Annotated in this window: 113 protein-coding genes, 2 tRNA genes and 1 pseudogene (2 of these 116 running past the window's edge); 70 read left to right on the forward strand and 46 right to left on the reverse strand. The window is 55.4% G+C overall.

What is annotated here, in order from left to right:
- The 4 genes from mnmL to mtgA form a co-directional block, all read left to right on the forward strand.
- Positions 1-823 carry the 3' portion of a tRNA modification radical SAM protein MnmL/YtqA gene (gene mnmL, locus V3W49_RS05055; protein WP_500144091.1) on the forward strand. 104 nt of this gene lie to the left of the window's left edge, so the window shows 823 of its 927 coding nt (coding positions 105-927); the start codon falls outside the window, past its left edge; its stop codon occupies positions 821-823.
- Between the two features lie 76 nt (positions 824-899).
- Complete coding sequence (gene arcB, locus V3W49_RS05060; protein ID WP_500144093.1) at positions 900-3,251, forward strand: aerobic respiration two-component sensor histidine kinase ArcB; 2,352 nt, start codon at positions 900-902, stop codon at positions 3,249-3,251.
- Positions 3,252-3,483: 232 nt separating this feature from the next.
- Positions 3,484-4,137, forward strand: coding sequence for an isoprenoid biosynthesis glyoxalase ElbB (gene elbB / locus V3W49_RS05065; protein WP_500144094.1), 654 nt, complete (start codon positions 3,484-3,486; stop codon positions 4,135-4,137).
- A complete protein-coding gene (gene mtgA, locus V3W49_RS05070) occupies positions 4,128-4,853 on the forward strand; it encodes a monofunctional biosynthetic peptidoglycan transglycosylase (RefSeq protein ID WP_500144096.1) in 726 nt (241 codons plus the stop codon). Before elbB ends, mtgA begins: the two co-directional genes overlap by 10 nt.
- 25 nt (positions 4,854-4,878) lie before the next feature.
- On the opposite strand, the gene yrbL is transcribed toward mtgA, so the two are convergent.
- Positions 4,879-5,523, reverse strand: coding sequence for a PhoP regulatory network protein YrbL (yrbL, locus tag V3W49_RS05075; RefSeq protein ID WP_500144098.1), 645 nt, complete (start codon positions 5,521-5,523; stop codon positions 4,879-4,881).
- Between the two features lie 535 nt (positions 5,524-6,058).
- On the opposite strand from yrbL, the gene V3W49_RS05080 reads away from it, so the two are divergent.
- From V3W49_RS05080 to V3W49_RS05095, 4 genes are all read left to right on the forward strand, one after another.
- Positions 6,059-7,108, forward strand: coding sequence for a LacI family DNA-binding transcriptional regulator (locus tag V3W49_RS05080; RefSeq protein ID WP_500144099.1), 1,050 nt, complete (start codon positions 6,059-6,061; stop codon positions 7,106-7,108).
- A gap of 234 nt (positions 7,109-7,342) precedes the next feature.
- Positions 7,343-8,578, forward strand: coding sequence for an MFS transporter (locus tag V3W49_RS05085; protein ID WP_500144355.1), 1,236 nt, complete (start codon positions 7,343-7,345; stop codon positions 8,576-8,578).
- A 36-nt stretch (positions 8,579-8,614) separates the two neighbouring features.
- Positions 8,615-9,379, forward strand: a complete 765-nt coding sequence (locus V3W49_RS05090) for an SDR family NAD(P)-dependent oxidoreductase (RefSeq protein WP_500144100.1) — start codon at positions 8,615-8,617, stop codon at positions 9,377-9,379.
- 18 nt (positions 9,380-9,397) lie between these two features.
- A complete protein-coding gene (locus V3W49_RS05095) occupies positions 9,398-9,823 on the forward strand; it encodes an RbsD/FucU domain-containing protein (protein ID WP_500144101.1) in 426 nt (141 codons plus the stop codon).
- 4 nt (positions 9,824-9,827) lie between these two features.
- Here the strand turns inward: V3W49_RS05095 and npr are convergent, their stop codons facing one another.
- The 11 genes from npr to V3W49_RS05150 form a co-directional block, all read right to left on the reverse strand.
- Complete coding sequence (gene npr, locus V3W49_RS05100; RefSeq protein WP_500144102.1) at positions 9,828-10,100, reverse strand: PTS phosphocarrier protein NPr; 273 nt, start codon at positions 10,098-10,100, stop codon at positions 9,828-9,830.
- On the reverse strand, positions 10,097-10,951 hold the full coding sequence (rapZ, locus tag V3W49_RS05105; RefSeq protein WP_500144104.1) for an RNase adapter RapZ: 855 nt from the start codon (positions 10,949-10,951) through the stop codon (positions 10,097-10,099). Before rapZ ends, npr begins: the two co-directional genes overlap by 4 nt.
- Positions 10,952-11,017: 66 nt before the next feature.
- Positions 11,018-11,503 (reverse strand): PTS IIA-like nitrogen regulatory protein PtsN, encoded by a 486-nt coding sequence (gene ptsN, locus V3W49_RS05110; protein WP_500144105.1) that lies wholly within the window; start codon positions 11,501-11,503, stop codon positions 11,018-11,020.
- Positions 11,504-11,578: 75 nt separating this feature from the next.
- Positions 11,579-11,866 (reverse strand): ribosome hibernation promoting factor, encoded by a 288-nt coding sequence (gene hpf / locus V3W49_RS05115; RefSeq protein ID WP_500144107.1) that lies wholly within the window; start codon positions 11,864-11,866, stop codon positions 11,579-11,581.
- 22 nt (positions 11,867-11,888) lie between these two features.
- Entirely contained in the window at positions 11,889-13,322 is a 1,434-nt protein-coding gene (gene rpoN, locus V3W49_RS05120; RefSeq protein WP_500144108.1) for an RNA polymerase factor sigma-54, read from the reverse strand.
- Positions 13,323-13,403: 81 nt separating this feature from the next.
- Positions 13,404-14,129 (reverse strand): LPS export ABC transporter ATP-binding protein, encoded by a 726-nt coding sequence (lptB, locus tag V3W49_RS05125; RefSeq protein WP_138094258.1) that lies wholly within the window; start codon positions 14,127-14,129, stop codon positions 13,404-13,406.
- 6 nt (positions 14,130-14,135) lie between these two features.
- On the reverse strand, positions 14,136-14,678 hold the full coding sequence (gene lptA / locus V3W49_RS05130) for a lipopolysaccharide ABC transporter substrate-binding protein LptA (RefSeq protein WP_500144110.1): 543 nt from the start codon (positions 14,676-14,678) through the stop codon (positions 14,136-14,138).
- Positions 14,647-15,231, reverse strand: coding sequence for an LPS export ABC transporter periplasmic protein LptC (gene lptC, locus V3W49_RS05135; RefSeq protein ID WP_500144111.1), 585 nt, complete (start codon positions 15,229-15,231; stop codon positions 14,647-14,649). The genes lptA and lptC overlap by 32 nt, the downstream gene beginning before the upstream one ends.
- Complete coding sequence (gene kdsC, locus V3W49_RS05140; RefSeq protein ID WP_500144112.1) at positions 15,228-15,794, reverse strand: 3-deoxy-manno-octulosonate-8-phosphatase KdsC; 567 nt, start codon at positions 15,792-15,794, stop codon at positions 15,228-15,230. The genes lptC and kdsC overlap by 4 nt, the downstream gene beginning before the upstream one ends.
- A gap of 16 nt (positions 15,795-15,810) precedes the next feature.
- Positions 15,811-16,797 carry an arabinose-5-phosphate isomerase KdsD gene (kdsD, locus tag V3W49_RS05145; protein WP_500144114.1) on the reverse strand — a complete coding sequence of 329 codons (987 nt, stop codon included), beginning with the start codon at positions 16,795-16,797 and terminating at the stop codon, positions 15,811-15,813.
- 12 nt (positions 16,798-16,809) lie between these two features.
- On the reverse strand, positions 16,810-17,787 hold the full coding sequence (locus tag V3W49_RS05150; RefSeq protein ID WP_500144115.1) for a calcium/sodium antiporter: 978 nt from the start codon (positions 17,785-17,787) through the stop codon (positions 16,810-16,812).
- A 231-nt stretch (positions 17,788-18,018) separates the two neighbouring features.
- Between V3W49_RS05150 and mlaF the strand changes: the two genes are divergently transcribed.
- The 7 genes from mlaF (at position 18,019) to murA (ending at position 22,821) form a co-directional block, all read left to right on the forward strand.
- Positions 18,019-18,831, forward strand: a complete 813-nt coding sequence (mlaF, locus tag V3W49_RS05155; protein ID WP_500144117.1) for a phospholipid ABC transporter ATP-binding protein MlaF — start codon at positions 18,019-18,021, stop codon at positions 18,829-18,831.
- A 7-nt stretch (positions 18,832-18,838) separates the two neighbouring features.
- Positions 18,839-19,621, forward strand: a complete 783-nt coding sequence (gene mlaE / locus V3W49_RS05160) for a lipid asymmetry maintenance ABC transporter permease subunit MlaE (RefSeq protein ID WP_500144118.1) — start codon at positions 18,839-18,841, stop codon at positions 19,619-19,621.
- A gap of 4 nt (positions 19,622-19,625) precedes the next feature.
- Positions 19,626-20,177 (forward strand): outer membrane lipid asymmetry maintenance protein MlaD, encoded by a 552-nt coding sequence (gene mlaD / locus V3W49_RS05165; RefSeq protein WP_500144120.1) that lies wholly within the window; start codon positions 19,626-19,628, stop codon positions 20,175-20,177.
- A 16-nt stretch (positions 20,178-20,193) separates the two neighbouring features.
- Positions 20,194-20,829 (forward strand): phospholipid-binding protein MlaC, encoded by a 636-nt coding sequence (mlaC, locus tag V3W49_RS05170; RefSeq protein WP_500144122.1) that lies wholly within the window; start codon positions 20,194-20,196, stop codon positions 20,827-20,829.
- Positions 20,829-21,131 carry a lipid asymmetry maintenance protein MlaB gene (mlaB, locus tag V3W49_RS05175; RefSeq protein ID WP_500144123.1) on the forward strand — a complete coding sequence of 101 codons (303 nt, stop codon included), beginning with the start codon at positions 20,829-20,831 and terminating at the stop codon, positions 21,129-21,131. The genes mlaC and mlaB overlap by 1 nt, the downstream gene beginning before the upstream one ends.
- 122 nt (positions 21,132-21,253) lie before the next feature.
- A complete protein-coding gene (gene ibaG, locus V3W49_RS05180; protein WP_138094235.1) occupies positions 21,254-21,508 on the forward strand; it encodes a BolA family iron metabolism protein IbaG in 255 nt (84 codons plus the stop codon).
- Between the two features lie 50 nt (positions 21,509-21,558).
- Positions 21,559-22,821 carry a UDP-N-acetylglucosamine 1-carboxyvinyltransferase gene (gene murA / locus V3W49_RS05185; protein WP_500144125.1) on the forward strand — a complete coding sequence of 421 codons (1,263 nt, stop codon included), beginning with the start codon at positions 21,559-21,561 and terminating at the stop codon, positions 22,819-22,821.
- A gap of 46 nt (positions 22,822-22,867) precedes the next feature.
- Here murA and sfsB read toward each other — a convergent pair whose 3' ends face one another.
- Both sfsB and ispB read right to left on the reverse strand, forming a co-directional pair.
- Positions 22,868-23,131 carry a DNA-binding transcriptional regulator SfsB gene (gene sfsB / locus V3W49_RS05190; RefSeq protein WP_500144126.1) on the reverse strand — a complete coding sequence of 88 codons (264 nt, stop codon included), beginning with the start codon at positions 23,129-23,131 and terminating at the stop codon, positions 22,868-22,870.
- A gap of 176 nt (positions 23,132-23,307) precedes the next feature.
- A complete protein-coding gene (gene ispB, locus V3W49_RS05195) occupies positions 23,308-24,279 on the reverse strand; it encodes an octaprenyl diphosphate synthase (RefSeq protein ID WP_500144127.1) in 972 nt (323 codons plus the stop codon).
- Positions 24,280-24,538: 259 nt separating this feature from the next.
- Between ispB and rplU the strand changes: the two genes are divergently transcribed.
- The 4 genes from rplU (at position 24,539) to cgtA (ending at position 27,377) form a co-directional block, all read left to right on the forward strand.
- Positions 24,539-24,850 (forward strand): 50S ribosomal protein L21, encoded by a 312-nt coding sequence (gene rplU, locus V3W49_RS05200; RefSeq protein ID WP_138094227.1) that lies wholly within the window; start codon positions 24,539-24,541, stop codon positions 24,848-24,850.
- A gap of 18 nt (positions 24,851-24,868) precedes the next feature.
- On the forward strand, positions 24,869-25,126 hold the full coding sequence (rpmA, locus tag V3W49_RS05205) for a 50S ribosomal protein L27 (protein ID WP_002434222.1): 258 nt from the start codon (positions 24,869-24,871) through the stop codon (positions 25,124-25,126).
- A 90-nt stretch (positions 25,127-25,216) separates the two neighbouring features.
- Entirely contained in the window at positions 25,217-26,188 is a 972-nt protein-coding gene (locus tag V3W49_RS05210; RefSeq protein ID WP_500144128.1) for a DMT family transporter, read from the forward strand.
- A gap of 16 nt (positions 26,189-26,204) precedes the next feature.
- Positions 26,205-27,377 (forward strand): Obg family GTPase CgtA, encoded by a 1,173-nt coding sequence (cgtA, locus tag V3W49_RS05215; RefSeq protein ID WP_500144130.1) that lies wholly within the window; start codon positions 26,205-26,207, stop codon positions 27,375-27,377.
- A gap of 72 nt (positions 27,378-27,449) precedes the next feature.
- Here cgtA and pmrB read toward each other — a convergent pair whose 3' ends face one another.
- The 3 genes from pmrB to dacB are packed head-to-tail and all read right to left on the reverse strand — an operon-like array spanning position 27,450 to position 30,603.
- The gene (gene pmrB, locus V3W49_RS05220; RefSeq protein ID WP_500144132.1) at positions 27,450-28,508 is read right to left on the reverse strand and encodes a two-component system sensor histidine kinase PmrB; all 1,059 of its coding nucleotides are present in this window, start codon (positions 28,506-28,508) and stop codon (positions 27,450-27,452) included.
- Positions 28,505-29,167: a two-component system response regulator PmrA gene (gene pmrA, locus V3W49_RS05225; protein ID WP_500144134.1), complete on the reverse strand. Its 663-nt coding sequence runs from the start codon at positions 29,165-29,167 to the stop codon at positions 28,505-28,507. The genes pmrB and pmrA overlap by 4 nt, the downstream gene beginning before the upstream one ends.
- A 2-nt stretch (positions 29,168-29,169) precedes the next feature.
- Complete coding sequence (gene dacB / locus V3W49_RS05230; RefSeq protein WP_500144136.1) at positions 29,170-30,603, reverse strand: serine-type D-Ala-D-Ala carboxypeptidase; 1,434 nt, start codon at positions 30,601-30,603, stop codon at positions 29,170-29,172.
- Positions 30,604-30,855: 252 nt separating this feature from the next.
- Between dacB and greA the strand changes: the two genes are divergently transcribed.
- Positions 30,856-31,332, forward strand: coding sequence for a transcription elongation factor GreA (gene greA, locus V3W49_RS05235; RefSeq protein ID WP_500144137.1), 477 nt, complete (start codon positions 30,856-30,858; stop codon positions 31,330-31,332).
- A 158-nt stretch (positions 31,333-31,490) separates the two neighbouring features.
- Here greA and yhbY read toward each other — a convergent pair whose 3' ends face one another.
- Positions 31,491-31,784, reverse strand: coding sequence for a ribosome assembly RNA-binding protein YhbY (yhbY, locus tag V3W49_RS05240; protein WP_500144138.1), 294 nt, complete (start codon positions 31,782-31,784; stop codon positions 31,491-31,493).
- 126 nt (positions 31,785-31,910) lie between these two features.
- Here yhbY and rlmE point away from each other — a divergent pair, with 126 nt between their 5' ends.
- The 12 genes from rlmE to truB all read left to right on the forward strand — a co-directional run bounded on the left by rlmE (position 31,911) and on the right by truB (position 43,874).
- The gene (gene rlmE, locus V3W49_RS05245; protein ID WP_500144139.1) at positions 31,911-32,540 is read left to right on the forward strand and encodes a 23S rRNA (uridine(2552)-2'-O)-methyltransferase RlmE; all 630 of its coding nucleotides are present in this window, start codon (positions 31,911-31,913) and stop codon (positions 32,538-32,540) included.
- A 56-nt stretch (positions 32,541-32,596) separates the two neighbouring features.
- The gene (gene ftsH, locus V3W49_RS05250) at positions 32,597-34,531 is read left to right on the forward strand and encodes an ATP-dependent zinc metalloprotease FtsH (RefSeq protein WP_500144140.1); all 1,935 of its coding nucleotides are present in this window, start codon (positions 32,597-32,599) and stop codon (positions 34,529-34,531) included.
- Between the two features lie 84 nt (positions 34,532-34,615).
- The gene (folP, locus tag V3W49_RS05255; protein ID WP_500144141.1) at positions 34,616-35,464 is read left to right on the forward strand and encodes a dihydropteroate synthase; all 849 of its coding nucleotides are present in this window, start codon (positions 34,616-34,618) and stop codon (positions 35,462-35,464) included.
- Positions 35,457-36,794, forward strand: a complete 1,338-nt coding sequence (gene glmM / locus V3W49_RS05260) for a phosphoglucosamine mutase (protein WP_500144142.1) — start codon at positions 35,457-35,459, stop codon at positions 36,792-36,794. Before folP ends, glmM begins: the two co-directional genes overlap by 8 nt.
- Before the next feature lie 219 nt (positions 36,795-37,013).
- Positions 37,014-37,343 (forward strand): preprotein translocase subunit SecG, encoded by a 330-nt coding sequence (secG, locus tag V3W49_RS05265; protein WP_500144143.1) that lies wholly within the window; start codon positions 37,014-37,016, stop codon positions 37,341-37,343.
- Positions 37,344-37,388: 45 nt separating this feature from the next.
- Positions 37,389-37,475, forward strand: a tRNA-Leu gene (locus V3W49_RS05270).
- A 57-nt stretch (positions 37,476-37,532) separates the two neighbouring features.
- A tRNA-Met gene (locus V3W49_RS05275) sits at positions 37,533-37,609 on the forward strand.
- A 187-nt stretch (positions 37,610-37,796) separates the two neighbouring features.
- Entirely contained in the window at positions 37,797-38,249 is a 453-nt protein-coding gene (rimP, locus tag V3W49_RS05280) for a ribosome maturation factor RimP (protein ID WP_500144145.1), read from the forward strand.
- A gap of 26 nt (positions 38,250-38,275) precedes the next feature.
- A complete protein-coding gene (nusA, locus tag V3W49_RS05285; protein WP_500144146.1) occupies positions 38,276-39,763 on the forward strand; it encodes a transcription termination factor NusA in 1,488 nt (495 codons plus the stop codon).
- A gap of 23 nt (positions 39,764-39,786) precedes the next feature.
- Positions 39,787-42,462, forward strand: coding sequence for a translation initiation factor IF-2 (infB, locus tag V3W49_RS05290; protein WP_500144147.1), 2,676 nt, complete (start codon positions 39,787-39,789; stop codon positions 42,460-42,462).
- A 63-nt stretch (positions 42,463-42,525) separates the two neighbouring features.
- On the forward strand, positions 42,526-42,930 hold the full coding sequence (rbfA, locus tag V3W49_RS05295; protein WP_500144148.1) for a 30S ribosome-binding factor RbfA: 405 nt from the start codon (positions 42,526-42,528) through the stop codon (positions 42,928-42,930).
- Entirely contained in the window at positions 42,930-43,874 is a 945-nt protein-coding gene (gene truB, locus V3W49_RS05300) for a tRNA pseudouridine(55) synthase TruB (RefSeq protein WP_500144149.1), read from the forward strand. Before rbfA ends, truB begins: the two co-directional genes overlap by 1 nt.
- A 70-nt stretch (positions 43,875-43,944) precedes the next feature.
- Here truB and kduI read toward each other — a convergent pair whose 3' ends face one another.
- Positions 43,945-44,781 carry a 5-dehydro-4-deoxy-D-glucuronate isomerase gene (kduI, locus tag V3W49_RS05305; RefSeq protein WP_500144150.1) on the reverse strand — a complete coding sequence of 279 codons (837 nt, stop codon included), beginning with the start codon at positions 44,779-44,781 and terminating at the stop codon, positions 43,945-43,947.
- A gap of 355 nt (positions 44,782-45,136) precedes the next feature.
- Here kduI and kdgT point away from each other — a divergent pair, with 355 nt between their 5' ends.
- The 7 genes from kdgT to mtr all read left to right on the forward strand — a co-directional run bounded on the left by kdgT (position 45,137) and on the right by mtr (position 53,481).
- Positions 45,137-46,126 (forward strand): 2-keto-3-deoxygluconate transporter, encoded by a 990-nt coding sequence (gene kdgT, locus V3W49_RS05310; RefSeq protein WP_500144356.1) that lies wholly within the window; start codon positions 45,137-45,139, stop codon positions 46,124-46,126.
- A gap of 160 nt (positions 46,127-46,286) precedes the next feature.
- Positions 46,287-46,556, forward strand: coding sequence for a 30S ribosomal protein S15 (rpsO, locus tag V3W49_RS05315; protein WP_500144151.1), 270 nt, complete (start codon positions 46,287-46,289; stop codon positions 46,554-46,556).
- Between the two features lie 250 nt (positions 46,557-46,806).
- Entirely contained in the window at positions 46,807-48,942 is a 2,136-nt protein-coding gene (gene pnp / locus V3W49_RS05320) for a polyribonucleotide nucleotidyltransferase (RefSeq protein ID WP_500144152.1), read from the forward strand.
- Between the two features lie 116 nt (positions 48,943-49,058).
- Complete coding sequence (gene nlpI, locus V3W49_RS05325) at positions 49,059-49,946, forward strand: lipoprotein NlpI (protein ID WP_500144153.1); 888 nt, start codon at positions 49,059-49,061, stop codon at positions 49,944-49,946.
- Between the two features lie 218 nt (positions 49,947-50,164).
- Entirely contained in the window at positions 50,165-50,245 is an 81-nt protein-coding gene (gene yrbN, locus V3W49_RS05330; protein WP_138099092.1) for a protein YrbN, read from the forward strand.
- A complete protein-coding gene (locus tag V3W49_RS05335) occupies positions 50,238-52,076 on the forward strand; it encodes a DEAD/DEAH family ATP-dependent RNA helicase (protein ID WP_500144154.1) in 1,839 nt (612 codons plus the stop codon). Before yrbN ends, V3W49_RS05335 begins: the two co-directional genes overlap by 8 nt.
- A gap of 160 nt (positions 52,077-52,236) precedes the next feature.
- Positions 52,237-53,481, forward strand: a complete 1,245-nt coding sequence (mtr, locus tag V3W49_RS05340; RefSeq protein WP_500144156.1) for a tryptophan permease — start codon at positions 52,237-52,239, stop codon at positions 53,479-53,481.
- 218 nt (positions 53,482-53,699) lie between these two features.
- On the opposite strand, the gene nrdG is transcribed toward mtr, so the two are convergent.
- Together nrdG and nrdD are read right to left on the reverse strand one after the other, a co-directional pair.
- Positions 53,700-54,164, reverse strand: coding sequence for an anaerobic ribonucleoside-triphosphate reductase-activating protein (gene nrdG / locus V3W49_RS05345; protein WP_500144157.1), 465 nt, complete (start codon positions 54,162-54,164; stop codon positions 53,700-53,702).
- Between the two features lie 2 nt (positions 54,165-54,166).
- Positions 54,167-56,302 (reverse strand): anaerobic ribonucleoside-triphosphate reductase, encoded by a 2,136-nt coding sequence (gene nrdD / locus V3W49_RS05350; protein ID WP_500144158.1) that lies wholly within the window; start codon positions 56,300-56,302, stop codon positions 54,167-54,169.
- A gap of 702 nt (positions 56,303-57,004) precedes the next feature.
- On the opposite strand from nrdD, the pseudogene mgtA reads away from it, so the two are divergent.
- Positions 57,005-59,626, forward strand: a pseudogene (mgtA, locus tag V3W49_RS05355) (magnesium-translocating P-type ATPase); the annotation flags it as partial.
- Positions 59,627-59,674: 48 nt separating this feature from the next.
- Here the strand turns inward: mgtA and ridA are convergent.
- From ridA to pyrB, 3 genes are all read right to left on the reverse strand, one after another.
- Positions 59,675-60,061 (reverse strand): 2-iminobutanoate/2-iminopropanoate deaminase, encoded by a 387-nt coding sequence (gene ridA, locus V3W49_RS05360; RefSeq protein WP_500144159.1) that lies wholly within the window; start codon positions 60,059-60,061, stop codon positions 59,675-59,677.
- 79 nt (positions 60,062-60,140) lie between these two features.
- The gene (gene pyrI, locus V3W49_RS05365) at positions 60,141-60,602 is read right to left on the reverse strand and encodes an aspartate carbamoyltransferase regulatory subunit (protein ID WP_500144160.1); all 462 of its coding nucleotides are present in this window, start codon (positions 60,600-60,602) and stop codon (positions 60,141-60,143) included.
- Positions 60,603-60,616: 14 nt separating this feature from the next.
- Positions 60,617-61,549, reverse strand: coding sequence for an aspartate carbamoyltransferase (pyrB, locus tag V3W49_RS05370; protein WP_500144162.1), 933 nt, complete (start codon positions 61,547-61,549; stop codon positions 60,617-60,619).
- 368 nt (positions 61,550-61,917) lie between these two features.
- Between pyrB and V3W49_RS05375 the strand changes: the two genes are divergently transcribed.
- Positions 61,918-62,370, forward strand: a complete 453-nt coding sequence (locus V3W49_RS05375; RefSeq protein ID WP_500144164.1) for a NanQ anomerase/TabA/YiaL family protein — start codon at positions 61,918-61,920, stop codon at positions 62,368-62,370.
- A gap of 42 nt (positions 62,371-62,412) precedes the next feature.
- Here V3W49_RS05375 and argF read toward each other — a convergent pair whose 3' ends face one another.
- Positions 62,413-63,417 carry an ornithine carbamoyltransferase gene (gene argF, locus V3W49_RS05380; protein ID WP_500144165.1) on the reverse strand — a complete coding sequence of 335 codons (1,005 nt, stop codon included), beginning with the start codon at positions 63,415-63,417 and terminating at the stop codon, positions 62,413-62,415.
- Between the two features lie 166 nt (positions 63,418-63,583).
- On the opposite strand from argF, the gene rraB reads away from it, so the two are divergent.
- The 5 genes from rraB to V3W49_RS05405 all read left to right on the forward strand — a co-directional run bounded on the left by rraB (position 63,584) and on the right by V3W49_RS05405 (position 66,114).
- Positions 63,584-64,003, forward strand: coding sequence for a ribonuclease E inhibitor RraB (gene rraB, locus V3W49_RS05385; protein WP_500144166.1), 420 nt, complete (start codon positions 63,584-63,586; stop codon positions 64,001-64,003).
- Between the two features lie 54 nt (positions 64,004-64,057).
- The gene (miaE, locus tag V3W49_RS05390) at positions 64,058-64,816 is read left to right on the forward strand and encodes a tRNA isopentenyl-2-thiomethyl-A-37 hydroxylase MiaE (protein ID WP_500144168.1); all 759 of its coding nucleotides are present in this window, start codon (positions 64,058-64,060) and stop codon (positions 64,814-64,816) included.
- A gap of 157 nt (positions 64,817-64,973) precedes the next feature.
- A complete protein-coding gene (locus V3W49_RS05395) occupies positions 64,974-65,447 on the forward strand; it encodes a hypothetical protein (RefSeq protein ID WP_500144169.1) in 474 nt (157 codons plus the stop codon).
- A 38-nt stretch (positions 65,448-65,485) separates the two neighbouring features.
- Entirely contained in the window at positions 65,486-65,695 is a 210-nt protein-coding gene (locus V3W49_RS05400; protein WP_500144171.1) for a hypothetical protein, read from the forward strand.
- Entirely contained in the window at positions 65,686-66,114 is a 429-nt protein-coding gene (locus tag V3W49_RS05405; protein WP_500144173.1) for a lysozyme inhibitor LprI family protein, read from the forward strand. Before V3W49_RS05400 ends, V3W49_RS05405 begins: the two co-directional genes overlap by 10 nt.
- Positions 66,115-66,356: 242 nt before the next feature.
- On the opposite strand, the gene V3W49_RS05410 is transcribed toward V3W49_RS05405, so the two are convergent.
- The 3 genes from V3W49_RS05410 to pepA all read right to left on the reverse strand — a co-directional run bounded on the left by V3W49_RS05410 (position 66,357) and on the right by pepA (position 71,281).
- Positions 66,357-69,212 (reverse strand): valine--tRNA ligase, encoded by a 2,856-nt coding sequence (locus V3W49_RS05410; RefSeq protein ID WP_500144175.1) that lies wholly within the window; start codon positions 69,210-69,212, stop codon positions 66,357-66,359.
- 5 nt (positions 69,213-69,217) lie between these two features.
- Positions 69,218-69,676 carry a DNA polymerase III subunit chi gene (locus tag V3W49_RS05415; RefSeq protein WP_500144176.1) on the reverse strand — a complete coding sequence of 153 codons (459 nt, stop codon included), beginning with the start codon at positions 69,674-69,676 and terminating at the stop codon, positions 69,218-69,220.
- A 93-nt stretch (positions 69,677-69,769) separates the two neighbouring features.
- Positions 69,770-71,281, reverse strand: coding sequence for a leucyl aminopeptidase (gene pepA / locus V3W49_RS05420; protein ID WP_500144177.1), 1,512 nt, complete (start codon positions 71,279-71,281; stop codon positions 69,770-69,772).
- A gap of 276 nt (positions 71,282-71,557) precedes the next feature.
- On the opposite strand from pepA, the gene lptF reads away from it, so the two are divergent.
- Complete coding sequence (gene lptF / locus V3W49_RS05425) at positions 71,558-72,658, forward strand: LPS export ABC transporter permease LptF (RefSeq protein ID WP_500144179.1); 1,101 nt, start codon at positions 71,558-71,560, stop codon at positions 72,656-72,658.
- Positions 72,658-73,743, forward strand: coding sequence for an LPS export ABC transporter permease LptG (gene lptG, locus V3W49_RS05430; protein WP_500144357.1), 1,086 nt, complete (start codon positions 72,658-72,660; stop codon positions 73,741-73,743). The genes lptF and lptG overlap by 1 nt, the downstream gene beginning before the upstream one ends.
- Before the next feature lie 61 nt (positions 73,744-73,804).
- Here lptG and V3W49_RS05435 read toward each other — a convergent pair whose 3' ends face one another.
- From V3W49_RS05435 to V3W49_RS05470, 8 genes are all read right to left on the reverse strand, one after another.
- Positions 73,805-74,092, reverse strand: a complete 288-nt coding sequence (locus tag V3W49_RS05435) for a YqjK-like family protein (protein WP_500144181.1) — start codon at positions 74,090-74,092, stop codon at positions 73,805-73,807.
- Positions 74,089-74,484, reverse strand: coding sequence for a phage holin family protein (locus V3W49_RS05440; RefSeq protein ID WP_500144182.1), 396 nt, complete (start codon positions 74,482-74,484; stop codon positions 74,089-74,091). The genes V3W49_RS05435 and V3W49_RS05440 overlap by 4 nt, the downstream gene beginning before the upstream one ends.
- Positions 74,485-74,486: 2 nt before the next feature.
- Positions 74,487-74,786, reverse strand: coding sequence for an ElaB/YgaM/YqjD family protein (locus V3W49_RS05445; RefSeq protein WP_500144183.1), 300 nt, complete (start codon positions 74,784-74,786; stop codon positions 74,487-74,489).
- A gap of 39 nt (positions 74,787-74,825) precedes the next feature.
- Positions 74,826-75,197, reverse strand: coding sequence for a DUF1090 domain-containing protein (locus tag V3W49_RS05450; protein ID WP_500144184.1), 372 nt, complete (start codon positions 75,195-75,197; stop codon positions 74,826-74,828).
- 155 nt (positions 75,198-75,352) lie between these two features.
- Positions 75,353-75,724: an EnvZ/OmpR regulon moderator MzrA gene (gene mzrA, locus V3W49_RS05455; RefSeq protein WP_500144186.1), complete on the reverse strand. Its 372-nt coding sequence runs from the start codon at positions 75,722-75,724 to the stop codon at positions 75,353-75,355.
- A gap of 6 nt (positions 75,725-75,730) precedes the next feature.
- Complete coding sequence (gene yqjA / locus V3W49_RS05460) at positions 75,731-76,393, reverse strand: DedA family general envelope maintenance protein YqjA (RefSeq protein ID WP_500144187.1); 663 nt, start codon at positions 76,391-76,393, stop codon at positions 75,731-75,733.
- 362 nt (positions 76,394-76,755) lie between these two features.
- On the reverse strand, positions 76,756-77,532 hold the full coding sequence (exuR, locus tag V3W49_RS05465; protein WP_500144188.1) for a transcriptional regulator ExuR: 777 nt from the start codon (positions 77,530-77,532) through the stop codon (positions 76,756-76,758).
- A gap of 107 nt (positions 77,533-77,639) precedes the next feature.
- Complete coding sequence (locus tag V3W49_RS05470; RefSeq protein ID WP_500144189.1) at positions 77,640-78,944, reverse strand: MFS transporter; 1,305 nt, start codon at positions 78,942-78,944, stop codon at positions 77,640-77,642.
- A gap of 348 nt (positions 78,945-79,292) precedes the next feature.
- Between V3W49_RS05470 and uxaC the strand changes: the two genes are divergently transcribed.
- From uxaC to V3W49_RS05485, 3 genes are all read left to right on the forward strand, one after another.
- Complete coding sequence (gene uxaC, locus V3W49_RS05475) at positions 79,293-80,705, forward strand: glucuronate isomerase (RefSeq protein WP_500144190.1); 1,413 nt, start codon at positions 79,293-79,295, stop codon at positions 80,703-80,705.
- Positions 80,706-80,725: 20 nt separating this feature from the next.
- Positions 80,726-82,213, forward strand: a complete 1,488-nt coding sequence (locus V3W49_RS05480) for a UxaA family hydrolase (protein WP_500144192.1) — start codon at positions 80,726-80,728, stop codon at positions 82,211-82,213.
- Positions 82,214-82,506: 293 nt separating this feature from the next.
- Positions 82,507-83,079, forward strand: a complete 573-nt coding sequence (locus V3W49_RS05485) for a YgjV family protein (RefSeq protein WP_500144193.1) — start codon at positions 82,507-82,509, stop codon at positions 83,077-83,079.
- Here the strand turns inward: V3W49_RS05485 and sstT are convergent.
- The 5 genes from sstT to V3W49_RS05510 form a co-directional block, all read right to left on the reverse strand.
- Positions 83,076-84,323 carry a serine/threonine transporter SstT gene (sstT, locus tag V3W49_RS05490; protein ID WP_500144194.1) on the reverse strand — a complete coding sequence of 416 codons (1,248 nt, stop codon included), beginning with the start codon at positions 84,321-84,323 and terminating at the stop codon, positions 83,076-83,078. The two genes, V3W49_RS05485 and sstT, sit on opposite strands and share 4 nt — an antisense overlap.
- A gap of 258 nt (positions 84,324-84,581) precedes the next feature.
- Positions 84,582-85,553 (reverse strand): TerC family protein, encoded by a 972-nt coding sequence (locus V3W49_RS05495; RefSeq protein ID WP_500144195.1) that lies wholly within the window; start codon positions 85,551-85,553, stop codon positions 84,582-84,584.
- Positions 85,554-85,833: 280 nt separating this feature from the next.
- On the reverse strand, positions 85,834-86,832 hold the full coding sequence (locus V3W49_RS05500; RefSeq protein ID WP_500144196.1) for a Gfo/Idh/MocA family protein: 999 nt from the start codon (positions 86,830-86,832) through the stop codon (positions 85,834-85,836).
- A gap of 111 nt (positions 86,833-86,943) precedes the next feature.
- On the reverse strand, positions 86,944-87,891 hold the full coding sequence (locus tag V3W49_RS05505; protein ID WP_500144197.1) for a D-2-hydroxyacid dehydrogenase: 948 nt from the start codon (positions 87,889-87,891) through the stop codon (positions 86,944-86,946).
- 115 nt (positions 87,892-88,006) lie between these two features.
- Positions 88,007-88,510, reverse strand: a complete 504-nt coding sequence (locus V3W49_RS05510) for a M48 metallopeptidase family protein (RefSeq protein WP_500144199.1) — start codon at positions 88,508-88,510, stop codon at positions 88,007-88,009.
- Between the two features lie 105 nt (positions 88,511-88,615).
- On the opposite strand from V3W49_RS05510, the gene rlmG reads away from it, so the two are divergent.
- Positions 88,616-89,755, forward strand: a complete 1,140-nt coding sequence (gene rlmG, locus V3W49_RS05515) for a 23S rRNA (guanine(1835)-N(2))-methyltransferase RlmG (protein WP_500144200.1) — start codon at positions 88,616-88,618, stop codon at positions 89,753-89,755.
- On the opposite strand, the gene V3W49_RS05520 is transcribed toward rlmG, so the two are convergent.
- Positions 89,752-91,767, reverse strand: a complete 2,016-nt coding sequence (locus V3W49_RS05520) for an oxidoreductase (RefSeq protein WP_500144358.1) — start codon at positions 91,765-91,767, stop codon at positions 89,752-89,754. The two genes, rlmG and V3W49_RS05520, sit on opposite strands and share 4 nt — an antisense overlap.
- Positions 91,768-92,150: 383 nt before the next feature.
- Here V3W49_RS05520 and V3W49_RS05525 point away from each other — a divergent pair, with 383 nt between their 5' ends.
- Positions 92,151-92,306 carry a hypothetical protein gene (locus V3W49_RS05525; RefSeq protein ID WP_500144202.1) on the forward strand — a complete coding sequence of 52 codons (156 nt, stop codon included), beginning with the start codon at positions 92,151-92,153 and terminating at the stop codon, positions 92,304-92,306.
- A 5-nt stretch (positions 92,307-92,311) separates the two neighbouring features.
- Here the strand turns inward: V3W49_RS05525 and V3W49_RS05530 are convergent, their stop codons facing one another.
- On the reverse strand, positions 92,312-92,866 hold the full coding sequence (locus V3W49_RS05530) for a PadR family transcriptional regulator (RefSeq protein WP_500144204.1): 555 nt from the start codon (positions 92,864-92,866) through the stop codon (positions 92,312-92,314).
- A 277-nt stretch (positions 92,867-93,143) separates the two neighbouring features.
- On the opposite strand from V3W49_RS05530, the gene V3W49_RS05535 reads away from it, so the two are divergent.
- Positions 93,144-93,923, forward strand: a complete 780-nt coding sequence (locus V3W49_RS05535; RefSeq protein WP_500144206.1) for a siderophore-interacting protein — start codon at positions 93,144-93,146, stop codon at positions 93,921-93,923.
- 132 nt (positions 93,924-94,055) lie between these two features.
- On the opposite strand, the gene V3W49_RS05540 is transcribed toward V3W49_RS05535, so the two are convergent.
- Both V3W49_RS05540 and V3W49_RS05545 read right to left on the reverse strand, forming a co-directional pair.
- Positions 94,056-95,435 carry a DASS family sodium-coupled anion symporter gene (locus tag V3W49_RS05540; protein WP_500144208.1) on the reverse strand — a complete coding sequence of 460 codons (1,380 nt, stop codon included), beginning with the start codon at positions 95,433-95,435 and terminating at the stop codon, positions 94,056-94,058.
- Positions 95,436-95,613: 178 nt separating this feature from the next.
- Positions 95,614-96,495 carry an alpha/beta fold hydrolase gene (locus tag V3W49_RS05545; RefSeq protein WP_500144209.1) on the reverse strand — a complete coding sequence of 294 codons (882 nt, stop codon included), beginning with the start codon at positions 96,493-96,495 and terminating at the stop codon, positions 95,614-95,616.
- A gap of 86 nt (positions 96,496-96,581) precedes the next feature.
- On the opposite strand from V3W49_RS05545, the gene V3W49_RS05550 reads away from it, so the two are divergent.
- The 9 genes from V3W49_RS05550 (at position 96,582) to V3W49_RS05590 (ending at position 107,934) form a co-directional block, all read left to right on the forward strand.
- Positions 96,582-96,950, forward strand: coding sequence for a MerR family transcriptional regulator (locus V3W49_RS05550; RefSeq protein ID WP_500144210.1), 369 nt, complete (start codon positions 96,582-96,584; stop codon positions 96,948-96,950).
- Between the two features lie 374 nt (positions 96,951-97,324).
- A complete protein-coding gene (locus V3W49_RS05555) occupies positions 97,325-99,685 on the forward strand; it encodes a type I restriction-modification system subunit M (protein ID WP_500144211.1) in 2,361 nt (786 codons plus the stop codon).
- Positions 99,685-100,992: a restriction endonuclease subunit S gene (locus tag V3W49_RS05560; RefSeq protein ID WP_500144212.1), complete on the forward strand. Its 1,308-nt coding sequence runs from the start codon at positions 99,685-99,687 to the stop codon at positions 100,990-100,992. The genes V3W49_RS05555 and V3W49_RS05560 overlap by 1 nt, the downstream gene beginning before the upstream one ends.
- Positions 100,989-104,237, forward strand: a complete 3,249-nt coding sequence (locus tag V3W49_RS05565) for a type I restriction endonuclease subunit R (protein ID WP_500144213.1) — start codon at positions 100,989-100,991, stop codon at positions 104,235-104,237. The genes V3W49_RS05560 and V3W49_RS05565 overlap by 4 nt, the downstream gene beginning before the upstream one ends.
- Before the next feature lie 197 nt (positions 104,238-104,434).
- On the forward strand, positions 104,435-104,674 hold the full coding sequence (locus V3W49_RS05570; protein WP_500144215.1) for a FitA-like ribbon-helix-helix domain-containing protein: 240 nt from the start codon (positions 104,435-104,437) through the stop codon (positions 104,672-104,674).
- The gene (locus tag V3W49_RS05575; protein WP_500144216.1) at positions 104,674-105,093 is read left to right on the forward strand and encodes a type II toxin-antitoxin system VapC family toxin; all 420 of its coding nucleotides are present in this window, start codon (positions 104,674-104,676) and stop codon (positions 105,091-105,093) included. Before V3W49_RS05570 ends, V3W49_RS05575 begins: the two co-directional genes overlap by 1 nt.
- Before the next feature lie 493 nt (positions 105,094-105,586).
- Entirely contained in the window at positions 105,587-107,014 is a 1,428-nt protein-coding gene (locus tag V3W49_RS05580) for a site-specific integrase (RefSeq protein WP_500144217.1), read from the forward strand.
- Positions 107,004-107,603 carry a hypothetical protein gene (locus V3W49_RS05585; protein WP_500144219.1) on the forward strand — a complete coding sequence of 200 codons (600 nt, stop codon included), beginning with the start codon at positions 107,004-107,006 and terminating at the stop codon, positions 107,601-107,603. Before V3W49_RS05580 ends, V3W49_RS05585 begins: the two co-directional genes overlap by 11 nt.
- 121 nt (positions 107,604-107,724) lie before the next feature.
- A complete protein-coding gene (locus V3W49_RS05590; protein WP_500144220.1) occupies positions 107,725-107,934 on the forward strand; it encodes a helix-turn-helix domain-containing protein in 210 nt (69 codons plus the stop codon).
- Between the two features lie 334 nt (positions 107,935-108,268).
- Here V3W49_RS05590 and V3W49_RS05595 read toward each other — a convergent pair whose 3' ends face one another.
- Positions 108,269-108,448 (reverse strand): YlcI/YnfO family protein, encoded by a 180-nt coding sequence (locus tag V3W49_RS05595; RefSeq protein WP_500144222.1) that lies wholly within the window; start codon positions 108,446-108,448, stop codon positions 108,269-108,271.
- A 130-nt stretch (positions 108,449-108,578) separates the two neighbouring features.
- On the opposite strand from V3W49_RS05595, the gene V3W49_RS05600 reads away from it, so the two are divergent.
- The 7 genes from V3W49_RS05600 to V3W49_RS05630 all read left to right on the forward strand — a co-directional run.
- A complete protein-coding gene (locus V3W49_RS05600) occupies positions 108,579-108,767 on the forward strand; it encodes a host cell division inhibitor Icd-like protein (protein WP_500144223.1) in 189 nt (62 codons plus the stop codon).
- The gene (locus V3W49_RS05605) at positions 108,760-108,948 is read left to right on the forward strand and encodes a hypothetical protein (protein ID WP_500144224.1); all 189 of its coding nucleotides are present in this window, start codon (positions 108,760-108,762) and stop codon (positions 108,946-108,948) included. Before V3W49_RS05600 ends, V3W49_RS05605 begins: the two co-directional genes overlap by 8 nt.
- On the forward strand, positions 108,941-109,249 hold the full coding sequence (locus V3W49_RS05610; RefSeq protein WP_500144225.1) for a hypothetical protein: 309 nt from the start codon (positions 108,941-108,943) through the stop codon (positions 109,247-109,249). The genes V3W49_RS05605 and V3W49_RS05610 overlap by 8 nt, the downstream gene beginning before the upstream one ends.
- On the forward strand, positions 109,246-109,614 hold the full coding sequence (locus V3W49_RS05615; protein ID WP_500144227.1) for a hypothetical protein: 369 nt from the start codon (positions 109,246-109,248) through the stop codon (positions 109,612-109,614). The genes V3W49_RS05610 and V3W49_RS05615 overlap by 4 nt, the downstream gene beginning before the upstream one ends.
- A gap of 26 nt (positions 109,615-109,640) precedes the next feature.
- Positions 109,641-110,975: a helicase RepA family protein gene (locus V3W49_RS05620; RefSeq protein ID WP_500144228.1), complete on the forward strand. Its 1,335-nt coding sequence runs from the start codon at positions 109,641-109,643 to the stop codon at positions 110,973-110,975.
- Positions 110,976-111,267: 292 nt separating this feature from the next.
- Positions 111,268-111,471, forward strand: a complete 204-nt coding sequence (locus tag V3W49_RS05625) for a hypothetical protein (protein ID WP_500144230.1) — start codon at positions 111,268-111,270, stop codon at positions 111,469-111,471.
- An 11-nt stretch (positions 111,472-111,482) separates the two neighbouring features.
- Positions 111,483-112,608: the 5' portion of a ClpP-like prohead protease/major capsid protein fusion protein gene (locus V3W49_RS05630; protein WP_500144231.1), read on the forward strand. Its footprint extends 707 nt past the window's final position; 1,126 of the gene's 1,833 nt are visible here — the first part of the coding sequence; its start codon is at positions 111,483-111,485; its stop codon lies beyond the right edge, outside the window.

Here is a 112,608-nt window from a genome sequence, read left to right on the forward strand (position 1 = left end):
CCGGGATGGCACGCTGGGACGCGGCGGATGCACGTTCTGTAACGTCGCTTCGTTTGCCGATGAGAGTCAGCGGTACCACTCCATCAGCGAGCAGTTGGAAACGCAGTCCGGCAAGCTGGATCGGGCCCGGCTGTGGCTCGCCTATTTCCAGGCCTATACCAGCACTTTTGCGGAAGTCGAAGTGTTGAAGAATATGTACCAACAGGCGGTAGCCCGGGCTGAGGTCGTTGGGCTGTGCGTCGGCACGCGGCCGGACTGCGTGCCAGAAAGCGTGCTGGATCTGCTGAGCAGTTACCGGGAACAGGGCTATGAGGTCTGGCTGGAACTGGGGTTGCAAAGCGCCCATGACAGAACTCTGCATCGCATTAATCGCGGCCATGATTTTTCCTGTTATCAGGACACCGCTCGTCGCGCCAGGGCGCGCGGTCTGAAGGTATGCAGCCATCTGATTGTTGGACTCCCCGGCGAAGGTCAAGAGGCCTGTCTGCAAACGCTCGAAAAGGTGGCGGAAACCGGCGTTGACGGAATTAAACTGCATCCGCTGCATGTCGTTGAGGGCAGTATCATGGCGAAGGCCTGGCGCGCCGGGCGTCTGACTCCGCCCACGCAGGCGGGCTACGGCGCTATCGCCGGGGAGATGATCCGCCATACTCCGCCGGAGATCGTCTGGCATAGAGTATCCGCCAGTGCTCGTCGCCCCACGCTTCTGGCGCCATTATGGTGCGAAAACCGCTGGCTCGGCATGCTGGAAGTCGACAACTGGCTGCGGGCTTATGGGCCGCAGGGATCGGCGCTGGGGCGTCCCTGGCGTTCGCCGGATTAACCGGAGGGCTAGCGCGATCTAATTTACGCTATTTTTCCGGTATGATTGAGATTCAAACGCAGCTAAGGAATCCCCGATGAAGCAAATCCGGAAACTGGCGCAGTATTATGTCGATCTGATGATGAAGCTGGGCCTGGTCCGCTTCTCCCTGCTGTTGGCCCTGGCGCTGGTGGTACTGGCGATGGTGGTGCAGATGGCGGTCACCATGCTGCTGCGCGGCCAGGTGGAAAGCATAGATGTGATCCGCTCGATATTTTTTGGTCTGCTGATCACCCCCTGGGCGGTCTACTTCCTGTCGGTGGTGGTGGAGCAGCTGGAAGAGTCGCGGCAGCGCCTTAGCCGGCTGGTGGAAAAGCTGGAAGAGATGCGCGAGCGCGATCTGATGCTTAACGTTCAGCTTAAAGACAATATTGCCCAGCTGAATCAGGAGATAGCCGAGCGCGAAAAGGCGGAGGCCGAGCGCCAGACCATGCTCGAAAAGCTCAAGGTCGAAATGAAGGAGCGTGAAGAGACCCAGATTCGCCTGGAACAACAGTCCTCTTTCCTGCGTTCTTTCCTTGATGCCTCTCCGGATCTGGTGTTCTACCGCAATGAAGATAAAGAGTTTTCCGGCTGTAACCGGGCTATGGAACTGCTGACCGGCAAAAGTGAAAAGCAGCTTATCGGTCTGAAACCTCATGAAGTGTATAACGATGAAGCCGCGCTCAAAGTGATAGAAACCGATGAGAAGGTGTTTCGTCACAATGTCTCCCTGACCTATGAACAGTGGCTGGATTACCCTGACGGGCGCAAGGCCTGTTTTGAGATCCGTAAGGTGCCTTATTACGATCGGGTCGGTAAGCGTCATGGTCTGATGGGCTTTGGCCGCGATATCACCGAGCGTAAGCGCTATCAGGAAGCGCTGGAGCGTGCCAGTCGTGATAAGACCACGTTTATTTCTACCATCAGCCACGAACTTCGTACTCCGCTGAACGGTATTGTGGGACTGAGCCGTATCCTGCTGGATACCGATCTGACGCCGGAGCAGGAAAAATACCTGAAAACTATCCATGTTTCCGCTGTGACGCTGGGGAACATCTTCAACGATATTATCGATATGGATAAGATTGAACGTCGTAAGGTACAGCTCGATAACCAACCGGTAGATTTCACCAGTTTTATGGGCGAGCTGGAGAACCTGTCGGCGCTTCAGGCCCAGCAGAAAGGGCTGCGCTTTGTGATGGAGCCGACGCTGCCGCTCCCCCATCAGGTGATTACCGACGGCACCCGTCTACGCCAGATCCTGTGGAACCTGATAAGCAACGCAGTGAAATTTACCCGCGAAGGTCAGGTGACGGTGCGAATTCGCTACGACGATGGCAACATGCTGCGCTTCGAGGTCGAGGATTCAGGTATCGGCATTCCCCAGGAAGAGCAGGATAAGATCTTTGCCATGTACTATCAGGTGAAGGATAGTCACGGTGGCAAGCCCGCGACGGGTACCGGCATTGGGTTGGCGGTTTCCCGGCGGCTGGCGAAAAGTATGGGCGGGGATATTACCGTGAACAGCCAGCCAGGACAGGGCTCGACCTTTGTACTGACAATTCAGGCGCCTCAGGTGGCGGAAGAGGTAGAAGATGCCCTGGATCAGGATGACATGCCACTGCCGGCGCTGCATGTGCTGCTGGTGGAAGATATTGAGCTGAACGTGATAGTCGCTCGTTCGGTGCTGGAAAAAATGGGCAACAGCGTGGACGTTGCCATGACTGGCAACGAGGCATTGACTCTGTTCCAGCCTGATGAATTCGATCTGGTGCTGCTGGATATTCAGTTGCCGGATATGAGCGGGCTGGATATCGCCAGAGAGCTGCATAAGCGCTATAGACCAGAGCAGCTACCGCCGCTGGTAGCGCTGACAGCCAACGTGCTGAAGGACAAAAAAGAGTATCTGAACGCCGGAATGGACGACGTACTGAGCAAACCGCTGGCGGTACCGGCCCTGACCGCCATGATTAAGAAATTCTGGGATGGCTGTGTACAGCAGGGCGAAAATGAAAAGGAGACGCAAGGAATCGTGGCTGATAAAGATAAGCAGCAGATCCTGTTTGACCTTCCCATGCTGGAACAGTACCTGGATCTGGTCGGGGAGAAGGTGATCCTGGACGGGCTGGATATGTTTGAAAAAATGATGCCGGGCTATCTGAGCGTGCTGGAGTCTAATCTAACGGCTCACGATCGCAAAGGCATCGTCGAAGAGGGACATAAAATAAAAGGCGCCGCCGGTTCGGTGGGGCTGCGTCATCTGCAGCAGTTAGGTCAGCAGATCCAGTCACCGGATCTTCCCGCATGGTGGGATAACGTCGGTGACTGGGTCGAAGAGCTTAAGCAGGAATGGCATCAGGACGTTGAGGCCCTGAGACGCTGGGTGGCGGAGAGCAGAAAAAAATGACCCCGGCCAGGCCGGGGTGCGCGAAGACTGCGCCAACACCAGGGAAAACGAGGCGCCGCTGGCTATTAGTTTGATTCATGGGATAGCGACGCCGGGAGAGTCGTGTTGCACAAGGCAATAAGATAGCAAACCTTATCGGTTTTGTTACCTGAATCAGTAAAATATGTGAAGTATAGCGTCCTAATAAAAATTTTTTATTGCCATTTTCCGATTGAGAAAAAGGACTAATGATATGAAAAAAATTGGCGTCATTCTTTGTGGCTGCGGCGTTTACGACGGCTCAGAAGTCCATGAAGCGGTGATCACACTGTTAGCGATAGCCCGCTCAGGCGCACAGGCGGTTTGCTTCGCTCCGGATAAAACTCAAGCAGACGTTATCAATCATCTGACCGGGGAGCCAATGGCGGAAAGTCGCAATGTTCTGATTGAAGCGGCGCGAATTGCCCGTGGCGAAATCCGCTCGTTGGTCGAAGCTCAGGCTCGGGAGCTGGATGCGCTGATTGTGCCTGGTGGCTTTGGTGCTGCGAAAAACCTGAGCAACTTTGCCTCTCAGGGGAGCGACTGTACCCTCGATCCTGAGCTGCTTCGCATTGCCCGTGAATGCCACCAGGCCGGGAAACCGCTGGGCTTTATCTGCATCGCTCCGGCCCTGTTGCCGAAGATTGTTCCGACACCGTTGCGCCTGACTATCGGCACCGATGCCGATACCGCCGAGGCGATTGAGGCGATGGGCGGCGAGCATGTCCCCTGTCCGGTGGATGACATTGTGATTGATGAAGAGCAGAAGGTAGTGACGACGCCGGCTTATATGCTGGCCAGTCGTATCGATGAAGCGGCGGACGGTATCGAGAAGCTGGTGGCGAGAGTATTGAGCCTGTGCCAGTAAAGAAACGACGCGGCGGGCCGCTCGCCCGAATCAAGCGCTGGCTGCTGGGCATAATCGCGGCGGCTGTCGTCTTCTGGGCGGGGGGGATCGCCTTATTTGGCGTACTGCCAGTGCCATTTTCTGCGGTGATGGCGGAACGTCAGCTTAGTGCCTGGTTTTCCGGAGATTTCAGCTATGTCGCTCACTCCGACTGGGTTGGGATGGACGATATCTCTCCCTGGATGGCGCTGTCAGTGATTGCAGCCGAAGATCAAAAATTCCCGGATCACTGGGGGTTCGATGTCGGTTCGATTCAGAAAGCGCTGGAGGAGAGCGAAGGACGCCCTCGCGGAGCCTCGACCCTTTCGCAGCAAACGGCAAAAAATCTGTTTCTGTGGGATGGGCGTAGCTGGGTGCGTAAAGGGCTGGAAGCCGGTCTGACGGTAGGGATTGAACTGGCCTGGACCAAACGCCGGATTCTGACGGTCTATCTGAATATTGCCGAATTTGGGCCGGGGATCTTCGGCGTTGAGGCGGCGTCGCGCCACTTTTTTAATAAGCCTGCCAGCCGGTTAACTCTTTCAGAGGCGGCGTTGCTGGCCGCGGTTCTGCCGAATCCGATTCGCTATCGTGTTGACGCGCCATCCGGCTATGTTTTGTCTCGCCAGCAGTGGATTATGCGCCAGATGCGTCAGTTAGGCGGTGAAGGGTTCCTGAAAAGACACCGGCTGCATTAAGCAGCCGGTCAGGTGATTGAATTGATTAGCTTGCGCCATGGCTGGCGGTAAAACCGGGTGCCACCGGCTGCGGCTGCGGCGATTGATCCAGGCCGGCGAATAGCGGGTGGGTCATAAAACGTTGCCACTGACGCGACTGCTTACGGAGGCAAAACCAGCGTGACCAGGTGGCCAGCGGCAGCAGGGTCGCTTCACCGATGTTATCCACCACGACCGGCATTACCCTGGTGGGGCTCAGACGGCGGCACAGAATGTTCTGCGGCTTAAGGTTCATGGTGACGATGCGGTGTTCAGTAAGCCATGCCTTCAGGGCTGCCAGCGTCTGGCGCAACAGCCTTAAATCGCCATTTTCTCTGCACTGGCGGGCGAATTCATCCAGCGACATTGACGTCCTGCCATCGTAATCTTTAACGATATCGTAGACGTAGCCGGTTCCGAGATCGGTTTCAACGGTGCCGTGGTAGGCCGGAAGACCGGACCAGTCTTTCAGACGGCGGCCAAGATGCGCGTAATATCCCAGCTCGCGCAGCAGCTCTTTATCACCGCCGCTCTCCTGGTTGTAGACTATCTTGATGCAGCGGTCAGGATTGCCAGGATACAGATAGCATTTACGATGACGACCTGTCCCCAGGGGGGCAACATCAGAGAGTCGAACTACGCTGTCAGCCATGGAAAACCTTCCCGTCTCTAAATTTAGTAACACGGTTGATAGTATGAACGTTGAACTTAAATAAAGACTCAACGGCTGCGGTTTATCTTAATAAAACCTTAAGCCTGAACTCGGATTAATCTGATCATAGGCAAGTGGACATAAACAGCAAAACCAACGCGCGTTGGAATTGATCTGGATCATGCCCATTCGCAAGGGATGTCAAAGATGGACAGGACTTTGTGCGGATGTTAATGCCGGCCTCTGGCGAACACCGGCAACGCGGCATGGCATTCTTTCGCTCTGTCTTAGCAGCTAAACATCTTCTGAACAGCGTGCCTGACGCGATCTGTTTAGTAATCTCTTCCCGCTGCGCTTGATAACTTTCACAAAACCGCGACGCCACCCGTGCAGGCTGGTTCCGGCTGCTTGAACGGACAATTTTTCCCCTATAGATTAGTTATCGCTGAGTCACTAAAACGATACAGAGCTTTTATCCGGGTGGGGTAATTCGGCGGTCTCCGGGATCGATGGCGCCGTCAGGGGGAAGCGAAAGATGGCTAATATTCGGGATGTCGCGCGTCTTGCCGGGGTATCGATCAGCAGCGTCTCCAATGTGTTAAATGGGCGCGTTGATCAGATGCGCAAGGAGACCCGGATCCGTATTGAGCAGGTGATGCGCGAGCTGAATTATCAACCTAATCGCGCCGCCCAGCAGCTTAAAACCGGGCAGACCCGGATGATTGGGCTGTTGGTTCCCTCGATTGTGAATCCCAGCTTTTCGGCGCTGGCGCGCGAGGTGGATCTGGCCGCCAGAGTGCATGATTGTCGGGTACTGCTTGGCAGTACCTACCGTCAGGAGCAGGAGGAGCGCACATTTCTTGAAGATATGCTGGCTCATGGCGTTCGGGGTGTAATTGTCGCCGCCAGCGATATGCGAAAGACGCATTTTGCCCAGGCGGCGCAGCAGGGGATGGCGATCGTTAATTACGATAGTCGGCTGGCGGGTAATACCGTAGATGCAACGTCCAGGCTGTTCGACAGCGTCTCAATGGATAATCTTGAAGCCGGTCGGCTTGCCGCTTCTCACCTTGTAGAACGCGGCTGCGGCAATATTGTATTTGCGACGGAAGCTAACCTGACCATAAGCCGGTGTCATAAGATTGAGGGGTTTCTGACGGTTCTGCGTAACCTGCGTCAGAGCCAGCATCAGCGGATCGTGGAAGGTAAGGCCCGCGGCGGATATGGCGATACGGAAATGAATGAACTGGGCCATGCTCTGGCGTCTAAGATACTGGCATTGTCTCCCCGCCCTGACGGTGTGGTGGCGATTAATGACGCGTTGGCCATCGGGCTTCTGGGCGGCTTGCGCGACGCGGGAGTGGTTGTACCGAACGAAATTTCAGTGATAGGCATTGATAATATCCCGCTTTCTGGCCAGATCAGGCCGGGACTCAGTTCGGTGATGCCGCCGCTGGCGGAGATGGCAAAAGTCATGGTGGCGCGAATTATGCGGCGTATTGACGACAGCGCGCTGGTGCCGCAAGAGTTTTTATTTCCACCCACGTTAATTCAACGTCAGTCGGTTCGGGACGCGGCTGGCTGACAGAATATTGAAGATTATGACTGATAGCTGGAGTAATGGAAATGACTCCTGTGGCTGGTTATTGCCTGAAGTCGTCAGTTGAGATGTTAGCGGTTGCCGAGTAAATGGCGGTGCCTGGCTGTTCCTTGTGATTCCGATTAATAACACTGGAAGTGCCCTGTTATGAACAATAATCTGTCTCGTGATGTTGAGCGTAGTGCGATCAGAAAGCTGACGTTAAATATTGTCCCTTTAATGACTTTATTATACTTTTTGGCGTTTCTTGATCGTAATAATATGGCCTATGCAGCTATTTCTCTGGAGAGTGGTCTGGGGCTAACGGCTTCTGCTTTCGGCTTTGCATCTGGCTTGTTTTTTATTGGCTACGTCATCTTTGAAATTCCGGGAAATGCCGGAACCATTAAGTTCGGCCCCCGAATCTGGTTTGCCCGAATACTGATTACATGGGGAGTTTTTGCAACGCTGATGGGGTTTGTACGGACGCCGACTGAGCTTTACATCTGCCGTTTTATGTTGGGTGTTTGCGAAGCGGGATTCTTTCCTTCAGTTGTTTATTATTTCACAATATTTTTTCCGGAAAAATATCTAACCAGAATACTGGGGATGTTTATTATTGTTCAACCATTGTCTAACGCTATTGGTTCACCAATCTCTGGGTTGATTTTGAATATTGATCATGGATGGTTCGGTTTGGAACCATGGCAGTGGTTATTCATTCTCGAAGGAATACCTCCAGTTATTATCGGGATGATTGTGCCTTTTGTGATAAAAAATTCGCCCAAAGAAGTGAGGTATCTTAGTGTCGATGAAAAAGCCTGGCTGATGAATAATATCGGGATGAATAAAGAAAAGTCGCAGATTTCATCGTCTGATTTCGTGCAGGGAATAAAAAATAAAAAGTATTTGCTCTATGCTCTGCTGAATTTTGGAATGGTGTGTGGCATATATGGATTCGGTATGTGGCTACCTTCGATCATTACCGCGATTTCGGGCGATAACATCTTTCGGGTCAGCCTGATCGCGCTGCTTCCCTACGGCCTGGCCGCTCTGCTGGTTTATCCCTGGAGCATCTGGGCCAGCAAGAGCCGGCAAATCAGCATCTTTGCCGGTATCAGTATGGCGATCGCCGCGACTGGTCTGGTCGGTGCTGTGGTGTTCTTTCACTACAGCGTCTTTATCGCGCTGTCGTTCCTGTGCCTGGCCTCGATTGGCATCTATAGCGCTGTACCTTGCTTTCTCTCCATGCCCGCCAACATCACGACCGGAGCGGCTGCTGCTGCCGGGTTAGCGGTAGTGAGCTGTATAGGCAATATCGGCGGATTCGTCGCCCCCTGGATCGTTGGGGTGTTGAAAGATGTGAGCCACAGCGATACGGCTGGCCTCATTTTTTTATCGATGTGTCTGCTGGCGACCGGTTTGATTTGCATTTTCTACTGTAGCAGGCAGCGCGAAGGGGTTATCCGCTGCTGATGCGCATTATCCGTAAATGATAAAGAGGTACTTACGATGGGATATCTGAAAGGTAAAAAAGCATTTATCACAGGGGCCGAACAGGGGATCGGCAGGGCCACGGCAGAGCGGTTGATTAATGCCGGTTGCGATATCTATATGCACTATCATAGCGGTGAAGATGGGCCGAAAGCGCTGGCGGAGCTGGCGCATTCTCTGGGCCAAAAGGCCAGTTACGGCTACGCGGATTTGACTTGCCGCGATGAGGCCGGGCAGTGCGTCAGGCAGGGAGCGGATTTTCTGAATGGTATCGATATTCTGATTAACAACGTAGGGGGAATTATCGGGCGCAAGTGGCTGGGGGAGATCGACGCAGGGTTCTGGCGGACGGTGATTGACGTCAATATGACCACCATGCTCAATGTGACTCAGAGCGCGCTGCCGTTTCTGAAAATCGCCAGCGACGGCGCCAGCATTATTAATCTGGCGTCGCTGGCGGGGCGTTCCGGGGGGCATGCTGGCTCGCTGGTATACTCCACTGCTAAAGGTGCGATACTCACCTGGACCCGTTCGCTGGCGGCGGAACTGGGGGAATATGGCATCCGGGTTAACGCTGTCGCTCCTGGGCTGATTCTGGGAACTCGCTTTCACGCTCGCCATACCACCAGGGCCTCTGCGGAGGAGACGATTCGCGGCATCCCGCTGGGCCGGGCCGGCAATCCGGACGATGTGGCACGAGCGATTGCATTCCTTGCCTCTGAATATGACGGTTTTATTTCCGGGGCGACCCTTGATATCAACGGCGGTATCTACCGAATGTAACAATCTGGAGCCACGCAGATGATTAAAGGCGTAATAATCCATCCACCGCTTTTAAGTGGTCTGGCCCGATGCGGCCATAAAACGCAGATACTGATTGCGGACGCCAATTATGCTTTCGTCACCCATGCGCCTGACAAGGCCCGGGTTATTTACCTGAATCTGGCGCCGGGCACCATTGGCAGTGTGGCGATTCTGGAAAAACTGCTGGCGGTGATTAATGTGGAACAGGCGATGATGATGGCCTGGCCGGAATCCTTTGTGAATACCGTCGCGCCAGCTTATCGCCAGCTGCTACCAGAGGGCTGTCCGGTCAGCTATCTTGAGCGCGATGCTTTCTATGAGCGCGTCAAAAACGATCGAACGCTACTGGTGTTGGCCAGCGGTGAAATGCGGCGCTTTGCGAATCTGCTGTTAACGGTTGGCCCCGTTACAGAAGAAGCATAGTCCGTTAGTCTTCGTCAAAACCAGCGTTAAACAGCGCGATAACGGCATTTAATGCTTCCTGCTCCTGGGGGCCGCTGGCTTCGATTTCGATGTGGCCGCCCTGAGCGGAATCCAGCATCAACAGGGCAATAACGCTGCTGGCTTCAGCTTCGATGCCGCTTTCATTACGCAGCAGCACTTCGGCGTCATAGCTTTGCACCAGCTCGAACAGCTTCATCGCCGGCCGGGCATGCATGCCCAGCCGGTTGGTGATTTCGACGGTTTGTCTGACGGTCATGTTTTTCGCTTTTCCAGAGTTCGATGGCGCGACTGTACGTTCTTGCCGCGAGAACGGAAATAGTCCGCCAGCTGTTCGGCGACATAGACCGAACGGTGTTTGCCTCCGGTACAACCGATGGCGACGGTCAGGTAGCTGCGGTTGTTGGTCTCCAGCATAGGCAGCCAGAGTTCCAGATAGCTGCGGGTCTGGTAGATAAAATTGTGGACTTCGGTATGCCTGTCGAGGAAGGCGGCAACGGGCTTATCCAGGCCGGTCATCGGGCGAAGTTTAGGATCCCAGTGCGGGTTCGGCAGGAAACGTACATCGAAGACGTAATCAGCGTCGATGGGAATGCCGTGCTTGAAGCCGAAGGACTCAAAGACCATGGTCAGCTCGCGCTCTCGCTTGCCCAGCAGCCGGGTACGCAGCATTTCCGCCAGTTCATGCACTGACATCTCTGAGGTATCGATAATCAGGTCGGCGCGGGAGCGCAGCGGCTCCAGCAGATCGCTTTCCCTGTCGATAGCGCTTTCCAGCGACAGGTTCTTACTGGAAAGCGGGTGCAGGCGGCGGGTATCGCTGTAACGGCGAATCAGCGTATTGCGATCGGCATCCAGGAACAGCAGCTGCGGCGAAAAAGCGCCAGGCAGGTTGTTCATCGCTCGCTCGAAGATTTCCGGCGATTCCGGCATGTTACGTACGTCGATACTGACCGCTGCTGAAATGCCGCGCTCCGCCAGCGTGTTGGCCAGTTCCGGTAGCAGCACGACCGGCAGATTATCGACACAGTAAAAGCCCATGTCTTCCAGCGCGCGCAGTGCCACGGACTTCCCTGAACCTGAGCGGCCGCTGACAATCATCAGCACCATGTGCAGTTTCTCCCCCCGTTAACCGGCTGCATCGCTGCGCAGCCGTGATTCCTGCCGGAATGTTTGTTATTCAGCATCCGGGTTTTCTTCAGTGATGATCTGATAAAGTTCTTCATCGCTTTGCGCTGCGCGCAGCCGGCGGCAGATGGTTTTGTCCGCCAGCCGTTTCGCCACCAGCGACAGCGTATGCAGATGCGTTTTGGTCTGATCCGCCGGAACCAGCAGTGCAAACAGCAGATCCACCGGTTGATTATCGATAGCATCGAAGGCGATGGGGGTCTCCAGTTTAATAAAGACGCCCACGGCGCGTTCAGTATCTTCTTCCAGCTTGCCGTGGGGAATGGCGATACCGTTTCCGATACCGGTACTTCCCATTTTTTCCCTGGTCAGAACTGCCTCAAACACGATCTGGGGGGCCAGTCCCAATTGTTTAGCAGCCAGTTCGCTGACTATCTCCAGCGCCCGCTTCTTACTCTGACACGGGACGCCACTTCGGGTACATTCCTGGTTAAGGACATTGCTCAGTTGCAGCGCTAAATCATTGTTCATCATAATTTCACCTAAGCCTTCTGCGGGAACGGCCCGCCGCAATGGCGAGCCGCACGGGTCACAGAAACGCCCGGACAATTAGTGTTGTTTCAGTTTATCTTTATGTTTGGTTAACTGCCGCGCCAGCTTGTCTACCAGGCCGTCAATGGCCGCATACATATCCTGAGCTTCCGCACTGGCGTGCAGCTCTCCGCCGTTGACGTGCAGCGTCGCATCCGCGACGTGGGAAACCTTTTCCACTTTCAACACAATATAGACCTGATTGATCCGATCAAAATACTGCTCCAGCTTGGCGAATTTAGGATTGATAAATTCACGCAATGCATCGGTGATTTCGACGTTTTGTCCAGTGATGTTGAGCTGCATAGTGTCTTCCTTATCTGTTGGGTCAGACCAGTTGTTTACGCTGGTTAGACGGAGGGATCGATAAAGACTCTCGGTACTTTGCGACGGTACGGCGCGCCACCATAATCCCCTGCTCGGAGAGCATGGCGGTGAGCTTGCTGTCGCTCAGTGGCTTGGCGGGATTTTCCGCAGCGATTAATTTCTTCACCAGCGCGCGGATCGCCGTAGAAGAGGCTTCGCCGCCTCCCTCGGTACTCACATGGCTGGAAAAGAAATACTTCAGCTCAAAAATCCCCCCCGGACTCTGGAGGTATTTTTGAGTGGTGACGCGTGAGATAGTGGATTCATGCATATCGACGGCCTGAGCGATATCAGCCAGCACCATCGGTTTCATATGCTCCTCACCATGCTCGAAAAAGGCCTGCTGCTGTTTCACAATACAGCGACTGACGCGCAGCAGGGTATCGTTGCGGCTCTCCAGGCTTTTAATCAGCCACTTTGCTTCCTGCAGATTACTGCGGATGAACTGGCTGTCGCTGTCGTTACGGGCATTGGTGCCCATGGCCGCATACTGCTGATTAATCTTCAGACGTGGAATGCTGTCGCTGTTAAGCTCCACTACCCAGCGCCCCTGGTGCTTGCGTACCAGCACGTCGGGGATAACATATTCCGGCTCGCTGGTTTGAATGGACTGGCCCGGACGCGGGTCGAGGGATTGAATCAGCCCAACGGCTTCTTTCAGGATATCTTCTTTAAGGCGTGTAACGCGCATCAGCGAGCGGAAGTCATGATTAGCCAGCAGATCGAGGTGATCGCTGACAATCAGGTGAGCCTCATGCAGGCGTGGGGTTTCCGGTGCGAACTGGGAAAGCTGGATCAGCAGGCATTCCCGCAGATCGCGAGCGGCGATGCCGACGGGATCAAAACGCTGAATGCGTTTGAGAACCGCCTCGACCTCTTCCAGGCTTACCTCTTCATCGCCCATGCCATCCAGGATGTCCTGAACCGTGACGGTGAGGTAACCGGTATCGTCGACAGCGTCGACAATAGAGGTGGCGATAGCGATATCGGTATCGGAGAAAGGCGTTAGTCCGACCTGCCACATCAGGTAGTCCTGAAGAGACTGGGTGGTTTCCCCCTGATAGATGGGAAGCTCATCGTCAACATAGTCAGTGCCGGTGCCTGAGGGCGTACCGGCGGTGTATATCTCGTCCCAGCTGGCGTCGAGCGGCAACTCTTCGGGCATGGAGTCCTGTTCCAGGGCATCCCGGCTGTCGAGCGTTTCGCTGTCGCCGTTTTCGCTGGTCGCAACTTCTTCGAGGGGATCGCTCTGTTCAAGCAGGGGGTTGCTTTCCAGCGCCTGGTTAAGCTCCTGCTGGAGTTCCAGCGTGGAGAGTTGCAACAGGCGGATTGCCTGTTGCAACTGGGGCGTCATGGCAAGCTGTTGGCTCAGCTTTAATTGCAAACCTTGCTTCATATTCAGAACAAGCTACCTCAGGTCAATGTGTCGATGAAACCGCGCGCCCGGTGGCGAGCGCGGCATCCAGTCCTTACCCTATCAGAGTCTGAACTCTTCCCCAAGATACACGCGTTTCACCTGGTCGTCCTTGAGGATCTCATCAGGTGTTCCATGGGCAATCAGGTGCCCCTGGCTGACGATATAAGCGCGTTCGCAGACGGCGAGCGTTTCACGGACGTTATGGTCGGTGATAAGCACCCCAAGGCCGCTGTCTCGCAGGTGTTCAATAATGCGTTTGATGTCGATGACCGAGATGGGATCGACCCCAGCGAAAGGTTCATCCAGCAGGATGAATTTGGGATTAGCCGCCAGCGCACGGGCGATTTCGACCCGTCGACGCTCCCCCCCGGAGAGGGACTGACCCAGGTTATCGCGCAGGTGTTCGATATGGAACTCTTCCATCAGCTCGTTGGCGCGGTCGGTGCGCTGTTCCGCCGACAGATCGTCGCGAATTTGCAGTACCGCCATCAGGTTATCGAAAACGCTCAGGCGCCGGAAAATAGAGGCCTCCTGAGGCAGATAACCGATGCCGCGGCGCGCACGGGCGTGCAGAGGCAGCAGGCTGATATCTTCATCGTCGATGATGATATTGCCGGCATCGCGCGGGACGATGCCCACCACCATGTAGAAGGTTGTGGTTTTACCGGCGCCATTAGGGCCGAGCAGACCGACGATTTCGCCAGACTCCACGGTCAGGCTGACATCTTCCACCACCTTTCGGCCTTTATAGGCCTTGGCGAGGTTCTTTGCAGTGAGTGTTGCCATACGAAATTAGTTACTCTTCTGGCCGGAATTGTTTTTATCCTGGAGCTGTGACGGAACCAGAACGGTTGTCACGCGTTTACCTTTCTCGCTGGAGGCCTGCATTTTCTGCTCCTTCACGAGGTAGGTTATCTTATCGCCCTTGATGTTGCTGTCGAGCTGCTCCAGATAAGCATTGCCGGTCAGGATGACGTAATCATTCTGGAGCTCGTAGCGCATTTTACTGCCGCGGCCTTTAACTGGTTTTCCGTTGTCCTGCATCTGGTAAAAAGTAGCGGGCTTACCATAGGCTTCCACCACCTCTTTGCCTTTTTCGCCGCCCGGGCGGGTGACTACCACTTTGTCGGCGTTGACCTTGATCGTACCCTGAGTCACCACCACATTGCCGGTAAAGGTCACCACATTGCCTTCCATATCCAGCGACTGCTGATCGGATTCAATATGGATAGGCTTATCGGTATCACCAGTAACCGCAAAGGCTGGAAGGGCGGCGGCCAAAAGCGTACCGGCCAGCAGGAGATTAAGGCTGTGTTTGTTTATTCTGGATTTCATATGAGGATCTAACCTTTTCAATCAGCTCGGCAGTTTTGCTGCGCAAATTTCCGCGCATCTTCAGGCCTTTAGAATTAAATGTGGTCCCGTACAGCGTGACGAGGTCATCGGAAGTAACATCCTGTGTCACAAGGTTTACCTGGGCGTTATCGGTCGTAATTTTACGCAATTGCGAATCTGGCGCCAGCGCGGTCACCACCACATTTCCGTACAGATACAGCATACGGTCTTTAGTCAGTTTGGCGCGATCGGCGCGAACTGACCAGGTTGCGGTTTTATTCGCATCGTTGGCGTCATAAACGGTCATCACTGGCAGAGTAAACCATGAAAGCTCGTCCGCAGAGAAATATTCCACGTGCTGAGCCACCAGCCGATAATTCAACGCCCCCGTAGGGTTGTAAACCACGGTGTCGGAATGCTCGCTCTTGTAGGTCGGCTCGTTGCTGTTTACGGCTTTAGGCTCAGCCTCGTCGAGGTCGGTCAGATTAATGCCGATCAGTACCAGTGCTACAATGGCCAGCCCGATAATGACCCAACGTTTCAGCTTACTCATAGGGATTGCCCTTTAGCCTCCTCCAGCTTGCCCTGCGCCAGCAGAAGCAGGTCGCACACTTCACGCACTGCACCGCGGCCGCCAGCAATACGGGTAACATAATCTGCGCGCGGCAGCAGCAGAGGATGGGCATCGGCAACGGCAACGCTTAGTCCCACTTCAGCCATGACCGGCCAGTCGATAAGATCGTCGCCGATGTATGCTACCTGGTCGGCCGTTAATGAGAGTTTATGCAACAGCGCCTGAAAGGCCAGCCGTTTATCTGACTGCCCCTGGTAAAGATGTGTAATGCCAAGGGTTTCGCAGCGATCTTCCAGCAGCTTCGCTTGACGGCCGGTGATAATCGCCACTTCGATATCGGAGGTGAGGGCACAGCGAATACCGTAGCCGTCGCGCACGTTAAACGCTTTCAGCTCTTCGCCGCTGTTGCCCATATAGATAAGGCCGTCGGACATCACGCCGTCGACATCGAGAATCAGCAGGCGAACGTTTTTCGCCCGATTCATTACCTGCGCGCTTACCGGGCCATAACAGGTGGCAAGCATTGCTTCCTGGTTGCTCATTACCGCTTATCCTTCGTTACACCACGCCTGCGCGCAGTAAGTCATGCATATGTAACACACCGAGTAACTTGTCGCCATCGGCAACCATCACCGAAGTGATATGGCGGCTCTGCATCAGGTTGAGCGCGTCCACCGCCAGGGTGTCGGGGCGTACGCGAATGCCGCCAGTGGTCATGACGTCGGTGATATTCAGTTTATAAAGATCGACGCCGGTATCGAAGACACGGCGCAGGTCGCCGTCGGTGAAGATGCCTTCGATGGTCATATCTTCGTCGCAGACAACCGTCATGCCCAGATTTTTGCGCGTGATCTCCAGCAGGGCATCGCGCAGAGTCGCCCGTTTGCTGACCCGGGGGATTTCGTCACCGGTGTGCATAATATCGTTAACCCGCAGTAGCAGCTTGCGCCCCAGCGCGCCGCCTGGGTGAGAGAGGGCGAAGTCTTCAGCGGTGAAGCCGCGGGCTTTCAGTAACGCCACCGCCAGGGCATCGCCCATGACCAGTGTGGCAGTGGTACTGGTGGTCGGCGCCAGCCCCAGCGGGCAGGCTTCCTGCGACACTTTAATGCACAGATGGACATCAGCGGCGCGGCCCATAGCGCTTTCCGGGCGGCCGGAGATACAGATAAGCGGCACTCGCAGGCGCTTCAGCACCGGGATAAGCGCCAGGATCTCGCTGGATTCGCCGGAGTTAGAGATAGCAACGACCACATCCTGCGCCGTCACCATGCCCAGATCGCCATGGCTGGCTTCGCCGGGATGGACGAAGAAAGAAGGCGTACCGGTGCTGGCGAAAGTGGCCGCCATCTTACGGCCGATATGGCCTGATTTGCCCATGCCCATCACCACGATTTTTCCGGGGCAGTGGAATATCAGTTCGCAGGCGCGCGTGAAGTCCTCATTGATATACTGCGTCAGTTGATTGATCCCTTCACGTTCGATCTCCAGCACCTCTTTACCCGCTTGCTGAAAGTCGAAACCGGGTGGTATAGCAATCTGCGACATAATCTTTTCCAGTTATTCAACGAGACGAGGGGCCGTGATAAACAGCACCGTCATCCATACAAAAAATCCACAGGTTAACAGGGCACCTACCGTGCGTCCGATATGGCGCTTCTTACGCCAGCACAGCAGGGCGAACAGTGCGCTGACTAACAGCATCAGGCCATAGTCCCGAACGATGGCCTGAGGGTCAAAGACACCGGGCGAGAGCAGTGCCGGCAGCCCAAGCACGATGGCGATATTAAAAATGTTAGCGCCAATGATATTCCCGATGGCGATATCGCCCTCGCCTTTACGTGCGCCTGCAATCACGGTCGCCAGCTCGGGCAGGCTGGTGCCGACGGAGACGATCGTCAGCCCCGGCAGCAGCTCGCTCACCGAAAAGGCGTTAGCCAGAACGGTCGCGTTATCAATCACCATTCGGGTCGCGACTGGAATAATCAGCAGCGCGACGCCCAACCAGAGAAAAGCCACCGGCTGGTTTGCGCCGCGCGGTAACTCCAGTATTTGCTCATTAGTCAGAGGATCGTTACCCTGACGTTGGGCGAGACGGGCAATCTTAACGGTAAACAGCAAATAAAGCACGGCGGTTGCCAGCAATATCACGCCATCCAGTCGGCTCAGGTTGCCGTCATACAGCAAAAAACCACACAGAACGCTAAGCGCTAACATTAAGGGTAACTCGCGGCGCAGAATATCGGAATGCACGGTAAAAGGGTGCAGCAGCGCCCCAAGGCCCAGTATCAGCAATATATTGGTGATATTGGATCCCAGCGCCGTTCCAACAGCCAGATCCAACTGGCCGTGTAGCCCCGCTGCCGCCGAGACGATAATCTCCGGCAGGGAAGTGCCGATACTGACGACGGTAAGGCCAATAATCAGCGGCGGAACGCCCAGACTCTGGCCAAGAATCGACGCGGCAAACACTAACCGATCCGCGCCGTAAACAACCAGCAATAAACCAATGATTAACAGAGCCGTAGCTAAAAGCATGCAGAATCCTCAAGGAAGGTATAATCGCCGGTCCATTGGCTGGAAACCCCGGGCGCGCATACAGTTCTGTGTTAGTTGCGTTTAATTCTTAATTTTGACTTTTAGAAGGACAAAAGTAAAACAAATGCCAGCTTTAGCTAACCTCCCGCGTTATTCTTCTGTAAGAATGCAGGGTTTTGGTGCGTGCTCTGTAACAGAGCGAATCTTATGCGTAAACAGGAACTCTAATAGATGAGCCAGACGCAGACGAATCTGGTCGAGGTGCGGGGAGTCAGCTTCTCGAGAGGGGAGCGGCGTATTTTTGACGATGTTACGCTTTTCGTACCCCGAGGGAAGATTACGGCGATAATGGGCCCTTCCGGTATCGGTAAAACGACGCTGTTGCGCCTGATCGGCGGTCAGATCCAACCGGATGCCGGAGAGATTCTTTTCGACGGAGAAAACATACCCGCCATGTCGCGTTCGCGGCTTTATCAGGTGCGTAAGCGGATGAGTATGTTGTTCCAGTCCGGGGCGCTTTTTACCGATCTCACCGTATTCGAAAACGTGGCATGGCCGCTGCGCGAACATACCCGATTGCCGGAGCCGCTGCTGCACAGCACGGTGATGATGAAGCTGGAAGCCGTCGGGCTGCGCGGCGCGGCGTCGCTGATGCCCTCCGAACTGTCCGGCGGTATGGCGCGTCGGGCCGCGCTGGCGCGCGCCATCGCGCTGGAACCGGATCTAATCATGTTCGATGAGCCTTTTGTGGGCCAGGATCCCATTACCATGGGCGTGCTGGTGAAGCTTATCTCCGAGCTGAACAGTTCGTTGGGCGTCACCTGCATCGTGGTATCTCACGACGTGCCGGAGGTGCTGAGTATCGCCGATCATGCCTGGATTGTGGCCGATCGGCGAGTAGTGGCTGAAGGCTCGCCCCAGTCGCTTGCCGATAATCAGGATCCCCGGGTGCGTCAGTTTCTGGACGGCATTGCCGATGGCCCCGTGCCGTTCCGCTATCCCGCCGGGGATTACCAACACGATTTAACTGGAACAGGGAGTTGAGCCGCTCATGCTTCTGAATGCACTGGCGTCGTTCGGCCGTCGCGGAATAGAAATCTGCGCCGCGTTTGGTCGCGCCGGGTTAATGTTGTTTAACGCGCTGGTGGGCAAGCCGGAGTTCCGTAAACACGCCCCATTGCTGGTTAAACAACTCTATAACGTCGGCGTGCTGTCGTTGATGATCATCATCGTTTCCGGGCTGTTTATCGGGATGGTTCTGGGGCTTCAGGGCTATCTGGTGCTGACTACCTACAGTGCGGAAACCAGTCTTGGCATGATGGTGGCGCTGTCGCTGCTGCGCGAACTGGGGCCGGTGGTCACGGCGCTGCTGTTCGCCGGACGCGCCGGTTCGGCCTTAACGGCGGAGATTGGCCTGATGAAGGCGACCGAGCAGCTCTCCAGCATGGAGATGATGGCGGTGGATCCGCTGCGCAGGGTGGTTTCGCCGCGCTTCTGGGCTGGCATTATTTCGCTGCCGCTGCTGTCGATCATTTTTGTGGCCGTCGGGATTCTGGGCGGTGCGCTGGTGGGCGTGACCTGGAAAGGTATCGACGCCGGCTTTTTCTGGTCTGCCATGCAGAACGCGGTCGACTGGCGTATGGATCTGGTGAACTGCGTGATTAAGAGCGTGGTGTTTGCCGTAACCGTAAGCTGGATTGCGCTGTTTAACGGCTACGATGCGGTGCCTACCTCCGCGGGAATTAGCCGGGCTACCACGCGTACCGTCGTGCATGCGTCACTGGCGGTACTGGGTCTGGATTTTGTGCTGACGGCACTGATGTTTGGGAATTAAGTGAATGCAAACCAAGAAATCTGAAATCTGGGTCGGCGCGTTTTTATTGATAGCGCTGGTGGCCGCCGTTTTTCTGTGCCTGAAGGTGGCAAACGTTACTGCGCTGAACAGCGAACCGACTTATCGCCTCTATGCGACCTTCGATAATATCGGTGGCCTGAAAGAGCGTTCGCCGATCCGTATTGGTGGGGTCACTATTGGTCGGGTGCACGATATCTCCCTTGACCCGAAAAGCTACCTGCCGCGGGTCGCGATGGATATTGAACAGCGCTATAACCATATCCCGGATACCAGCTCGCTGGCGATTCGCACTTCCGGACTGCTGGGTGAGCAGTACCTGGCCCTGAATGTCGGTTTTGAGGATCCGGAGCTGGGAACCGCTATTCTTAAGGATGGTGATACCATTCAGGACACCAAATCGGCGATGGTGCTGGAGGATCTGATCGGTCAGTTCCTGTATAAGAGCAACAGCGACGATAATAAGAATTCGGATGATGGCGATAAGGCCGCTACCGAAGATAATGGAACACAGCCGCAAACCGGCACGACGAAGTAATTCAGGAGAAAATTCAATGCTTAAACGTATATTAATGGTCGCCATGCTGGTGATTGCGCCGCTGGCAACGGCGGCGGCAGCGGATATGTCCAACCCTTATCAGGTCATGAACGAAGCGGCGAAAAAGACCTTTGATCGTCTGAAGAACGAACAGCCGAAGATTCGTCAGAATCCAGACTACCTGCGTCAGGTAGTCGATCAGGAACTGCTGCCCTATGTCCAGGTAAAATATGCCGGTGCGCTGGTGCTGGGCCGCTATTATAAAGAAGCCACGCCGGCACAGCGTGAAGCTTACTTCGCCGCGTTTCGTGAATATCTGAAGCAGGCTTACGGCCAGGCGCTGGCAATGTACCACGGTCAGACCTACCAGGTCGCACCTGAAAAGCCGCTGGGCGATGCCACCATCGTACCGATCCGCGTCACCATTATCGATCCGAATGGCCGTCCGCCGGTACGCCTGGACTTTCAGTGGCGTAAGAATACCCAGAGTGGCAAGTGGCAGGCTTACGATATGATCGCTGAAGGCGTCAGCATGATCACCACCAAACAGAACGAGTGGAGTGATTTGCTGCGTACTAAAGGTATCGACGGTCTGACCGCGCAGCTGAAATCTATCTCCCGGCAGAAAATCACGCTGGACGAGAAGAAGTAATGTCCGCATTGCTGCGCTGGTCGCGTCAGGACGAGACGCTGAACCTGGAAGGTGTTCTGGAAGAAGAAACGCTGCGTGAGCTGTGGGACGCGCGAGCGGAAGCAAGCCAGGGCCTGAGTCATATTGCCCTGCAAAGTCTGGAACGGGTGGATACCGCTGGGCTGGCGCTGCTGGTACATCTGGTAGCCATGGCGAGTGCTTCCGGGCAGTCGGTGACGATTGGCGGCGCCAGCCCCAGTTTGCGAACCCTGGCCCGGCTCTATAATTTGCCGTCTACGGCTTTTCCTTCAGACAGCCTCTAGTTTTCAGCACTTTACCTCGCGGCCCGGATGATTGTTACAATCCGGGCCGTTTTGCCTGTTTAAGCGTGCGCCACTTTCCACTAAGATGTGGGGCTGTTTTGACTATCCGACGAAGTGAACCCATGGAAAATCATGAAATTCAGACAGTGTTGATGAACGCACTGCCCCTTCAGGAAGCCCACGTCTCCGGTGACGGCAGCCACTTTCAGGTTATCGCGGTGGGTGACCTGTTCGCCGATATGAGTCGCGTGAAGAAACAGCAGGCCGTTTATGCGCCGCTGATGGAGCTGATTGCCGAGAACCGCATCCACGCGGTCTCTATTAAGGCTTATACCCCACAGGAATGGGAACGCGACCGTAAACTAAACGGCTTTTAAGCTATGGGCGTAGCGCCGGTAGCAGAGATTGAATAATAGAGAACTGTTGAATGGATAAGTTTCGTGTACAGGGGCCGACCCGGCTGAGCGGGGAAGTGGCGATTTCCGGAGCGAAAAACGCGGCCCTGCCGATTTTGTTCGCGGCCCTGCTGGCGGAAGAGCCGGTAGAGATTCAGAATGTTCCAAAACTCAGGGACATCGATACCACTATGAAGCTGCTCAGCCAGCTGGGCACCAAAGTGGAGCGTAATGGGTCTGTCTGGATCGATGCCAGCAAGGTCAACATTTTCTGTGCCCCTTACGAACTGGTGAAAACCATGCGTGCTTCTATCTGGGCCCTGGGGCCACTGGTGGCACGCTTTGGTCAGGGGCAGGTTTCGCTGCCCGGCGGTTGCGCTATCGGCGCTCGTCCTGTGGATCTGCATATCAGCGGTCTGGAGCAGTTGGGCGCTGAAATCAAACTGGAAGAAGGCTACGTTAAGGCATCGGTTGATGGTCGTCTGAAAGGAGCCCATATCGTGATGGATAAGGTCAGCGTTGGCGCTACCGTAACCATCATGACCGCAGCCACCCTGGCGGAAGGCACCACCGTGATTGAAAACGCGGCGCGTGAGCCGGAAATTGTCGATACCGCCAATTTCCTGAATGAGCTGGGCGCGAAAATCACTGGTATGGGGAGCGATCGCATCACCATTGAAGGGGTTGAACGACTGGGCGGTGGCGTATGGCGCGTACTGCCGGATCGTATTGAAACCGGTACCTTCCTGGTGGCGGCAGCGGTATCTGGCGGTAAGGTGATGTGCCGCAATGCCTGCCCGCACACGCTGGATGCGGTGCTGGCCAAGCTGCGCGAAGCCGGCGCTGATATCGAAACCGGTGAAGACTGGATAAGTCTGGATATGCACGGCAAGCGTCCGAAAGCAGTGAACGTGCGTACTGCGCCGCACCCGGGATTCCCGACCGATATGCAGGCGCAGTTTACGCTGCTGAATATGGTGGCTGAAGGCACCGGCGTCATCACCGAGACCATTTTTGAAAACCGCTTTATGCACGTACCTGAACTGATCCGTATGGGCGCACACGCGGAGATCGAAAGCAACACCGCTATCTGCCACGGCGTGGAGCATCTGTCCGGGGCCCAGGTGATGGCAACCGATCTGCGTGCCTCTGCGAGCCTGGTGCTGGCAGGCTGTATCGCCGAAGGCGCTACGATTGTGGAGCGGATCTACCATATCGATCGCGGTTACGAACGTATTGAAGACAAGCTGCAGGCATTGGGGGCCCGAATTGAACGCGTCTCCGGTGAAGAATAATCGCTAAGGCGAATTCAAAAACGGGGCCTGACGGCCCCGTTTTTGTTTAGCGCTGGCGGATACACCGGGTTCTGTCGATAAACTCGTGGGTGATGGGATCGTGATAGCGCGATGGCCAGATTACCCACGGATCGGTGCCCAGCGCTTCGGCGATCAGCCGCTCACCTTTCGGCCACGGCCGGGTTAGGGCGTTGGCAAGCGTAGATGAGCTAAGCCCGGCGCCGCGTGAAACCGCCGCCAGTGACGTTCCCTTCTTGCGTAGTGCGGCAATAATATCGGCAGAGTGCCAGTCGACGTATTGGTTTTTCATTCCTTTCTCCCTGTCAGCAGAATGTGTCATAGCTCCGGTGACTTCATTGCCTCCTGTTTATAACATAAACGGTTATCAATGGTTCCAGTATGTTTCTAAAACGCGCTGAAATGTGGCCTGATGCACAGAGGGAAATGAAACGAGTGAAAACCCGCGTCGGGCGACGCGGGAGAAAATCAGTGGTTGCGCTGTACGGCGATATGCGCCAGCGCAATCAGAGCGTCACGGTGAGGCGTATCAGGCAGAACGGCGAGGGCGGCGATGGCTTTATCGGCTTCTTCCTCTGCCCGTAGGCGAGTCCACTCCAGCGAGCCGCAGGCGGCCATGGTTTCCAGTACCGGTTCCAGTAAATGACGCCCGTTGCCTTCTTCAATGGCGTTACGAATCATCAGGGCCTGTTCCGGCGTGCCGTTATGCATGGCGTGCAGCAGAGGCAGCGTTGGTTTGCCTTCGTTCAGATCGTCGCCGACATTCTTGCCCAGGGTTTCTCCGTCGGCGCTGTAATCCAGCAGATCGTCAATCAGCTGGAAAGCGGTACCCAGATAGCGGCCGTAATCCTGCAGCGCTTTTTCCTGTTCTGGCGTGGCGCCGGCCAGAATCCCCGCGCACTGACTGGCCGCTTCAAACAGGCGGGCGGTTTTGCTGTAGATGACCCGCATATAGCTTTCTTCGGTAATGTCGGGATCGTTAACGTTCATCAACTGCAAGACTTCGCCTTCCGCGATGACGTTGACCGCCTCGGACATCACCTCCAGCACCTTTAGCGACCCCAGGCGGGTCATCATCTGGAAGGCGCGGGTATAGATAAAATCGCCCACCAGCACGCTGGCAGCGTTACCAAAAGCGGCATTGGCTGTCGCTTTACCGCGGCGCATATCGGACTCATCCACCACATCGTCATGCAGCAGGGTGGCTGTGTGGATAAACTCAATCAACGCCGCGGTCGTAATGTGCGCGTCTCCCTGATAGTCGAGCGCCCGGGCAGAGAGTACGGCTATCATAGGGCGAATGCGTTTTCCGCCACCGCTAATGATGTAGTACCCTAACTGATTGATAAGCTGAACATCAGTGTTGAGTTGCTCAAGGATGACTGCGTTGACACCCGCCATATCTTGCGCGGTTAACTGATTAATATTCTCTAAATTCATCGCAAAAATCTGGCTATCGTCCTGTTGACCACACATCCCTACGGGATAACGTAATGGGGAATCGTATACTCAATTACTCAGATTGTACCGTAAAAACGCGGCAGATAAACGGCGCCGTCGCAGTTGCGTTTTTTTTCTGTGCAGAGCGTCGATCGGGCTTGTCAAAGCCTCACTATTTGCGTAATATTCGCGCCCTATTGTGAATATTTGTAGCGCAGCCTGAATCAAAGAAAGGCCAGCGCGGAAAGCGGAGTTTTTTATGTACGCAGTTTTCCAAAGTGGTGGTAAACAACACCGAGTAAGCGAAGGTCAGACCGTTCGCCTGGAAAAGCTGGACATCGCAACTGGTGAATCCGTTGAATTCAACGAAGTTCTGATGGTTGCTGATGGCGAAGATGTCAAAATCGGCGTTCCTTTCGTTGATGGCGGCGTAATCAAGGCTGAAATCATTGCTCATGGTCGCGGCGAGAAAGTTAAGATCGTTAAGTTCCGTCGTCGTAAACATCACCGTAAGCAGCAGGGTCACCGTCAGTGGTTCACTGATGTGAAGATCACTGGCATCAGCGCTTAATACAGGGGAGCAGGTAAAATGGCACACAAAAAGGCTGGCGGCTCAACTCGTAACGGTCGCGATTCAGAAGCAAAACGTCTGGGCGTAAAGCGCTTTGGCGGTGAAGCAGTTCTGGCTGGTAGCATCATCGTTCGTCAGCGTGGCACCAAGTTCCATGCCGGCACCAACGTTGGTTGCGGCCGTGACCACACTCTGTTCGCTTTGACTGACGGTAAAGTTAAGTTCGAAGTGAAAGGCCCGAAAAACCGTAAATTTATCAGCATCGTCGCTGAATAAGTTTTTCGAGTCCCGGTAACGGATAGAGCCCCGCAACACGTTGCGGGGCTTTTTATTATTCTGGGGCAGGCACGACGGAGAGAGAGTGCGATGAAACAGCAGGCTGGCATCGGTTTCGTTCTGGCTATCATCACTGCGATGTGCTGGGGCGCGTTACCGATAGCCATGAAGCAGGTGCTGGAGGTTATGGATCCTCCGACGGTGGTGTTTTATCGTTTCCTGATGGCAGGGATTGGGCTGGCCCCCATTCTGGCGATGCGCGGTCAACTACCGCCGATGCGAATGTTTCGTAAACCGCGCTGGCTGGGACTGCTGGCGATAGCAACCGGCGGTTTGTTTGGCAACTTTATCCTGTTCAGCTCCTCACTTCAGTATCTGAACCCCACCGCCTCCCAGGTGATTGGCCAGCTTTCGCCGGTCGGGCTGATGGCGGCAAGCGTTGTGGTGCTTAAAGAGAAGATGCGCGGCACCCAGGTGGTGGGGGCGCTGATGCTGTTGAGCGGGCTAATTATGTTTTTCAACACCAGTCTGGTGGAGATTTTCACCCGGCTCACGGATTACACCTGGGGGGTAATTTTTGGTGTTGGGGCCGCCTGTTCGTGGGTGTGCTATGGCCTGGCCCAAAAAGTTCTGCTGCGCCGTCTGGCGTCACAGCAGATTTTATTATTGCTGTATATTTTGTGTACAATGGCGTTATTGCCGTTGGCCAGCCCCGGCGTCATTATGCAGCTTGATAGCTGGCAGTTCGCCTGTCTTATTTTTTGCGGGCTGAATACGCTGGTGGGCTATGGCGCGCTGGCGGAAGCCATGGCGCGCTGGCAGGCGGCGCAGGTTAGCGCTTTGATTACGTTGACGCCGCTGTTTACGCTGCTGTTTTCTGAATTGTTGTCACTCGCCTGGCCCCTGGTCTTCGACAGACCTATGCATAATTTGCTGGCGCTGGTGGGGGCTTTCGTCGTGGTATCGGGCGCGATGTATTCCGCTATCGGTCACCGTCTCTGGGGCGGTTTACGTAAGCATGACGCGGCGGTGGCGATGCCCACCACCCGCCCGGGCGAATGAGTTACGGAGAAGTAAGATGAAGTTTGTTGATGAAGCGAAGATTCTGGTCGTCGCGGGCGATGGCGGTAACGGCTGCGTCAGTTTCCGCCGCGAAAAATACATCCCGAAAGGGGGCCCGGACGGGGGCGATGGGGGAGACGGGGGCGATATCTGGCTGGAAGCCGATGAGAACCTGAACACCCTGATCGACTATCGCTTTGAAAAAGCGTTCCGCGCCGAACGTGGTCAGAATGGCCAGAGCCGGGACTGTACCGGCAGGCGTGGTAAAGACGTTTCCATTAAAGTGCCGGTAGGCACCCGGGTGACCGATCAGGGCACCGGCGAAGTGATGGGCGATATGACCAGGCACGGTCAGCGCCTGATGGTCGCTAAAGGCGGCTGGCATGGCCTGGGCAATACTCGCTTTAAATCTTCGGTTAACCGTACCCCACGTCAGAAGACTAACGGTACGCCGGGCGAGAAGCGCGATCTGCTGCTGGAGCTGATGCTGCTGGCGGATGTCGGTATGCTGGGTCTGCCTAATGCCGGTAAATCCACCTTTATCCGTTCGGTTTCCGCGGCCAAGCCGAAAGTGGCTGACTATCCGTTTACCACCCTGGTACCAAGCCTGGGCGTGGTGCGTATGGACAGCGAAAAGAGCTTTGTGGTGGCGGACATCCCGGGGCTAATCGAAGGCGCTGCGGAAGGCGCGGGTCTGGGGATCCGCTTTCTGAAGCATCTGGAGCGTTGCCGGGTGCTGCTGCATCTGATCGATATCGCTCCCATCGACGAGTCCGATCCGGTAGAAAACGCCCGGGTAATCATCAGCGAGCTGGAGAAATACAGCAGCAAGCTGGCTGAAAAACCGCGCTGGCTGGTGTTTAACAAAGTCGATCTGATGGACAGAGCAGAAGCGCAAGCGAAGGCTCAGGAAATTGCCGATGCGCTTGGCTGGGAAGGTAAACACTACCTGATCTCCGCAGCCAGCCACGACGGCGTCAACGCGCTGTGCTGGGATGTGATGAACTTCATCATCGAGAACCCGGTTCATAAAGAAGAAGATGAAAAGCAGCCTGAGAAAGTGGAATTCATGTGGGATGACTACCATCGTCAGCAACTGGAAGAGGCCAGCAGTGAAGAAGATGACGACTGGGACGATGACTGGGATGAAGACGACGACGAAGGCGTAGAAATTATCTACGAGCGCTGATAGTCGTGGAAAACGCCCCGGGTTCATCATCTTCTCTCGTGCCGGGAGAGGATGAGAATAAGGGGCGTTTTGTTAATCGATATGAGCGGGCAGCCAGCAGCCTGCTTCCAGGCCTGAGCGATCGCGACGGTTTTCCAGGATAATTTTTCCCCGGTGAAGCTGCACGATACGCTGAATAATGCTTAACCCAAGCCCGCTACCGCCGTAGCGTTGATCGAGGCGGCGAAACGGCTCGGTAATTTTCAGTTGGTGCTCTTCATCAATGCCCGGCCCTTCGTCGATCACCGTGAGTCGCGTTCCTTCCTGCGCCTGACTCAGTCGTACCTCGATCGTTCCGCCTTCAGGCCCGTAACGGCAGGCATTCTCCAGCAGATTGCGCAGCATCAGGCGCAGCAGTACCGCATCGCCTTCCGCCATCAGCGGCGAGGCCATCGGCCAGAGAATGCGCTGCTGGCGCTGCAGCGCCATCTCTTCAGCCTCCATGCTCAGCGGAGCGATAATATCGTTGCGCCAGTTAATGGTGGCGTAGTGGCCGCTGGCCAGCGCCTGGCCGGCTCGTGACAGCATCAGCAACTGACCAACGGTATGCATCAAACGGTCGATACGTTCAATCAGCAGGTCGGCCTTGGGCATTCCCTGCTGCTCCAGCAGTTCCAGATGCAGGCGGATGCCCGCCAGCGGCGTGCGGAGCTCATGAGCGGCGTCGGCGGTGAACAGGCGCTCCTGCTGAATGGTGCTGTCCAGGCGCGCCAGTAGCTGATTGATGGAGGTGGTGACGGCCGCGACCTCCTCCATATCGGTATACATCGGCAGCGGTGAAAGATTATCGGCTGAGCGGCTGGCGAGACTGCTGCGCAGGCGGTTCAGCGGACGGGTGATCCAGCTCACGGCCCAGAACGAAAAGAACAGGGTAAAACTCACCATTACCAGCGAAGGCACCAGCAGTGAAGCGATGGCCTCGTGGATCTCTTTTTCCACATGCTGGTTGCGCGTCTGCGCCGACAGCGTTTCGTTAACCAGAAAGCCGATTTGCTCCTGGCTTTCGTGCCACAGCCAGATCACGCTGACCAACTGAAAGAACAGCAGAATCGCCGCCAGCATAATCATCAGACGGCGGCGCATACTATTCACTGCGCTTTCTCCAGCCGATAGCCAACGCCGCGTACTGTTTTTATCCGCTCTTTACCCAGTTTGCGGCGTAAATTATGGATATGCACTTCCAGCGTGTTTGAGCCGGGGTCATCCTGCCAGCTGTAGATATCCTGTTGAAGCGTTTCGCGGTGTACCGTTTGACCGACCCGCATAATCAGGCGGCACAGCAGGGCGAACTCTTTGGGGGTGACCTCCACCGACTGACCACTCAATAGCACCTGCTGGGTTTGCAGATTCAGGGTAAGATCGTCCTGCTGCAGCAGATTGTCACTGTGCCCTTGCCAGCGACGAATCAGCGCCCGCACCCTGGCCTGAAGCTCAGTTAGCGCGAAGGGCTTTACCAGATAGTCGTCGGCCCCGGCATCCAGCCCCTGGACTCTGTCTTCCAGGGTGTCACGGGCGGTCAGAATCAGCACCGGATTATTGGTGCCGCGGCGTCGCCACTGGTTTAACAGCGTCGCGCCGTCTTTATCCGGCAGGCCGAGATCGAGGATAACCAGGCTGTACTCACCGCTCTGAATCAGCGCGTCCGCTTCGGCGGCGCTGGCTGCACAGTCCAGGGCGTAACCTTCGTTGCCCAGTGCCTGGGACAGCCCCTGTTGCAGCAGCAAATCATCTTCGACAATGAGGAGTTTCATAATTAGTTATTCCGGTAGATATCCTTATAAAGCCGCCCTTCGAAGCGGGACAAAGGAATACGACGATTGCGGTAATCCTCCGGCGGTACGGCGTAACCGGACAGGAACTGGACAAACGCCATCTTCTGGCCGCTGGCGGTAGTAATAAAGCCTGCCAGGTTATAGACCCCCTGCAACGAGCCGGTCTTGGCGGAAACCTTACCGTTTACTCCGGCGATATCCAGGCCGGCGCGATACTGCAGCGAACCGTCGTGACCCGCCAGCGGCAGCATAGAAATAAAGTTCAGCTCGCTGTCGTGGGCGGCAATATATTGCAACACTTTCATCATGGTGGCGGGCGCAATCAGATTATGGCGCGACAGACCGGAGCCATCCACCAGAATCGTGTTGCCCAGATCGATATCCGCCTTCTGGCGCAGCAGCTGACGTACCGCGTCGGCGCCGGCGCGCCAGGTGCCCTGAACCCCGAAATACTCACGACCGATGGTACGGAAAACGGTATCGGCTATCATATTATCGGACTTCTTCAACATAATACGCAGCAGATCGTGCAGTGGCGGCGAATTCACGCTGGCAATCACGGTGCCTGGCGCTTCCGGTCTGGTTTGTCGCATCAGGGAGCCGTCGTAACTGATGCCTGCGGTTTTTAGCTCGTCTTTGATAATCGCTCCGGCATAGCCGGCACCGTCCTGAATGGCGAAGGCAAGTGGCAAGGGATCGCTGCGTTGCGACAGGCAGCCGGTCAGGGTGTAGCGGTTAAGATCGCCAGGTACCACGTCCAGTTCGCAGTAACGGGCATCCGCCGACCCGCGGGCCAGGGTGCGAACCTGGCTGAAGACCGTCACCGGATAATAGGAGGCGATGCGGACAAACGCCGTGTCGTTGGGCTTCGGCGCGCTATAGAGCGAGACGGAAAAGCAGTTGCGATCGATAATGGTGGCAGAGGGCGGTGCGCTAAAGCACTGGGTCATATCGTTCCATGGCCAGCCCGGCGCTTTATCGTGGCTGGTAAAGACCGAGGTGTCGATCAGGATATTACCGCTAATCCGCCGTACGCCCTCTTTTTTTAGCGCCGTCACCATATTGCGGATGCTCTGGCGGCGCAGCGTGGGATCGCCGCTAAAGCGCGCGATCAGATCCCCCTGAAGTACGCCATCTTTCACATCGCCGCGGCGCTCCAGCGTGGTGGTGAAGCGGTAATCCGGCCCCAGCTGTAACAGGGCCGCCAGCGCGGTAATCACCTTCTGGGTACTGGCCGGCAGCGCCATCTGCTGGCCGTGATAATCCAGGGTTGGCGTACTGGCTCCTACCTTCTGAACCTGTAGCGCCAGGTTGCTTCCTGCAGGAAGCTGTTGAATGTATTCATCCACACTGGCAGCCTGGGCGCTCAGTGTAAAAATGCTGGTCAACCCGATTATAAAACTGGAAAATCGCATAAATCTCGCGGTTACGGCCTGGAAACGTGCCCGTCATACTACGGTGCATTGCACCGCAAAGTAAACGATGACCCCCGGGGAACTTCCGGGTAAAATGGGTATCAAATAGAAAAATTATCACTGACCCGGGGTTTTCCCCCGGGTCGGTTTTCTTTTGTTTCTTTCCCGGCTAAAAAGTGGGATTTCCGGGCAGACGTTAGCGCCGACTGCGGTGTGTCGATCCCAACAGGACAGTTTTAAGAGGTATAAGAAATGCAACCTATTCCGATGACTTTACGTGGTGCAGAAAAACTTCGCGAAGAGCTGGATCACCTGAAATCCGTCCGCCGCCCTGAGATTATTGCGGCGATTGCAGAAGCGCGTGAGCATGGCGATCTGAAAGAGAACGCGGAATACCACGCGGCTCGCGAACAGCAGGGGTTCTGTGAAGGGCGCATTAAGGATATTGAAGGCAAGCTCTCTAACGCTCAGATTATCGACGTGACGAAAATGCCGAATAACGGTCGCGTTATCTTCGGCGCCACGGTCACCATTCTCAATCTTGATAGTGACGAAGAGCAGTGCTACCGCATAGTGGGCGATGATGAGGCTGACATTAAGCTGAATCTTATCTCCGTCAACTCTCCGATCGCTCGTGGACTGGTAGGTAAAGAAGTGGATGATGTGGTGGTGATTAAAACACCCGGCGGCGAAGTTGAGTATGAAATCGTTAAGGTCGAATACCTTTGATTTCTGCTACGCTTGAGTAAGCGATGTCAGATTGTAAAGATAAGAAAAAGGCCGCATTGCGGCCTTTTAACAACTGAGGGGGCGTGGCATTTTGCACACACTCCGGCAAGAAATCGCCGTTTCTGGCAGTTCACAGCAGCCCGAAACTGAGAGGATTCTTAGCGAGGAAGAGAAATTTTGCGCTCTTCAGAGGGACGATACAGCACAAGGGTTTTACCGATGACCTGGATATTGCAGGCGCCGGTCTCCCGCACGATAGCATCCACAATCAGGGCCCGGGTATCGCGATCTTCTGCGGCAATCTTCACCTTGATTAACTCATGATGCGCCAGCGCTTGTTCAATCTCGGCCAGTACCCCCTCGGTCAAACCATTACCGCCAAGCTGGACGACAGGCTTAAGCGGATGTGCCAGACCTTTCAGGTGCTGTTTTTGTTTAGTACTCAGATTCATCGTGTTTTTTACTTACATTGGGATTGAAAACGGGCCATTCTACCGCCATCTCCCATTGAGAGTATAGCTAAGCTAACGCAGTTTTTTTGAGCAGCGGCTTTACGATGAACCCGGATGGAATGCGAAATGACAGGTAAAAAGCGTTCTGCCAGCTCCAGCCGCTGGCTTCAGGAACACTTTAGCGATAAATATGTTCAACAGGCACAGAAAAAGGGGTTACGCTCCCGAGCCTGGTTTAAACTTGATGAAATACAGCAAAGTGACAAACTTTTTAAGCCGGGAATGACCGTGGTCGATCTTGGCGCCGCCCCCGGAGGCTGGTCGCAATATGTTGTGACTCAGATCGGGGGCAAGGGCCGCATCATCGCTTGCGATCTTTTACCTATGGATCCTATCGTTGGTGTGGACTTTCTCCAGGGCGACTTTCGTGATGAATTAGTCGTGAATGCGCTAATGGAGCGTGTGGGCGATAGTCAGGTTCAGGTTGTCATGTCAGATATGGCGCCAAACATGAGCGGGACTCCGGCAGTTGATATTCCCCGCGCCATGTATTTGGTCGAACTGGCGCTCGAAATGTGTCGTGATGTGCTGGCACCGGGCGGAAGTTTTGTAGTGAAAGTTTTTCAGGGCGAAGGTTTCGATGAGTACCTGCGGGAAATTCGCTCCCTGTTTACGAAAGTGAAAGTTCGTAAACCGGACTCTTCTCGTGCCCGTTCACGCGAAGTGTACATTGTAGCGACCGGGCGTAAACTATAGTACCCTGACGCTGTTTGTTAACGCAGTTGTAATATGAGGTTAATCCCTTGAGTGACATGGCGAAAAACCTAATACTCTGGCTGGTCATCGCAGTCGTGCTGATGTCAGTATTCCAGAGCTTTGGGCCCAGCGAGTCAAATGGCCGTAGGGTGGACTACTCTACCTTCCTGCAAGAGGTCAATCAGGACCAGGTTCGCGAAGCGCGTATCAACGGACGTGAGATCAACGTTACCAAGAAAGATAGTAACCGATACACGACTTATATCCCCATCAACGATCCCAAACTGCTCGACAGCCTGGTAACCAAGAATGTAAAAGTGGTTGGTGAACCGCCGGAAGAGCCGAGCCTGCTGGCTTCCATCTTTATTTCCTGGTTCCCGATGCTGCTGCTTATCGGGGTTTGGATCTTCTTTATGCGCCAGATGCAGGGCGGCGGCGGTAAAGGCGCCATGTCATTCGGTAAGAGTAAGGCGCGGATGTTGACCGAAGACCAAATCAAAACCACCTTTGCCGACGTTGCGGGCTGCGACGAGGCTAAAGAAGAGGTGGGGGAGCTGGTTGAGTATCTGCGCGAGCCAAGCCGTTTTCAGAAACTGGGCGGTAAAATTCCTAAAGGCGTGCTGATGGTGGGCCCGCCGGGAACCGGTAAAACTCTGCTGGCGAAAGCGATCGCCGGCGAAGCGAAGGTGCCGTTCTTTACTATTTCGGGTTCCGACTTCGTCGAAATGTTCGTCGGTGTGGGTGCGTCTCGTGTACGTGACATGTTCGAACAGGCGAAGAAAGCGGCACCCTGCATTATCTTTATCGATGAGATCGATGCCGTGGGCCGCCAGCGTGGCGCTGGCCTTGGCGGTGGTCATGATGAGCGCGAGCAGACCCTGAACCAGATGCTGGTTGAGATGGACGGCTTCGAAGGTAATGAAGGTATCATCGTTATCGCTGCGACTAACCGCCCGGACGTTCTGGATCCGGCGTTGCTGCGTCCTGGTCGTTTCGATCGCCAGGTTGTTGTGGGGCTGCCGGATGTGCGCGGTCGTGAACAGATCCTGAAGGTGCATATGCGCCGCGTGCCGCTGGCGACCGATATCGATGCGGCGATTATCGCTCGCGGTACTCCGGGCTTCTCCGGTGCCGATCTGGCTAACCTCGTCAACGAAGCGGCGTTGTTCGCCGCTCGCGGTAACAAACGCGTGGTGTCAATGGTGGAATTTGAGAAGGCGAAGGATAAGATCATGATGGGTGCGGAACGTCGCTCCATGGTGATGACCGAAGCCCAGAAGGAGTCCACGGCATATCATGAAGCAGGCCATGCCATTATTGGCCGCCTGGTACCGGAACACGATCCGGTTCACAAAGTGACGATTATTCCACGCGGTCGCGCACTGGGGGTGACCTTCTTCCTGCCGGAAGGTGATGCCATCAGCGCCAGCCGTCAGAAACTGGAAAGCCAGATCTCCACGCTCTACGGCGGCCGTCTGGCGGAAGAGATTATCTACGGGCCGGAGCATGTCTCTACCGGCGCCTCCAACGACATTAAAGTTGCCACCAATCTGGCGCGCAACATGGTTACCCAGTGGGGCTTTTCCGAGAAGCTGGGGCCACTGCTGTATGCGGAAGAGGAAGGCGAAGTCTTCCTGGGCCGTAGCGTCGCGAAAGCGAAGCATATGTCGGATGAGACAGCACGTATTATCGACCAGGAAGTGAAGGCGATGATTGAGCGCAACTACAACCGCGCTCGCCAGATTCTGAACGATAATATGGATATTCTTCATGCGATGAAAGACGCGCTAATGAAGTACGAAACCATTGATGCTCCGCAGATAGACGATCTGATGGCGCGTCGGGAAGTTCGTCCGCCAGCGGGCTGGGAAGATCCTAACGCAGGCGATTCCGGCAGCAGCACCGGCAGCAATGGTACACCGCGTCCGACTGACGAGCCGCGTGGCCCGACGCCGGGCAACACCGTGTCAGAGCAGACCGGCGACAAATAAGCGCTGCCTCCTGTCGTAATAATAAACCCCGGCCAAGACCGGGGTTTTGTTTTTCTGTCACTGTAGCAATAACAAGGAAAACCAATGAAACTCTTCGCCCATGGCTCCTCGCTGGATCTGTCGCACCCTCACGTGATGGGGATCCTCAATGTCACGCCGGACTCTTTTTCCGACGGTGGACGCCATAACACTCTTACCGATGCGGTCAGACACGCCAACGAGATGATCAATGCCGGCGCGACCATCATCGATATTGGTGGCGAGTCCACGCGACCCGGCGCCGATGAGGTCAGCGTTGACGAAGAGCTTTCAAGGGTAGTGCCGGTGATTGAAGCGTTATCTCAGCGCTTTGAGGTATGGATTTCGGTAGATACCTCCAAGCCGGAAGTCATTCTGGAGAGCGCGCGCGCCGGCGCCCACATCATTAACGACATCCGTTCCCTGAGCGAGCCGGGCGCGGCTTCGGCGGCGGCGCAAACGGGTTTGCCGGTCTGCCTGATGCATATGCAGGGGGAGCCGCGCACCATGCAACAGGCGCCACATTACGACGATGTTTTCCGGGATGTGGAACGATACTTCAGCGAACAAATCGCGCGTTGCGAAGCGGCGGGAATCGGAAAAGAGAAATTGTTGCTCGACCCGGGCTTTGGTTTCGGTAAGAATTTAAAACATAACTATCAGCTTCTGGCCAGACTTTCTGAGTTTCATCGCTTTGGTCTGCCATTACTGGTCGGAATGTCGCGTAAGTCTATGATTGGGCAACTGTTGAACGTTGGCCCTGACCAGCGTCTGAGCGGGAGCCTGGCCTGCGCCGTTATTGCGGCGATGCAGGGCGCGCAGATTATTCGCGTCCACGATGTTAAAGAGACCGTGGAGGCGCTGCGGGTGGCGGAAGCGACGCTTTCAGCAAAGGAAAAAAGCTACTATGAGTAACCGTAAATATTTTGGTACCGATGGTGTTCGTGGCCGGGTGGGCGATAGTCCCATTACACCAGACTTTGTCTTAAAGCTGGGCTGGGCCGCAGGCAAGGTTTTGGCGCGTCACGGTTCCCGCCAGGTCATCATCGGTAAGGACACTCGTATTTCGGGCTATATGCTGGAGTCCGCGCTGGAAGCGGGACTGGCGGCTGCAGGGCTTTCCGCCGCGTTCACCGGGCCGATGCCTACGCCGGCGGTAGCCTATCTGACCCGGACATTCCGCGCCGAGGCGGGTATCGTCATCTCCGCTTCCCACAACCCTTATTACGATAACGGGATTAAGTTCTTCTCGATCGATGGCACTAAACTGCCGGATGATGTGGAAGAGGCTATTGAGGCCGAGCTGGAAAAAGAGATCTGCTGTGTCGATTCCGCCGACCTCGGTAAGGCCAGCCGTATTGTCGATGCGGCAGGGCGCTATATCGAATTCTGTAAGGCGAACTTCCCCAACGCGTTGAGCCTTAACGGCCTGAAGATAGTGGTGGATTGCGCTAACGGAGCGACCTATCACATTGCGCCTAACGTGCTGCGCGAACTGGGCGCGGAAGTGATCGCCGTCGGCTGCGAGCCTAATGGCGTGAACATTAACGATAAGTGCGGCGCCACCGACGTGGCGATGCTGCAGGCGCGGGTGGTGACGGAACATGCCGATCTCGGGATCGCGTTAGACGGCGATGGCGATCGCATCATCATGGTCGATCACGAAGGTAATAAAGTCGATGGCGACCAGATCCTCTATATCATCGCCCGGGAAGCTCTGCGTCAGGGCCGCCTGAACGGCGGAGCAGTAGGGACGCTGATGAGCAACATGGGGCTGGAACTGGCGTTGAAAGAGCTCGGTATCCCCTTCGAACGCGCCAAAGTAGGCGACCGTTACGTGCTGGAAAAAATGCAGGAGAAAGGTTGGCGTATTGGTGCCGAAAACTCCGGCCACGTTATTCTGCTCGATCAGACCACAACCGGCGACGGCATTGTGGCTGGCCTGCAGGTACTGACGGCCGTGGTGAATAACCGCATGAGCCTTCAGGATCTGTGCCGCGGTATGAAGCTGTTCCCACAGGTGCTGGTCAACGTACGCTATACCGCTGGCAGCAGCGATCCGCTGCAGAATGACGAAGTGCGGCAGGTGACTGCCGACGTGGAACGCGAACTGGCCGGCCGCGGCCGCGTGCTGTTGCGTAAGTCTGGAACCGAGCCGCTGATCCGCGTGATGGTGGAAGGGGAAGATGAAGCTCAGGTGACCGCTATGGCTAATCGTATCGCCGACGCGGTGAAAAAGGGGTAATTCCTGACGAAAAAGCCCCAGGAGGGGCTTTTTCGTTACGGGGGGCGGGCGATTGCTGATTTTTTCCGCACATAACATTAAGTTGAGAAATTGCCCTTGCGTGCGGCACAGGCTTTAGATAGTATTCAGACCCGCTTCAGTGGGGAACGTTAATAGCGTCTCACTATTACTTGGTTTGAAGCAAAGGTACGCGGTAATCCCGCAAGGAACAGGTCGATTATGTACGAAGCTCTTTTAGTCATTTTCCTTATTGTGGCAGTGGCGCTGATCGCCATGATCATGCTGCAGCAGGGTAAAGGTGCTGATATGGGAGCCTCCTTCGGCGCAGGCTCTTCCGCCACGCTGTTCGGTTCGAACGGTTCCGGGAACTTTATGACCCGCGTAACGGCCGTGCTGGCGACGCTGTTTTTTATCATCAGCCTCGTGCTGGGTAACCTGAACAGCAACAAAACCAGTAAAGGAAGCGAATGGGAAAACCTGACTCAGCCGAAAACTGAGCAGACTCAACCGGCGGCACCGGCTAAGCCGTCCAGCGATATCCCGAACTAATCAGCCAGCATCGGGTGCGGTTAATGCGAGAGCCGCACTTTACGTGCCGAGGTGGTGGAATTGGTAGACACGCTACCTTGAGGTGGTAGTGCCCAATAGGGCTTACGGGTTCAAGTCCCGTCCTCGGTACCAAATCCTGTGAAACTTGCTTTTTTAGCAGTTCAGGCGTATCATCGCAACGTTTTCTGACGCGGGGTGGAGCAGCCTGGTAGCTCGTCGGGCTCATAACCCGAAGGTCGTCGGTTCAAATCCGGCCCCCGCAACCACTTTCCCTGAGAGTTCTTTTTCAAATATACTGTGAAGAGCATCGCCTTCGCGAAGAATTTTGAAAAAAATTCTCCTGGAAGGTATACAGGGTTCAGTTATATAAAGCCCCGATTTATCGGGGTTTTTTGTTATCTGACGAGAGAATAACTGGGCTTTGGGCCCTTTTTTTATGTCCTGGGGGTGGATTTGTCCACATTAGAGCAGAAGTTAACAGAGATGATCACTGCGCCTGTGGAGGCGCTGGGTTACGAGCTGGTTGGCGTCGAATTCATTCGCGGTCGCACATCTACACTGCGCATCTATATTGATAGTGAAGATGGCATAAATGTTGATGATTGCGCTGATGCCAGCCGCCAGGTTAGTGCCGTACTGGATGTCGAAGATCCCATCACTGTGGCTTACAACCTGGAAGTTTCCTCGCCTGGCCTGGATCGTCCGCTGTTCACCGCCGATCACTACCGCCGCTATATCGGCGAAGAGGTGACTCTTGTCCTGCGCATGGCGGTGCGAGATCGTCGTAAATGGCAGGGCATGATTAAGGCCGTAGAAGGTGAAATGGTGACCGTCACGGTCGAAGGCAAAGATGAAGTGTTCGCGCTGAGTAACGTTCAGAAGGCGAACCTGGTACCCCACTTTTAACACTCTGGATTGAGGCGAAACCCAGGATGAACAAAGAAATTTTGGCCGTTGTCGAAGCTGTTTCCAACGAGAAAGCGGTACCGCGCGAAAAGATTTTCGAAGCGCTGGAAACTGCCCTTGCAACGGCGACCAAGAAGAAATATGAGCAGGAGATCGATGTGCGTGTCAGCATCGATCGTAAGAGCGGTGATTTCGATACCTTCCGCCGCTGGCTCGTTGTGGAAGAGGTGACTCAGCCGACCCGCGAAATTACGCTGGAGGCTGCGCGTTTTGAAGATCCGGAACTCAACCCTGGCGACTACGTTGAGGATCAGATCGAATCCGTCACCTTCGACCGTATTACCACCCAGACCGCCAAGCAGGTTATCGTACAGAAAGTACGTGAAGCCGAGCGTGCAATGGTGGTGGATCAGTTCCGCGATCGCGAAGGCGAAATCGTGACCGGGGTGGTGAAGAAGGTAAATCGCGACAGTATCTCGCTGGATCTGGGCAGCAATGCCGAGGCGGTGATTCTGCGTGAAGATATGCTGCCGCGGGAAAACTTCCGCCCTGGCGACCGCGTGCGTGGCGTGCTTTACGCCGTGCGTCCGGAAGCGCGTGGCGCGCAGCTGTTTGTCACCCGTTCCAAACCAGAGATGCTGATCGAACTGTTCCGCATCGAGGTGCCGGAAATTGGTGAAGAGGTTATCGAGATTAAAGCCGCGGCCCGCGATCCGGGTTCCCGTGCCAAAATCGCGGTGAAAACTAACGATAAACGCATCGACCCGGTGGGCGCCTGTGTAGGTATGCGCGGCGCGCGCGTTCAGGCGGTTTCGACTGAACTGGGCGGCGAACGTATCGACATTGTGCTGTGGGACGACAACCCGGCGCAGTTCGTGATCAATGCCATGGCGCCGGCGGATGTCGCTTCCATCGTCGTTGACGAAGATAAGCACACTATGGATATCGCCGTTGAAGCTGGCAACCTGGCACAGGCGATCGGCCGTAACGGACAGAACGTTCGTCTGGCTTCGCAGCTTAGCGGCTGGGAGCTGAACGTTATGACCATGGAAGACCTGCAGGCTAAACATCAGGCCGAGGCTAATGCCGCGATCGATACGTTTACCAAATATCTCGATATTGACGAAGATTTCGCCACGGTGCTGGTGGAAGAGGGCTTCTCCTCGCTCGAAGAGCTGGTTTATGTTCCGATGTCGGAACTGCTGGAGATCGAAGGTCTCGATGAACCAACCGTGGAAGCATTACGCGAGCGCGCTAAAAACGCGCTGACCACGCTGGCGCTGGCCCAGGAAGAGAGTCTCGGCGACAACAAGCCGGCTGACGATCTGCTCAACCTTGAGGGGATGGAGCGCTCTCTGGCCTTGCAACTGGCTGCTCGTGGTGTCTGTTCGCTGGAAGATCTTGCTGAGCAGGGCGTGGACGACCTGTCCGATATCGAAGGTCTGACCGCAGAGCGGGCCGGGACGCTTATCATGGCGGCACGTAATATCTGCTGGTTCGGCGACGACGCGTAATCAACTTAGCAGGAAGGAACAGCATGACCGATGTAACCGTAAAAGCGCTGGCCGCAGAGATCCAGACTCCCGTGGACCGCCTGGTACAGCAATTCGCTGATGCAGGGATCCGGAAGTCTGCTGAAGACTCTGTGACGGCGCAAGAAAAAGAAGCTTTGCTGGCACACCTGAATCGTGAACACGCTTCGGGGCCAGACAAGTTGACATTACAGCGCAAAACGCGCAGTACTTTAAATATTCCGGGTACCGGCGGAAAAAGTAAGTCGGTACAGATTGAAGTCCGCAAAAAACGCACCTTTGTAAAACGCGATCCGCAAGAGGCCGAACGTCTGGCGGCGGAAGAAGAAGCGAAGCGTGAAGCGGAAGAAACGGCTCGTCGTGAGGCAGAGGAAGCTGCCAAACGTGAGGCAGAAGAAAAAGCGAAGCGTGAAGCTGAAGAAAAGGCCAAGCGTGAAGCCGCTGAAAAAGCGAAACGTGAAGCTGCGGAAAAAGAGAAAGTGAGCAATCAACAGACCGACGAAGTGACCAAAGCCAGACATGCCGAAAAAGCCCGCCTGGAAGCCGAAGCCGCTGAGCTGAAGCGTAAGACGGAAGAAGAGGCGCGCCGCAAACTCGAGGAAGACGCCAAACGTGCCGCTGAAGAAGCGCGTCGTATGGCGGAAGCCGGCACCAAAGACTGGGAAGGCACTACGGATGATAGCGACTATCACGTAACCACCTCCCAGCACGCCCGTCAGGCGGAAGACGAAAACGATCGTGAAGTCGAAGGCGGGCGCGGTCGTGGCCGTACCAACAAAGCCAGCCGTCATAAGAAAGGCAATAAGCATTCTGAATCTAAAGCCGATCGTGAAGAAGCTCGCGCCGCTGGGCGCGGCGGCAAAGGCGGCCGTCATCGTCGCGGCAGCGCGCTGCAGCAGGGCTTCCAGAAGCCGGCGCAGGTCGTCAACCGCGATGTGGTGATCGGTGAAACTATTACGGTTGCTGAACTGGCTAACAAGATGGCGGTTAAAGGCTCCCAGGTTATCAAAGTGATGATGAAACTGGGCGCTATGGCCACCATCAACCAGGTTATTGACCAGGAAACCGCGCAGCTGGTAGCGGAAGAGATGGGCCATAAGGTCATTCTGCGCCGCGAAAATGAGCTGGAAGAGGCGGTAATGAGCGATCGTGATACCGGCGCTCAGGCTGAGCCGCGCGCGCCGGTCGTGACCATTATGGGCCACGTCGACCACGGTAAAACCTCTCTGCTGGACTACATCCGTTCTACTAAAGTCGCCTCTGGCGAAGCGGGCGGTATTACCCAGCACATCGGTGCTTATAACGTTCATACCGACAACGGCAACATTACCTTCCTGGATACTCCGGGGCACGCCGCCTTTACCGCAATGCGTGCGCGCGGCGCTCAGGCGACCGATATCGTGGTTCTGGTGGTTGCTGCCGACGATGGCGTCATGCCGCAGACCATTGAAGCTATCCAGCACGCGAAAGCGGCGCAGGTGCCGGTTGTGGTCGCAGTGAACAAAATCGATAAGCCGGAAGCCGATCCGGATCGCGTGAAGAATGAACTGGCGCAGTACGGCGTTATTCCGGAAGAGTGGGGCGGCGAAAGCCAGTTTGTCCACGTTTCTGCTAAGGCGGGTACCGGTATCGACGAGCTGCTGGACGCTATCCTGCTGCAGTCCGAAGTTCTGGAACTGAAAGCGGTACGCAACGGTATGGCAAGCGGCGTGGTCATTGAATCCTTCCTGGATAAAGGCCGTGGCCCGGTTGCTTCCGTACTGGTACGCGAAGGTACTCTGCACAAAGGCGACATTGTTCTGTGCGGCTTCGAATACGGCCGCGTCCGTGCGATGCGTAACGAACTGGGCAAAGAAGTGACCGAAGCTGGCCCTTCCATTCCGGTTGAAATTCTCGGCCTGTCCGGCGTGCCGGTTGCGGGTGATGAAGCGACCGTCGTGCGCGACGAGAAGAAGGCCCGTGAAGTGGCGCTCTATCGTCAGGGCAAGTTCCGTGAAGTGAAACTGGCTCGCCAGCAGAAAGCGAAGCTGGAGAACATGTTTGCCAACATGACCGAAGGCGAAGTCTCCGAAGTGAACATCGTGCTGAAAGCCGACGTTCAGGGCTCTGTTGAGGCTATCAGCGACTCGCTGATGAAACTCTCCACCGACGAAGTGAAGGTGAAGATCGTCGGTTCTGGCGTGGGTGGTATCACCGAGACCGATGCGACTCTGGCTGCAGCGTCTAACGCGATTATCGTGGGCTTTAACGTTCGTGCCGACGCCTCTGCACGTAAGGTCATTGAAGCGGAAAGCCTGGATCTGCGTTACTACTCCGTTATCTATAGCCTGATTGACGAAGTGAAGCAGGCCATGAGCGGCATGCTGGCGCCGGAGTACAAGCAGCAGATCATCGGTCTGGCTGAAGTGCGCGACGTGTTCAAGTCACCGAAGTTTGGCGCTATCGCAGGCTGTATGGTTACCGAGGGCGTCGTCAAACGCCACAATCCGATCCGCGTCCTGCGTGAAAACGTGGTGATCTACGAGGGCGAGCTGGAGTCTCTGCGTCGCTTCAAGGATGACGTCAACGAAGTTCGTAACGGCATGGAATGTGGTATCGGCGTTAAGAACTACAACGACGTGCGTACTGGCGATATGATCGAAGTCTTCGAGATTATCGAAATTCAGCGCACTATCGACTGATAGATCACATATCGGCGTAATCACGGGGGGCTACGGCCCCCCTGTTTGTCTGGAGAAATTACCATGGCGAAAGAATTTGGTCGTTCGCAGCGCGTCGCTCAGGAGATGCAAAAAGAGATTGCCATCATCCTGCAGCGCGAAGTCAAGGATCCACGCTTAGGTCTGATGACCACCGTATCCGGCGTTGAGGTTTCACGTGATCTGGCCTATGCCAAAGTCTATGTCACCTTCCTGAATGACGACGACGCAGAAAACGTGAAAGCGGGCCTGAAGGCCCTGAAAGAAGCCTCCGGCTACATTCGTACTCTGCTGGGTAAGGCTATGCGTCTGCGTATCGTACCGGAGCTGACCTTCTTCTACGATAATTCGCTGGTGGAAGGGATGCGCATGTCCAACCTGGTATCCAACGTCATTAAGCAGGACGAAGCGCGTCGCGGACATGCTGACGATGGCGACAAGGAGGAGTAATGAGTCGTCCACGTCGTCGCGGTCGCGATATTCACGGCGTGCTGCTGCTGGATAAACCTGGCGGGCTCTCCTCTAACGATGCGCTGCAGAAAGTTAAGCGCCTGTACAGGGCCAACCGCGCGGGCCACACCGGCGCGCTGGATCCGCTGGCGACCGGCATGCTGCCCATCTGTCTTGGAGAAGCGACCAAGTTTTCCCGCTATCTGCTGGATACCGACAAGCGCTACCGGGTGATTGCCCGACTGGGCCAGCGTACCGACACTTCCGATGCCGACGGCCAGGTGGTGGAAGAACGTGCGGTGAACTTCAGCGCCGCCGATCTGGCGCAGGCGCTGGAATCGTTCCGGGGCGAGACTCAGCAGGTGCCTTCGATGTACTCTGCGCTCAAGTATCAGGGGCGCCCCTTGTATGAATATGCGCGCCAGGGGATTGAGGTGCCGCGCGAACCTCGCCCGATAGTGGTGTATGAACTGCTGTTTATTCGCCACGAAGGCGACGAGCTGGAGCTGGAGATTCACTGCTCGAAAGGCACCTATATCCGTACCATCATCGACGATCTCGGTGAAAAACTGGGCTGCGGCGCGCATGTGATTTTTCTGCGCCGTCTGGCGGTGGGGCGTTACCCGACCGAACGGATGGTGACGCTGGAGCAGCTCAATGCGCTGGTCGCCCGGGCGGAAGCTGAAGAGTCTGATTCAGCAGCGCTGCTGGATCCACTACTGATGCCGATGGACAGCCCGGCCGCCGACTTTCCGGTGGTCAATCTACTGCCGGAAGTGGCCTTCTGGTTTAAGAACGGTCAGCCGGTACGGGTGAATGGCGCCCCTGCTGAAGGGCTGGTTCGGGTGACTGAAGGCGAAGATCGTAAGTTTATTGGCATGGCGGAAATCGCCGACGACGGGCGCCTGGCGCCGCGACGTCTGGTGGTAGAGCAGCAGGAATAAACCTGGCCGTCGCGCCGTACAATAAAAAACGGGGAGACGCTGAGGCGCTCCCCGTTTTTTTATTCCGGGATTAACGCAGCTCCTTAATGGCGACGTGATCCATATCGTCGAAGACCTGGTTTTCGCCAACCATTCCCCAGATAAAGGTGTAGGCCCGGGTGCCGACGCCGGAGTGAATCGACCAGCTTGGCGAGATCACCGCCTGTTCATTGCGCACCACGATGTGACGCGTTTCCTGCGGCTGCCCCATCATATGGAAAACGCAGCTGTCCTCTTCCATCCCGAAGTAAAAGTAGACCTCCATGCGGCGTTCATGGGTATGACAGGGCATGGTGTTCCACAGGTTGCCCGGCGCCAGTTCGGTCAGCCCCATGCTGAGCTGGCAGGTTTCCAGAACGTCGGGAATGAAATACTTATTGATGGTGCGGCGGTTACTGGTGACATTGTCCCCCAGCGTCTGGGGCGAGACATCCGCTGGCGTAACCCGACGGGTTGGATAAGCAGTATGCGCCGGCGCGCAGTTATAGTAGAAGCGCGGCGGATTTTGTGGATCCAGACATTCGAATACCACCTCTTTCGCCCCTTTGCCGACGTAAAGACCGTCGCGATGGTTTATCTCCCAGGCTTCGCCGTCTACCGTGATACGGCCGGCGCCGCCGATATTGATAACGCCCAGCTCACGGCGTTCCAGGAAGTAACTAACCCCCAGCTGTTTGCCGACTTCGCTACCGATGCTGACCGTGCGAGTAACCGGCATCACGCCGCCGACAATTATGCGATCGATATGGCTGTAGGTCATGGTGTACTCATTGGACACGAAGATCTGTTCAATTAAAAACTCTTTGCGCAGACCGGCGGTGTCCAGGGTTTTAGCATGCTCGCTATGAATGCTCTGACGTACGTCCATTCTCTCTCCTTCTTCGGAGGCAGTATTCCGCGACCCCGAATGCTGTCTGATTAATACTGATGAAACTTTTCTTCATCAACTTCTTTTCATTCTATCAGTATCCAAAATTAAGAGTGTGACGCACGTAACTAAAACGTTGTTTCATTCTGTTTAAACGTGCGTTCCGTGTTATGGCTAAGCGCGAATAATTCATCCAGAGCGTGTTAAGGCAATGGTCTGCCGCCCCGCGTCTGACGCGGTGGTTCGCCCGACAGGCAGAAGAGATTGCCCGCCTCATGCCGAGGATATGGGTAACTGATTATCGCCGTAGATAACCCGGCCACGTACCGGGCTGATAACACGGTAAGGATTAATGATGAAGCTTAAAGCCACAATTGAACGTATTCCGGGTGGGATGATGCTGGTCCCTCTGTTACTTGGTGCGATACTGAACACCCTGGCGCCGTCGACCGGAGAGTATTTTGGTTCCTTCACGAAGGGCATGATCTCGGGTACGGTACCGATCCTGGCCGTCTGGTTCTTCTGCATCGGAGCATCGATTGATTTACGAGCCACCGGCACGGTATTGCGTAAGTCCGGCACCCTGGTGGTGACTAAAATCGCTGTTGCCTGGGTTGTGGCCATCATTGCCGCCTCTTTTATTCCGCAAACCGGTATTCAGACCGGGGTGTTTGCGGGATTGTCGGTACTGGCCATCGTTTCAGCGATGGATATGACCAACGGCGGTCTGTATGCCAGTCTGATGAACCAGTACGGTACCAAAGAGGAGTCCGGCGCTTTTGTTCTGATGTCGCTGGAATCCGGCCCATTAATGACCATGGTGATTCTGGGTTCAGCGGGGCTGGCTTCCTTTGAGGCCCATCATTTTATTGGCGCGGTATTGCCGTTTCTGATCGGCTTCGCGTTAGGCAACATCGATCACGACTTCCGTACCTTTTTCAGTAAAGCGACACCGGTGCTGATTCCGTTCTTTGGTTTTGCGCTGGGTAATACCATCAACCTGGGCGTGATTCTCGATACCGGTCTGCTCGGCGTGCTGCTTGGCGTTGCGGTCATTGCGATCACCGGCATTCCGCTGATTCTTGCTGATAAATTTATCGGTGGCGGTAATGGCACCGCTGGCGTGGCAGCCTCTTCCGCAGCCGGCGCTGCGGTGGCTAACCCGGTCATTATCGCCCAGATTAACCCGGCGTTCGAACCGGTGGCCGCATCGGCAACTGCGCTGGTGGCCGCCAGCGTTATCGTCACGGCGATTCTGGTGCCTATCATTACCGCGCTGTACGCCAGGCATGTGGCGGGACATAAGCCGCCGCCGGTTCCCGGAGCCGCGATGAATAAGCCGTAACAGCCCGGGCGCGGAAGTTTCTCTGCGCCCGGTTTGTTTCCGGCGACGGGCCCACCTTGCGATAAAAGACGGTGACAGGTAGAATACATCGGCTTTATTCGGGGGTTGCTGAATTAGAGATCGGCGCCCTGTCATTTACCTTAAGTTTTGGAGTTCTAAAATGTCTCTAAGCGTTGAAGCAAAAGCTAAAATCGTTTCTGAGTTCGGCCGTGATGCAAACGACAGCGGTTCTACCGAAGTCCAGGTTGCTCTGCTGACTGCACAGATTAACCACCTGCAGGGCCACTTTGCGGAGCACAAAAAAGATCACCACAGCCGTCGTGGTCTGCTGCGTATGGTTTCTCAGCGTCGTAAGCTGCTCGACTACCTGAAGCGTAAAGATGTTGCTCGCTATTCCAGCCTGATTGAGCGTCTGGGCCTGCGTCGCTAATTTTTGCCAGTTTCAGAAAAGGGGCCTTTATGGCCCCTTTTTTCAACCAGATGGCAGCAATTGCGGATAAACTCATGTATTGTTGCTAAGAGCGATCTTTACCGCAGAGGTTCGCGCGGCTAATGAGAGGCTTGTACCGCAAGAAGCGGATCAGGGTTGTCATTAGTCGCGAGGATGCGGCTAAGATCGGAGTCTAACGGCAGCGCGCCGCAGGGCGCGCTGCCATGTTAATGAGAGTAAGGGTACTATTTTGCTTAATCCGATCGTTCAAAAATTCCAGTATGGCCAGCATACGGTAACGATAGAAACCGGTATGATGGCGCGTCAGGCGACTGCCGCCGTGATGGTGAGCATGGATGACACCGCGGTATTCGTGACCGCTGTCGGCGCCAAAAAGGCGAAACCGGGTCAGGACTTTTTCCCGCTGACCGTTAATTACCAGGAGCGTACCTACGCCGCTGGCCGTATTCCTGGCAGCTTTTTCCGCCGTGAAGGCCGCCCGAGCGAAGGCGAAACCCTGACCGCGCGTCTGATCGACCGCCCGATTCGCCCGCTGTTCCCGGAAGGCTTTGTTAACGAAGTTCAGGTTATCGCGACTGTGGTTTCGGTAAACCCGCAGGTTAACCCGGACATCGTTGCGATGATCGGCGCTTCAGCCGCGCTTTCCCTGTCCGGCATTCCGTTTAATGGCCCGATTGGCTGCGCTCGCGTAGGCTATATTAACGATCAGTACGTGCTGAACCCGACGCAGGACGAACTGAAAACCAGTAAACTGGATCTGGTGGTCGCCGGTACCGAAGGCGCGGTTCTGATGGTGGAATCCGAAGCCGACCTGCTGAGCGAAGATCAGATGCTGGGCGCCGTCGTTTTCGGCCATGAGCAGCAGCAGGTCGTTATTGAAAACATTAAAGCGCTGGTGGAAAAAGCGGGGAAACCGCGTTGGGACTGGCAGCCTGAGCCGGTGAACGAAGCGCTGAACGCGCGCGTTGCCGCCCTGGCCGAATCCCGTCTGAGCGACGCTTATCGCATCACTGATAAGCAGGAGCGCTACGCGCAGATCGACGTTATCAAATCCGAAACCATCGCAGCACTGCAGGCGGAACAGCCGGAAGACGATAAGCTCGATGAAAATGAGCTGGGCGATATCCTGCACGCTATCGAGAAGAGCGTAGTTCGTTCCCGCGTTCTGGCCGGCGAACCGCGTATCGACGGTCGTGAAAAAGATATGATCCGTGGTCTGGATGTGCGCACCGGCGTGCTGCCGCGTACTCACGGCTCCGCGCTGTTCACCCGTGGCGAAACTCAGGCGCTGGTTACTGCGACCCTGGGGACCGAGCGCGACGCGCAGAACATCGACGAACTGATGGGCGAGCGTACTGACCGCTTCCTGTTCCACTACAACTTCCCTCCGTACTGCGTAGGCGAAACGGGAATGGTGGGGTCGCCGAAGCGTCGTGAAATCGGTCACGGCCGCCTGGCTAAGCGTGGCGTGCTGGCGATTATGCCGGACGCAGAGCGTTTCCCTTACACCGTGCGTGTGGTTTCTGAAATCACCGAGTCCAACGGTTCTTCTTCTATGGCTTCCGTATGCGGCGCGTCTCTGGCGCTGATGGATGCCGGCGTGCCGGTGAAAGCCGCCGTAGCTGGTATCGCGATGGGCCTGGTGAAAGAAGGCGACAACTACGTTGTGCTGTCCGATATCCTGGGCGATGAAGACCACCTGGGCGATATGGACTTTAAAGTCGCCGGTTCCCGCGACGGTATCACTGCGCTGCAGATGGATATCAAAATTGAAGGCATCACTCGCGAAATTATGCAGGTGGCGCTGAATCAGGCTAAGGGCGCGCGTCTGCACATCCTGGGCGTCATGGAACAGGCTATCAACGCGCCGCGTGGCGATATTTCTGAATTCGCGCCGCGTATCCATACCATCAAGATCAATCCTGATAAGATCAAAGATGTTATCGGTAAAGGCGGTTCCGTGATTCGCGCGCTGACCGAAGAAACTGGCACCACCATCGAGATCGAAGACGATGGCACCGTGAAGATTGCAGCGACCGACGGTGAGAAAGCGAAACATGCTATCCGCCGTATCGAAGAGATTACGGCTGAGATTGAAGTGGGCCGTATCTACAGCGGTAAGGTTACCCGTATCGTTGATTTCGGTGCCTTTGTCGCCATTGGCGGCGGTAAAGAAGGGCTGGTGCACATTTCTCAGATCGCCGATAAGCGCGTAGAGAAAGTCACCGATTACCTGGAACTGGGCCAGGAAGTGCCGGTTAAGGTACTGGAAGTGGACCGTCAGGGCCGCGTCCGCCTGAGCATGAAGGAAGCTGCGGCTGAAGCGGCTCCGGCTGCGGCGCCTGCCGCACCTGAAGCCGAATAAGGTGCGCTTTCCCGGCTCTCCGTTAACGTGGCGGGGAGCCGGCAGACAGAGCTGGAAGCTCTGCGTTGCAGCCGGGGAACAGGACGTTCATCCAATAGTGTCTTCGGGAGTAGGAAATGAAGCCTTTTTTGCGCTGGTGTCTCGTTGCGACCGCTCTGGCGCTGGCAGGATGCAGCAGCAGCACTGCCTGGCGTAAGAATGAAGTACTGGCCGTGCCGCTACAGCCAACCCTCCAGCAGGAGGTGATTCTGGCGCGCATGGAACAGATTCTTGCCAGTCGGGCTTTAACCGATGATGAACGCGCTCAGCTTTTATATGAGCGCGGAGTATTGTATGATAGTCTCGGCTTGCGGGCTCTGGCGCGAAATGATTTTTCACAAGCGCTGGCGATCCGCCCGGATATGCCCGAGGTATTTAATTACCTGGGCATTTATTTAACGCAGGCGGGCAATTTTGATGCCGCCTATGAAGCGTTTGATTCTGTACTTGAGCTTGATCCAACATATAACTACGCGTATTTGAACCGGGGTATCGCCCTCTATTACGGCGGACGTTACCGGTTAGCGCAAGATGATCTGCTGGCGTTTTATCAAGACGATCCCAATGATCCTTTCCGTAGTCTGTGGGTCTACCTTGCCGGAAGCAAGATAGACGAAGACCAGGCCAAAGTGATGCTCACGCAGCACTTTGACAAAGCGGATAAAGAGCAGTGGGGATGGAACATCGTCGAATTCTACCTTGGTCGCATCAGCGAAAAAACGTTGATGGAAAGACTGAAGGCAGACGCAACGGATAACACCTCGCTCGCTGAGCATCTCAGTGAAACCAACTTCTATTTAGGTAAGTACTACCTGAGTCTGGGGGATAAGGACAGTGCCAGGGCACTGTTCAAGTTGACGGTCGCGAACAACGTCCATAACTACGTTGAGCACCGTTATGCATTGTTGGAATTAGCGCTCCTGGGCCAGGAGCAAGACGACCTGGCAGAATCGGACCAGCAATAGCTGACGAACATTAACCCATTAACCTTAAAGAATTCGTGTTGCAGGCAGGCAGCGTACCACCGAGTCTCTGATATCGTATCAGTACCCGGCGAATACGAACGTCCTTTGGTTCGGCAACCCGAATGTGACGGGTGAAATCCCTTTTAAGTCATCATCTTAGCGGGTGAGGGCGTTTTTGTTTGTTAATCCATACAATTTGAGCCGGTTCACACTTTTCAATGAAAATTACAGATCATTTTCAAGATGAGTTATGTAGACTGGCCGCCATTGATACTGAGGCACTTGTACTACATGGCTGATATCGAAACCACTTTTAGCGATCTGGGCCTGAAAGCCCCTATTCTTGAAGCACTTAACGACCTGGGCTACGAGAAGCCTTCTCCGATCCAGGCCGCCTGTATTCCGCACTTGCTGGAAGGGCGCGACGTGCTGGGGATGGCCCAGACCGGTAGTGGCAAGACCGCGGCATTCTCCCTGCCGCTGCTGAACAACATTGAAGCAAGCCTGCGCGCTCCGCAACTTCTGGTGCTGGCGCCGACCCGCGAACTGGCGGTGCAGGTTGCGGAAGCCTGTAATGATTTTTCTAAACATATGCGCGGCGTTCAGGTTCTGGCGCTTTATGGCGGCCAGCGCTACGACGTGCAGTTGCGTGCCCTGCGTCAGGGGCCGCAGATCGTTGTCGGTACTCCGGGTCGTTTGCTTGACCACCTGAAGCGCGGCACCCTGGACCTTTCCAACCTGAAAGGTCTGGTACTGGACGAAGCCGACGAAATGCTGCGGATGGGCTTTATCGAAGATGTGGAAACCATCATGGCACAGATCCCGGAAGGGCATCAGACCGCGCTGTTTTCCGCGACCATGCCGGAAGCGATTCGCCGTATCACTAAGCGCTTCATGCAGGATCCGCAGGAAGTGCGGATCCAGACCAGCATTAACACGCGCCCGGACATCAGCCAGAGCTACTGGAGCGTCTGGGGCATGCGTAAAAATGAAGCCCTGGTGCGTTTCCTGGAAGCCGAAGATTTCGACGCAGCTATCATCTTCGTTCGTACCAAAAACGCGACGCTTGAAGTGGCCGAAGCGCTGGAGCGCAATGGTTACAACAGCGCTGCGCTGAACGGCGACATGAACCAGGCGCTGCGTGAGCAAACCCTGGAGCGCCTGAAAGATGGTCGTCTGGACATTCTTATCGCTACCGACGTTGCGGCTCGCGGTCTGGACGTTGATCGTATCAGCCTGGTGGTGAACTACGATATTCCGATGGATGCCGAGTCTTACGTACACCGTATTGGTCGTACCGGCCGCGCCGGTCGTGCCGGTCGCGCGCTGCTGTTCGTGGAAAACCGCGAGCGCCGTCTGCTGCGTAATATCGAACGCACCATGAAGCTGACCATTCCGGAAGTGGAACTGCCGAACGCAGAACTGCTGGGCCAGCGCCGTCTGGCGAAATTCGCCGGTCGCGTTCATCAGCAACTGGAAAGCAGCGATCTGGATCAGTATCGCGAACTGCTGAGCAAGCTGCAGCCGGAAGACGAGCTGGATATGGAAACGCTGGCTGCCGCGCTGCTGAAAATGGCTCAGGGCGAGCGTCCGCTTATTCTGCCGCCGGATCCGGTTATCGAACGTCGTCCCAGACGCGAATTCCGCGAGCGTGACGATCGTCGCGGCGATCGCAGCGAGCGTCCGCGTCGCGAGCGCCGTGATGTCGGTGATATGGAACTCTATCGCATCGAAGTGGGACGCGATGACGGGGTTGAAGTGCGTCATATCGTGGGCGCTATTGCCAACGAAGGCGATATCAGCAGCCGCTATATCGGTAACATTAAGCTGTTCGCTTCCCATTCCACCATCGAGCTGCCGAAGGGCATGCCGGGCGATGTGCTGCAGCACTTTACCCGCACCCGTATTCTGAACAAGCCGATGAACATGCAGCTGCTGGGCGATGCTCAGCCGCGTGGTGAACGTCGCGGTGGACGTAACTTTAACGGTGAGCGTCGCGGAGGCGGTGAAGGCCGTCGCTTCAACAATGAACGTCGTGAAGGCGGTGGCCGCTTCTCCGGCGAGCGTCGTGAAGGCGGTCGTGGTCGTCGTGAAGAGAGCGGCAATCGTCGTCGCTTCGGTGATGCATAAAAATTAAGCGGAAAATACTGCTTTATCCGCTGTAAAGTAAAATAAACGAATCCCGATCTGCGCGATCGGGATTTTTTTATCCCTTTTGTACTCGTGTACTGGTACAATGCAGCGGCAGGCAGACGGCCCGCCGTGATTTACCATACAGGAACAGCATCTGATGACAGCACTTTCCACTTCCCGCCCGACGCCCTCTATTCTGGGGGGGGTGATGATTATCGGGGGCACCATTATTGGCGCCGGTATGTTCTCTCTGCCCGTCGTGATGTCTGGCGCCTGGTTTTTCTGGTCGCTGGCGGCGCTGGTGTTCACCTGGTTCTGTATGCTGCATTCCGGGTTGATGATTCTGGAAGCCAACCTGAACTATCCGCCGGGCGCCAGCTTCGACACCCTGACCAAAGATCTTTTGGGGCGCGGCTGGAATCTGGTTAACGGCCTGTCTATTGCCTTTGTTCTCTATATTCTGACCTACGCCTATATTTCGGCCAGCGGTTCGATCATCCACCATACCCTGGGAGAGATGGGCGTGGCGGTTCCTGCACGACTGGCGGGACTATTATTCGCGCTGGCGGTCGCGTTTATCGTCTGGTTGAGCACCCGGGCGGTCAGCCGGATGACCGCCATTGTGCTGGGGGCGAAGGTCATCACTTTCTTTTTGACCTTCGGTAGCCTGTTGGGCCATGTTGAACCAACCACGCTACTGAACCTGAGTGAAGAAAGCCCGCGCTATGCCCCTTATCTGTTGATGACGTTGCCGTTCTGTCTGGCCTCTTTCGGCTATCACGGCAACGTCCCGAGCCTGATGAAATATTATGGTCGCGAGCCGAAGCTGATTATCCGCTGTCTGGTATGGGGAACGCTGATTGCTTTGGGGCTGTACGTTATCTGGCTGTTGGGCACCATGGGCAATATTCCGCGCCGCGACTTTATCGGCATTGCGCAGAAAGGGGGCAATATCGATGTGCTGGTTCAGGCGCTGAGCGGCGTGCTGAACAGCCGTTCGCTCGACCTGTTGCTGGTCATTTTCTCGAACTTCGCGGTGGCCAGCTCCTTCCTGGGCGTTACGCTGGGGCTGTTTGACTACCTGGCTGATCTGTTTGGTTTCGACGATTCGCAGCCGGGCCGTCTGAAGACGGCGCTTATCACCTTCCTGCCGCCGATGGTGGGGGGCATGCTGTGGCCGAACGGCTTCCTGTATGCTATCGGCTATGCCGGGCTGGCGGCCACTATCTGGGCCGCTATCGTACCGGCGCTGCTGGCACGGGCGTCACGTAAGCGCTTTGGCAGCCCGCGCTTTCGGGTATGGGGCGGTAAGCCGATGATCGCACTGATTCTGGTCTTCGGCGCGGGTAACGCCCTGGTGCATATTCTTTCCAGCTTTAATCTTCTGCCGGTATATCAGTAATCGTCAGGTAGTAAAAATCCGCCTTCACAGAAGGCGGCATTGATTTCGCTCCATAGGGCGTACCAAAGACCTTAAAAAGAGGTATCTGCCCGTCCTGAGAGATTTAAATCCGAAGACAATAAGGCAGCGCCAGAACCTGCTGATGACCACGCCCGCAGGACGTGGTTTCAGCTGGCAATAAAAAAGGACTCGTCAGAGTCCTTTTTAGCCTCTGCGTTTTAGCGCAGATGGTGAATCACCTGATTGCTGCTGCCGCGCCAGATGAGCGCCGGATCTCTCAGATCCTGAACGAACTTACCGTCTACCAGAACGTTAATCAGGCTCACCACTTCCATTTGCTGCGGCGTCAGCTCATCCAGCCGGTAGCCGGTCCAGACCCAGATGTCCTTACCGGGACATTCGCCACGAACCCGTTGCACCAGTTTCAGAACATCAGGCACGTTTTGCGGATGGAGCGGATCGCCGCCGGAAAGCGACAGTCCCTGGCGTCGCACCCGGGTATCATTGAGATCGTCAATGATTTGCTGCTCCATCGCTGGCGTAAAGGCGATGCCGGAGTTCAGGCGCCAGGTGCTTTTGTTATAGCAGCCGGGGCACTGGTGCACGCAACCCGCCACAAACAGCGTACAACGGGTACCCGGCCCGTTGACCACATCGACCGGGTAATACTGGTGTATGTTCATCCTCAGCCCAGTTGGCCGTTGCCCAGGTGCTTAACGCGGCGCTTCACCTCTTCCTGCTTACCGGCGTTGAACGGACGTGCGTCCGGGCTGCCCAGATAACCGCAGACCCTGCGGGTAACCGAAACCCGGCTGGCATCGTGGTTACCGCATTTCGGGCAGGTAAAGCCCTTGCTGGTGCAGTCGAATTCGCCGGTGAAGCCACATTCGTAGCACTCATCGATAGGCGTGTTGGTGCCGTAATAGGGAACATGCTGATAGCTGTAATCCCAGACGTCTTCCAGCGCTTTCAGGTTATGCTGCAGGTTGGGATATTCGCCGTAGCAGATGAAGCCGCCGCTGGCGAGTTCGGGATAGGGCGCTTCAAAGTCCAGCTTGTCGTACGGATTCACCTTCTTCTCGACGTCCAGGTGGAAACTGTTGGTGTAGTAGCCCTTATCGGTCACGCCTGGCACTATGCCGAATTCGGCAGTGTCCAGACGGCAGAAGCGGTCGCACAGATTTTCGCTCGGGGTGCTGTAGAGGCTGAAGCCGTAGCCGGTTTCCTCTTTCCAGCTATCCACCGCCTGGCGCAGGCGCTGAACGATGTTGATCGCTTTGGCGCGCAGGGTTTCACTGTCGTAAACGTGCTGGTTGCCGTAGAGCGCATTAATAGTTTCGTGGATGCCAATATAGCCCAGAGAGATGGAGGCACGGCCGTTTTTAAAGATGTCGGCGACGTTATCATCCGCTTTCAGGCGCACGCCACAGGCGCCTTCCATATAAAGAATTGGCGCGACGCGGGCCTTGACCCCCTCCAGGCGGGCGATACGGGTCATCAGCGCTTTCTTCGCAAGGCTCAGGCGTTCGTCGAGCAGCTTGTGGAAGCGTTCCTCGTCGCCTTTCGCTTCCAGCGCGATGCGCGGCAGGTTAAGGCTGATAACCCCCAGGTTGTTACGCCCGTCGTGGATCTGCTCGCCGTTTTCTTCGTATACGCCAAGAAAACTGCGGCAGCCCATCGGGGTCTTAAAGGAACCGGTGACTTCCACCACCCGATCGTAGTTCAGGATATCCGGATACATGCGCTTGCTGGCGCATTCCAGAGCCAGTTGCTTGATATCGTAGTTGGGATCGCCGAACTTATGATTCAGCCCGTCGCGGATAGCGAACACCAGCTTCGGGAAGACCGCCGTCTTTCGATTCTTGCCCAGTCCGGCAATACGGTTGCGCAGGATGGAGGTCTGAATCAGACGCGATTCCCAACTGGAACCCAGGCCGAAGCCGAAGGTAACGAATGGCGTCTGGCCGTTAGCGGTGTGCAGGGTGTTGACTTCATATTCCAGCGACTGAAAGGCGTCGTAGCACTCTTTTTCGGTACGGGCGCGGGCGTAGCCTTCGGCATCCGGAATCAGCCACTCGTCGGCGATTTTACGGTGTTTTTCGAAGCTCGCGGTTACAAAAGGCGCCAGTACTTCATCTATACGGTTAATAGTGGTGCCGCCGTAGATATGGCTGGCCACCTGGGCGATGATCTGGGCGGTAACTGCTGTTGCGGTAGAGATAGACTTTGGCGGTTCGATCTCTGCATTGCCCATCTTAAAGCCGTGAGTCAGCATGCCTTTCAAGTCGATCAACATGCAGTTGAACATCGGAAAGAAGGGGGAATAGTCGAGATCGTGGTAGTGAAGCTCCCCGCGCTCGTGAGCGCGCACCACATCGCGCGGCAACAGATGCTGCCTGGCGTAGTGTTTGGCCACAATGCCCGCCAGCAGATCGCGCTGGGTGGGGATCACCTTGCTGTCTTTATTCGCGTTTTCGTTAAGCAGCGAGGCATTGGTCTGCTCGACCAGCCCACGGATCTCCTGATTGAGCTGGCCGCGTTTTTCACGGGCCACGTCACGGTCGTGACGGTATTCGATATAGGCGCGGGCCAACTGCTTGTACGGGCCGGACATCAGTTGGTTTTCCACCGCAGTCTGAATCTCATTGATATCGACCTGACTGCGATCCTGCATCTGGCTGCTAACGCTATCCGCGACGGTGGCGCAATAGTTTGCGTCATCGACTCCCGCGGCGACGGCGGCGCGCATAATCGCTTCTTTAATACGCGCTGAAGTGAAGGGTACCTTGCACCCATCCCGTTTCATCACATGCGGTGTCATGATCTCTCCATTTTAAAAACAGGTTATCCACAGTGCCGACCGGCAGGCTGAGCATTGTTTGCGGCTTGTTAATTAGAGGCTTTTCGCAATGTCTGCCCGGTATTATCCACAGCTTGCATCGCCAGTCTGACGCGAGCGTAGCATAGGTCAAAATGCACCAACTACAACATGTTGGGTTTTAATGGATTCTAGATTCTATATATGGTGTTTTCACTAAAGATGTTTGCTTTCTTGTTGACTCAGATCAAAGTAAAATTTAAGTCCCTGAAACGGCGCGGCCTGGAACAAACATGCAGTTTTTTAACGATTTGATCGCCCGCTCAGTTTTAAGACATTACGCAACAGCGCTGGTTGATGTTTAGTTTAGTGACCAGGCGTTAGTATCTGTGCCCGATTATCGGCGGCGTGATTTCACCGTCGCCTGTTGTTCTCTTTGCTGTTACCGGAGGCGTTATGGATCCAGATCCTCATCCGCAGTTGTGTGATTTCTTCCGGTAAGCCAGTTCTCTTCTTTTGATTGCTGCCTTCCGGAAGCGGAAGGCGGTGACTCGCGTTTGTCCCTGCCTGATTACGATTGATTGCCCTGACGGGACGGCTCACCCGTATCCGCAGGGATAACGGCGCTCTGCAAAGTGCGCCGGAGGGACGCTGATGCTGTTTAATTTTATCTTTTCCCCGCTTGCTGCGGCGCGCGGCCAGTGGGGCCGGAAAATGCACGCCAACGCCGGGAACGATGCCGAACTGGCACGCACCTGTCTGCGTTATGCCCGCATGGATGAAGAGGCGTTGATGCGCCACTTCGCCAGCCACCCCGAAGGGCTGACCCCCAGAGAGGTGGCTAAGGCCAGGGCGCGTTATGGCCTGAATCAGGTGGCTTCCGGGGGACAGACGCCCTGGTGGCGCTATCTGGTTCGTAGCTACTTCAATCCGTTTAATCTGCTGCTGACGGCACTGGCGGTTATCTCCTGGGCTACGGACGATCGCTCTGCCACGGCGATTATTACCCTGATGGTACTTATTTCTGCGCTGTTAAACGGTATCCAGGAGCTGCGTTCTTCCCGGGCGGCGCAGGCCCTGAAAGCCATGGTCAGCAGCAATGTGACGGTGCTACGCACTCTGAACGAACAGGGGGAGAGCGGCTATGTCACGCTCCCGGTTGAAGAACTGGTGCCGGGCGATATCGTCAAGCTGGCCGCCGGCGATATCATTCCTGCGGATCTGCGTCTGTTGAGCGGGCGGGCGCTATTTGTCTCTCAGGCGACCCTGACCGGCGAATCGCTGCCGGTAGAAAAAACGGCCCGGCCCTGTTATTCCACCCATAATCCGCTGGAAAGCGGCAACCTGTGCTTTATGGGCACCAGCGTGGCCAGCGGTAGCGCGCGGGCGCTGGTGGTGGCGACTGGGGCAAGAACCTGGTTCGGACAACTGGCCGATCAGACGCTGCATCAGAACCCGGAGCCTAATGCTTTTCGTCAGGGCATCAGCCGGGTCAGCCTGTTGCTTATCCGCTTCATGCTGATGATGGCCCCCGTGGTTCTGCTAATCAACGGATTTACCAAAGGCGACTGGTGGGATGCCGCGCTGTTTGCGCTCTCTGTGGCCGTGGGGCTAACGCCGGAGATGCTGCCGATGATCGTCACTTCCACGCTGGCGCGGGGCGCTATCAAACTGTCGCGCCAGAAGGCGATCGTCAAGCGGCTGGATGCCATTCAGAATTTCGGAGCCATGGATATTCTGTGCACTGACAAGACCGGCACCCTGACCCGGGATCGTATCCGGCTTGAAGGCCATATCGATATCCCGGGCGAAACCAGCCAGCGGATACTGGAGATGGCGTGGCTAAATAGTCGCTACCAGACCGGGCTGAACAACCCGCTGGATGAGGCGGTGAAAGAGAAAGTGACGCCCGCTCAGGGGGAGGCGCTTACGGCTCGCTGGCGCAAGGTGGATGAGGTGCCCTTCGACTTCAGCCGACGTCGGATGACGGTGGTGGTCAGCCAGGATCCGGACAGCCACTGGATTATCTGCAAAGGGGCGCTGGAAGAAGTGTTGAACGTTTGCACCCGGGTACGTCAGGGCAGTGAGGTCATTACGCTGGATACGGCGTTGCGCGCCCGAATTCGCCAGGCCGCAGAACGGCTTAACCGCGAAGGGCTGCGGGTGGTGGCAGTCGCCGGTAAGCAGGCGCCGGTGCGCGACGGCGAGTATGGCCGCTCGGATGAGTCGGATCTGATGCTCGAAGGTTTTTTGACCTTCCTCGACCCGCCGAAAGAGACCACTGCGCCTGCACTGAAGGCGTTACAGGCTGGCGGCGTGGCAATCAAGATCCTGACCGGAGATAGCGAACTGGTGGCGGCGAAAGTGTGCCGGGACGTTGGGCTGGAGCCCGGCGAAGCGCTAACCGGTAGTCAGATAGAGGAGATGGATGATTCCACCCTGGCCGCCAGGGCGCGGGAGTGTGCGCTGTTCGCCCGGCTAACGCCGTTGCAGAAATCGCGCGTGGTGCGCCTGCTGCGTGAACAGGGGCACGTAGTGGGATTTATGGGGGACGGTATTAATGACGCTCCTGCGCTGCGCGCTGCGGATATCGGCATTTCGGTAGATAGCGCGGTGGATGTCGCCCGTGAAGCGGCAGACATTATTCTGCTGGAAAAGAGCCTGATGGTACTGGAAGAGGGGGTTCGCGAAGGGCGCCGTACCTTTGCCAATATGCTCAAATATATCAGGATGACGGCCAGCTCCAACTTCGGCAACGTCTTTAGCGTGCTGGTGGCCAGCGCTTTTCTGCCCTTCCTGCCGATGCTGCCGCTGCATTTGCTAATTCAGAACCTGCTTTACGATATCTCGCAGGTGGCGATTCCGTTTGATAACGTGGATGAAGAACAGGTGGCGCGGCCCCAGCGTTGGGATCCGAAGCAAATTGGGCGCTTTATGCTGTTTTTCGGCCCGATCAGTTCCATCTTCGACATCCTGACTTTCTGCCTGATGTGGTGGGTGTTCCAGGCTAATGTACCGGAAGCCCAGACTCTGTTTCAGTCGGGCTGGTTTGTGGTTGGACTCCTCTCCCAGACGTTGATCGTCCATATGATTCGTACCCGGCGTCTGCCGTTCCTGCAAAGCCGGGCTGGCAAGCCGCTGATGGCAATGACCCTGGTGGTGATGGCGTTGGGGATTCTGCTGCCGTTTTCGCCCTGGGCCGGGTGCCTGCATCTTCAGGCGCTGCCGTTAAGCTACTTCCCGTGGCTGGTAGCGATTCTGGCGGGTTATATGGCGCTAACGCAGGCGGTAAAGGGATTCTATAGCCGTCGCTACGGCTGGCAGTAATAACAAAAAAGCCGCGGGATGCGGCTTTTTTGTTGCGGAGTGAATCGATTAGCGACGTACTGCGATCGCTTCGATTTCAATTTTTACATCTTTCGGCAGACGCGCCACTTCTACGCAGGAACGCGCCGGGAAAGGCGCTTCGTTTTCGTTAAAGAAGGCCTCGTAAGCGGCGTTAACGATACCGAAGTCATTCAGATCCTTCACGAAAACCGTAGTTTTCACAATATCGCTCGCTTTCAGACCGGAGGCTTCGACCACCGCTTTGACATTTTCCAGCGACTGGCGGGTTTGTGCTGCTACATCTTCCGATACGCTGCCGGTTTTCGGATCCACCGGAATCTGGCCGGAGGTAATGATCATGCTGCCCAGGTCAACGCCCTGGACATAGGGGCCGATTGCGGCCGGTGCATTTTCCGTACTGAGTGCGCGAGACATAGTCCTCTCCTGAAAAAGTCGTTTGTTATTAGCATAAGGCTCCCCCATTATAGGGAGCCTTGCCGTTATTTCCATCACCTTACCCGGCCAGAACCACCTGATGTGAGAACTCTTTCTCACAGTATTTACATTTCAGAGCAATATCCTGTGGGCGCTTTTTCACCGTAAAGCTGGTGGCGACCGGCTCGTTGCGGCTGATGCAGTTGCTGTTCGGACACACCAGCACGTTTTCGATACGATCCGGCAGGGCCGGGCGGCTCTTTCCCACCACCTCATAGTTGTCGATACGGTTAACGGTGGCCTGGGGGGCATAGATGGCGAGCTGGTTTACCTGCTCATCGGTCAGAAAGGTATTCTCAATTTTAATCAGATCTTTGCGGCCCAGCTCACCGGAAGGGAGGTTAAGGCCAATGGTGATGCGCTGGTCGGTTTCGGTCAGCCGGAACAGCGTCAGCAGGCGAAAGCCCACCCGGGCTGGAATATGATCGATGACCGTACCGCGCTTAATTGCCTCTACCTGTAGTTTATTATCCTGTGTCATTTTGTTCCCCTTACTTAAGCCAGATCCTGAGTCAGTACCAGCGCCAGCAGCGCCTGGCGCGCATAGATGCCGTTCCCGGCCTGCTGGAAATACCAGGCATGGGGAGTGCGGTCGACATCGGTGGTGATTTCGTCCACCCTGGGCAGCGGGTGCAGTACCTTCATGTTGGTACGAGCCCCCTCCAGGTCGGCGGCGCGCAGGATAAACTGTGCCTTCACATTGGCGTATTCCGAGGGATCCAGCCGCTCTTTCTGAACCCGGGTCATGTACAGAATGTCCACCTGACCCATCACTTCATCGATGCTGTCGTGCAGGCTCCAGACGATCCCTTTTTCATCGAGCATATCGAGGATGTATTGCGGCATCGCCAGGGCATCCGGCGCAATAAAGTAGAAACGGTTGCCGCTGAATTTCGCCAGCGCCTGGGTCAGAGAGTGCACGGTGCGCCCGTATTTCAGATCGCCCACCATGGCGATATTCAGGTTTTCCAGCCGGCCCTGGGTTTCGCGAATGGTAAACAGATCCAGCAGCGTCTGGGTCGGATGCTGATTTGCGCCGTCGCCGGCGTTCAGCACCGGAATCGAGCCGGAAAATTCGGTCGCCAGTCGCGCGGCGCCTTCCTGTGGGTGACGCATCACGATGGCATCCACATAGGTACTGATAACCGAAATGGTGTCGGCCAGAGTTTCCCCTTTTTTTCCCAGCGACGTATTGCTGCTGTCGGAAAAGCCGACGACTGAAGCGCCCAGGCGCTGTATGGCGGTTTCGAAGGAGAGGCGGGTACGGGTGGAAGCTTCAAAGAAGCAGCTGGCGATGACTTTATGCTTCAGCAGCTCCGGCTGTGGGCTGGCTTTCAGGCTTGCGGCGGTGTCCAGCACCAGCTCCAGCTCTTCGCGGCTGAGGTCGTTGATGGAAATAATATGTTTCTGATAGAGCGGATTAGCCATCGTTTTCTCCTGTTTTTCGACGCTCCGGCGCGTATCGGGCAAAAAAAAGCCCCTCATTGAGGGGCTTTTTGATAATCGGTAAAGAGTGCTGGAAGAAAAAACAGGCGCCACGCCTGCAATCAGGCGCTGATGTGAATCACGCTGTTCAGTGAGCTGAACCATATTTCCTCCCGGCAAAACGCTCGGAATTATACTCGTGTTTTTCGGCGCATCAAGGAAAATACGCACATTTTTTACACCAGTAATCGATTGCTTCGGTAGAGGTGAGCTGGCGCATGTTTTGTGGGGGTACCGGTGGTATAGCCATTATGCCGGGTGTATAACGTAAAATAATGAAACATTGTTTTGAAAAAAAAGGAAGAAGAACCATGATCGTAGGGAATATTCACACTCCGATGCCGTGGCTGCCGGCGCCGTTGCGTCAGGCGATTGATGAAGTCAAACGGCGCGTTACCGACCAGATGCCCGTTGGTCGTTACGATATCGACGGCGACCAACTGTTCTTTCTGGTCTCTGAAGATATGAGTGAAAGGCGGGAATTACGCCAGGCGGAATTTCATCAGCGCTATCTGGATATCCAGATTGTTTTGCAGGGGCGCGAGGGCATGGTCTTTAGCTGTCAGCCCGCAGGCAAACCGGAAACCGACTGGCTGGCAGATAAGGATATCGCCTTTCTGCCCGAAGGGCGTCAGGAGAAAATGGTGGTGCTGGAAGAGGGGGATTTTGTGGTGTTCTGGCCCGGCGAAGTGCATAAGCCGCTGTGCGCGGTGGGCGAACCGGCCCTTCTGCGTAAGGTGGTGGTGAAAATGCGGATGGAGTAACGCATTGCGCCCCTCCCGCAGCAGCGGTAGGGGCGTTAGAAGTCACTGCTGCGACAGTGTCGCGACCATCACGGCCTTAATGGTGTGCAGGCGGTTTTCCGCCTGATCGAAGACGATGCTGTGTTCGGATTCAAACACTTCGTCGGTTACTTCCATTCCACCGTGCAGCGAGAATTCCTGGGCCATCTGACGGCCAATCACGGTTTGATCGTCGTGGAAGGCGGGCAGGCAGTGCAGGAACTTCACCTGCGGATTGCCGGTTAGCATTAGCACTTCGCCGTTAACCTGATACGGTTTCAGCAGCGCAATCCTCTCTGCCCACTTCTCTTTGGGTTCGCCCATAGAAACCCAGACATCGGTATAGATAAAGTCCGCACCGTTGACTCCGGCGCCGATATCTTCTGTCAGAGTGATGCTACCCCCGGTCTGGCTTGCCAGCGCCTGGCACTCCTGTACCAGTTTTTCCTCCGGCCAGCAGGCTTTGGGCGCCACCAGACGTAGATCCAGACCGGTCAGCGCCGCCGCTTCCATCATCGAGTTGCCCATGTTGTTACGGGCGTCGCCCAGATAGGCCATCGACATCTGATTAAAGCCCTTCTCCGGCAGGTGTTCCTGCATGGTTAACAGGTCTGCCAGTAACTGGGTAGGATGAAATTCGTCGGTCAGGCCGTTCCACACCGGCACGCCTGCATATTGCGCCAGGGTTTCAACGATTTCCTGTCCGTAACCGCGATACTGAATGCCGTCGTACATACGTCCCAGCACCCGGGCGGTATCCTTAATGGATTCCTTGTTGCCTATCTGGCTGCCGCTCGGCCCCAGGTATGTGACGCGGGCTCCCTGATCGTATGCGGCAACTTCGAAAGAGCATCGAGTACGAGTCGAGTCTTTTTCGAAGATGAGCGCGATATTTTTGCCCTTAAGGTGCTGAACTTCAGCCGCCTGTTTTTTTGCACGTTTCAGCTGTGCGGAAAGGGCGATGAGATCGCTGATTTCTGATGATGTAAAATCAAGTAACCTAAGGAAATTTTTCTTGTAAAAGGTCATCGTTTACCTCGCATGGCGCTGCGCTATTAAGTGAATTAATATTCAATTTATAAGTATGAATATTCATTTTCAACCCCCGGGTAAATCTTTTTTTTCCGTAAGCGTGGAGGCAATCACAGGGCTGTGTGAAAATAACAGTAACTGCCGACACACAGAGGACAGATCCATGGCAAACCCGGAACTACTGGAAGAGCAGCGCGAAGAGACGCGGCTGATTATTGAAGAACTCCTTGAGGATGGCAGCGATCCGGATGCGCTGTACACCATTGAGCATCACCTCTCGGCGGATGACTTTGAAACTCTGGAGAAAGTGGCCGTTGAGGTCTTTAAGCTGGGGTATGAAGTGACCGATCCTGAAGAGCTTGAAGTGGAAGAGGGCGATACCGTTATCTGCTGCGATGCGCTGAGTGAATGCGCACTCAATGCGGATCTGATCGATGCCCAGGTCGAACAGCTGATGACGCTGGCTGAAAAGTTCGGCGTGGAATATGACGGCTGGGGCACCTACTTTGAGGCTCCGAACGGCGAGCCGGACGGTGATGGCGGCGACTATATCGATGAGGACGATGACGGCGTCCGTCATTAAGGAAAGGTTGCGGCGGCCCGGCGCCGCCGCACGGTTATCAGGACAGATACCACCATGGTTGACCCACAACTTATCGCTCCGGTGCTCGATTTTTTACCGTGCCGGACGCCGCAGGCCTGGATCGATCGGGCGCGAGATCCGGCTAACCTGCCATTGCTGCTCACCGATCATATGATTTGCGAACTGAAAGCAGCCCAGACTGCGATGTTGTTGATCCGTAAGTATGTCGCGGATAAGCGCGGCTCAGAGGCGCTTCTCGCCTGGCTTGCGCCCTATGAGGCATTCACCTTTCGCAACGGGCCGGAGCCGGACTTCCTGGCGCTGCACCGGGGTATTGGTAAAAGCGCGATGCCTCAAACCGACGATCCCTGGGGTCAGCAGTTGATCGACAGCATGGTGCTGTTAATCAAAGAGGAACTGCACCACTTCTGGCAGGTGCGCGAAGTGATGCTCGCCCGCGAGATTCCCTACGTAAAGATCAGCGCCAGCCGCTACGCTCGCGGTCTGCTGAAAGGGTTGCGTACCTGGGAGCCTGCGACCCTGGTCGATAAGCTTATCTGCGGGGCTTATATCGAGGCGCGCTCCTGCGAGCGTTTTGCCGCCCTGGCGCCGTATCTGGACGACGCTCTTGGTAAGTTCTACCTGTCGCTGCTGCGTTCGGAAGCGCGCCATTATCAGGACTATCTGGCGCTGGCCTGCCTGATTGCGCCCCGGGATATCGACGCCAGGGTACGCTATTTTGGTGAACTCGAAGCGCAGTTGATTCTGGAGCCTGATGACGAATTTCGCTTTCACAGCGGCGTTCCTGTTTGATGGCCGGGATGCCATGCTCTTTTGAGCGCATGGCATCTTGCGCTTTTCTTCCGGTTTCGCGTTTATATCCTCGGACACTCATCTGATTTTCTTTATACGCTCAGAATCGTTTTTCTTCGCTGAATACCGCTCTGGTACTTTGAGGTAGGAGGTGCGTATGGTCGCGAAAAATAAAACAGGATTTGAGAAGTGGCAAGACGGTATAAATAAAGCAGTTAACAATTCGAAGTGGGATTATTGGGACTGTGAAATTCAGCGCACCGTGATGGCGTATAACCGGCATCTTGCCCGAAGCGCTGGTTATGTCTCGCTAAACTGGAAACTCATTAAGGCAATGGTGTGGGTTGAGATGGGAGCGAACCACAGCGAATGGTGCTTCCGGCCGATGCAGATTGGGGTCAAGGGCGATCCCGGGATGAAGTCTTTCCTCTTTGGCAAAGAGGGCGGTGCGCTCATTTTGCCCCCTGTATGGAAAACTATTTTAACAGCAGATTCGGTTCGTACTAACCCCGAAAATAATATCAGGGCGGGCGTTGGTTATCTGCTTATTTTTCTCATAAGAGTATTTTGGCCAGTGATGGAAAAACGTATGAGATTACCGTTAAACCTGGAGATAGCCTGGCAAAAATAGCTCAACAGCAGGGCAGTACGCTGGAGGTTCTGCAAAAAATGAATCCGACGGCGACCAGTTTATTGCGCCCGGGTCAGAAACTGAAGTTTCAGAAAGCGAGTATTAAACAGCTAATTACCGGCTGGCGTAGTACTTCAACAGCCTCTGTTGCTCTGCGTTACAACGGCGGCGGCGATCCGAACTACGCAAGGAAGCTTGATTATGCGATGGCTGCGATCGAAAAAAAGAAGGTGACGGTATGTCAGTAGTAGCAAAGATGGTTTTATCGCTGGCGCTGTTAGCGCCCGGGTTGGCGGCAGCAATGGATGAGGCCCGTGCGCTGCGCGAAGCGTGCAGCGATAGCTCCCAGGCCGATATGCGCGAATGTCTGGCTAACGAAGCGGCCGAAAGCGCAAAGGCGCTGGCACAGGCGGAAAGCCAGATGCAGAACGTACTTGCGAACTGGGATGAGGATGATAAGTATCGCGAAGAGGCCAGCGCGGCCCTGGTAGAGGCTAACCGGAGTTTTGCGAGCTATCGCGCCAGCCAGTGCGCTTTTGGCAAAGCGCTGAGCGGCGGCGCGGCGGGGAACAGCAGCGAGCTACTGCGGCTGTCCTGTGAGGCGGCGCTGAACAAACAGCGGGCGACACAGCTGCAAAGCGCGGCTTCTGGCGTGCCCGGGAAGTAGCGACCGACCTTCACCCCGGGTTTTGCCTTTAAGAGAGAAAGCCAGAGGGGGAGGGGATTACAGCGCCTTCAGCATCCGTCCCTTGCAGCCCAGGTGGTTGGTGGCCGCGATGCGGCGCGCATAGCCGAAGCAATGAAAAATAATGGAATGACGCCGTTAGTAATACCGCAGGCAGGGGCTGTGCAAGAGAGGATTATTCCGGTGAAAAAGCTCTCCACCGGGAAGGGTGGAGAGCCGGAAGATTACAGCGCGGCGATGGTTGCCTGCTGCTCGATAAGCTTCGCTTTGGCTTCCGCGTAGCCCTTCAGCTTGTCACGCTCTTTGGCGATGACCGCTTCCGGCGCGCGAGCCACAAAGCCTTCGTTAGCCAGTTTACTTTCTATGCGACCGATTTCCGCTTCGACCTTCGCCACTTCTTTCGCCAGACGCGCCAGCTCGGCTTCTTTGTCGATCAGGCCCGCCATCGGGATCAGCAGCTCGGCGCCGTCCACCAGTTTGGTGACCGAGACCGGGCCTTTATCGTCGGCGGGTAGCAGCGTAATGCTTTCCAGGCGTGCCAGCGTTTTCAGGAAGTTCAGGTTATCGTTCACCCGACGCTGAACATCGGCTTGAGCGCCGCGCAGCAGCAGAGCCAGCGGTTTACCCGGCGCGATGTTCATCTCGGCGCGGATATTACGCACGGCGACGATGGCCTGCTTCAGCCATTCGGTATCCACCGTGGCGGTATCGTCTTCCTGAGCCGGATCATACTCCGGGAACGACTGCAGCATGATGGTATCGGCGTCGATGCCCTTGAGAACCTTCACACGCTGCCAGATGGCTTCAGTGATAAACGGAATGATCGGATGCGCCAGACGCAGCAGCGCTTCCAGCACCGTCACCAGAGTATGGCGGGTGCCGCGCAGCTCGGCTTCGCTGCCGCCGTTCATCACCGGCTTGGTTAGCTCCAGATACCAGTCGCAGAACTGGTTCCAGGTGAACTCGTACAGAATGCCGGCCGCGATATCGAAGCGATAGTTATCCAGCGCTTCGCGGTAGGCCTTGACGGTACGGTTAAATTCGGCCAGCACCCAGCGATCCGCCAGCGACAGCGCCATTTCGCCGCCGTTAAAGCCGCAATCCTGCTCTTCGGTGTTCATCAGTACGAAGCGGCTGGCGTTCCACAGCTTGTTACAGAAGTTACGGTAGCCTTCCAGACGCTTCATATCCCAGTTGATGTCGCGGCCGGTAGAGGCCAGCGCCGCCAGGGTAAAGCGCAGGGCGTCGGTGCCGTGGGCCTCGATACCGTTAGGGAACTGTTTCTCGGTGCGCTTGCGGATTTTTTCTGCCAGTTGCGGCTGCATCATGTTGCCGGTGCGCTTGGCCAGTAGCGCTTCCAGCGAGATACCGTCCACCATGTCCAGCGGGTCGATGACGTTACCCTTGGACTTGGACATCTTCTGACCTTCTTCGTCGCGGATAAGCCCGGTCATATAGACGGTCTTAAACGGCACCTGAGGTTTACCGTCCTCATCTTTGATGAAGTGCATGGTCATCATGATCATGCGGGCAATCCAGAAGAAGATAATGTCGAAGCCGCTAACCATCACGCTGGTGGGGTGGAAGGTCTTCAGGGCGTCGGTCTGTTCCGGCCAGCCCAGGGTCGAGAAGGTCCACAGGGCGGAAGAGAACCAGGTGTCCAGCACGTCTTCGTCCTGGCTTAGCGCCACATCCGCCGGAATATTGTTTTGCTGACGAACCTCTTCTTCGCTACGGCCGACAAAAACATTACCTTCAGCGTCGTACCAGGCCGGAATACGGTGGCCCCACCACAGCTGACGCGAGATACACCAGTCCTGAATATCGCGCATCCAGGAGAAGTACATGTTTTCGTACTGCTTCGGTACAAACTGGATATCGCCGTTTTCCACCGCCTCGATAGCCGGTTTGGCCAGCGGCGCTACGCGCACGTACCACTGATCGGTCAGCATGGGTTCTATCACCACGCCACCGCGGTCGCCGTATGGCACCGTCAGGTCGTGGGGTTTTACCTCTTCCAGCAGACCAAGGCCGTCAATGGCAGCAACCACGGCTTTACGAGCGGCGAAGCGCTCCAGGTTCTGGAATTCGGCCGGAATATCGGCAGAATAAACCTCGGACTCGATGCCGTTGGTATCAAACACCTGAGCACTGGCGCGGATATCGCCGTCCAGCGTCAGGATGTTGATCATTGGCAGTTGGTGGCGCTTACCGACTTCGTAGTCGTTGAAGTCGTGGGCCGGGGTGATCTTCACGCAGCCGGTGCCTTTCTCCATATCGGCATGCTCGTCGCCGACGATGGGGATGCGGCGGTTCACCAGCGGCAGCATCACATATTTGCCAATCAAATCTTTGTAGCGCGGATCTTCCGGGTTCACCGCCACGCCGGTATCGCCCAGCAGGGTTTCCGGACGCGTGGTGGCGACCACCAGATAATCTTTGCCTTCAGCGGTCTTAACGCCATCGGCCAGCGGATAACGGATGTGCCACATCGAGCCTTTAGATTCGCGGTTTTCCACTTCCAGGTCGGAGATAGCAGTGCGCAGCTTCGGATCCCAGTTCACCAGGCGCTTGCCGCGATAGATCAGATCTTCCTGCCACAGGCGGACGAACACCTCTTTAACCGCATTAGACAGCCCTTCGTCCATGGTGAAACGCTCGCGTTCCCAGTCCACGGAGTTACCCAGGCGTCGCATCTGGCGGGTGATAGTGCCGCCGGATTCGGCCTTCCACTGCCAGATCTTTTCGATAAAGGCATCGCGGCCATAATCATGGCGTGTTTTGCCCTCTTCTGCGGCGATTTTACGTTCCACCACCATCTGGGTGGCGATGCCGGCGTGGTCAGAGCCTGCCTGCCAGAGGGTATTTTTCCCCTGCATACGCTGGTAGCGGATCATGGTATCCATGATGGTTTGCTGGAAGGCGTGACCCATATGCAAACTGCCGGTGACGTTCGGCGGTGGGATCATGATGCAGAAGCTTTCCTGGCTCTTATCGCCGTTCGGCTTAAAGTAGCCCTGCTGTTCCCAGTGCTCGTAGAGCGGCTGTTCGATATCTTGCGGGTTATATGTCTTTTCCATTTCTGCTATGTCGTTCCGGGGGCCGCCCAGGTGGCCGTGGTCAGGTGAAAACCGGCCACGCGATAGGCTTTATAGCGTTCGCGCGCCAGCTGTTTCAGGGATTCGTCGTAGGGTACGAAGTCTATCACTTCATGGAAAGCGGTGGCAAAATCTGCAAATTGTGGCAGCAGGCTGATGAGCAGGTCCCGTGAGTGGCTGCCGCGCCGCGCCGGCCAGGCCAGTTCTACCGGCGCGCCGGCCCGGGGGCCTTCGCCCGCCAGGTTATGGGGCACAAAGCTGTGGGGGGAGCGCTGCCATAGCGCCTCATCCAACCGGACTGCCTGCTGTTCGTCTTCACAGGCGATAAGAATTCGCTTGCCCGCCCGCCAACGAACCGCCGCCAGTTCACACACCAGCAGCTCCTGAGCGTTCAGGCCGTCCGCTGCGGCGTCGTTATCCATAAGGTAGAACGTTGCGTTTTTCATGGCGTTTGGTTCTTTGACTGCGTCGGGAGACGGGGAAGGGAGATATTTTATCACAGACTGGCGGCGCTGTGAGCGCCGCCGATAGCGTTATCGTTACTCGTCGCCGTTCAGACCTGCGCGATTAAGCAGGAACTGAGAGAGCATGGCCACCGGGCGACCCGTGGCGCCTTTGGCCTTACCGGAGCGCCAGGCGGTACCAGCGATATCCAGGTGCGCCCAGTTATACTTGCGGGCAAAGCGCGCCAGGAAGCAACCTGCGGTGATGGCCCCGCCAGGGCGACCACCGATATTAGCCATATCGGCGAAGTTGGACTCCAGCTGTTCCTGGAATTCATCGCCCAGCGGCAGGCGCCATGCGCGATCGCCAGCCTGCTCAGAGGCACCGATTAGTTCGTGTGCCAGCGGATTATGGTTCGCCATCAGTCCGGTCAGATGGTGGCCGAGCGCAATCACGCAGGCGCCGGTCAGCGTTGCGACATCGATGACCACCTCCGGCTCGAAGCGCTCTACGTAGGTCAGCACATCGCACAGTACCAGGCGACCTTCGGCGTCGGTGTTTAGTACCTCTACGGTCTGGCCCGACATGGTGGTCAGCACATCGCCGGGGCGATAGGCGCGGCCGCCAGGCATATTTTCGCATCCCGCCAGCACGCCGGTCACGTTGACAGGCAACTGAAGCTCCGCCACCATCCGCATCACGCCGTAGACCGCCGCAGCGCCGCACATGTCATATTTCATTTCGTCCATATCGGCGGAAGGCTTAATGGAGATGCCGCCGGAATCAAAGGTCAGCCCTTTGCCCACCAGAACGATAGGGCGCGCTTCAGGATCGCTGCTGCCGCGATATTCGATGACTGACATCAGCGACTCATTTTGGGAACCGTTTCCTACCGCCAGATAGGCGTTCATACCCAGCTCTTTCATCTGCTGTTCGCCAATTACCCGGGTATTGACGCTGCTGGCAAAAGCGTCTGCCAGCTGGCGCGCCTGGGAAGCCAGATAGGCGGCGTTACAGATATTGGGTGGCATATTGCCGAGATCTTTGGCGGCTCGGATACCGGCCGAGATCGCCAGGCCGTGCTGGATGGCGCGTTCGCCGCTGGTCAGCTCGCGGCGGGTTGGAACGTTAAAGACCATTTTACGCAGCGGACGACGCGGCTCGCTTTTGTTGGTTTTTAACTGATCGAAGCTGTAGAGCGTCTCTTTCGCGGTTTCCACCGCCTGACGGACTTTCCAGTAAGTATTACGCCCCTTCACGTGCAGCTCGGTCAGGAAGCAGACCGCTTCCATAGAGCCGGTATCATTCAGAGTATTAATGGTTTTCTGGATCACCTGCTTGTACTGACGCTCGTCAAGCTCGCGCTCTTTGCCGCAGCCAATCAGCAGAATACGTTCCGACAGAACGTTGGGAACGTGATGCAGCAGCAAGGTTTGCCCCGCTTTCCCTTCCAGCTCGCCGCGGCGCAGCAAAGCGCTGATGTAGCCGTCGCTGATTTTATCGAGTTGCTCGGCAATCGGGGACAGGCGGCGCGGCTCGAATACGCCCACAACGATGCAGGCGCTCCGCTGTTTTTCTGGACTACCGCTCTTTACACTGAACTCCATGCACTACGCTCCTGAATCTTAAAGACAACAGCGGGTTATGCGGTATAGAATTACGCCTCTTTTATAACTCATTCCGCTGTTGTGGTGACTTCGTGTTAATCTTAACGAATGCGATATGCGATTTCGGCACGACGGCACATTTTTTGCCCGCGCGCGAAAACGCTAAGTATAGTAATCTTAGCGACGATTTCGCTGTTCCGGGAGAATAAATGACGTTTAAGCGTTGAAACAAGCGATTTTCCTGCAAAAAGACTCGTTTTCACAGGCGTATTTAATGTGATAATCATAAGATATCTTGTCCGGGAGACGCTCAAAAGCCAACTGGCGATTCTGTTCATCCTGTTACTGATCTTCTTCTGCCAGAAGCTCGTCAGGATTCTGGGAGCCGCGGTTGACGGAGAGATCCCGACCAATCTTGTCCTTTCGTTACTCGGCCTCGGCGTGCCTGAAATGGCGCAGCTGATTCTGCCGCTTAGCCTGTTTCTTGGGCTGTTGATGACTCTCGGTAAGCTGTATACCGAAAGTGAAATTACCGTGATGCATGCCTGTGGCCTGAGCCGGATGGTGCTTATCAAAGCCGCGATGCTGCTGGCGCTGTTTACAGGTATTCTGGCGGCCGTCAATGTCATGTGGGCCAGTCCGTGGTCGGCGCGCTATCAGGATGAAGTGTTGGGGGAAGTGAAATCCAACCCTGGCATGGCGTCGCTGGCGCAGGGACAGTTCCGCTCGTCGTCTGATGGTAATGCGGTACTGTTTATCGAAAACGTGGACGGCAGTCATTTTAACGATGTGTTCCTGGCTCAGCTACGGCCGAAGGGCAACGCGCGTCCTTCCGTTGTGGTGGCGGATTCTGGCCATATCGCATTACGTAAGGACGGATCCCAGGTAGTGACCCTGAACAAAGGTACCCGTTTTGAGGGAACCGCCATGCTGCGCGACTTCCGGATAACCGACTTCCAGGATTATCAGGCCATTATCGGTCACCAGACCGTTACCCTTGACCCGGATGATACCGAGCAGATGGATATGCGCACGCTGTGGAACACCCATACCGATAAAGCGCGCGCCGAGCTGCACTGGCGTATCACGCTGGTATTCTCTGTGGTGGTGATGGCGTTGATGGTGGTGCCGCTGAGCGTGGTTAACCCCCGCCAGGGCCGGGTATTATCGATGCTGCCAGCGATGCTGCTGTATCTGATCTTCTTCCTGTTGCAGACTTCGCTTAAGTCCAACGGCGGTAAGGGCAAGCTGGATCCGGTTATCTGGATGTGGGGGGTGAACCTGTTATATCTGGGAGTGGCGCTGGTTCTGAACATGTGGGATACGGTGGCGATGCGTAAGTTCCGGGCCCGAATCACTGCGAAAGGAGCCGTATGATGCTCGGTTTTGGCGTACTCGATCGTTATATCGGTAAGACCATCTTTAACACCATCATGATGACGTTGTTCATGCTGGTGTCGCTGTCGGGCATTATTAAGTTCGTGGATGAGCTTAAACGCGCCGGTAAAGGGGCCTATACCGCCGCTGGCGCGGGGATGTACACCCTGCTCAGCGTACCTAAGGATATTCAGATCTTCTTTCCGATGGCGGCGCTGCTTGGGGCTCTTCTGGGCCTGGGGATGCTGGCCCAGCGCAGTGAACTGGTCGTGATGCAGGCGTCTGGCTTTACCCGGATGCAGGTTGCGGCTTCGGTCATGAAAACCGCGATTCCGCTGGTGCTACTGACCATGGCTATCGGTGAATGGGTGGCGCCCCAGGGCGAACAGATGGCGCGTAACTACCGGGCGCAGATGGTCTACGGCGGTTCGCTGCTCTCCACCAAGGATGAAGGAATGTGGGCCAAAGACGGCGATAACTTCGTTTACATCCAGCGGGTGCGCGGCAATAACGAATTGACGGGCATCAGCATCTACAGCTTTAACAAGCAGCGCCGTCTTCAGTCGGTGCGCCACGCCGCCTCGGCTACCTTTGATGCGAAAGAGAAGGTGTGGAAGCTGTCGCAGGTGGATGAGTCGATTCTCAAAGACGCAAAGCAGATTACCGGTACCCAGACCGTAAGCGGTATCTGGAAAACCAACCTGACGCCGGATAAGCTGGGCGTTGTGGCGCTGGATCCCGATGCGCTTTCGATTAGCGGTCTGCATAACTACGTGAAGTATCTGAAATCGAGCGGTCAGGATTCCGGACGCTATCAGTTGAACATGTGGAGTAAAGTGTTCCAGCCTGTTTCGGTGGCGGTCATGATGCTGATGGCGTTGTCGTTCATCTTCGGGCCGTTGCGTAGCGTACCCATGGGCGTGCGCGTAGTGACGGGGATAAGCTTCGGCTTCTTGTTCTACGTGCTGGATAAGATCTTCGGCCCGCTCAGCCTGGTCTATCATATTCCGCCGCTGCTTGGGGCGCTGATACCCAGTGGAACCTTCCTGCTTATCAGCCTCTGGATGCTGGTGAAACGCAGCTAAAATGCGCGCTCCGTCTGCAAGGCGGAGCACGTTTCTCTTCTCGTTCAGGACGATTCGTGGGTTAGCGCTGTACGCGCTTCAGGGTATTGCGAATCAGCCGCCAGGAGCTCCACAGACCCAGTCCGCGTTTTCCCCAGCGCATCAGCATACGGGGACGACGTAGCCCCCAGATAGCCATCAGACCGCCGCCAGCTACGGCCCAGGTGCGCAGATTAAGTAGCGTCAGCCAGCCGCGATCGAAGGATGCGGTCGCCTGCAGCCAGTCACGCTGGCAGGCGCTCAGATCCAGACGCTGCTGCTGAATCTGGCTAAGCAGTAGCGCCTTACGCTGTTCTCGCTCGCGACTCATTCTTTTTCCTCCAGCAATTCTCTGTCGGTCTTGAGTTCACGGCGGGTATAGCGTAGCAGCGAGGTTGCCCGCGCTTTGCGCAGAGTCCAGATAGCGCCGATTAACGCCAGAAGCAACAGCGTTGCGGTGGTGGCGATCATCACGATCAGTCGATATTGCGGATCCACGGCCCAGATGATGAGTACCAACAGGCTCATCAGACCGAAGGCGGCGAACAGCATCGTCAGGCCCAGCAGCAGCAGAAGCTGGAACAGGCGGGCCTTCTCCTCTTCCAGTTCAACGACCGCCAGGCGCAGACGCGTCTCCACCATCCGGATCAACACAGTCAGAACCCGCTGTCCGATTCCGACCAGGCTACTACCTGGCCCCTGATGTTGACGGTTATTGGCCATAATCAGCGGCGGGACAGCAGAACGCCCAGCACAACGCCCACGGCGGCGCCGATACCGATGCCGGTCCAGGGGTTGTCGCGCACGTAGTTGTCGGCGCGGGAGGCTGCTTCGCGGGTCTGGCGGGCGATGGCATCGCCGGTATCATGCAGGCGGCTACGGCTATCCTGCAGGGCGCGGCGCGCTTTTTCGCGCAGGGTTTCCAGTTCGGCCTTACTTTTCTCGCCTGAGGCATTCAGTACCTCTTCCAGAGTATCGGCCAGTGATTGCAGTTCAACGCGCAAGTTTTCAGTATCTTTTGACATTACTACTCTCTCCTGATTGTTGAGTTCGGTTCCCGGAAATTAATATTCCCGGGCTTCTAACGCCTTCAGTTCAGATACCTCTTCGGCGAGTTTACGCTCGCGTTTGGCAATTTTTTCCGGATCGCCTTTGCGTTTGGCTTCTTCCAGGTCCGCCCGGCGCTCGGCGACGTCGGCACGCTTTTCTGCGATATCCTTACGATGATCGGCGCGAACCCGATCGTCGTCACAGTGGGTGCGAACTTCGCTCAGGGCTTTTTTCAGGCCGGAAAGGCGATATTCATTACCGTGCTGCTCGGCGTAGCTGATTTCCTTAAGGATGCTCTGCTCTTTTTCACGGCATGGAGAGGAGGAGGCCTGCGCCACGGCGGTGAGAGATAAGAGCGCAACTGCCAGCATAATACGGCTTTTCATCAAGAAACCTTCCATTGTGTTACGGCGTCTAAAAGCGCCGAAAATTCCAGTCGATCGGGTAAATACGGCGGAACCGTACAAAATAAGCATAGACGATTCGCAACAAAACCCAAAGGCATTGTGTGGGGTATATTGGCTGGATTACGCTGAAACGGCTAGCCCAGGCGGTGGCGCTCGGAGCGCAGATGGGAAAGCAGGGAAAGGGAAAGGCTGCGATCTTCCTGCTGCGCGATGATGTAATCGTGAGGCAGAGTTCGGTTGAGAACTTCCCGGGCGGCGTTGCTTTGCGCGCTGGAGTCGAACTTAATCACCAGCGCGTTGCCGACAGGAGTAATGCTTTTGAAGGGAATGCCGTTGGCGTCCAGATGGTGCCAGACAAAGAAACCGTCGGGTGAGCTTACGCCCGCGCGTACGGCGCGGATCTCCAGCGATGCTTCCGGCTGGCGCAGCGTAAGCCAGACTGTTGTCGCGGTAAGCGCCAGCAGAGCGATAAGTATCAGCTGACGCAGTCCCAGATTCAGACGCATGTTAACTCATCCCCGATTGGCATATTTCTTTTTCCACAGTACCACCAGGGAGCCGATAAGCCCAAAAATCAGCAGTACGACGGGCAGCAGCATCAGGCCGGACATCAACTTGTCTTCGTATTTCAGAAATACCGGGGTTTTTCCCAGCAGATATCCGAGGGTGGTGAGAATCAGGATCCACAGCAGGCCGCTCATCCAGTTAAAGAACTGAAAGCGCGTGCTGCTTAACCCTGACAGCCCGGCGATGGTGGGCAGCAGGGTGCGAACGAAGGCGATAAAGCGCGCGATCAGCAGAGCGGAAAGGCCGTGCTTATGGAACAGGTGATGAGCGCGCTGGTGATAGTGGGCGGGCAGATGCGACAGCCAGTTTTGCACCGTTCGGGTATTGCCCAGCCAGCGCCCCTGAATGTAGCTCAGCCAGCAGCCCAGGCTGGCGGCCACCGTGAGTAGAATCACTGTTTGCGGGTAACCCAGGGCGCCTTTGGCGATGAGAACCCCCACCAGGACCAGCAGGCTGTCGCCTGGCAGGAACGCGGCAGGCAGCAGTCCGTTTTCCAGAAACAGGATCATGAACAAGACAAAATAAAGCATCCAGATCATGGATGGATTCGCCAGTGTTTCAAAATCCTGACTCCAGAGAGCGTTCAGCAGTTGCGTTATAAGTTCCATTCATTTTTCCTGGTACACATCTGAAAGCAAGCCATCCGCGGGCGCGGTGAGTATATGACACGATCGGTTCAGCCGCGCTGCCTGAAGGGCGTGCGACGGCCGGAGACGGTCTGGTGTCTGCATGCGCCGGATATTGTAGGGGACGATGCAATCATATATTCCCCTCATGCTTCAGAGCGTTAGCCTGTTGATGCCTGTCTGAATTATTTAGGGTATACGTCTAATTGTAACAAAGCCCTTCGGGCAACGTCATAATATTTGTATTTCATTGAGTATTGATTTTGCTTGTCGCGAAGAGGTGTGGCGAGGGTATTTACAAACGCTGACACTATACATTGTTTGCTTACCCTCGCCGGGGAAGGCTATTTTTGTGGGGGGGCCGGCAGGTTAAGATGGACGACCGGATTTTCGGTAAACAGGAACCGGTCTGCGTTGAATTCGAAATCGTCGCTGGTTTCGTTAAACAGCATCTGTTTGGTATTTTCCAGATGCTGCCACATCGCCAGTTTAGCGGCGGCCGGATCTTTGCGAATTAACGCTTTCAGAATGGCATCGTGATCCTCGCACCAGTGATCGAAGGTGCTGAGATCGATATGCTCATGCAGTTTTTTCCAGTAGGGGTTATGTACCCGCTGAGTCCACATTTTTTCAACGATGGCCGCCAGCGCGCTGTTCTGGGTGGCCAGCGCGACCTGCACATGGAACTGAAGATCCCACGGAGAGTCGCGATAATCCTGCTCTGAGCGCGATTTCTCCTGAATCTCCATTAGTTTAACAATATCCTGTTTGGTCACCTGGGTCGCGGCGAACTCTGCGATATTGCTTTCGATAAGCTGGCGGGCCTGCAAAAGCTCAAAGGGGCCGAAGCTGGCGAACTCCAGGCGTTCGTCGGGCACCTGGCTATGCTTCGCCTGGCTGGAGATCACGTGAATACCGGAACCTTTGCGGACTTCAACGTACCCTTCGACCTCCAGCATAATGATCGCCTCGCGTACCACGGTGCGGCTGACATTCTTATCTTCGGCGATAAAACGTTCAGCGGGGAGCTTTTCTCCCACAGCATAGATACCGCCTTCGATGCATTGCTTCAGGTCGGCGGCAAGCTGCTGATAAAGTCGTCGGGATTCAGTTAACTCCATGGGCGGCTCCGGACAAAATTGCTATCGATTTGTTATACCACTTTTCCCGGTGACGCTCTACCGGGAGAGTAAAAAAGCCGCCCGGAGGCGGCTTTTTTACTCTGCGCTTAACTCTGTTGCGCGGGTTTCAGCTTGCCCGGGCCATCGTCGTTAAGTTCTTCAGCCGGTTTGTTCTTCAATACCGTCCAGATAACCACCGCGCCCAGCAGATCGAATACCGCCAGCGCCGCGAACAGCGGGCTGAAGCCCAGAGTATCCGCCAGAGCGCCGACCACCAGGGCGAACAGGGTGCTGGCGGTCCATGCGGCCATACCCGTCAGGCCGTTAGCGGTTGCTACCTCGTTACGCCCGAAGACATCGGAAGAGAGGGTGATCAGCGCGCCAGAAAGCGCCTGGTGAGCGAAACCGCCGATGCATAGCAGGGCAATAGCGACATAAGGGCTGCTGAACAGGCCGATGGTGCCCGGGCCAATCATTAGCACGGCGCCAAGGGTGACCACCAGCTTACGGGAGACAATCAGATTAACGCCGAACAGACGCTGGAACAGCGGCGGCAGATAACCTCCGACGATGCAGCCAAGGTCGGCGAACAGCATTGGCATCCAGGCGAACATGGCGATCTCTTTCAGATTAAAGCCATATACCTTGAACATAAACAGCGGGATCCAGGCGTTGAAGGTACCCCAGGCAGGTTCAGCCAGGAAGCGCGGCAGTGCGATGCCCCAGAACTGGCGGTTGCGGATGATCTGCCAGGCGGACATTTTCTTGCCATTGTTGGTCTGATGCTGGGCTTCCTGGCCACCGATGATGTAGTCGCGCTCTTCATCGCTCAGGTGTTTCTGGTGCTTCGGGTGCTTATACAGCAGCAGCCACAGCATCGACCAGATAAAGCTCAGTACGCCGGTAATAATGAACGCCATTTCCCAGCTGTGCCAGACGATGGCCCAGACCACCAGAGGCGGAGCCAGCATGGCGCCGATAGAGGAGCCGACGTTAAAGTAACCGACGGCAATAGAGCGTTCTTTTGCCGGGAACCATTCGGAGCTGGCCTTCAGGCCCGCCGGAATCATCGCTGCTTCGGCAGCGCCTACGGCGCCGCGTGCGATAGCCAGTCCGCCCCAACTGCCCGCCAGTGCGGTGGTGCCGCAGAACACGGCCCAGAGCACGGCGAACATGGCGTAGCCAACCTTGGTACCCAGAATATCAAGAATATAGCCGGCGACCGGCTGCATGACGGTGTAACACGCCGAATAGGCGGCGATAATGTAAGAGTACTGCTGCGTGGTGATATGCAGCTGCTCCTGAAGGGTCGGTGCGGCGACCGCAATAGTATTACGCGTCAGGTAACCCAGCACGGTACCCAGCGTCACCAGTGCGATCATATACCAGCGTAATCCTTTTATTTTTCTCATTTCTGACCTCTGTCTTGTGAGGTATCCATACCGTGCAATAAGCGACGTATCGCCGCGTAAATCGGTCCATGTGGCAGATAGATGACGACGGCGCCAACGATAACTTGTCATACAGCTTTAAAAGTTGAGTGACATCACAAAAGCACTTTTCACGGTGGGGGTATCCTTTAGGGGTAGGGAGGCCAGTTCTGGCAAGGGATTAAGAGGTAAAACGGCGTGTTTTTTCGTAAAGATTTGTCTTGAAATTGTGAGTTAGCACACAAATTTACCATTGGTGGAGGAAATTGGTGTGATAACTTTGTCATCATAGTTGCAGACCACAGAATCCATTCGCCAGAGGAAAAAATAATGAACCGGTTTATGACTGAAGATTTTCTGCTGGATACCGAGTTTGCCCGTCGTCTCTATCACGATCACGCTAAAGAGCAGCCCATCTTTGATTACCACTGCCATCTGCCGCCGCAGCAGGTCGCGGATGACTATCGCTTCAACAACCTTTATGACATCTGGTTGAAAGGCGATCACTATAAGTGGCGCGCCATGCGCTCTAACGGCGTTGCCGAACGTCTGTGTACCGGCGATGCCTCCGATCGTGAGAAGTTTGACGCCTGGGCCGCTACCGTGCCGCACACCATCGGCAACCCGCTGTATCACTGGACCCATCTGGAGCTGCGCCGCCCGTTCGGCATTACTGGCAAGCTGCTGTCGCCGGAAACGGCTGATGAGATCTGGAACCAGTGCAACGATCTGCTGGCTCAGGATGCGTTTACCGCCCGCGGCATCATGAAGCAGATGAACGTGAAGATGGTGGGTACCACCGACGACCCGATCGACGACCTGAGCCACCATGCGCGTATTGCCGCCGACGGCAGTTTCGATGTCAAGGTGCTGCCGAGCTGGCGTCCGGACAAAGCCTTTAACATCGAGCAGGACACCTTTGTCGGGTATATCGCTAAGCTGGCGGAAGTCGCCGATACCGATATCCGCCGCTTCAGCGATCTGCAGAGTGCCCTGAGCAAGCGTCTGGACCACTTCGCCGCCCACGGCTGTAAAGTGTCCGACCATGCGCTGGATGTGGTTCTTTACGCCGATGCCGATGAAGCCACGCTGGACGCCATTCTGGCTCGCCGCCTTTCCGGCTCCGCGTTAAGCGAACTGGAAACCGCGCAGTTTAAAACCGCGGTACTGGTCTGGCTGGGTGCCGAATACGCGCGTCGCGGCTGGGTGCAGCAATACCACATTGGCGCGCTGCGCAATAACAACCTGCGTCAGTTCAAGCTGCTGGGGCCGGATGTGGGCTTTGATTCTATCAATGACCGTCCGCTGGCCCAGGAACTCTCGCGCCTGCTGAGCAAGCAAAACGAAGAGAACCTGTTGCCGAAGACTATCCTGTACTGCCTGAACCCGCGCGACAACGAAGTGCTGGGTACCATGATCGGCAACTTCCAGGGCGAAGGCGTCGCGGGCAAGATGCAGTTTGGTTCCGGCTGGTGGTTTAACGATCAGAAAGACGGCATGCAGCGACAGATGACGCAGCTGGCGCAGCTGGGCTTGCTGAGCCGCTTTGTGGGGATGCTGACCGACAGCCGCAGCTTCCTGTCCTATACCCGTCACGAATACTTCCGTCGTCTGCTGTGTCAGATGATTGGCCGTTGGGTGGAAGCGGGCGAAGCGCCGGCGGATATCAAACTGCTGGGCACCATGGTGGAAAACATCTGCTTCAACAATGCCCGTGACTACTTCGGCATTGAACTGAACTAACCGGCCATTTCGAGGTTGATATGCAATACATCAGGATCCACGCGCAGGACAATGTCGCGGTCGCACTGGAGGATCTGCAGGAAGGGATGGTCATTGAGCTGGACGGCGTTCAGGTACAGCTCCGCCAGGCGCTGTCGCGTGGCCATAAGTTTGCGCTGAACCTTATCGCCAGGGGCGAGAACATTGTTAAATACGGCCTGCCCATCGGCCATGCCCTGAGTGATATCCCCCCCGGGGAACACGTCCATTCCTGGAACGTTCGCACTAACCTGAACGCCCTGGATGAGTATAGCTATCAGCCTGAAATCATCGCCGCCGGCGAGCAGACTGCGGATCGCGAAGTACAGATCTATCGCCGCGCCAGCGGCGAGGTCGGGGTGCGTAACGAACTGTGGATCCTGCCTACTGTTGGCTGCGTGAACGGCATTGCGCGTCAGATCCAGCAGCGTTTTTTGAAGCAGCATAACGATGCGCCGGATATCGACGGTGTTCATCTGTTCAGCCACCCGTTTGGCTGTTCGCAGTTAGGCGACGACCATCTCAATACCCGCACCATGTTGCAGAACATGGTGCGTCACCCCAATGCGGGAGCGGTGCTGGTGATTGGCCTGGGCTGCGAGAACAACCAGATAGACGCCTTTCGGGAAACCCTGGGCGACTATGATGCGCAGCGCGTTCACTTCATGGTCTGCCAGCAGCAGGATGACGAAGTGGAGGCGGGACTGGTGCACCTGAGCCAGCTCTATGCGGCGATGCGGCAGGACAAACGCGTACCAGGCCGTTTGAGTGAACTGAAGTTCGGGCTGGAGTGTGGTGGCTCCGATGGTCTGTCCGGTATTACCGCCAACCCGATGCTGGGGCGCTTCTCTGACTATCTGGTCGCTCACGGCGGCACCACCGTACTGACCGAAGTGCCGGAGATGTTCGGCGCGGAGCGGATCCTGATGAGCCACTGCCGTGACGAAGCGACCTTCGAGAAAACGGTGGCGATGGTCAATGATTTTAAGCAGTACTTCATTGCCCACGACCAGCCGATTTACGAAAACCCGTCGCCGGGGAACAAGGCAGGCGGTATCACTACCCTGGAAGAGAAGTCGTTGGGCTGTACCCAAAAGGCGGGCCAGAGCCAGGTGGTGGACGTTTTGCGCTATGGTGAACGTTTGAGCGAGCCAGGCCTGAATTTGCTGAGCGCGCCGGGTAATGATGCGGTAGCCACCAGCGCGCTGGCCGGCGCCGGGTGTCATATGGTGCTGTTCAGCACCGGGCGCGGTACTCCCTACGGCGGTTTTGTGCCGACGGTGAAGATTGCCACCAACAGCGAACTGGCCGCGAAGAAGCCGCACTGGATCGACTTCGATGCCGGTCAGCTTCTGCACGGTGTTTCGATGCCGGAACTGCTGGAGCGCTTTATCGACGCTATTGCCGACATTGCCAGCGGTAAGCTGACCTGTAACGAACGAAACGACTTCCGCGAGCTGGCGATATTTAAGAGCGGCGTCACGCTGTAAAGCAGGAATTGCAGTATGATATAAAACGGCGTTTCACTTTGTGATGCGCCGTTTTTGCGTAAGAACGGACTAAGAGCCTGTCCCATCAGGCGTTATTGTTGTAGCCAGTCTGGACACGGACAGCGCGCAGGAACCGGAACGTACAGGTAGTACGTAAGGATTATTCGCTCCGCTCCCCCCTTCGGGGCCGCCCTGAAGGACGTTCAAAACACTCACGTGTTTTGTCTGAGCACCGCCCAGGGCCAGAATGGCAAATAAAATAGCCCCAATGGGACAGGCTCTAAGGAGTATCCATGAACCTGGAATGGCTGGCCCAGGGGGTCGGCATTATTGCTTTTATTATCGGTATCACGACCTTTATCAATCGCGATGAGCGGCGTTTTAAGAAACAGCTTTCCTGCTACAGCGCGGTGATCGCCTGCCACTTTGTACTGATGGGCGCCTGGCCTGCCGGTATGAGCGCCGGACTGAACGCGCTGCGCACCCTGATTACGTTACGCACCCGCAGCCTGTGGGTTATGGGCGCTTTTATTGCGCTGACCCTGACGCTGGGGCTGGCAAAGCTACAGCATCCAATGGAACTGCTGCCTGTTGTGGGAACCACCGTTAGCACCTGGGCGCTGTTTCGCTGGCACGGCCTGGGGATGCGTTGCGTGATCTGGTGTTCCACGGTCTGTTGGGTGATTCATAACTTCTGGCTGGGATCCATTGGCGGAACGCTGATTGAAGGGAGTTTTCTGGTGGTTAATGGCCTGAATATTATTCGCTTCTGGCGCATGCAGCGCCGGGGCGTCGATCCCTTTCGGGTGGAAAAAGCGCTGGTGGAACAAACTTCCGCCCATCCGGGCGGAAGTTCCGGCAGTTAACTCCGCTGCGGGCTGTTGGGTAGCGTACGCTCTTCCGCCAGGCAGGCGGCGGCGGTAAACAGCACATCGGTGGAAGAGTTTAGGGCCGTTTCACAGGAATCCTGCAGCACGCCGATAATAAAGCCTACCGCCACTACCTGCATGGCGATATCGTTGGGAATGCCGAACATATTACAGGCCAGTGGGATCAGCAGCAGCGAACCGCCCGCCACGCCGGAAGCGCCGCAGGCGCCCAGCGCGGCCACCACGCTCAGCAGCAGCGCGGTAAACAGATCCACCTGAATGCCCAGGGTATGCACTGCGGCCAGGGTCAGTACCGTGATGGTGATCGCCGCTCCGGCCATGTTAATGGTGGCACCCAGCGGAATCGAAACCGAATAGGTATCCCTGTCCAGCTTCAGCTTTTCACACATCGCCATATTCACCGGAATATTGGCGGCGGAGCTGCGGGTAAAGAACGCCGTCACGCCGCTTTCGCGCAGGCAGGCGAATACCAGCGGATAAGGATTGCGGCGAATTTTGTACCATACCATCAGCGGGTTGAGCACCAGCGCCACGAAGAACATACAGCCAATCAGCGCCACCAGCAGGCGGGCATAGCCCCAGAGCGTGTCAAAACCGGTGCTGGCGATGGTCGAGGCGATAAGGCCAAAGATACCAATGGGCGCAAAGCGGATCACCGCTTTGACGATACGGGTGATGGCTTCGGCGAAGTCGTTGATCAGGTTTTTGGTGGTGTCACCGGCATGGCGCAGCATAAAACCTAGCGCCACGGCCCAGACCAGAATCCCGATATAGTTGGCGTTAAGCAGCGCATCGATGGGGTTGGAAACCATACTCATCAGCAGCCCCTTTAATACCTCGACAATGCCGGAAGGCGGCGTGATATCGGTGGTGCCGGTGGCAAGGTGCAGCGCGGAGGGGAACAGGAAGCTCACCACTACCGCCGTCAGCGCGGCGGCAAAGGTGCCGAACAGATAGAGAATCAGAATCGGGCGGATGCTGGTTTTCTGCCCGTGCTTATGGTTGGCGATGGAGGCCATAACCAGCACCAGCACCAGCACCGGCGCTACGGCCTTCAGGGCGCCGACGAACAGGGTACCGAGCAGCCCGGTGGCAAGGGCTGCGGGTTTAGAGATCCAGGCCAGCAGTATGCCCAGTACCAGGCCGACCAGGATTTGTTTGACCAGGCTGCCCTGCGCCAGGCGCCGGAACAACCTTTCGGATGCATTTTGTGTAGCCATTGTTAACCTTCCTGTGATGTTGAAATGTTACTGCCTTTCTGCACGTACTTTTCCGTACGCTTTGTAATTGTGAAAGGATGTAAAAAAGCGTGTTTGCCCGTTTGAGTATAAGGAAAAGCGAGAATCCGGGAAGAGGGGAGTGCTAATATTTGTGCGGAATTGCAGATTTTATAACGTTAAAATCACGAGTTATTAATATTTGCTCACTTACTGAGCTTTTATGGCAGAGAAAATGGGGCGCGGGGCGCCCCGTTTCTATTACTGAAGCTGTTTTTTAGCGTCATTACGCTTGTTAACCCAGGCGTTTACCAGCAGTGTGATGGTCAGAATACCGCCCACCACGCCCAGCGAGATGGCGATGGGGATGTGCCAGAAGTCGACAATCAGCATCTTAATGCCGATAAATACCAGAATCACCGCCAGCCCGTATTTCAGCATTGAGAAGCGCTCGGCCACCCCCGCCAGCAGGAAGTACATGGCGCGCAGGCCCAGAATCGCGAACAGGTTCGAGGTCAGGACGATAAAGGGATCGGTGGTGACGGCAAAGATAGCCGGAATGCTGTCTACCGCGAAGATAACATCGCTCAGTTCCACCATAATCAGCACCAGCAGCAGCGGTGTGGCGAACAGCACGCCTTTCTTACGCACAAAAAAGTGTTCGTTTTCAATAGAGTCCGTCATACGCAGATGGCCACGCAGCCAGCGCACCAGCGGTTTATCGCCAATGCCGCTTTCATCATCTTCTTTGACGATGGCCATTTTAATACCGGTAAACAGCAGGAAAGCGCCGAACAGGTAGAGGATCCAGTCGAAGCGGGCGATTAGCCAGCTACCGGTAAAGATCATAATGGTTCGTAGCACGATGGCGCCCAGAACGCCGTAGACCAGCACCCGGCGCTGAAGCGCTGCGGGAACCGAGAAATAGCTGAACAGCATCAGCCAGACGAAGACGTTGTCTACCGCCAGGGCTTTTTCAATCAGATAACCGGTCAGGAAGGCCAGCGCCTGGGTATCTGCCACCGCGCGCCCTTCGGTGCCAGCCAGATACCACCAGAAGGCGGCATTAAACAGCAGAGAGAGCGTTACCCAGACGATGGACCAGGCGGCTGCCTGCTTCATCGACATCGCGTGGGCGCCGCGCCTGCCCTGAAGCAGAAGGTCGATGGCCAGCATGATGGTGACCACGATAGCGAATCCGCCCCATAACAGGGGGGTGCCGACAGTATTCATAGAGAGTTCCTTCAAAACAAAAAACGGCCAACGTCGGAAGACGTTAGCCGCAATTGCTGCGTTGCAGTTACACCTCGCCTTCCGGCAAGGTCTCACTTACAACGTGGACTATACTCTTCATCATAGCGAGTATAGAAAATCATCCACACTGCCCGGCGACCGGAAACACAAGGTTTCGTAATGACGATCCACCGGCAATGAAGTTACTCCCCTTTGCGCTGATTACCATAGGCGAGCCTGTGAGCGGGGTCAAATTCTGTTACCGGTTATTTACCTGAATTTACGTTGTGGGTTGGACATCTATGCCATCCGCCGGGAACACCACGCCGGTCTGGGCGCGGATTCGGGTCAGCAGGCGTGCGGTGCTGCGGCTTAACTGAAGTCCCGGGTGGTTCACTTCCCGCTCTTCCACCAGACGAGCGAAGGCTTCCGCTTCGTACAGCATGGTGTTGATATGCTGAGGCTCGGTCAGATCCTGCGGCGTGCCGCCGCGCGGAATAAAGGTGATGCGTTGCAGCTCTGAAATCCGCTCAATCACCAGCGAGCCCTTTTCACCCTGGATTTCGCTCGGCAGCGTCGAGTTGCTCACCTTGGAATGCAGCAGCGTCAGGCTGAATTCGCCGTAGTCCATCAGCACGCTGCCGTGGCCGTCGACGCCGCTTTCCAGTAGTGTCGCGTGGGACTGTATGGCATGCGGCTCGCCCCACAGCGCCAGCGCGGTAGCCAGGCAGTAATAGCCGATATCCATAATCGAGCCATTGGAAAAGGCCGGATTAAAGGTATTGGGGTTTTCGCCCGCCAGGTAGCGCGGATAGCGCGAGGAGTACTGACAGTAGTTAAACAGCACCTTACGTAGCTTACCGACCCGCGGCAGCGCCTGGCGCAACGCCGTAAAGTTGGGCAGGTACGCGGTCTTGAATGCTTCGAACAGCACGAGCTGGTTGTCGCGTGCCAGTTGGATCGCAGCTTTGGCTTCCTGGAGGTTTGAGGTCAGCGGCTTTTCGCAAATCACGTGTTTGCCGTGCTCCAGCATCAGCTGGATCTGCGGAAAGTGCAGGGAATTAGGGCTGGCGATGTAGACTGCGTCGATGGCATCGCTGCGCGCCAGACTTTCCAGTGAAGTGAACAGCCTGTCGACCGGATAATCCCGGGCGAATTCGTGGGCGTTCTCAAGGGTACGTGAATAGACAGCGGTCAGGGTATACAGGCCGCTTTCATGGGCGGCATCGACAAACTGGCGGGTGATCCAGTTGGTTCCTATTACGGCAAGACGTATCATTTTTGAGGATATTCTCCAAAGCCAGACTCACGAACAGCGTAGCAGGATGTTAAGTAAAAACCTGTGCGCGATACCGCTTCCCCGTCATATGGCGAGGAAGCGGTGGTCGTATCAGGCGCGGTTTACCTGATTTTTTATCGCGCCGGCCTGCCATCCGGCCAGATTTTCATTGATGCCCTGAATCAGGTTCTCCACGCTGGCCTCGCTTGCCCAGGCGACGTGGGGAGTAATAATCAGATTATCCTGGTGGGTTTCCAGCAGCGGGCTACCGCTGCGCGGCGGCTCTTGCGTCAGAACGTCCAGCGCGGCGCCGCCGAGGGGGCCGTCGCGCAGCGCCTGGGCCAGCGCAGCTTCGTCAATCAGCGGCCCGCGGGCGCTGTTGATTAGCAGCGCGCCCGGCTTCATGGCGCTCAGGGTGGCGGCATCGAACAGGTGGCGGGTCTGCGGCGTTAACGGGCAGTGTAGACTGATAACGTCGCTGTGGGCCAGCACCTCGTCAAAGGCGGTATAGCCGTCGCGCACGCCAGGCGCTTGCTTATGCTCGGCGAACAGCACCTTCATGCCCAGCGCTTCGGCCTTTTGCGCCACGGCGCGCCCGGTGGCGCCGCGGCCAAAGATACCTAAGGTGGCGCCCTGGAGATCGCGAATCAGCGGCCCCTGAATACAGAAGTGGGGGGCGCTCTGCCATTCGGCAAAGGCGCGACGGCGGTATTCGACCAGATGACGACGCAGGGCGAAAATGTTGCCGATAACCGTTTCGGCCACGCTATTGGTGGAATAGCCCGGTACGTTGCTGACCGCGATCCCCTGCTGGCGGCAGGCGTCGATATCCACGCAGTCATAGCCCGTGGCGGCAACGCATATATAGCGCAGATCCGGCAGATCCTTCAGAACGTCTGCCCGCAGTTGTACCTTGTTGGTGATAGCGACAGTGGCGCCGCGCAGTGCATCCGGCAACTCATCGGGTAGGGTGCTGCCGCGATAAGACCACTCGTCGCACCAGTCGGGTTGAGGGATCGGTAAAGGAAGGGTATCGCCGTCGAGCGTTACGATCTTCATGCTGTCTCCTGGGTTATTGTGTTTGTGCCTCCCCTGAAATCAGGGGGCAGGACGATCCCAGCATATAGATTCGGAGCAAACGGGTAAAAAACAAATTTTGCAGGGATATTACCGGCTAGCGCTCCGCTGCCTGCCGGTCGCGCCAGGTCAGCCACAGCCGGGTATCGAACTCCAGTTGATGATAGTGGGGCTCCATATGGCAGCACAGCTGATAGAACGCCTTGTTGTGATCTTTCTCTTTCAGGTGCGCCAGTTCATGAACCACAATCATCCGCAGGAAGGATTCCGGCGCGTTGCGAAACAGCGTCGCGACGCGGATTTCCGCTTTGGCTTTCAGTTTACCGCCCTGCACCCGGGAGACGGCGCTGTGCAGCCCCAGCGCGTGTTTCATGACGTGGATTTTGTTGTCGTACATCACCCGGCTGACGGGCGGGGCGCTGCGCAGATAGCGGTTCTTAATCTGCTGAACATAGTCCCACAGCGCTTTATCGCTGGCGATATCGTGGCGCTGTGGATAGCGGCTTTGCAGCACGGCGCCCAGTTGGCCCTGGTCGATAAGCGCGCGAACCTGCGTCAGTAGCGATTCAGGATAGCCCTGCAGGTAAGTGAGCGTCGTCATGCCTGTCTCCGCTATTGTTGCGCCCGCGCTTCCCGCAAGCGCCGGGTTTTCAGATATACTCTGGCGTTTTGTTCAGGGTGTGGATTTTATCATCCGGAGGGGTCGATGAGCCAGGTGGAACTGGGGGGGCAGCAACTGACGTTGCAGCGTCTTCCCGCAACTGATGATGCTTCGCCGCTACAGGCGTGGGAAGCGGCGGATGAATATCTGTTACAGCAAGCAGGAGAGCCGGGCGCAGGCCCGCTACTGATACTAAATGACGCCTTTGGCGCGCTGGCCTGCGCTTTGGCCCGGCACCATCCTGTCTGCGTCAGCGACTCCTTTATCACTCAACAGGCAACGCGCCAGAATTTGCGGCTTAATGGCCTGGATGAATCGGCGGTCACGCTGCAAGGTAGCCTGGATCCTCTGCCTCAGACGCCGTCGCTGGTGCTTATTAAAGTGCCGAAACAGCTGGCGCTGCTGGAATATCAGCTGCGTGCCCTGCGAGCCGTGGTGACGCCGGAAACCCGGATCGTCGCCGCCGCTAAAGCCCGGGATATCCATAACTCTACCCTGGCGCTGTTTGAGCGCATTCTGGGGCCGACCACTACAACGCTTGCCTGGAAAAAGGCACGCCTGATTCACTCTACCTGGAGCGCGCCAGCGCTGGAGGAGGCGCCGCTGACTCACTCGTGGTTGCTGGAAGGTACCTCCTGGCAGATTCACAACCACGCCAATGTCTTCGCTCGCTCCGGGCTCGACATCGGTGCCCGCTTCTTTCTGGAGCACCTGCCGGAAAATCTGGAAGGGGAACTGGTGGATCTGGGCTGCGGTAATGGGGTGATCGGTATGCGGCTTCTGGCGCAGAACCCCGATGCGACTGTGACTTTTGTCGATGAGTCTTATATGGCCGTCGCTTCCGCTGAACTTAACATACAGCACAACCTGCCAGAAGCTCAGGCCCGTAGCCGCTTTATGGTCAATAACGCGCTGGCGGGCGTAGCGCCGGAAAGCCTGGATGCGGTGCTGTGCAATCCGCCGTTTCATCAACAGCACGCCATTACCGACTATATCGCCTGGCAGATGTTCCAGGATGCCCGGCGTTGCCTGAAATTTGGCGGCGAGTTGCGTATCGTCGGCAACCGGCACCTTGACTATCACCGCAAGCTGAAGAAGCTGTTTGGCAACTGCGCCGTCGTCGCCAGCAACAAAAAGTTTGTGGTGCTGCGCGCCCTGAAGCAGCGCAAAAGCAAAGCGCGTTAAATCGTCATTCCCAGCCGGGTTCCCTGTTCAATGGCCCTGCGGGCGTCCAGCTCGCGGGCCTGCTGGCAACCGCCGATCAGGTGCACCGGGCGGGGATCGCCGGCTAGCGCCTGCGCCAGACCGCGTTCCGGCTCCTGACCGGCGCAGACAACTACGTTATCCACCGCCAGCGTGCGTGCGCCTTCCGGGGTATGAATATGCAGACCTTGATCATCGATGCCCAGATAGGTTACGCCTGAAAGCATCTCCACTCCGCGGGATTTAAGCGCCAGACGGTGGATCCAGCCGGTGGTTTTACCAAGGTTTGCGCCCGGCAGGCCGGGTGAGCGCTGGAGCATCACAATGCTGCGCGGGCTGGGATGCGGCCGGGCACCTTCCGGTAACAGGCCGCCGGAATGATGGAGATCGGTATCGATGCCCCACTCGGCGCAAAACGCGGGAATGCTTTGCGGCGCCGCACTCTGGCTCAGCCACAGGGCGGTATCTACGCCAATACCGCCGCAGCCGATAATCGCCACCCGTTTGCCCACCGGTTTTTTATCGCGCAGCACCTCCAGATAACTGAGTACCTTACTGTGGTCGATGCCGGGAATCTCCGGCGTTCTCGGGCGGATGCCGCAGGCCAGCACGATCTCATCGAAACCCTTAAGATCTTCAGGGCCAGCGCGATGCTCCAGGCATAGGCGGATATCCAGATGCTGCAGGCGATGGCGGAAATAGCGTAGCGTTTCGTTGAACTCCGACTTGCCCGGGATCTGCCGGGCGAGGGTGAACTGGCCGCCGGGCTCCATCGCGGCGTCGAACAGGGTCACCCGATGGCCGCGCCGGGCGGCGTTAATGGCGAAAGCCAGTCCAGCCGGCCCTGCGCCCACCACGGCCAGGTTTTTGGCGACGGTTAAAGGCGCGGGCGTCAGCAGGGTTTCATGACAGGCGCTCGGATTGACCAGGCAGGAGCTCACCTGACCTGCGAACACCTGATCCAGGCAGGCCTGGTTGCAGCCGATACAGGTGTTGATGTCCGCCTCATGGCCGGCCTGCGCCTTGCTGAGCAGCGCTGGATCCGCCAGGAAGGGGCGCGCCATCGAGACCATATCGGCGTCGCCGGCGGCCAGGATCGCCTCCGCCACGCCGGGATCGTTAATGCGATTGGTGGCGATGGTAGGCAGATTAACCCGCTCTTTCAGGCGGCGGGTCGCCCAGGCGAAGGCCCCGCGCGGCACCGATGCGGCAATAGTCGGGATGCGCGCTTCATGCCAGCCGATACCGCTATTAATCAGCGTAATGCCAGCGGCTTCCAGCCGTTGGGCCAGCGTCAGGGATTCTTCAAAGGTGCTGCCGCCTTCCACCAGATCCAGTAGCGACAGGCGCCAGATAATGATGAAGTCGTCGCCCACGCTGGCGCGCACCGCGCGTACTACTTCCGTCGCGAAGCGCATTCGCCGTTCGGCGTCGCCCCCCCATTCATCGCTGCGCTGATTGGTGCGGGCGGCCAGAAACTGATTAATCAGATAGCCTTCGGAACCCATAATTTCCACGCCGTCGTAGCCTGCTTCCCGGGCAAGCATGGCGCAGCGGGCGAAGTCCCCGATAAGCTGGCGGATTTCCCGGGGCGTCAGGGCATGGGGCGTAAAGCGGTTGATGGGCGCGCGCAGAGCGGAGGGCGCTACCGGATGAGGCTGATAGCTGTAGCGCCCGGTATGCAGAATCTGTAATGCGATGCGTCCGTCATACTGATGTACGGCCCGGGTAATGATTCGATGGGGCGCCAACTGGCTGCTGGCGTTGAGCAGCGCGCCGCCGGGCATGGTAACGCCGCTGGGTTCAGGAGCGATGCCGCCGGTTACAATCAGCCCCACGCCGTGACGTGCCCGTTCGGCATAGAAAGCGGCCAGCCGTTCTGCGCCATCCGGGCGTTCTTCCAGTCCGGTATGCATTGAGCCCATCAGCACCCGGTTCTTTAATGTGATGAATCCCAAATCCAGCGGTGTAAACAGTGTGGGGTAGCGCATAATGGGTTCCGGTGCGAACAATTCATGTGGTCGGATGAGTTAAGGATAATTGGCTGTTGGCGATCGGGCCTGCTGAGGATTAAGGATTGTGACGGAATTCACGCAGAGCACATGCGGTAAGGGATGAACGCCGTAGCGACATTAAAAGGCGGGACTATTTAATTTCGCCCGGGAAACAGATGTAATGATTTGTCTGTTATTGGTCTTATTTGAAAGTAACAGCAACCTTTTCCCGTGCTTGTTATTTTGTGAGCTTATATTAATTTCATGAAGAAAGTTACACGAGTCGTTGACGAGATTAGCGCTGTGCCAGCTGCTGTACAGCGGCTTTACACTATGCCATCTGTTGCCGGCGCTGGAGCAGCCGCGATAGCGAAGACATTAAGGTGACGGTCACCGGCGCTCCGGCGCCGATTCTGGAAGATGAAACCCTGCACGAAGCCATTGACCGCGCTGACAAGGCGATGTCTTTCGGCAAAACCACCGGCCGCAATCACTGCATTGTGACCGGCCCGAAAGGCGCGTTCATCAATGTGAGCTAACGCTTTTATTCAAGCTGCGCTATTTCCTGCGCGGCTTTGTCGATGACGGCGACGATGCGCTTTAACCGCGCTTCGTCGCACTCCCCCTGATTGACCTGTAGATCGAGTACCGCCTTAAAATTTTCCAGCGCCCGCTTCATTTGCGGGTTTTTACGCAACTGATGGCCTACGGCGCGCGCTTTCAGACGCTGGTGGATATGAGTCAGATGTTCCCGATGCTGTTCCAGGAACATTTCTCCTTCCGGGGTGATAGCTATGCGCTTACGACCGCCTTCCTCTTCGCTGATATTGACGCACTGCTGCCGGGCCAGCAGTTCGAGCGTGGGGTAGATCACGCCCGGGCTGGGGGCGTAGTGGCCGCCGGTCAGCCCTTCAATAGCCTTAATTAACTCATAACCGTGGCTGGCGCCATGGATCAGGATGTCGAGGATGATCAGCCGCAGCTCGCCGTGGCCGAAGAAGCGCGGACGCTTGCCGTGTCGGCCTCCGCGCCCGTGATGGGGGGCTTCATGGCCCAGTTCACCGGCAACGGAGCCCCAGGGATTATCGCTGTCACGCATGATGTGATGTCCTGCTATATAGATATATCTATTTATATCTAAAAATTACCAGCATGCAATGAAATATGCGTGATTTATATTAATTAATTGATAATTAAGAAATTAATTTCGCTTCTCAATGATGGGTACGCTGTCTGATGGCTATATCAAAAAAAGGTTGCATTTAACGCAATCAGGAATCATTATCACTTACACTGAAGTTTAGATATATCTAATAGAGGCAGGCGCCAGTGAGCATGCCTGCACAAGAGTCCTTTTACGGTTGAAGAGAGAAACGATGGCTGAACAGAAAAACGAGAATCTTCCGCGCCGGGTACGTAATGAACTGCGTTTCCGCGCTCTGACGGTATTGCGTAGCGAAGATATCGCCCCGGGCTTCCGGCGCGTGGTGGTGGGGGGCCCGGAGCTGGAAGGCTTTGTCTCACAAGGGTTCGATGATCATATCAAACTCTTTTTCCCTACCGATCCCGCCACCTTTATCCCCCCTCAGGCCACGGATGAAGGGATTGTCTGGAGCAGCGATGAGCGCCCGCCGTCGCGCGACTACACCCCGCTGTATGACGCGCAGCGCCACGAACTGGCGCTCGATTTCTTTATTCACGACGGTGGCGTCGCAAGTGACTGGGCGCAACGGGTGCAACCGGGCGATACGCTGTTCGCCGGTGGCCCGCGCGGTTCGCTGATCGTGCCCGAAGATTATCACTGGCAGCTTTATGTCTGCGACGAAACCGGAATGCCGGCGCTGCGCCGCCGCCTGGAAGCGCTAAGCCGTCTGGCCAGCGGGGGAAAGGTGACGGCCATCGTTGCTATTCACGATCCGGCCAGCAAAGCCTATCTGGCGCATCTGTCCGACTTTGATATCGAATGGGTCGCGGCCGGTGACGAACAGGCCATTGCCCGTCGCCTGGAGACTCTGGAAGTCCCGGCTGACGACTATTTCCTGTGGGTAACCGGGGAAGGCAAAGCCGTGAAGCGCCTGAGCAGCCGTTTCGAGACGCCGGAAATCGACGCCCGGCGTCTGCGCGCCGTGGCGTACTGGCACCAGAAGGAAGAGTGACAGAGCGGCACGTCATGAATCGTCCAATTGTCTACGGCGCAGTGGTTTGCGGCAGAGACCATTGTCGCCCTGGTGGGCCTGAGTGACGATGGTCTCTTTGTCCGGCGAGAGCGGGTCCTGGGCTTCTGACCGCTATTGCCACAGGAACCAGGCGAACAGCGTGACCACCGCGACGCTCACGATGTTAAGCCCAATGCCAACCCGCACCATATCGGTTTGTTTAATATACCCGGAACCGAACACAATGGCGTTGGGCGGGGTGGCGACCGGTAGCATAAAGGCGCAGGAGGCGCCGAAACCGATAATCAGCGTCAGTAGCGCTTCCGGCATGCCCAGCGCTTTAGCTACCGTGGCGAATACCGGCACCAGCAGCGCGGCGCTGGCGGTATTACTGGTGAATTCGGTCAGGAAGATGATAAAGGTCGCCACCGCCAGCATGATGATAAACCAGTGGCTGGCGCCGAAGATATCCGCCATGCCGTTGGCCATAATGGCGCTGGCGCCGGAATCCTGCAAAATAATGCTCAGCGTCAGACCGCCGCCGAACAGCATCAGCACGCCCCATTCAGTATTGTTTTGTATCTGCTTCCAGCTGGCGACGCCGCTTACGCCGATCAGCACCGCGGCGGAGATCGCTACCAGGGAGTCAAACTGCTTCACGCCGCCCAACAGCGCGCTGATCCGGGTGCTGAAGATCCAGCAGGCTACCGTCAGCGCGAAGATCGCCAGGGCTATCAGGCGCATGGTGGTCCATTCCATCTGCTCCAGCTTGATATCCACTTTGTACTTCATATTCGGGCGCAGCATCAGATACATCAGCCCGACCATCAGCGGCATCATCACCACCACCAGCGGAATGCCGTACTTCATCCACTCGAAGAAGCCGATATTGAGCTGCGCGGCGGCGATGGCGTTAGGCGGGCTGCCCACCAGGGTGCCCAGGCCGCCGATGCTGGCGCTATAGGCGATGCCCAGCAGCAGGAAGATATAGGTTTTGCGCTCTTTTTCCGGATCCAGATTGGTGAGGATCCCCAGTGCCAGCGGCAGCATCATCGCCGCCGTGGCGGTGTTACTGATCCACATCGAAAACGCGGCTGTCACACCAAACAGAATGATGACCGCCAGCCCCAGCCGGCCGCCCGCCAGCATCAACAGCCGATTGGCGATGAGTCTGTCCAGCCCCTGAACGTGCAGCGCCGTCGCCAGCGCGAAGCCGCCGAAGAACAGAAAGATAATCGGGTTAGCGAAGGATTTCAGGGCGTTGTTGGCATCCAGCAGACCGAAGGCAATGGCCAGCAGCGGAATTAACAATGCGGTGATGGTGACGTGGATTGCCTCCGTCAGCCACAGCACGCCGATAAACACCATCAGCGCCAGGCCCGCGTTCGCCTTTTCGTCGAAGGGTAAAAAATTGATCAGTACGATCAGCAGGACAATGTCGATGGCGATAATCGCCAGCCCGCGTCCGGAAGGGGGGCTGGACATTGCGGCTTTCAGTGGTTGTACATCCATGAGGTGTCTCCCGTATTTTTACTTATTTGTTAACATATCATTCTATAAATGTATCAAATTGTATACACATGGAAATTACAAGGTCATTGATTTGCGATCCTGGTAGGAGTTTAGGCTCTCTAATCGCAATAATGGTTGTTCATTAAATATGGGGGGCTACGGCGTCCCTGCCGCAGGGTTACAGGCTGTCGGCGAAGGTCGCCAGTTCGCGATTAAAACGCGTCGGCTCTTCCATAAAGGGCGCATGACCGGCGTTTGGATAGAGGCGCGACTGAATCCCCGGATTGACCTGACGGGCACGAGCCAGCGCGGGCAGAGGCCGGACCAGGGCGTCCTGCGCGCCGTAAATAAACAGCAGAGGAACCCGGGCCTGACCCAGGCCCTGCTCCAGCGCAATGCTCATGGAAGGCACTGCGCGCTGCATGGGCCATGCCGCCAGAGCTGCGTTGGCCAGCAGGCGCTCAAAGGTGACGCTATCCGGCTGCTGGTGGAAGCACAGCCGCAGAAAGGCGCGCTCGCCATCCAGATGGGTCTTCAGATCTGCCGCGATCATATCCCGATAGACGCTGGTGTGAGAGGGGATCAACGCCGGAGTCAGTTCCACCACGCCATCCACGTAGAGCGCGCCGCGAATATCGGAATCGCCACGGGCAGCCAGATAGTTGGTGATCACCGCGCCGCCCAGCGACCAGCCCACCAGTAGCGGCTTATGAGCGTGGCTGGCGGCGATAATCGCCGCCAGATCACCAGCCCAGCGTTTACCGTTGCGATAAGCGGATTCCTGGCCCGGCTTGTCGGAAAGCCCGTGCCCGCGCAGATCGAAGGCTATAAGCCGGAAGCGTTGCAGTTGCGGATCGCGAAACTGCCGCTCCCAGTTCAGGTGGCTGCCGAGCAGGCCATGAATAAAGATGATGGGCGTACCCTGCGGATTTCCCGCCTCCTGCACCGCCAGGCGCACGCCATCCGGCGCGGTCGCGGTATAGCTTTTGGGCTGAGCCGACAGCGCGGCGGAAAACAGCAGTAATAACAGGGCTAAATAAGAATGAGCTGACAATCGCATTGATGACTCCTTCAGTGGTGATTTCCAGCTATCCTGAACCCTGACACTGATGTCAGAGTCAAGCGTTAACCCCGGAGGAAAAGATCATGACGTTATCAATAGGCGAACTGGCGAAAGAGACCGGCGTGAGCGTGCGGGCGATTCGCCATTATGATCGACATGGACTGCTGGCATCCCGGCGTGCCTGCAACGGCTATCGTTTCTTTCCGGCCCAGGCGATAACCCAGGTCCGGCAGATTCAGCGCCTGATCGCCACCGGTTTTAGCCTGGCGGAAATCAGCGCCTTCCCCGACTGTATGCGCATGACCGAAGACGCCGCCTTCTGCCCGGAAACCCGGGAGATGCAGCTTAAGCGCCTGGCGGCCATAGAGCGGCAGATAGCCGAACTGGAGCGGCGCAGGGATTGCCTGGCTGAGACGTTGAGGCGCAGTGAAGGGCAGGGGCACCCCGACTGAGAGTATGGTGCCGTTTGTCGTGACTTTTGTTTCCGCTTTTTATCTCCCGGACGGGCGATCTGAACTCGTCAAGGTGGCGGCGTAATGCCCCGGGACATGGGGCGAAATTGCTGGTTTCGGCCCCTGACTGAGCGACTGGCGTATCATGTCTGAGTGTGTTGCCAGCCTGGCCCATCAGTAGCGGCGAGCGGTTAATACATCACTGCCGACAGCAGACCGCAGAAATGGCCGCCATTCAACCCCGGGGTTATTTCTTTGCCCTGTATCGTTTGCGATAGTTCCGGTTGCAGGTATTATTTTGCGCACCAGATTCCAAAATTGAATTTTTGCCTGTGCATATTTGCACTATGGCTGCGATCTCCTCCGAGGGTTTCATGACTAACACCAACTTTTCTCAAACGGCGGCTTTCATCTGGTCAGTGGCAGACCTGCTGCGCGGTGATTTTAAACGGTCTCAGTACGGGCGTGTGATCCTGCCCTTTACGCTGTTGCGCCGTCTTGAGTGCGTGTTGGCGGATACCAAAGAAGCGGTGGTGGCGAAAGCTGAGGAATTAAAAAGCAGCCCACTGCCGGAAGATGCCAAAGAGAAGTTCCTGCGGCGCGCCAGTGGGCTTTCCTTCTTTAATACCTCGAAGATGGATCTTGGCAAGATGGGGCAGAACGATATCAGAGCCAACCTGGAAAGCTATGTACAGGCGTTCTCCGCTGATGCGCGTGAAATTTTCGAACACTTTAAATTCAGTGAGTTTGTCGGCCTGCTGGAAGACGCCAACCTGCTGTACAAAGTGGTAAAGAAATTCGCCACCACCGATCTCAGCCCGAAAGCGATTTCCAACTATGAAATGGGTCTGGTGTTTGAAGAGCTAATCCGTCGTTTCGCGGAAAGCTCTAACGAGACCGCCGGTGAGCACTTTACCCCGCGCGATATCGTGCGTTTGACCACTTCGCTGGTGTTTATGGAAGATGATGAAGCCCTGAGCCGGGATGGTATCATCCGCACCATTTATGACCCGACGGCCGGAACTGGCGGGTTCCTCTCCTCCGGTATGGAATACGTACACGAGCTGAATCCCAACGCGGTGATGCGCGCCTTTGGTCAGGAACTGAACCCGGAGTCCTACGCTATCTGTAAGGCCGATATGCTGATCAAAGGTCAGGAGGTCAGCCGCATTAAGCTGGGTAACACCCTTTCTAACGACCAGCTGCCGCAGGAGCAGTTCGACTATATGCTCTCTAACCCGCCGTTTGGCGTGGACTGGAAAAAGATTGAGGGTGAGGTTAACGACGAACACACGCAGAAAGGCTTTAACGGTCGATTTGGCCCGGGTCTGCCGCGTGTTTCCGACGGCTCGCTGCTGTTCCTGATGCACCTGATCAGCAAAATGCGCGACAGCCACAATGTGGATGGCAGCGTGAGCAACGGCGGGCGTATTGGGATTATCCTTAACGGTTCTCCGCTGTTTACCGGCGGCGCGGGCAGCGGTGAGAGCGAAATCCGTCGCTATATTCTGGAAGCCGATTTGCTGGAAGGCATTGTCGCGCTGCCCACCGATATGTTCTACAACACCGGCATTGCCACTTACGTCTGGATTCTGTCGAACAAGAAAGCGCCTGCGCGGAAAGGCAAAGTACAGCTGATTGATGGCACCAGCCTGTGCGGCAAGATGCGTAAGTCGCTGGGCTCCAAGCGTAATCTGATGGGTGAGGACGATATTAAGCTTATCACCCGGACCTTTGGTGATTTTAAGGTGGTGGATGCAACGCCGCTGGAAGCGTTTGGTCTGGAAAAAGCCGCAGAGCAGAAGTCTAACCGCGGTCGTCAGTCTGCCACCGCTAAAACCGAAGCGCCGAAAACCTTCGCCAGTAAGATCTTTAACAGCACCGACTTTGGCTATCGCCGCCTGACCATTGAGCGCCCGCTGCGCTTATCCGCCCGGGTTACCGATGAAGCGATTGCCAGCCTGCGTTTTGCGCCGAAGCCGTTTAACGCAGCGATGGAACGCCTGTATCAAGAGTTCGCGGCCCAGTGGCAGCAGGATAACTACGGCGATTTCTCCGGGCTGGAAGTAGAGGCTCGTGCCATTATCAAAGCCGAATTTACAGAACTGAAAGAGAAGCAGATTAAAGATCTGCTCGACAGCAAACTGTGGCTGGCGCAGCGTGAATTAATGACCAAAGCGCAGCAGATTCAGGCGGCACTGGGTGAGCAACCGGGCGGTAAAACGCGGGTCAGCAACGACTTCAACCAGTTCCAGTTAACCCTGAAGGGGGCAATCAAAACGGCTGGCGTGAAGCTGGATACCAAAGAGAACAAACAGTTTATTGGCGCCATCACCACGAAAAACCCGGAAGCCGAGCCGGTAGTGAAGAAAGTACTGAAAGAAGCCGCCCAGCCGCTGTACGGGGCGTTTGAATACCAGGGCAAGGTTGTTGAGTTTGAGCAGGACGGCGACCTGCGCGATAACGAGAACGTGCCGCTGAACCCGGCGGTATCCACCAGCGATCTGATTGAAAACTACTTCAAAGCGGAAGTGCTGCCGCATGTGAATGATGCATGGATCAACGCGGATAAGCGCGATGCGAAAGATGGCGAGGTGGGGATTGTTGGTTACGAGATTCCATTTAACCGCCATTTCTATGTTTACCAGCCGCCGCGCCCGCTAGAAGAGATTGATGCCGATCTGGATGCGGTTAGCGCCGAGATTATGAAGCTGCTGCAGGAGGTGCATTCCTGATGGCTAAGTATAAGGCGTATCCGGAGTATAAGGATTCTGGGGTTGAGTGGTTGGGGCTAGTGCCTAAGTCTTGGACTATTTGTAGATTGAAAAATCTGGCGACAATAAAAAATGGCCTGGACTATAAATTTGTTCAAGCTGATGATGGCTATCCAGTTATGGGGTCAGGTGGACAATTTACGTTTGCATCTGAATTTATGTATGACAAGCCATCTGTATTACTTGGGCGCAAGGGAACCATAGACAGGCCATTATATATAAATGAGCCATTCTGGACTGTTGATACAATGTATTACACGGAGTTAAGTAAAGGTGTTGATGCAAAATATCTTTATTATCTTGCGCTCACGATACAGTTTTCTCGTTATTCAACAAATACTGCCCTGCCAAGTATGACTCAGGAACACTTGAGCAATTATAAATTTTCCTTGCCAAAGGCTGAGCCTGAACAGAGGAAAATAATTGAATTTTTAGATCACGAAACCGCAAAAATCGATAGCCTGATCGAGAAGCAGCAGCAACTTATTGAACTACTGAAAGAAAAACGTCAGGCAGTGATTGGTCATGCCGTTACCAAAGGGTTAAACCCTGATGTGCCGATGAAAGATTCTGGGGTTGAGTGGCTGGGGGAAGTGCCGGCACATTGGATTATCGCTCAATTAAAGTTCAATACTCTTGAAATGCAAACTGGCCCATTTGGTAGTCAATTACATGCTGAAGATTATGTGATAGATGGTATTCCATTAATAAATCCTGCACATATGAATGCAGGGGTGATTATACCGGATCCGAAAGTTACTGTTGATGAAGCGACCCAAGAAAGGCTAGAGCGACATAAACTATCAGAAGGTGAAATTATTTTCTCTAGGCGTGGCGAATTAGGTCGGTGTGCTGTTGTAAAGAAAAATAATGAAGGTTGGTTATGTGGCACAGGTAGTTTAAAAGCTAAGCTTACAAAAAAAATAATCCCAGACTACGCTTATACTCTGATTTCTTCAGAGGGTGTTGTTTCAGAACTGACATTGGAGTCTAAAGGTTCGACAATGGCAAATTTGAATACCGAGACTCTGGGTAGAATTCGATTGCCTGTTCCTCCGATTAGTGAGCAAGAGGCAATATTGGATTATATCAGGATAATTTCAGATAAATATGATTATCTAATTCGATCTGCAGACACTGCAATCAGGCTTATGCAGGAACGCCGCACCGCCCTAATCTCCGCCGCCGTTACCGGAAAAATCGACGTCCGCGACTGGGTTGCCCCTGACGCGCAGGCTGTTGAGGAGTCAAAGGAGGCTACCGCATGAGTATGGACCGCACCAAAGAGCTGATTTTCCAGGATGAAATAATCGCTCAGATGATCGACAGAGGCTGGGTTCGTGGTAAAACTGACGGCTACGATCGTGAACGTGCGCTCTACTCGCAGGATGCGCTGACCTTTGTGCAAACCACCCAACCGCAGGAGTGGGAGAAGTTTGCCAAAATTTACCCCACCGATACCGAACGTCATTTCCTCGATGCGCTGGTAGCCCAGCTAAAAAAAGCGGATATCAACGCCACTGATATGCTGTCGCGCACCTATGGCACCCTCGGCGTGCTGCGTCATGGTATTAAAAGCCATAACGCCCGTTTTTCCCTGTGCCAGTTTAAGCCGGAACACGGCCTCAACCCGGAAACCCTGGCCCGCTACCAGCAGAATATTTGCCGCATCGTGCCGGAGCTGGTTTACAGCCCGCACGCGTCGAAAGCGGCATTTGAAGAAACGGGCGCCAGGGCGAAGAGATGGCGTATCGATCTGGTGCTGTTTGTTAACGGCTTGCCGGTGGCTACCCTGGAGCTCAAGTCTGAGTTTAAGCAGACGGTGCAAAACGCCATCACCCAATATAAGAAAACGCGTTTGCCGAAAGACCCCGGCACCAATAAACCCGAGCCGCTGCTGACCTTTAAACGCGGGGCGCTGGTGCACTTTGCCGTCAGCCAGTATGAGGTGTTTATGGCGACCAGGCTCGACGGCGATAAAACCTTCTTCCTGCCGTTTAACAGGGGAACCCATGACGGCGGTGCGGGGAATGACATCCCGGAAGATAAAAACGACTACGCCACCAGCTATCTGTGGAATGAGGTGCTGCAGCCGGACAATCTGCTGAAAATTCTTGCAAGCTTTATGCATCTGCAAATTGAAGAAAAAGAAGACTGGAATGGCCTGAAGTACAAAAAAGAGAGCCTGATTTTCCCGCGCTATCACCAGTGGGATGTGGTGAATAAGCTGATTGCCGCCGCGACGCTGGAAGGTACCGGCAATAAATACCTGATTCAGCACAGCGCGGGGTCGGGTAAATCGAACTCCATCGCCTGGACGGCCCATCAGCTTTCCCGCCTGCACGACGAAAATGGCGAGAAGCTGTTCCATTCGGTGATTGTGGTGACGGACCGTACCGTACTTGACGATCAACTGCAGGACACCATCTATCAGTTTGAGCATCAGTATGGGGTGGTCGGGCGCATCAATAATAAAGAAGGTGATGGTTCGAAGTCGGATAAGCTTGCCTTTGCATTGGAAAACTCGCAGCCGATTATTATTGTCACCATCCAGACTTTCCCGTTCGTATTAAAGGCGATTGAAAACAGCGTCGGCCTCAGGCAGCGTAAATATGCGGTGATTGCCGACGAAGCGCACTCTTCGCAGAGCGGCTCTACGGCGAGTAAGCTAAAAAAAGTGCTGATGAGCGAAGAAGCGGATGACGATGTAGTGATATCTTCAGAAGATAATCTGGATGCCATCGTCGCTGCACGTAAAGGCAGTAACAACCTTAATTACTATGCCTTTACCGCCACGCCGAAAGCCAAAACCCTGGAGCTGTTTGGCCGTCGCCCTAATCCGCTTGAACCCGCCTCAAAAACCAATAAGCCGGAAGCGTTCCACGTTTATTCCATGCGTCAGGCCATCGAAGAGGGTTTTATTCTTGATGTGCTGAAGAACTACACCAACTACAAGGTGGCTTATAAGCTGCTGCAAAAGCTGGGAGACCCTGACAGGGAAGTGGATAGCAAAAAGGCCAGGATCAAACTGAATCAGTGGGTCGCGCTGCACGATCATAACGTGTCGCAGAAAGTGAAAGTGATTGTCGAACATTTCCGCAAGCATGTGATGCATCTTCTGGGCGGCCAGGCGAAAGCGATGGTGGTGACCAGTTCGCGTAAAGCCGCTGTGCGCTACAAGCTGGCGTTTGATAAATACATCACCGAGCAAAAGTACGAGAAAATCAGCGCTATGGTGGCGTTTTCCGGTGAAGTGGAATTCCATGAAGATGACTATAATGGCCTTGCGCTACTCAACCAGAAGTTTACCGAAATCAATATGAATCCCGGGCTGAAAGGTCGGGACATGCGTAAAGCGTTTGATACCGATGACTACCAGGTGATGCTGGTGGCCAACAAATTCCAGACCGGTTTTGACCAGCCCAAGCTGTGCGCCATGTATGTCGATAAAGCGTTGGGTGGGGTGGAGTGTGTGCAGACCTTATCGCGTCTGAACCGTACTTACCCGGGAAAGGCGCAGTCAGGAACCTTTGTGCTCGACTTCTATAACGAGCCAGACGATATTTTGGACGCTTTCCAGCCATATTATCAGACAGCAGAATTGATGGATGTCAGCGACCCGCAGCGGGCCTTCGAGTTGTTTGAAAAGCTGCGTGCCAGCGGTATTTTCCTGTGGAGTGAAGTGGAGCAATTTTGCGAAGCGTTCTTCACCAAAAACAAATCCAACGCGGCTATTAGTAATATCTGCAAGCCCGCGGTGGAGCGCTGGAAGCAACGCTACACTTCGGCGATTGATGCCTATGTACTGGCTAAAGAGATGTTTGAACGCACCAAAAAGACTGGCGATGTGGTGTTGATCACCAATGCGGAAAACGCCTTTAAAGAGTGCGAGAAAGAAAAAAGCAAGCTGGATATCTTCAAGAAAGATCTCGGCAGCTTTGTCCGTTTTTACGAATTTATGTCGCAAATCGTCGATTACGATGACAGAAATTTAGAAAAGCTGAGCCTGTTTGCCCGTCACCTGCGTCCGTTACTGCATGAGCAGCGTATCGAAGAAGACGAAATTGATTTAAGCAACGTGGAGATGAGTCATTACCGTTTGTCGAAGCTTCACGAACAGCACCTGAAACTGCAAGAAGATGCGGAAGAATATCAAATAAAACCGGGTAATGATGTGGGTACGGCCAGGCCGAAGGACAAGAAAGAGGAGTTTCTGTCGAATATCCTGGCTCGGCTGAACGATCTGTTTATCACCGATAATCTCACCGATAAAGATATGATCAACTATGCTTTCGCGGTGCGCGACAAGCTGTCTGAAAATCAGGCGGTGATGACCCAGATCGCGAATAATACGCGTGAGCAGGCGATGTTAGGGGATTTCCCGAAAGCTATCGACGATGCCGTTATGGACAGCAGCGACGCCCAGCAGGAGATGATGATGCAGTACCTTTCTAACCCTGAGCTGGCGAAAGGCTTTGCCCGCGTGGTGTTTGATATGTTGAAAGGCGCTTAATTTTTCAATTTAAGGGGCAGAAGTCTAAACGTGACCTGAACCATATTCGCTGAAAAGAACAAGGAGTTAGATGGTTTCTCATCTAACTCCTTGTTTTATCTGGTGACCCCTGCGGTGATCTTCCCCCACGTAATGTGGACAGAAAGTCATCGTTCAACTATGCTATCAATGATAGCAATGCAGTCATAGGGGCATTTATGGCAACGATTACTATTCGTAACCTTGATGATGAACTGAAAGCGAGCCTGCGTATCGCCGCCGCTCGTCATGGCAACTCGATGGAAGAGGAGGTACGTAACATCCTGAGTAAGGCGTTACAAAAGCCGCAGCCAGAAAGAGGATTGGGTAGCCGGATTAACCAGCGTTTCAGGAGTATTGGTGGTGTCGATCTGGATATTTCCCGGCCCGATCAGCCTCGTGCGGCGGACATTGAATAATGATTGTTCTCGACACCAATATTGTTTCCGAAGTAATGAGGATGCGGCCTGATCCTGCGGTACTGGCGTGGCTGGATGCGCAGGATACAGACCAATTATTTCTTACATCGGTATCGGTAGCGGAAATTCTGTACGGTATTGCTCGTATGCCTGAAGGTCGTCGTAAACATCAGCTATTTGAAATGGCTGAAGGCATGTTTGACGAGGATTTCTCTGGCCGCCTGCTTGCATTCGATGAGCATGCAGCCGTCTACTATGCGGAACTCGTCGCTCAGCGAGATGCTGCCGGGCGGCCTATCGGGATGGCGGATGCGCAGATTGCGGCCATTTGCCGCCGCTGTGATGCAACACTGGCGACGCGCAATACCAGGGATTTTGAGGCATTGGGGATCTTGCTGATTAATCCATTTGGTACTTGATCACCCCACTTCCTGCGCATTTAATCGTCGATTCAATTACGGGGCCAGCAAAGCTGAAACGCGTCGGCGATAAGCCCAGCTCCTGTGTCTTTTCTGGCTCAGCTTCCACGGTTTGTCATTCTGTAAATAGACCCGTTTTAGTTCCAGGCATTTTTTGAGCTCCCGGCCAAATGAGCTTGTAGCGGCATCTGCTGCGACACTTGTACATCCAAAAACAAAAAAGCCACTCTTTAGGGTGGCTTAATTGCATGATTCTAAGGCTAAAATTTGGTGGCCCCTGCTGGACTTGAACCAGCGACCAAGCGATTATGAGTTAGGACGCAACTTCTTACCTAAAAATACTTATCTATAATTTTCAGTTACTTAATGATTTTTAATTTACTGTATAAATAACCAGAAATACTCTAAAATACTCGTTTGCGGTATCCTATAGGTATCCTAGAGCAAAACAAGCGATTCTCAGGATACCCTGATCGCTTGGTAAGGGGTGTTTGTGGAAACATTCAAATTCACGAAAGCAAAACTCGAAAGTCTGCCACCTGCGGAACGTGGTCAGGTGGAGTATGGTGATACCGTTGTTAACGGACTACGGCTCCGGGTGGGGATAAGTGGCGCGAAGAGCTTCTGTATCTCCAGAAAGCGTAATGGCAAATTTATACGGGCCACCTTAGGCAGATTTCCCGATCTTACTATTGATAATGCCAGGGCAAAGGCTCTCGAACTGCTGGGAGACGTAGCCACTACAGGCAGAAACCCTAACGTCGAAAAGCGCATTAATGAGAAGGCTTTGGTTACGCTTAATGATGCGCTGGACACCTATATCAAAAGCCGTGATGAACGGTTAAGCGCCGATACAGCAAAACAGTATCGTTCCATCCTGCAAAATTTCTCTGGTGACTGGATGAAACAACCAATCGCCTCTATCAGCCGTGAACGGGTGGAAACCAGACACAAAGCCGTTACTGATGGTTCTGTGTGGTTTGGTGCTGATAAATCAACGCTCCGCGCAGGGGTTGGAACCGGCAGTAAAGCACAGGCCGATCTCTGGGCTAGGGTGCTTCGTGCCATATACCGCTTCGCGCACGATCATTACCGTGACGAGGAAGGGAAAACGCTACTTCCGGACCCGCCTACAATGGTACTGAGCACAAAGCGCAAATGGCATGGTACCGTGAGGAAGACTGAACGTATCCGCACCAATGAGCTTAGCAGGTGGTTTAGCGCCTTATCGTCCGTGCGAGATTTTGCCGAGCAGGGGCGCGATGATATAGCAGCGGCGGTTTGTGATGCTGTGGAAATGGCTATTTTTACCGGACTGCGTAAGTCTGAAATTTTAGAGCTTAGCTGGGATAGAGTTAATCTTGGAGGCCGATATTTTTGGATTGATACCACAAAAAACGGCGATCCGCTTGAACTCCCCATTACTGAAACTCTACTGAAATTATTTCGCCGTCGAGCCAAGATGAAATCAGCAGATGGCTTATTGGTTTTTCCTGGTGATAAGGGAGTAATCAAAGAGTACAGGCACATTATCGATCGCATAAGTGCTGCCACCGTACCAGAACCAAACCCAGACCAGCTAAAGCCTATCCCTTTCAAATGGCATGACGGCCGCCGAACTTTCGGCACCGTTGCTGAGCTGGTGGGGGTTGGTAATTATATCCTGAAACGCCTGCTCAACCACCGAACGATGAGAAGCGCTGATGTTACCCAGGGCTATCTGCATTTCAGTGCTGATGAACTTATGGAGCCAGCTTCAAGAATAGAACGGGCAATACTCGAACACGCCGGAATGATAGAGAGTAAGAAAGGGCTGGACTCTCATTTGGTCGCTGTGCTTGAAACATTAAGTGATGATGAAAAGCGTAAATTAATATTCTCTATTCTGGATGCAAATAAGGGAAGCGCAAATGAAATTTAAACGAACCATTAAAGATATTTCACTTGAGGAAATTGAAAATTTCATGGCGGATAAGGCTAATCTTGTGGCGATTAGACCTAAAGTTGATTTTCCTGATGATGTATCTAGGTTGAATAACGAACAACTAATAGAGCTTGTTAGGAAGTTAGATAAATGGGGGTATGAAGACTCGATAGATAAGGGAAATATGGCGCCTGTTTTTAACAGGGCTATTTTTATGATGCGGTTATTAGGTTTGAATGAGACAGCTGGTATTCTTGATTTTGTGGCATCTTATGCCCTTCTTATAAATAAGTTCAACCCCCTTATTGAAGAAATAAAATTTAAAGAACGCCTTTCTAAAAAAAATAAAGATATAGCATCAGGACCAAAAAACAAACTTCATGATGAGATAGTTACCATTATGAAACTGACATGGCAGAAGCATCAATTTGCCAGTAAGAACAGGATGATAAATAAAATCATAGATCGCTTTGGGGAAGCCAGAATCAGTAGGCCGACTCTGGAGCGGTGGATAAAACTTCATGGTCTCGGACCTGTTAAAATTATTCGCCCCGCTCCTGATTTTTCGCTTGTCATTCCCTCATAGCTTGGTGTGATGGTATTAAAGCACGTGTTGATTAAATCGGTGCGTGCTTTGATTCTACCCCATTAATACTTCTGGATAGATATTTATCACCATTGTTAATTCGCAATAGATGGTGATAGATATGCGTCAAAATACGTCTTCGTTACTGATTGAACGACTTACCCGTGCTGAGGCTGCTGATTATCTTGGAGTAAATTCTCAGACTCTGGCTAATTGGGCCCATACCGGAAAGGTGCAGATCCCACACCATAAGGTAGGGCGCAAAGTTATCTACATGAAGTCAGACCTTGATAATTATCTCGCGGCTAATCGTCGTACTCATACGGTGTGAGGTGGGGTATGGCTGAAAAAACAAAGGCGGCCATACCGGACCGCCAATGCAACAACTCAAAACTGAAGGATCCCCAGCATACCAGGCGGCTGGCTGGTGGTCAAAGCCAGAGCGCTCCTGTGATTACAGGAACTGCGCCATTGGCACGGTTAGATTTCATCTCATTGTTTTCAAAGCAAAGCTCAAAATTGAACTGGGGCATGTCCAAATCTAGTCGCACTCCCTGGGGGGGTGCGGCGTTGGCGTATACCCCTGAACAGACCTGCCTGGGGTATACGAATTTTTCCGCACTCCGTAAAAGCCCGCCAATCAGGCGTTACCCAGATTCTGGGTATCAGCCCTTTGGCTCGATGCCGCGCTGCTGTAACTCTTTGCGGATAATCCGCTTTATCCATGCGGCCAGTGATTCATCTCCGTCTTGCTGCTGCGCTTTCTCCATCATTTCTCTTAGCTCTGGATCGAGGCGGAATTGGAATGGAGGATTACCACGTCTTTCGTTTTTGTGTGTTGACACGTTAAGTACACCCGATGTAGTGTGTTTATGTGTAATGACACATTACATACGCAACGCGAAAAAAGCAACGCCCCAGAGTGCTGCAACACAACTGGGGCGCCTAACCAAACCATTATCTGAGGTAACAGCTATGGCTTTCATTAAGTCTACCCAAACTCGCCCCAAATTTCAGTATCGCTTTCTGGCACTGAGTGCTACGGAGCTCAATATTATTTCTATCATCGCCGCCACCGAACGCGAAGCGCGGGAGCAATCTCCGGCGGGTTGCGTGATGGTCTTTGCTGGCCGGCTTCCGGCGCAGGAGGTGCATCATGCGTAATGTTTCACCTCAACCCATGACTGCCCTTGCCTGTGAGCTATCCGCCTTACTGCTGGTGGTTGAAGAATGTGATGTTGAGTCCGTTACCCGGGAAAACCTTATCAGTCTGGCCAGAAGGGTTTCTGACGACCTGGCAGCAACGATGATTGAGCAGGGGAGCAAAGGGGGCAAAGATGCGTGATATCTATAACCTGATCGGCAGAACCGACTTCAGAGGGCTAAGTGATGATGATCTCATGGACGCAGCCGAAATCTATGACTCTGCGGCTGTGGCGGTTAATAACGCTCTGCGGCTGATTGGCAACCTTATGCTGGAGGCGGAACTTAACGAGGGGTATTCAGGAGAAGAGGCAAAAAGGGATTTGCTTCTGGCCGGTTCCGTGCTGCGCCACCTTCCCAGGCTTTACCAGGCGTTGTCCCTTAATGCCGAGTATGTCCGGGATGCACAAGCTTCGTGCAAAGGGAAAGGGGGCGACAAATGATCAGCAACGTCAAATTTAACGAGCTGTCAAACCGTGTCGATGTGCTGGTGGGGCGCGTTCTGGAACTGGAAGAAAAGGTCAGGGCGCTGACTGACAGCCAGGGCGGAGAGATACCGCCGGGAATGGCGCCTGTTTCCTCTCTGGCCGCTGAGTTCGGGATCTCGACGAAGAAGGCCGAGGAACTGGCTCGCAATAGCGGCGTCATGCTGGTCAGGTATAAGGCCGGTGGTTTCGTTGCGCCTGATGAAAAGTTCAGGGAGGCGGCTCGCCTGGTGCTGCGCAGCGCGAAGCGGAAATATGGATCGGCGTACTGGTATCACCCGCTGTTGGGTAAATTCCAGATGAGCGGGGGGATTCCGAAGTGACAGCGACTTTAACAGCAGTAGAGACGGTGTCTGATGCCCTGTTTGCGTGTGTCTACCTGTGGGCACATGGGCGGCCGTGTAGCCGCGACGATCTGGAAAAGGCGCTCCACCAGCACAAAGACCCCACCACGACTTACGGAAAGCTGGTGGTGAGGCTTAAGCAGCTTCACGGGATGGCATATGAAGATCTGTGCGAAGCCGGATACCTGGACACGGATACAGAAAAAGCGATATCCGCGCGCCGGAAGGCTCTTGCGGAATTTATTCCCCTGCAGGAGCTGCTGGCTCTGCTTTCAGACGGCAGGCGTGTAAGGCGGGTTTTCGGTGACGGCGGACAGAGAAAGACCAGGCTACCGCTATCACGCGGCTCTGATGGCTTTGACGCACGTCAGGATTACGTAATGAAGCATGTGCTCCCGTCTCAGTCACTGTGCAGCATATACGGCCCAAGCGGCTCGTATAAGAGCTTTCTGGCGGTGTCGTGGGCCTGCCATATTGCCACTGGCACGGAATGGTCAGAAAAGCGTGTAATGCCCGGCGCGGTGCTGTACGTCGTTGGTGAAGGTGGTGTCGGTGTGCCGCGGCGAGTGAAGGCCTGGGAGATAGCGCACAAGAGGAAGGCGGATAACCTGTATCTGGTTAATCGCCCGGTGTTCCCGGTGCGGCCGCCTGAGGTTAAAGAGGTGATACTTGCTGCGGAGCAGATCGAGGAAGAGTGTGGGGCACCAGTCAGGCTGGTGGTGATCGATACGCTGGCCCGCTGCTTTGGTGGCAATGACGAGAACGACGCCCGCGACATGGGCGCCTTTATCGAGGGATGCGACACTATCAAGGAAAAGACCGGCGCGACGGTGCTGGTGGTGCACCACTCCGGGAAGGATGAAGCCAAAGGGGCCAGGGGTTCCAGTTCGTTCCGTGCCGCCCTTGACGCAGAGTTCAACGTAAAGCGGGAAGGTGAGGGATCGGCGCTGGTGCTGTCATGCACCAAAATGAAGGATGCAGAGGAACTACAGCGCAAAGCCTATGATCTGCGGTCGGTTGAACTGTACACCGACGAGGACGGCGAAACAGTCTGCTCGCTGGTGGTGCACGATGTGGCCCGGGAAGCAAAGGAGATAGATCCGGCGCTGGCGACGGTATCCAACATAAGCGGCAATCACGCCACGCTGTGGAACCTTATACGTAGCCGAACAGGCAATAGTGATCCATGCACAAGAGCTCTGGTGCGCGACGATATGAAGGCTATGGGTGTTGACGTGAAGAACTTCAGCAGGTGGATAACCAAGCTGGAGCAGGAAGGGCTTATTGCCGTTGATGGCGAAAAGCTGACGATAATCTCAAAAAGAAATAGTGAGGAATAAAGCGAGTAATGGCGAGGAGTGAGTGAGCAGGAATGCTATTGCTCCTCACTTTTTCCCTGTATATGCGACAAAAGTGAGGAATAACCCTTAAAGCCCCGTCATTACTGGCCTGGGAGCATATTTTTAAAAAGGCTGGTGAGTAGCAGGTGAGGAAAGTAAAAAGTGAGGAGTCGGTGAGTAACTGCCTTCTCTTTTTTATGCCCTTATCATTTCATTAAATGCAATGATATTGATCTGTGTTGCGTTTAGATCAACACTGGATGTGAATCTAATCAAGACAGAGGTAAGGAAAATGGCGAAACAAAAAGCAATGTCGGTATACATCGACGATGAAACGGCCCTGGCATTAAACAGCCTGCGCGAAGAGGTGCGCCAGCGCTTCGACAGTGAGGGGCTTCCGGGTATGGCTCCCACCATTGGCTGGCTGGCGCGTTCCCTGCTGCGTGAAAAGCTGGGGCTGGCTAATAACAAAAGTGATGCGCCGGGCGCGGTGTAAGGCGGTAGCTGATGGAAATTTCAGTATATGAGCCCATCGAGGGCACAACGGCCAGGCGCTTTCGTGATGCCCTGCAATCTGCCCGGGGGCCGGTAACAGTCGCCATAAACAGCGGCGGGGGCAGCGTGACCGATGGTATGGCGATGTTCAACGCCCTGCGTACCTATAAAGGCCATTCAGTGGCCCGCGTTGATGGTATCGCTGCATCAATGGCGACTATCGTTGCGCTGGGGGCCAGGCGGGTGGCGATGGCCGATAACGGCTGGTGGATGGTTCACAACCCATGGGGAATCATGGCCGGTGAAGCTGATGACATGCGCCGCCAGGCTGATGTGATGGAGCAAATCGGCAAAACCATGATGGATACCTATGTGGCGAAAACCGGCCTGCCAGAGGCTGATATCAAAGCCATGATGGACGCCGAGACCTGGCTGACGGCGGAAGAAGCGAAAGAGAAAGGCTTCATTGACGAAATCTATCCGGCAGAAGGGCAGGCTTTTGCGATGGCGCCGGGGTGTGGTCGGTTGGTGGAGAAATTCACCCGGACGCCGGATCAACTACGTGAGCAGATGAAGGCGCCAGCCAGCGGGCAGAGCATCGAGCAGCGGGCCGAAACGCTTTTTGCAACGTGGAAAGACCGGCCCTGGGCGGCGGATCTCAAGGCTGAATTTGTGAAAGGCTCCATCACCGAGGAGCAGGTAAGACAGAAAATTTTGAACAACCTGGCAGAAGGCACCACGCCGAGCGCCGGACCGGGAGCGGTAAACATGTATACAGGTAACGGGAATATCGTAGGGGATTCGGTAAAGGCGGCGCTGCTGGCGCGTACCGGGCTGGAAAAGGCAGAGAATGACAACCGCTATAACGGCTATACGCTGCGGGAACTGGCGCGCGCCTCGCTGGTGGATCGTGGTGTGAGCGGCATCCCGGGTAACCCGCTGGGAATGGTCGGAATGGCCTTTACTCACAGCAGCAGCGACTTCGGTGGCATTCTGGCCGATGTGGCGAATAAGTCATTGCTGAAAGGCTGGGATGAATCTCCTGAGACGTTCCAGCTGTGGACAAAAAAAGGCACCCTCCCGGATTTCAAGATCGGGCTCCGTGCCGGGCTGGATGGCTTTAAGTCTCTGCGCCAGG

Origin of the sequence: Rosenbergiella sp. YN46 (genome assembly GCF_036620675.1) — a bacterium.
Classification (GTDB): Bacteria; Pseudomonadota; Gammaproteobacteria; order Enterobacterales; family Enterobacteriaceae; genus Jejubacter.

Excerpts from the sequence above, each read along its gene's own strand:
- arcB (WP_500144093.1), top strand. The coding sequence starts at position 900 with ATGAAGCAAATCCGGAAACTGGCGCAGTATTATGTCGATCTGATGATG.
- elbB (WP_500144094.1), top strand. The coding sequence starts at position 3,484 with ATGAAAAAAATTGGCGTCATTCTTTGTGGCTGCGGCGTTTACGACGGC.
- yrbL (WP_500144098.1), bottom strand. The coding sequence starts at position 5,523 with ATGGCTGACAGCGTAGTTCGACTCTCTGATGTTGCCCCCCTGGGGACA.
- V3W49_RS05080 (WP_500144099.1), top strand. The coding sequence starts at position 6,059 with ATGGCTAATATTCGGGATGTCGCGCGTCTTGCCGGGGTATCGATCAGC.
- V3W49_RS05085 (WP_500144355.1), top strand. The coding sequence starts at position 7,343 with ATGACTTTATTATACTTTTTGGCGTTTCTTGATCGTAATAATATGGCC.
- V3W49_RS05090 (WP_500144100.1), top strand. The coding sequence starts at position 8,615 with ATGGGATATCTGAAAGGTAAAAAAGCATTTATCACAGGGGCCGAACAG.
- V3W49_RS05095 (WP_500144101.1), top strand. The coding sequence starts at position 9,398 with ATGATTAAAGGCGTAATAATCCATCCACCGCTTTTAAGTGGTCTGGCC.
- npr (WP_500144102.1), bottom strand. The coding sequence starts at position 10,100 with ATGACCGTCAGACAAACCGTCGAAATCACCAACCGGCTGGGCATGCAT.
- rapZ (WP_500144104.1), bottom strand. The coding sequence starts at position 10,951 with ATGGTGCTGATGATTGTCAGCGGCCGCTCAGGTTCAGGGAAGTCCGTG.
- ptsN (WP_500144105.1), bottom strand. The coding sequence starts at position 11,503 with ATGATGAACAATGATTTAGCGCTGCAACTGAGCAATGTCCTTAACCAG.
- hpf (WP_500144107.1), bottom strand. The coding sequence starts at position 11,866 with ATGCAGCTCAACATCACTGGACAAAACGTCGAAATCACCGATGCATTG.
- rpoN (WP_500144108.1), bottom strand. The coding sequence starts at position 13,322 with ATGAAGCAAGGTTTGCAATTAAAGCTGAGCCAACAGCTTGCCATGACG.
- lptB (WP_138094258.1), bottom strand. The coding sequence starts at position 14,129 with ATGGCAACACTCACTGCAAAGAACCTCGCCAAGGCCTATAAAGGCCGA.
- lptA (WP_500144110.1), bottom strand. The coding sequence starts at position 14,678 with ATGAAATCCAGAATAAACAAACACAGCCTTAATCTCCTGCTGGCCGGT.
- lptC (WP_500144111.1), bottom strand. The coding sequence starts at position 15,231 with ATGAGTAAGCTGAAACGTTGGGTCATTATCGGGCTGGCCATTGTAGCA.
- kdsC (WP_500144112.1), bottom strand. The coding sequence starts at position 15,794 with ATGAGCAACCAGGAAGCAATGCTTGCCACCTGTTATGGCCCGGTAAGC.
- kdsD (WP_500144114.1), bottom strand. The coding sequence starts at position 16,797 with ATGTCGCAGATTGCTATACCACCCGGTTTCGACTTTCAGCAAGCGGGT.
- V3W49_RS05150 (WP_500144115.1), bottom strand. The coding sequence starts at position 17,787 with ATGCTTTTAGCTACGGCTCTGTTAATCATTGGTTTATTGCTGGTTGTT.
- mlaF (WP_500144117.1), top strand. The coding sequence starts at position 18,019 with ATGAGCCAGACGCAGACGAATCTGGTCGAGGTGCGGGGAGTCAGCTTC.
- mlaE (WP_500144118.1), top strand. The coding sequence starts at position 18,839 with ATGCTTCTGAATGCACTGGCGTCGTTCGGCCGTCGCGGAATAGAAATC.
- mlaD (WP_500144120.1), top strand. The coding sequence starts at position 19,626 with ATGCAAACCAAGAAATCTGAAATCTGGGTCGGCGCGTTTTTATTGATA.
- mlaC (WP_500144122.1), top strand. The coding sequence starts at position 20,194 with ATGCTTAAACGTATATTAATGGTCGCCATGCTGGTGATTGCGCCGCTG.
- mlaB (WP_500144123.1), top strand. The coding sequence starts at position 20,829 with ATGTCCGCATTGCTGCGCTGGTCGCGTCAGGACGAGACGCTGAACCTG.
- ibaG (WP_138094235.1), top strand. The coding sequence starts at position 21,254 with ATGGAAAATCATGAAATTCAGACAGTGTTGATGAACGCACTGCCCCTT.
- murA (WP_500144125.1), top strand. The coding sequence starts at position 21,559 with ATGGATAAGTTTCGTGTACAGGGGCCGACCCGGCTGAGCGGGGAAGTG.
- sfsB (WP_500144126.1), bottom strand. The coding sequence starts at position 23,131 with ATGAAAAACCAATACGTCGACTGGCACTCTGCCGATATTATTGCCGCA.
- ispB (WP_500144127.1), bottom strand. The coding sequence starts at position 24,279 with ATGAATTTAGAGAATATTAATCAGTTAACCGCGCAAGATATGGCGGGT.
- rplU (WP_138094227.1), top strand. The coding sequence starts at position 24,539 with ATGTACGCAGTTTTCCAAAGTGGTGGTAAACAACACCGAGTAAGCGAA.
- rpmA (WP_002434222.1), top strand. The coding sequence starts at position 24,869 with ATGGCACACAAAAAGGCTGGCGGCTCAACTCGTAACGGTCGCGATTCA.
- V3W49_RS05210 (WP_500144128.1), top strand. The coding sequence starts at position 25,217 with ATGAAACAGCAGGCTGGCATCGGTTTCGTTCTGGCTATCATCACTGCG.
- cgtA (WP_500144130.1), top strand. The coding sequence starts at position 26,205 with ATGAAGTTTGTTGATGAAGCGAAGATTCTGGTCGTCGCGGGCGATGGC.
- pmrA (WP_500144134.1), bottom strand. The coding sequence starts at position 29,167 with ATGAAACTCCTCATTGTCGAAGATGATTTGCTGCTGCAACAGGGGCTG.
- dacB (WP_500144136.1), bottom strand. The coding sequence starts at position 30,603 with ATGCGATTTTCCAGTTTTATAATCGGGTTGACCAGCATTTTTACACTG.
- greA (WP_500144137.1), top strand. The coding sequence starts at position 30,856 with ATGCAACCTATTCCGATGACTTTACGTGGTGCAGAAAAACTTCGCGAA.
- yhbY (WP_500144138.1), bottom strand. The coding sequence starts at position 31,784 with ATGAATCTGAGTACTAAACAAAAACAGCACCTGAAAGGTCTGGCACAT.
- rlmE (WP_500144139.1), top strand. The coding sequence starts at position 31,911 with ATGACAGGTAAAAAGCGTTCTGCCAGCTCCAGCCGCTGGCTTCAGGAA.
- ftsH (WP_500144140.1), top strand. The coding sequence starts at position 32,597 with ATGGCGAAAAACCTAATACTCTGGCTGGTCATCGCAGTCGTGCTGATG.
- folP (WP_500144141.1), top strand. The coding sequence starts at position 34,616 with ATGAAACTCTTCGCCCATGGCTCCTCGCTGGATCTGTCGCACCCTCAC.
- glmM (WP_500144142.1), top strand. The coding sequence starts at position 35,457 with ATGAGTAACCGTAAATATTTTGGTACCGATGGTGTTCGTGGCCGGGTG.
- secG (WP_500144143.1), top strand. The coding sequence starts at position 37,014 with ATGTACGAAGCTCTTTTAGTCATTTTCCTTATTGTGGCAGTGGCGCTG.
- nusA (WP_500144146.1), top strand. The coding sequence starts at position 38,276 with ATGAACAAAGAAATTTTGGCCGTTGTCGAAGCTGTTTCCAACGAGAAA.
- infB (WP_500144147.1), top strand. The coding sequence starts at position 39,787 with ATGACCGATGTAACCGTAAAAGCGCTGGCCGCAGAGATCCAGACTCCC.
- rbfA (WP_500144148.1), top strand. The coding sequence starts at position 42,526 with ATGGCGAAAGAATTTGGTCGTTCGCAGCGCGTCGCTCAGGAGATGCAA.
- truB (WP_500144149.1), top strand. The coding sequence starts at position 42,930 with ATGAGTCGTCCACGTCGTCGCGGTCGCGATATTCACGGCGTGCTGCTG.
- kduI (WP_500144150.1), bottom strand. The coding sequence starts at position 44,781 with ATGGACGTACGTCAGAGCATTCATAGCGAGCATGCTAAAACCCTGGAC.
- kdgT (WP_500144356.1), top strand. The coding sequence starts at position 45,137 with ATGAAGCTTAAAGCCACAATTGAACGTATTCCGGGTGGGATGATGCTG.
- rpsO (WP_500144151.1), top strand. The coding sequence starts at position 46,287 with ATGTCTCTAAGCGTTGAAGCAAAAGCTAAAATCGTTTCTGAGTTCGGC.
- nlpI (WP_500144153.1), top strand. The coding sequence starts at position 49,059 with ATGAAGCCTTTTTTGCGCTGGTGTCTCGTTGCGACCGCTCTGGCGCTG.
- yrbN (WP_138099092.1), top strand. The coding sequence starts at position 50,165 with ATGAAAATTACAGATCATTTTCAAGATGAGTTATGTAGACTGGCCGCC.
- V3W49_RS05335 (WP_500144154.1), top strand. The coding sequence starts at position 50,238 with ATGGCTGATATCGAAACCACTTTTAGCGATCTGGGCCTGAAAGCCCCT.
- mtr (WP_500144156.1), top strand. The coding sequence starts at position 52,237 with ATGACAGCACTTTCCACTTCCCGCCCGACGCCCTCTATTCTGGGGGGG.
- nrdG (WP_500144157.1), bottom strand. The coding sequence starts at position 54,164 with ATGAACATACACCAGTATTACCCGGTCGATGTGGTCAACGGGCCGGGT.
- nrdD (WP_500144158.1), bottom strand. The coding sequence starts at position 56,302 with ATGACACCGCATGTGATGAAACGGGATGGGTGCAAGGTACCCTTCACT.
- ridA (WP_500144159.1), bottom strand. The coding sequence starts at position 60,061 with ATGTCTCGCGCACTCAGTACGGAAAATGCACCGGCCGCAATCGGCCCC.
- pyrI (WP_500144160.1), bottom strand. The coding sequence starts at position 60,602 with ATGACACAGGATAATAAACTACAGGTAGAGGCAATTAAGCGCGGTACG.
- pyrB (WP_500144162.1), bottom strand. The coding sequence starts at position 61,549 with ATGGCTAATCCGCTCTATCAGAAACATATTATTTCCATCAACGACCTC.
- V3W49_RS05375 (WP_500144164.1), top strand. The coding sequence starts at position 61,918 with ATGATCGTAGGGAATATTCACACTCCGATGCCGTGGCTGCCGGCGCCG.
- argF (WP_500144165.1), bottom strand. The coding sequence starts at position 63,417 with ATGACCTTTTACAAGAAAAATTTCCTTAGGTTACTTGATTTTACATCA.
- rraB (WP_500144166.1), top strand. The coding sequence starts at position 63,584 with ATGGCAAACCCGGAACTACTGGAAGAGCAGCGCGAAGAGACGCGGCTG.
- miaE (WP_500144168.1), top strand. The coding sequence starts at position 64,058 with ATGGTTGACCCACAACTTATCGCTCCGGTGCTCGATTTTTTACCGTGC.
- V3W49_RS05395 (WP_500144169.1), top strand. The coding sequence starts at position 64,974 with ATGGTCGCGAAAAATAAAACAGGATTTGAGAAGTGGCAAGACGGTATA.
- V3W49_RS05400 (WP_500144171.1), top strand. The coding sequence starts at position 65,486 with ATGAATCCGACGGCGACCAGTTTATTGCGCCCGGGTCAGAAACTGAAG.
- V3W49_RS05405 (WP_500144173.1), top strand. The coding sequence starts at position 65,686 with ATGTCAGTAGTAGCAAAGATGGTTTTATCGCTGGCGCTGTTAGCGCCC.
- V3W49_RS05410 (WP_500144175.1), bottom strand. The coding sequence starts at position 69,212 with ATGGAAAAGACATATAACCCGCAAGATATCGAACAGCCGCTCTACGAG.
- V3W49_RS05415 (WP_500144176.1), bottom strand. The coding sequence starts at position 69,676 with ATGAAAAACGCAACGTTCTACCTTATGGATAACGACGCCGCAGCGGAC.
- pepA (WP_500144177.1), bottom strand. The coding sequence starts at position 71,281 with ATGGAGTTCAGTGTAAAGAGCGGTAGTCCAGAAAAACAGCGGAGCGCC.
- lptG (WP_500144357.1), top strand. The coding sequence starts at position 72,658 with ATGCTCGGTTTTGGCGTACTCGATCGTTATATCGGTAAGACCATCTTT.
- V3W49_RS05435 (WP_500144181.1), bottom strand. The coding sequence starts at position 74,092 with ATGAGTCGCGAGCGAGAACAGCGTAAGGCGCTACTGCTTAGCCAGATT.
- V3W49_RS05440 (WP_500144182.1), bottom strand. The coding sequence starts at position 74,484 with ATGGCCAATAACCGTCAACATCAGGGGCCAGGTAGTAGCCTGGTCGGA.
- V3W49_RS05445 (WP_500144183.1), bottom strand. The coding sequence starts at position 74,786 with ATGTCAAAAGATACTGAAAACTTGCGCGTTGAACTGCAATCACTGGCC.
- V3W49_RS05450 (WP_500144184.1), bottom strand. The coding sequence starts at position 75,197 with ATGAAAAGCCGTATTATGCTGGCAGTTGCGCTCTTATCTCTCACCGCC.
- mzrA (WP_500144186.1), bottom strand. The coding sequence starts at position 75,724 with ATGCGTCTGAATCTGGGACTGCGTCAGCTGATACTTATCGCTCTGCTG.
- yqjA (WP_500144187.1), bottom strand. The coding sequence starts at position 76,393 with ATGGAACTTATAACGCAACTGCTGAACGCTCTCTGGAGTCAGGATTTT.
- exuR (WP_500144188.1), bottom strand. The coding sequence starts at position 77,532 with ATGGAGTTAACTGAATCCCGACGACTTTATCAGCAGCTTGCCGCCGAC.
- V3W49_RS05470 (WP_500144189.1), bottom strand. The coding sequence starts at position 78,944 with ATGAGAAAAATAAAAGGATTACGCTGGTATATGATCGCACTGGTGACG.
- uxaC (WP_500144190.1), top strand. The coding sequence starts at position 79,293 with ATGAACCGGTTTATGACTGAAGATTTTCTGCTGGATACCGAGTTTGCC.
- V3W49_RS05480 (WP_500144192.1), top strand. The coding sequence starts at position 80,726 with ATGCAATACATCAGGATCCACGCGCAGGACAATGTCGCGGTCGCACTG.
- V3W49_RS05485 (WP_500144193.1), top strand. The coding sequence starts at position 82,507 with ATGAACCTGGAATGGCTGGCCCAGGGGGTCGGCATTATTGCTTTTATT.
- sstT (WP_500144194.1), bottom strand. The coding sequence starts at position 84,323 with ATGGCTACACAAAATGCATCCGAAAGGTTGTTCCGGCGCCTGGCGCAG.
- V3W49_RS05495 (WP_500144195.1), bottom strand. The coding sequence starts at position 85,553 with ATGAATACTGTCGGCACCCCCCTGTTATGGGGCGGATTCGCTATCGTG.
- V3W49_RS05500 (WP_500144196.1), bottom strand. The coding sequence starts at position 86,832 with ATGATACGTCTTGCCGTAATAGGAACCAACTGGATCACCCGCCAGTTT.
- V3W49_RS05505 (WP_500144197.1), bottom strand. The coding sequence starts at position 87,891 with ATGAAGATCGTAACGCTCGACGGCGATACCCTTCCTTTACCGATCCCT.
- V3W49_RS05510 (WP_500144199.1), bottom strand. The coding sequence starts at position 88,510 with ATGACGACGCTCACTTACCTGCAGGGCTATCCTGAATCGCTACTGACG.
- rlmG (WP_500144200.1), top strand. The coding sequence starts at position 88,616 with ATGAGCCAGGTGGAACTGGGGGGGCAGCAACTGACGTTGCAGCGTCTT.
- V3W49_RS05530 (WP_500144204.1), bottom strand. The coding sequence starts at position 92,866 with ATGCGTGACAGCGATAATCCCTGGGGCTCCGTTGCCGGTGAACTGGGC.
- V3W49_RS05535 (WP_500144206.1), top strand. The coding sequence starts at position 93,144 with ATGGCTGAACAGAAAAACGAGAATCTTCCGCGCCGGGTACGTAATGAA.
- V3W49_RS05540 (WP_500144208.1), bottom strand. The coding sequence starts at position 95,435 with ATGGATGTACAACCACTGAAAGCCGCAATGTCCAGCCCCCCTTCCGGA.
- V3W49_RS05545 (WP_500144209.1), bottom strand. The coding sequence starts at position 96,495 with ATGCGATTGTCAGCTCATTCTTATTTAGCCCTGTTATTACTGCTGTTT.
- V3W49_RS05550 (WP_500144210.1), top strand. The coding sequence starts at position 96,582 with ATGACGTTATCAATAGGCGAACTGGCGAAAGAGACCGGCGTGAGCGTG.
- V3W49_RS05555 (WP_500144211.1), top strand. The coding sequence starts at position 97,325 with ATGACTAACACCAACTTTTCTCAAACGGCGGCTTTCATCTGGTCAGTG.
- V3W49_RS05560 (WP_500144212.1), top strand. The coding sequence starts at position 99,685 with ATGGCTAAGTATAAGGCGTATCCGGAGTATAAGGATTCTGGGGTTGAG.
- V3W49_RS05565 (WP_500144213.1), top strand. The coding sequence starts at position 100,989 with ATGAGTATGGACCGCACCAAAGAGCTGATTTTCCAGGATGAAATAATC.
- V3W49_RS05570 (WP_500144215.1), top strand. The coding sequence starts at position 104,435 with ATGGCAACGATTACTATTCGTAACCTTGATGATGAACTGAAAGCGAGC.
- V3W49_RS05575 (WP_500144216.1), top strand. The coding sequence starts at position 104,674 with ATGATTGTTCTCGACACCAATATTGTTTCCGAAGTAATGAGGATGCGG.
- V3W49_RS05585 (WP_500144219.1), top strand. The coding sequence starts at position 107,004 with ATGAAATTTAAACGAACCATTAAAGATATTTCACTTGAGGAAATTGAA.
- V3W49_RS05590 (WP_500144220.1), top strand. The coding sequence starts at position 107,725 with ATGCGTCAAAATACGTCTTCGTTACTGATTGAACGACTTACCCGTGCT.
- V3W49_RS05600 (WP_500144223.1), top strand. The coding sequence starts at position 108,579 with ATGGCTTTCATTAAGTCTACCCAAACTCGCCCCAAATTTCAGTATCGC.
- V3W49_RS05605 (WP_500144224.1), top strand. The coding sequence starts at position 108,760 with ATGCGTAATGTTTCACCTCAACCCATGACTGCCCTTGCCTGTGAGCTA.
- V3W49_RS05610 (WP_500144225.1), top strand. The coding sequence starts at position 108,941 with ATGCGTGATATCTATAACCTGATCGGCAGAACCGACTTCAGAGGGCTA.
- V3W49_RS05615 (WP_500144227.1), top strand. The coding sequence starts at position 109,246 with ATGATCAGCAACGTCAAATTTAACGAGCTGTCAAACCGTGTCGATGTG.
- V3W49_RS05625 (WP_500144230.1), top strand. The coding sequence starts at position 111,268 with ATGGCGAAACAAAAAGCAATGTCGGTATACATCGACGATGAAACGGCC.